Annotated in this window: 97 protein-coding genes and 2 pseudogenes (2 of these 99 running past the window's edge); 41 read left to right on the top strand and 58 right to left on the bottom strand. The window is 72.2% G+C overall.

Going from position 1 to position 115,343, the window contains the following annotated elements; genetic code table 11:
- Both O7615_RS23400 and O7615_RS23395 read left to right on the top strand, forming a co-directional pair.
- A protein-coding gene (locus O7615_RS23400) for a 2Fe-2S iron-sulfur cluster-binding protein (RefSeq protein ID WP_278179937.1) crosses the window boundary here: on the top strand, positions 1-44 show its 3' portion. It extends 487 nt beyond the left edge of the window; 44 of the gene's 531 nt are visible here — the last part of the coding sequence; its start codon lies beyond the left edge, outside the window; its stop codon occupies positions 42-44.
- On the top strand, positions 41-1,027 hold the full coding sequence (locus O7615_RS23395; protein ID WP_278179936.1) for a xanthine dehydrogenase family protein subunit M: 987 nt from the start codon (positions 41-43) through the stop codon (positions 1,025-1,027). Before O7615_RS23400 ends, O7615_RS23395 begins: the two co-directional genes overlap by 4 nt.
- On the opposite strand, the gene O7615_RS23390 is transcribed toward O7615_RS23395, so the two are convergent.
- The 8 genes from O7615_RS23390 to O7615_RS23355 form a co-directional block, all read right to left on the bottom strand.
- Positions 1,024-2,136: a hypothetical protein gene (locus tag O7615_RS23390; protein WP_278179935.1), complete on the bottom strand. Its 1,113-nt coding sequence runs from the start codon at positions 2,134-2,136 to the stop codon at positions 1,024-1,026. The genes O7615_RS23395 and O7615_RS23390 overlap by 4 nt on opposite strands.
- A gap of 97 nt (positions 2,137-2,233) precedes the next feature.
- Complete coding sequence (locus tag O7615_RS23385; RefSeq protein WP_278179934.1) at positions 2,234-4,315, bottom strand: xanthine dehydrogenase family protein molybdopterin-binding subunit; 2,082 nt, start codon at positions 4,313-4,315, stop codon at positions 2,234-2,236.
- Positions 4,316-4,419: 104 nt separating this feature from the next.
- Complete coding sequence (locus tag O7615_RS23380) at positions 4,420-6,099, bottom strand: bifunctional 3'-5' exonuclease/DNA polymerase (protein ID WP_278179933.1); 1,680 nt, start codon at positions 6,097-6,099, stop codon at positions 4,420-4,422.
- Positions 6,100-6,174: 75 nt separating this feature from the next.
- A complete protein-coding gene (locus O7615_RS23375; protein WP_278179932.1) occupies positions 6,175-7,137 on the bottom strand; it encodes a carbohydrate ABC transporter permease in 963 nt (320 codons plus the stop codon).
- A 13-nt stretch (positions 7,138-7,150) separates the two neighbouring features.
- Complete coding sequence (locus O7615_RS23370; protein WP_278179931.1) at positions 7,151-8,092, bottom strand: sugar ABC transporter permease; 942 nt, start codon at positions 8,090-8,092, stop codon at positions 7,151-7,153.
- Positions 8,093-8,127: 35 nt separating this feature from the next.
- Positions 8,128-9,531, bottom strand: coding sequence for an N-acetylglucosamine/diacetylchitobiose ABC transporter substrate-binding protein (gene ngcE, locus O7615_RS23365; RefSeq protein WP_278179930.1), 1,404 nt, complete (start codon positions 9,529-9,531; stop codon positions 8,128-8,130).
- 26 nt (positions 9,532-9,557) lie between these two features.
- Positions 9,558-10,307 carry an SIS domain-containing protein gene (locus O7615_RS23360; protein WP_278179929.1) on the bottom strand — a complete coding sequence of 250 codons (750 nt, stop codon included), beginning with the start codon at positions 10,305-10,307 and terminating at the stop codon, positions 9,558-9,560.
- Entirely contained in the window at positions 10,304-11,266 is a 963-nt protein-coding gene (locus O7615_RS23355) for a MurR/RpiR family transcriptional regulator (RefSeq protein ID WP_278179928.1), read from the bottom strand. Before O7615_RS23355 ends, O7615_RS23360 begins: the two co-directional genes overlap by 4 nt.
- 190 nt (positions 11,267-11,456) lie before the next feature.
- Between O7615_RS23355 and O7615_RS23350 the strand changes: the two genes are divergently transcribed.
- Positions 11,457-12,446 carry a BadF/BadG/BcrA/BcrD ATPase family protein gene (locus O7615_RS23350; RefSeq protein ID WP_278179927.1) on the top strand — a complete coding sequence of 330 codons (990 nt, stop codon included), beginning with the start codon at positions 11,457-11,459 and terminating at the stop codon, positions 12,444-12,446.
- A gap of 86 nt (positions 12,447-12,532) precedes the next feature.
- Positions 12,533-13,978, top strand: coding sequence for an acyltransferase (locus tag O7615_RS23345; protein ID WP_278179926.1), 1,446 nt, complete (start codon positions 12,533-12,535; stop codon positions 13,976-13,978).
- 82 nt (positions 13,979-14,060) lie between these two features.
- Here O7615_RS23345 and murD read toward each other — a convergent pair whose 3' ends face one another.
- On the bottom strand, positions 14,061-15,410 hold the full coding sequence (murD, locus tag O7615_RS23340) for a UDP-N-acetylmuramoyl-L-alanine--D-glutamate ligase (protein WP_278179925.1): 1,350 nt from the start codon (positions 15,408-15,410) through the stop codon (positions 14,061-14,063).
- An 89-nt stretch (positions 15,411-15,499) separates the two neighbouring features.
- Here murD and O7615_RS23335 point away from each other — a divergent pair, with 89 nt between their 5' ends.
- A complete protein-coding gene (locus tag O7615_RS23335; protein WP_278182206.1) occupies positions 15,500-16,855 on the top strand; it encodes a hypothetical protein in 1,356 nt (451 codons plus the stop codon).
- A 138-nt stretch (positions 16,856-16,993) separates the two neighbouring features.
- Here the strand turns inward: O7615_RS23335 and O7615_RS23330 are convergent, their stop codons facing one another.
- On the bottom strand, positions 16,994-18,736 hold the full coding sequence (locus O7615_RS23330) for a PucR family transcriptional regulator (protein WP_278179924.1): 1,743 nt from the start codon (positions 18,734-18,736) through the stop codon (positions 16,994-16,996).
- Positions 18,737-18,771: 35 nt separating this feature from the next.
- A complete protein-coding gene (locus tag O7615_RS23325; RefSeq protein ID WP_278182205.1) occupies positions 18,772-19,647 on the bottom strand; it encodes an RNA methyltransferase in 876 nt (291 codons plus the stop codon).
- Positions 19,648-19,810: 163 nt separating this feature from the next.
- On the opposite strand from O7615_RS23325, the pseudogene O7615_RS23320 reads away from it, so the two are divergent.
- Positions 19,811-20,104: pseudogene (locus O7615_RS23320) on the top strand (helix-turn-helix transcriptional regulator); the annotation flags it as partial.
- An 82-nt stretch (positions 20,105-20,186) separates the two neighbouring features.
- On the opposite strand, the gene tnpA reads toward O7615_RS23320, so the two are convergent.
- Positions 20,187-20,603, bottom strand: coding sequence for an IS200/IS605 family transposase (tnpA, locus tag O7615_RS23315; RefSeq protein WP_278179923.1), 417 nt, complete (start codon positions 20,601-20,603; stop codon positions 20,187-20,189).
- A 22-nt stretch (positions 20,604-20,625) separates the two neighbouring features.
- On the opposite strand from tnpA, the gene O7615_RS23310 reads away from it, so the two are divergent.
- The 3 genes and pseudogenes from O7615_RS23310 to O7615_RS23300 all read left to right on the top strand — a co-directional run bounded on the left by O7615_RS23310 (position 20,626) and on the right by O7615_RS23300 (position 22,147).
- Positions 20,626-21,855, top strand: coding sequence for a transposase (locus O7615_RS23310; RefSeq protein WP_278179922.1), 1,230 nt, complete (start codon positions 20,626-20,628; stop codon positions 21,853-21,855).
- Between the two features lie 18 nt (positions 21,856-21,873).
- A pseudogene (locus O7615_RS23305) lies at positions 21,874-21,972 on the top strand (DNA-binding protein); the annotation flags it as partial.
- The gene (locus O7615_RS23300) at positions 21,959-22,147 is read left to right on the top strand and encodes a DUF397 domain-containing protein (protein WP_278179921.1); all 189 of its coding nucleotides are present in this window, start codon (positions 21,959-21,961) and stop codon (positions 22,145-22,147) included. The pseudogene O7615_RS23305 and the gene O7615_RS23300, both read left to right, overlap by 14 nt.
- A 91-nt stretch (positions 22,148-22,238) precedes the next feature.
- On the opposite strand, the gene O7615_RS23295 is transcribed toward O7615_RS23300, so the two are convergent.
- The gene (locus O7615_RS23295; RefSeq protein ID WP_278179920.1) at positions 22,239-23,483 is read right to left on the bottom strand and encodes a crosslink repair DNA glycosylase YcaQ family protein; all 1,245 of its coding nucleotides are present in this window, start codon (positions 23,481-23,483) and stop codon (positions 22,239-22,241) included.
- A 114-nt stretch (positions 23,484-23,597) separates the two neighbouring features.
- Between O7615_RS23295 and O7615_RS23290 the strand changes: the two genes are divergently transcribed.
- Positions 23,598-25,451, top strand: a complete 1,854-nt coding sequence (locus tag O7615_RS23290) for a thiamine pyrophosphate-requiring protein (RefSeq protein ID WP_278179919.1) — start codon at positions 23,598-23,600, stop codon at positions 25,449-25,451.
- A gap of 43 nt (positions 25,452-25,494) precedes the next feature.
- Here O7615_RS23290 and O7615_RS23285 read toward each other — a convergent pair whose 3' ends face one another.
- From O7615_RS23285 to O7615_RS23270, 4 genes are all read right to left on the bottom strand, one after another.
- On the bottom strand, positions 25,495-27,678 hold the full coding sequence (locus O7615_RS23285; protein ID WP_278182204.1) for a transglycosylase domain-containing protein: 2,184 nt from the start codon (positions 27,676-27,678) through the stop codon (positions 25,495-25,497).
- Between the two features lie 111 nt (positions 27,679-27,789).
- Positions 27,790-28,599, bottom strand: a complete 810-nt coding sequence (locus O7615_RS23280; protein ID WP_278179918.1) for a hypothetical protein — start codon at positions 28,597-28,599, stop codon at positions 27,790-27,792.
- A 223-nt stretch (positions 28,600-28,822) separates the two neighbouring features.
- Positions 28,823-29,932, bottom strand: a complete 1,110-nt coding sequence (locus O7615_RS23275) for an SPFH domain-containing protein (protein WP_278179917.1) — start codon at positions 29,930-29,932, stop codon at positions 28,823-28,825.
- 4 nt (positions 29,933-29,936) lie between these two features.
- Positions 29,937-30,407, bottom strand: a complete 471-nt coding sequence (locus O7615_RS23270) for an NfeD family protein (protein WP_278179916.1) — start codon at positions 30,405-30,407, stop codon at positions 29,937-29,939.
- Positions 30,408-30,491: 84 nt separating this feature from the next.
- Here O7615_RS23270 and O7615_RS23265 point away from each other — a divergent pair, with 84 nt between their 5' ends.
- Positions 30,492-31,811, top strand: a complete 1,320-nt coding sequence (locus tag O7615_RS23265) for a serine hydrolase domain-containing protein (protein WP_278179915.1) — start codon at positions 30,492-30,494, stop codon at positions 31,809-31,811.
- Positions 31,812-31,830: 19 nt separating this feature from the next.
- Here O7615_RS23265 and O7615_RS23260 read toward each other — a convergent pair whose 3' ends face one another.
- Entirely contained in the window at positions 31,831-33,105 is a 1,275-nt protein-coding gene (locus O7615_RS23260) for an AI-2E family transporter (RefSeq protein WP_278179914.1), read from the bottom strand.
- Between the two features lie 63 nt (positions 33,106-33,168).
- The gene (locus tag O7615_RS23255) at positions 33,169-33,981 is read right to left on the bottom strand and encodes a DUF3097 domain-containing protein (protein ID WP_278179913.1); all 813 of its coding nucleotides are present in this window, start codon (positions 33,979-33,981) and stop codon (positions 33,169-33,171) included.
- A gap of 205 nt (positions 33,982-34,186) precedes the next feature.
- Between O7615_RS23255 and O7615_RS23250 the strand changes: the two genes are divergently transcribed.
- On the top strand, positions 34,187-34,981 hold the full coding sequence (locus O7615_RS23250) for a hypothetical protein (protein WP_278179912.1): 795 nt from the start codon (positions 34,187-34,189) through the stop codon (positions 34,979-34,981).
- A 24-nt stretch (positions 34,982-35,005) separates the two neighbouring features.
- Here O7615_RS23250 and O7615_RS23245 read toward each other — a convergent pair whose 3' ends face one another.
- From O7615_RS23245 to fabG, 4 genes are all read right to left on the bottom strand, one after another.
- Entirely contained in the window at positions 35,006-35,785 is a 780-nt protein-coding gene (locus O7615_RS23245) for an HAD-IIA family hydrolase (RefSeq protein WP_278179911.1), read from the bottom strand.
- Positions 35,786-35,849: 64 nt separating this feature from the next.
- Positions 35,850-36,881, bottom strand: a complete 1,032-nt coding sequence (locus tag O7615_RS23240) for a ferrochelatase (protein ID WP_278179910.1) — start codon at positions 36,879-36,881, stop codon at positions 35,850-35,852.
- Positions 36,882-36,977: 96 nt separating this feature from the next.
- Positions 36,978-37,745 carry an enoyl-ACP reductase FabI gene (gene fabI, locus O7615_RS23235; protein ID WP_278182203.1) on the bottom strand — a complete coding sequence of 256 codons (768 nt, stop codon included), beginning with the start codon at positions 37,743-37,745 and terminating at the stop codon, positions 36,978-36,980.
- Between the two features lie 23 nt (positions 37,746-37,768).
- Positions 37,769-38,473 (bottom strand): 3-oxoacyl-ACP reductase FabG, encoded by a 705-nt coding sequence (fabG, locus tag O7615_RS23230; RefSeq protein ID WP_278179909.1) that lies wholly within the window; start codon positions 38,471-38,473, stop codon positions 37,769-37,771.
- A gap of 152 nt (positions 38,474-38,625) precedes the next feature.
- Between fabG and O7615_RS23225 the strand changes: the two genes are divergently transcribed.
- The 5 genes from O7615_RS23225 (at position 38,626) to O7615_RS23205 (ending at position 43,318) form a co-directional block, all read left to right on the top strand.
- Entirely contained in the window at positions 38,626-39,969 is a 1,344-nt protein-coding gene (locus tag O7615_RS23225; protein ID WP_278179908.1) for a histidine kinase, read from the top strand.
- A complete protein-coding gene (locus tag O7615_RS23220) occupies positions 39,966-40,628 on the top strand; it encodes a response regulator transcription factor (RefSeq protein WP_278179907.1) in 663 nt (220 codons plus the stop codon). Before O7615_RS23225 ends, O7615_RS23220 begins: the two co-directional genes overlap by 4 nt.
- 98 nt (positions 40,629-40,726) lie before the next feature.
- Entirely contained in the window at positions 40,727-41,725 is a 999-nt protein-coding gene (locus O7615_RS23215) for an alpha/beta hydrolase (RefSeq protein WP_278179906.1), read from the top strand.
- Positions 41,722-42,864 carry an acyltransferase gene (locus O7615_RS23210; protein WP_278179905.1) on the top strand — a complete coding sequence of 381 codons (1,143 nt, stop codon included), beginning with the start codon at positions 41,722-41,724 and terminating at the stop codon, positions 42,862-42,864. Before O7615_RS23215 ends, O7615_RS23210 begins: the two co-directional genes overlap by 4 nt.
- 298 nt (positions 42,865-43,162) lie before the next feature.
- Positions 43,163-43,318, top strand: coding sequence for a hypothetical protein (locus tag O7615_RS23205; protein ID WP_278179904.1), 156 nt, complete (start codon positions 43,163-43,165; stop codon positions 43,316-43,318).
- Between the two features lie 106 nt (positions 43,319-43,424).
- Here the strand turns inward: O7615_RS23205 and O7615_RS23200 are convergent, their stop codons facing one another.
- The 3 genes from O7615_RS23200 to O7615_RS23190 are packed head-to-tail and all read right to left on the bottom strand — an operon-like array spanning position 43,425 to position 46,479.
- The gene (locus O7615_RS23200; protein ID WP_278179903.1) at positions 43,425-44,375 is read right to left on the bottom strand and encodes a VWA domain-containing protein; all 951 of its coding nucleotides are present in this window, start codon (positions 44,373-44,375) and stop codon (positions 43,425-43,427) included.
- Positions 44,372-45,376 (bottom strand): DUF58 domain-containing protein, encoded by a 1,005-nt coding sequence (locus O7615_RS23195; protein WP_278179902.1) that lies wholly within the window; start codon positions 45,374-45,376, stop codon positions 44,372-44,374. Before O7615_RS23195 ends, O7615_RS23200 begins: the two co-directional genes overlap by 4 nt.
- Entirely contained in the window at positions 45,373-46,479 is a 1,107-nt protein-coding gene (locus O7615_RS23190; RefSeq protein WP_278179901.1) for a MoxR family ATPase, read from the bottom strand. Before O7615_RS23190 ends, O7615_RS23195 begins: the two co-directional genes overlap by 4 nt.
- A gap of 237 nt (positions 46,480-46,716) precedes the next feature.
- Between O7615_RS23190 and O7615_RS23185 the strand changes: the two genes are divergently transcribed.
- From O7615_RS23185 to O7615_RS23175, 3 genes are all read left to right on the top strand, one after another.
- Complete coding sequence (locus tag O7615_RS23185; protein ID WP_278179900.1) at positions 46,717-46,935, top strand: hypothetical protein; 219 nt, start codon at positions 46,717-46,719, stop codon at positions 46,933-46,935.
- Positions 46,932-47,468, top strand: a complete 537-nt coding sequence (locus O7615_RS23180; RefSeq protein ID WP_278179899.1) for a PH domain-containing protein — start codon at positions 46,932-46,934, stop codon at positions 47,466-47,468. Before O7615_RS23185 ends, O7615_RS23180 begins: the two co-directional genes overlap by 4 nt.
- A 233-nt stretch (positions 47,469-47,701) precedes the next feature.
- The gene (locus O7615_RS23175; RefSeq protein WP_278182202.1) at positions 47,702-49,027 is read left to right on the top strand and encodes a PH domain-containing protein; all 1,326 of its coding nucleotides are present in this window, start codon (positions 47,702-47,704) and stop codon (positions 49,025-49,027) included.
- Positions 49,028-49,078: 51 nt separating this feature from the next.
- Here O7615_RS23175 and O7615_RS23170 read toward each other — a convergent pair whose 3' ends face one another.
- Entirely contained in the window at positions 49,079-50,107 is a 1,029-nt protein-coding gene (locus O7615_RS23170; RefSeq protein WP_278179898.1) for a phosphatase PAP2 family protein, read from the bottom strand.
- Positions 50,108-50,220: 113 nt separating this feature from the next.
- Here O7615_RS23170 and O7615_RS23165 point away from each other — a divergent pair, with 113 nt between their 5' ends.
- Both O7615_RS23165 and O7615_RS23160 read left to right on the top strand, forming a co-directional pair.
- Positions 50,221-50,625 (top strand): hotdog domain-containing protein, encoded by a 405-nt coding sequence (locus O7615_RS23165; RefSeq protein WP_278179897.1) that lies wholly within the window; start codon positions 50,221-50,223, stop codon positions 50,623-50,625.
- Positions 50,622-51,458 carry an MBL fold metallo-hydrolase gene (locus tag O7615_RS23160; protein ID WP_278179896.1) on the top strand — a complete coding sequence of 279 codons (837 nt, stop codon included), beginning with the start codon at positions 50,622-50,624 and terminating at the stop codon, positions 51,456-51,458. The genes O7615_RS23165 and O7615_RS23160 overlap by 4 nt, the downstream gene beginning before the upstream one ends.
- Before the next feature lie 39 nt (positions 51,459-51,497).
- On the opposite strand, the gene O7615_RS23155 is transcribed toward O7615_RS23160, so the two are convergent.
- On the bottom strand, positions 51,498-52,433 hold the full coding sequence (locus O7615_RS23155; protein WP_278179895.1) for a PfkB family carbohydrate kinase: 936 nt from the start codon (positions 52,431-52,433) through the stop codon (positions 51,498-51,500).
- 397 nt (positions 52,434-52,830) lie between these two features.
- On the opposite strand from O7615_RS23155, the gene O7615_RS23150 reads away from it, so the two are divergent.
- The gene (locus tag O7615_RS23150) at positions 52,831-53,955 is read left to right on the top strand and encodes a lytic polysaccharide monooxygenase (RefSeq protein ID WP_278179894.1); all 1,125 of its coding nucleotides are present in this window, start codon (positions 52,831-52,833) and stop codon (positions 53,953-53,955) included.
- 58 nt (positions 53,956-54,013) lie between these two features.
- On the opposite strand, the gene asnB is transcribed toward O7615_RS23150, so the two are convergent.
- Complete coding sequence (asnB, locus tag O7615_RS23145; protein ID WP_278179893.1) at positions 54,014-55,975, bottom strand: asparagine synthase (glutamine-hydrolyzing); 1,962 nt, start codon at positions 55,973-55,975, stop codon at positions 54,014-54,016.
- 135 nt (positions 55,976-56,110) lie between these two features.
- Here asnB and O7615_RS23140 point away from each other — a divergent pair, with 135 nt between their 5' ends.
- The 3 genes from O7615_RS23140 to O7615_RS23130 all read left to right on the top strand — a co-directional run bounded on the left by O7615_RS23140 (position 56,111) and on the right by O7615_RS23130 (position 61,540).
- Positions 56,111-57,592 (top strand): aminopeptidase P family protein, encoded by a 1,482-nt coding sequence (locus tag O7615_RS23140; RefSeq protein WP_278179892.1) that lies wholly within the window; start codon positions 56,111-56,113, stop codon positions 57,590-57,592.
- Positions 57,593-57,899: 307 nt separating this feature from the next.
- Positions 57,900-59,597, top strand: a complete 1,698-nt coding sequence (locus O7615_RS23135) for a right-handed parallel beta-helix repeat-containing protein (protein WP_278179891.1) — start codon at positions 57,900-57,902, stop codon at positions 59,595-59,597.
- Between the two features lie 323 nt (positions 59,598-59,920).
- Positions 59,921-61,540, top strand: coding sequence for a hypothetical protein (locus O7615_RS23130; protein WP_278179890.1), 1,620 nt, complete (start codon positions 59,921-59,923; stop codon positions 61,538-61,540).
- Positions 61,541-61,622: 82 nt separating this feature from the next.
- Here the strand turns inward: O7615_RS23130 and pulA are convergent, their stop codons facing one another.
- From pulA to O7615_RS23105, 5 genes are all read right to left on the bottom strand, one after another.
- Positions 61,623-67,130, bottom strand: coding sequence for a pullulanase-type alpha-1,6-glucosidase (gene pulA, locus O7615_RS23125; RefSeq protein WP_278179889.1), 5,508 nt, complete (start codon positions 67,128-67,130; stop codon positions 61,623-61,625).
- 130 nt (positions 67,131-67,260) lie between these two features.
- Entirely contained in the window at positions 67,261-67,953 is a 693-nt protein-coding gene (locus O7615_RS23120; RefSeq protein WP_278179888.1) for a cellulose binding domain-containing protein, read from the bottom strand.
- 90 nt (positions 67,954-68,043) lie between these two features.
- Positions 68,044-68,928: a hypothetical protein gene (locus tag O7615_RS23115; RefSeq protein WP_278179887.1), complete on the bottom strand. Its 885-nt coding sequence runs from the start codon at positions 68,926-68,928 to the stop codon at positions 68,044-68,046.
- 157 nt (positions 68,929-69,085) lie between these two features.
- Positions 69,086-69,475, bottom strand: coding sequence for a hypothetical protein (locus O7615_RS23110; protein WP_278179886.1), 390 nt, complete (start codon positions 69,473-69,475; stop codon positions 69,086-69,088).
- Between the two features lie 37 nt (positions 69,476-69,512).
- Positions 69,513-70,172 (bottom strand): hypothetical protein, encoded by a 660-nt coding sequence (locus tag O7615_RS23105; protein WP_278179885.1) that lies wholly within the window; start codon positions 70,170-70,172, stop codon positions 69,513-69,515.
- Positions 70,173-70,191: 19 nt separating this feature from the next.
- Here O7615_RS23105 and O7615_RS23100 point away from each other — a divergent pair, with 19 nt between their 5' ends.
- Entirely contained in the window at positions 70,192-70,380 is a 189-nt protein-coding gene (locus tag O7615_RS23100) for a hypothetical protein (protein WP_278179884.1), read from the top strand.
- An 18-nt stretch (positions 70,381-70,398) separates the two neighbouring features.
- On the opposite strand, the gene O7615_RS23095 is transcribed toward O7615_RS23100, so the two are convergent.
- Positions 70,399-72,072, bottom strand: coding sequence for a right-handed parallel beta-helix repeat-containing protein (locus O7615_RS23095; protein WP_278179883.1), 1,674 nt, complete (start codon positions 72,070-72,072; stop codon positions 70,399-70,401).
- Positions 72,073-72,548: 476 nt separating this feature from the next.
- Here O7615_RS23095 and O7615_RS23090 point away from each other — a divergent pair, with 476 nt between their 5' ends.
- Positions 72,549-73,211 carry a C39 family peptidase gene (locus tag O7615_RS23090; RefSeq protein WP_278179381.1) on the top strand — a complete coding sequence of 221 codons (663 nt, stop codon included), beginning with the start codon at positions 72,549-72,551 and terminating at the stop codon, positions 73,209-73,211.
- Between the two features lie 190 nt (positions 73,212-73,401).
- Here the strand turns inward: O7615_RS23090 and O7615_RS23085 are convergent, their stop codons facing one another.
- Positions 73,402-73,770: a VOC family protein gene (locus O7615_RS23085; protein WP_278179882.1), complete on the bottom strand. Its 369-nt coding sequence runs from the start codon at positions 73,768-73,770 to the stop codon at positions 73,402-73,404.
- A gap of 157 nt (positions 73,771-73,927) precedes the next feature.
- On the opposite strand from O7615_RS23085, the gene O7615_RS23080 reads away from it, so the two are divergent.
- A complete protein-coding gene (locus O7615_RS23080) occupies positions 73,928-76,783 on the top strand; it encodes an aconitate hydratase (RefSeq protein WP_278179881.1) in 2,856 nt (951 codons plus the stop codon).
- 103 nt (positions 76,784-76,886) lie between these two features.
- Here O7615_RS23080 and O7615_RS23075 read toward each other — a convergent pair whose 3' ends face one another.
- The 3 genes from O7615_RS23075 to O7615_RS23065 all read right to left on the bottom strand — a co-directional run bounded on the left by O7615_RS23075 (position 76,887) and on the right by O7615_RS23065 (position 80,254).
- On the bottom strand, positions 76,887-77,486 hold the full coding sequence (locus O7615_RS23075; protein ID WP_278179880.1) for an ATP/GTP-binding protein: 600 nt from the start codon (positions 77,484-77,486) through the stop codon (positions 76,887-76,889).
- Positions 77,487-77,549: 63 nt separating this feature from the next.
- Positions 77,550-77,972 carry a roadblock/LC7 domain-containing protein gene (locus O7615_RS23070; RefSeq protein ID WP_278179879.1) on the bottom strand — a complete coding sequence of 141 codons (423 nt, stop codon included), beginning with the start codon at positions 77,970-77,972 and terminating at the stop codon, positions 77,550-77,552.
- A gap of 128 nt (positions 77,973-78,100) precedes the next feature.
- Entirely contained in the window at positions 78,101-80,254 is a 2,154-nt protein-coding gene (locus O7615_RS23065; RefSeq protein ID WP_278179878.1) for a nitrate- and nitrite sensing domain-containing protein, read from the bottom strand.
- A gap of 219 nt (positions 80,255-80,473) precedes the next feature.
- On the opposite strand from O7615_RS23065, the gene O7615_RS23060 reads away from it, so the two are divergent.
- Positions 80,474-80,722, top strand: a complete 249-nt coding sequence (locus tag O7615_RS23060; RefSeq protein ID WP_278179877.1) for a DUF2630 family protein — start codon at positions 80,474-80,476, stop codon at positions 80,720-80,722.
- Between the two features lie 48 nt (positions 80,723-80,770).
- On the opposite strand, the gene O7615_RS23055 is transcribed toward O7615_RS23060, so the two are convergent.
- Entirely contained in the window at positions 80,771-81,706 is a 936-nt protein-coding gene (locus O7615_RS23055) for an RIO1 family regulatory kinase/ATPase (protein ID WP_278179876.1), read from the bottom strand.
- A 162-nt stretch (positions 81,707-81,868) separates the two neighbouring features.
- On the bottom strand, positions 81,869-82,510 hold the full coding sequence (locus O7615_RS23050) for an HAD family hydrolase (RefSeq protein ID WP_278179875.1): 642 nt from the start codon (positions 82,508-82,510) through the stop codon (positions 81,869-81,871).
- A gap of 204 nt (positions 82,511-82,714) precedes the next feature.
- Between O7615_RS23050 and O7615_RS23045 the strand changes: the two genes are divergently transcribed.
- The 6 genes from O7615_RS23045 (at position 82,715) to mug (ending at position 87,109) form a co-directional block, all read left to right on the top strand.
- Positions 82,715-83,287, top strand: coding sequence for a TetR/AcrR family transcriptional regulator (locus O7615_RS23045; protein ID WP_278179874.1), 573 nt, complete (start codon positions 82,715-82,717; stop codon positions 83,285-83,287).
- Positions 83,288-83,390: 103 nt separating this feature from the next.
- Positions 83,391-84,308 (top strand): TIGR04222 domain-containing membrane protein, encoded by a 918-nt coding sequence (locus O7615_RS23040; protein ID WP_278179873.1) that lies wholly within the window; start codon positions 83,391-83,393, stop codon positions 84,306-84,308.
- Entirely contained in the window at positions 84,305-85,123 is an 819-nt protein-coding gene (locus O7615_RS23035; RefSeq protein WP_278179872.1) for a DUF692 domain-containing protein, read from the top strand. The genes O7615_RS23040 and O7615_RS23035 overlap by 4 nt, the downstream gene beginning before the upstream one ends.
- A 76-nt stretch (positions 85,124-85,199) precedes the next feature.
- Positions 85,200-85,688 carry a hypothetical protein gene (locus O7615_RS23030; RefSeq protein WP_278179871.1) on the top strand — a complete coding sequence of 163 codons (489 nt, stop codon included), beginning with the start codon at positions 85,200-85,202 and terminating at the stop codon, positions 85,686-85,688.
- Positions 85,689-85,763: 75 nt separating this feature from the next.
- A complete protein-coding gene (locus O7615_RS23025; RefSeq protein WP_278179870.1) occupies positions 85,764-86,525 on the top strand; it encodes an SDR family oxidoreductase in 762 nt (253 codons plus the stop codon).
- Positions 86,522-87,109, top strand: coding sequence for a G/U mismatch-specific DNA glycosylase (gene mug, locus O7615_RS23020; protein ID WP_278179869.1), 588 nt, complete (start codon positions 86,522-86,524; stop codon positions 87,107-87,109). The genes O7615_RS23025 and mug overlap by 4 nt, the downstream gene beginning before the upstream one ends.
- A gap of 148 nt (positions 87,110-87,257) precedes the next feature.
- Here mug and O7615_RS23015 read toward each other — a convergent pair whose 3' ends face one another.
- From O7615_RS23015 to O7615_RS23000, 4 genes are all read right to left on the bottom strand, one after another.
- The gene (locus tag O7615_RS23015) at positions 87,258-89,234 is read right to left on the bottom strand and encodes an ABC transporter ATP-binding protein (RefSeq protein WP_278182201.1); all 1,977 of its coding nucleotides are present in this window, start codon (positions 89,232-89,234) and stop codon (positions 87,258-87,260) included.
- Between the two features lie 113 nt (positions 89,235-89,347).
- A complete protein-coding gene (locus O7615_RS23010; protein ID WP_278179868.1) occupies positions 89,348-90,115 on the bottom strand; it encodes an enoyl-CoA hydratase/isomerase family protein in 768 nt (255 codons plus the stop codon).
- Positions 90,116-90,169: 54 nt separating this feature from the next.
- Positions 90,170-90,397, bottom strand: a complete 228-nt coding sequence (locus O7615_RS23005) for a helix-turn-helix domain-containing protein (RefSeq protein WP_007072022.1) — start codon at positions 90,395-90,397, stop codon at positions 90,170-90,172.
- A 187-nt stretch (positions 90,398-90,584) separates the two neighbouring features.
- A complete protein-coding gene (locus O7615_RS23000; RefSeq protein WP_278179867.1) occupies positions 90,585-92,189 on the bottom strand; it encodes an ABC-F family ATP-binding cassette domain-containing protein in 1,605 nt (534 codons plus the stop codon).
- Positions 92,190-92,451: 262 nt separating this feature from the next.
- Here O7615_RS23000 and O7615_RS22995 point away from each other — a divergent pair, with 262 nt between their 5' ends.
- The 4 genes from O7615_RS22995 to O7615_RS22980 all read left to right on the top strand — a co-directional run bounded on the left by O7615_RS22995 (position 92,452) and on the right by O7615_RS22980 (position 95,309).
- Positions 92,452-93,360 (top strand): neutral zinc metallopeptidase, encoded by a 909-nt coding sequence (locus O7615_RS22995; protein ID WP_278179866.1) that lies wholly within the window; start codon positions 92,452-92,454, stop codon positions 93,358-93,360.
- A gap of 216 nt (positions 93,361-93,576) precedes the next feature.
- On the top strand, positions 93,577-94,713 hold the full coding sequence (locus tag O7615_RS22990) for a helix-turn-helix transcriptional regulator (protein WP_278179865.1): 1,137 nt from the start codon (positions 93,577-93,579) through the stop codon (positions 94,711-94,713).
- A 117-nt stretch (positions 94,714-94,830) separates the two neighbouring features.
- Positions 94,831-94,980: a hypothetical protein gene (locus O7615_RS22985; RefSeq protein ID WP_278179864.1), complete on the top strand. Its 150-nt coding sequence runs from the start codon at positions 94,831-94,833 to the stop codon at positions 94,978-94,980.
- On the top strand, positions 94,977-95,309 hold the full coding sequence (locus O7615_RS22980; RefSeq protein WP_278179863.1) for a hypothetical protein: 333 nt from the start codon (positions 94,977-94,979) through the stop codon (positions 95,307-95,309). Before O7615_RS22985 ends, O7615_RS22980 begins: the two co-directional genes overlap by 4 nt.
- 171 nt (positions 95,310-95,480) lie before the next feature.
- On the opposite strand, the gene O7615_RS22975 is transcribed toward O7615_RS22980, so the two are convergent.
- Positions 95,481-95,882, bottom strand: coding sequence for a transposase (locus O7615_RS22975; RefSeq protein WP_347405097.1), 402 nt, complete (start codon positions 95,880-95,882; stop codon positions 95,481-95,483).
- Between the two features lie 654 nt (positions 95,883-96,536).
- On the opposite strand from O7615_RS22975, the gene O7615_RS22965 reads away from it, so the two are divergent.
- Positions 96,537-96,941, top strand: coding sequence for a hypothetical protein (locus O7615_RS22965; RefSeq protein ID WP_278179862.1), 405 nt, complete (start codon positions 96,537-96,539; stop codon positions 96,939-96,941).
- A gap of 83 nt (positions 96,942-97,024) precedes the next feature.
- Here the strand turns inward: O7615_RS22965 and O7615_RS22960 are convergent, their stop codons facing one another.
- The 12 genes from O7615_RS22960 to sufC all read right to left on the bottom strand — a co-directional run.
- Positions 97,025-97,306: a hypothetical protein gene (locus tag O7615_RS22960; RefSeq protein WP_278179861.1), complete on the bottom strand. Its 282-nt coding sequence runs from the start codon at positions 97,304-97,306 to the stop codon at positions 97,025-97,027.
- 637 nt (positions 97,307-97,943) lie between these two features.
- Positions 97,944-103,538, bottom strand: coding sequence for an RHS repeat-associated core domain-containing protein (locus tag O7615_RS22955; RefSeq protein ID WP_278179860.1), 5,595 nt, complete (start codon positions 103,536-103,538; stop codon positions 97,944-97,946).
- 193 nt (positions 103,539-103,731) lie between these two features.
- Positions 103,732-106,533 (bottom strand): LamG-like jellyroll fold domain-containing protein, encoded by a 2,802-nt coding sequence (locus O7615_RS22950; RefSeq protein WP_278179859.1) that lies wholly within the window; start codon positions 106,531-106,533, stop codon positions 103,732-103,734.
- Positions 106,534-106,775: 242 nt separating this feature from the next.
- The gene (locus tag O7615_RS22945; protein ID WP_278179858.1) at positions 106,776-108,128 is read right to left on the bottom strand and encodes a carbohydrate-binding protein; all 1,353 of its coding nucleotides are present in this window, start codon (positions 108,126-108,128) and stop codon (positions 106,776-106,778) included.
- 130 nt (positions 108,129-108,258) lie between these two features.
- Positions 108,259-109,572 (bottom strand): helix-turn-helix transcriptional regulator, encoded by a 1,314-nt coding sequence (locus tag O7615_RS22940; RefSeq protein ID WP_278179857.1) that lies wholly within the window; start codon positions 109,570-109,572, stop codon positions 108,259-108,261.
- Positions 109,569-110,897, bottom strand: a complete 1,329-nt coding sequence (locus O7615_RS22935) for a helix-turn-helix transcriptional regulator (RefSeq protein WP_278179856.1) — start codon at positions 110,895-110,897, stop codon at positions 109,569-109,571. The genes O7615_RS22940 and O7615_RS22935 overlap by 4 nt, the downstream gene beginning before the upstream one ends.
- Positions 110,898-110,942: 45 nt before the next feature.
- The gene (locus O7615_RS22930; protein WP_278179855.1) at positions 110,943-111,596 is read right to left on the bottom strand and encodes an acVLRF1 family peptidyl-tRNA hydrolase; all 654 of its coding nucleotides are present in this window, start codon (positions 111,594-111,596) and stop codon (positions 110,943-110,945) included.
- Between the two features lie 30 nt (positions 111,597-111,626).
- Positions 111,627-112,301, bottom strand: a complete 675-nt coding sequence (locus O7615_RS22925) for a LysE family transporter (protein WP_278179854.1) — start codon at positions 112,299-112,301, stop codon at positions 111,627-111,629.
- Between the two features lie 499 nt (positions 112,302-112,800).
- The gene (locus O7615_RS22920; RefSeq protein WP_278179853.1) at positions 112,801-113,169 is read right to left on the bottom strand and encodes a metal-sulfur cluster assembly factor; all 369 of its coding nucleotides are present in this window, start codon (positions 113,167-113,169) and stop codon (positions 112,801-112,803) included.
- Entirely contained in the window at positions 113,166-113,642 is a 477-nt protein-coding gene (gene sufU, locus O7615_RS22915; protein WP_278179852.1) for a Fe-S cluster assembly sulfur transfer protein SufU, read from the bottom strand. The genes O7615_RS22920 and sufU overlap by 4 nt, the downstream gene beginning before the upstream one ends.
- Positions 113,642-114,946: a cysteine desulfurase gene (locus tag O7615_RS22910; RefSeq protein ID WP_278179851.1), complete on the bottom strand. Its 1,305-nt coding sequence runs from the start codon at positions 114,944-114,946 to the stop codon at positions 113,642-113,644. The genes sufU and O7615_RS22910 overlap by 1 nt, the downstream gene beginning before the upstream one ends.
- A 24-nt stretch (positions 114,947-114,970) precedes the next feature.
- Positions 114,971-115,343: the 3' portion of a Fe-S cluster assembly ATPase SufC gene (gene sufC, locus O7615_RS22905; protein WP_278179850.1), read on the bottom strand. The gene runs 401 nt beyond the window's last position; the window shows 373 of its 774 coding nt (coding positions 402-774); the start codon falls outside the window, past its right edge; the stop codon is at positions 114,971-114,973.

Below are 115,343 nucleotides of genomic sequence, written 5' to 3'. Positions count from 1 at the left end.
ACGCCAACATGGTGCCCGCGATCCAGGAGGTGGCCCGCTCATGAGGCCATTCCGCTACGAACGCGCCACCGATCCGTCCAGCGCGGTCGCCCTGCTGGCCCGCTCGCCGCAGGCCGCGTACCTCGGCGGCGGCACCAACCTGGTCGACCTGATGAAACTCGACGTGGCCCGTCCCGACCTGCTGGTCGACATCCGAGGGGTGACCTCCCGGGCGATCGAGGAACTGCCCGACGGCGGGGTACGCATCGGTGCCGGGGTGTCCAACAGCGACCTGGCCGCCGATCCGCTGATCCGGCTCCGCTATCCGGTGATCGCCCAGGCCGTGCTCGGCGGCGCCTCCACCCAGCTGCGCAACCTCGCCACCGTCGGCGGCAACCTGCTGCAACGCACCCGATGCCCCTACTTCCAGGACATCACCACGCCCTGCAACAAGCGCGAGCCCGGCACCGGCTGCTCGGCGATCGAGGGACACAACCGGGACCTGGCCATCCTCGGCGCCTCCACCGACTGCATCGCCACCCACCCGTCCGATCTGGCGGTCGCGCTGGCCGCGACGGACGCCACGGTGCGGACGATCGGCCCGGACGGTGGCCGGAGCATCCCCCTCACCGAACTGCACCGGCTACCCGGATCGGAGCCCCAGGCCGACAACGTGCTGGTCCACGGTGAGCTGATCACCGCCGTGGACCTGCCGCCGCTGGCCTTCGCCACCCGCTCCTACTACCGCAAGATCCGCGACCGGGCCTCGTACGCGTTCGCGCTGGTCTCGGTGGCCGCGGCGGTCGACCTGGCCGACGGGCGGGTCCGCGACGTGCGGATCGCCTTGGGCGGTGTGGCGCACAAGCCGTGGCGGGCGACCCGGGCCGAGGATCTGCTGCGCGGCGGGCCGGCCACCGAGGAGCGCCTGCGGCACGCCGCGGAGGCCGAGCTGGCCGACGCCCGACCGCAGTCGGACAACGCGTTCAAGATCCCGCTCGCCCGCAACGCCATCGTCCGCACCCTGCTCGACCTGGTCGACGCGACCTAGCTCTCCGGGTCCGGCCGGGTGGTCAGCCGCAGGTGACGCCGGACGCCCCCGGCCGCCCGGGTCTTGAGTCGGGACAGGACGGTGCCGTGGTCGCGGTCCGCCGTCCGCTGGGTGAGCGACTCGGCGTGACCCAGCATGCCGACGATCGTTTCGATGGCGGCCTGGAGCAGCTGCCCGTCGTCCAATTCGTCGGGGCCGATGCTCGGCCTCATGGTGGTCGGCCGCAGCTCGTCGAGATCGCCCACGATCCGGCACGGATAGTCCCGAAGCTCCTTGATCTGCTGCTCCGCGAGGTCGCGCACCCACTCGGCCCGGTCCAGGCCGACACCGAACCGCAACCCGTCAACGCGCCGCTTGAGCACCGCGTTGACCAGGTGACGGTGGACGACCCGCTGGTACGGCGTCCGGAGCGGGTAGCTGTCGCCCAGCGCCAGGTTGACGCGGCGCAGCAGTTCGATCTCGGCGGCACCGAGCGAGGGATTCGAGGTGGGCTCGGCCAGCTCGCACAGCCCGTCCGGGATGCCCATGATCCCGGCGAAGCGGTGCCACAGGAGATCGTGTGGGGCACCGGCCGGCGGCACCGTCACCAGGTATCGCCGCTCCGCCGGGACGAGACCACCCCAGCGGCGCAGCATGTGGGGTGCCGTGTGGTTGGTCCAGAAGGCATCGGCCCGGCCCTCTTCCACCGCGCGCAGGAAGCCCTCGAAGCGCCAACCGCTGCGGGCCCGGACGCTCTGCTGCCAGAACGACGGGAAGGTACGCCACAGATCACGCCCGGCCGCGATGACATGGATCTCGGCGGGCTCCAGGCTCAGCACCGCCCGGGCGGCCTGCGCGTCGGTCGCGGCGCCGAGCCCCTCGTTGCTGATGATCACGTCGCCGGGCCACCCGCGGGCCTCCGCGGCCAACCGGTCCCACGTCCAGTAGACCTCGGCGTCCCGCCAGGACGCCGCACGCAGGTCGGCCATCGCCTGGTCGTGCGCCACGGCGCTGCCCGGCAACAGGAAGCCGGCGTCGCGCAACGCGCTCCGATTCGTCCAGAGCACGTTCTGCACGTAGGTGCTACCCGTCTTCGGCGCACCGATGTGCAGATAGACGCGTCTGGCCATGCCGCCTCCCGCAAACCCTCACCTTGTCGACCCAGGTAGTCAACTTCGAGGTCCCAGGAGGACGCCAGGGAAACCCGGGGGAACGTGTGCGGGAACGTCAGGCGGCCAGGAGTTTGTCCAGGGTGATCGGAAGCTCGCGGACCCGTACGCCGGTGGCGTGGTGCACCGCGTTGGCTATCGCGGCGGCGGCACCGACGATGCCGATCTCACCGGCGCCCTTGATCCCGAGCGGGTTGAGCTGGCTGTCGGAGTCGGCGACCCAGTACGCCTCCACCGCCGGCACGTCGGCGTTGCTGCTGACGTGGTACGTGGCCAGGTCGTGGTTGGCCCACATGCCGTACCGCGCGTCGAACAGGCCCGCCTCGTGCAGCGCCATCGACAGGCCCATGGTCATCCCACCGATGAACTGGCTGCGCAGGGTGGTCGGGTTCACCACCCGGCCGACGGCGAAGACACCGAGCTGACGCCGCACCCGGACCTCGCCGGTCTCCCCGTCCACCCGCACCTCGGCGAACTGCGCCCCGTACGCGTACCTCGGCAGCGTGGCCTGCGCCGCCACCTCGTCGTCGATGCTCACCTCGACGGACAGCCCTCCGGCCGGCACGCTGCCGCGCAGCTTCGCGAGGCGGTCGCAGAGCCGCTCGCAGGCCCGGACCACCGCCCAGCTCCACGAGGCCAGGCCCGTCGACCCACCGGCCGGGTCGGCGGGCGGCAGGGCGGTGTCGCCCACCTCGATGCGCACCCGTTCGGGCGGCGCGCCGAGCGCGTCGGCGGCCACCTGCCACAGCGCCGTCCGCGCACCGGTGCCGATGTCGGCCGCGTTGATCCGTACCTCGTAGCTGCCGTCGGGTGACGCGGTGGCCGACGCGGTGGCCGGACGCACCCGGGCGGGGTAGCAGCAACCGGCCACTCCGGTGCCGAACAGCCACCGGCCCTCGCGTCGGGCCCGAGGGGTCGGATCCCGATCGGCCCAGCCGAACCGCCGGGCCCCGTCGTCGAGGCAGGCGGCCAGGTTGCGGCTGGTGAACGGATGTCCACTCTCCGGGTCGATCGCGGTGTCGTTGCGCAGCCGCAGTTCGACCGGGTCGACCTGGCAGGCCAACGCCAGCTCGTCCAGGGCGGACTCCAGCGCGAACGATCCCGGGGTGTGCCCCGGAGCCCGCATCCAGAACGGCGTGGGCACGTCCAGCCGGGCCAGCCGGTGGGTGGTGCGCCGGTTCGGGGCGGCGTACATGTTGCGGGTGTAGACCGCGGTCTGCTCGGCGAACTCGGTCACCGTCGAGGTCTGGCTGATCGCGTCGTGGGCGACGGCGGTGATCCGCCCGTCCCGGTCGGCGCCGAGCCGGACCCGCTGGATGGTCGGGGTGCGGTAGCCGACCGGTCCGAACGTCTGCTGGCGGGTCAGCGCCAGCCGGACCGGCCGGTCGACCACCCGGGCCGCCATCGCCGCGAGCACCGTCTGCACCTTCAGGTACAGCTTGCCGCCGAAGCCGCCGCCGACGTGCGGGTTGACCAGCCGGACGGCCTCCCGGGGCAGCTCGAACAGCCGGGCCAGGATCTCCTGTCCCGGTGAGGTGCCCTGGCTGGAGTCGTGCACCAGCAGCCGACCGTCCTGCCACTGTGCGGTCGCCGCGTGCGGCTCCAACGGACTGTTGAAGTAGGCCGGCGTCCGGTAGGTGAGGTCCAGCCGGACCTCGGCGGCGGTGAACCCCGCGTCGAAGTCGCCGGCGAGCACGTCCGTCGGGTAGCTCGGGTTGACGTGGCCGGGCTGGTACAGCCCGGGATCCTGCGCGGAGAACTCGGTGTGGTGCGGCTGCGGGGCGTAGTCGAACCGGACCAGCCCGGCCGCCTCCCGGGCCGCCTCCAGGGTCTCCGCCACCACGACCGCGATGGCCTGGCCCCGGAAGTGGACGGTCGGCTCCTGGAGGCGGAACAGCTCCGCGTCGACGCCGGCGGCGAGCCGGGGGGCGTTGCCGTGGTGCAGTACCGCCAGCACCCCGTCGACCGCCAGGGCGGCCTCCGCGTCAACCGCGGTGATCACGCCCCGGACGATCGTCGCCGGCACCAGCTGGGCGTACGCCACGCCCGCCGCCGGGTACTCCACCGCGTACCGCGCCGTGCCGGTCACCTTGTCGTGGCCCTCCAGCCGCGCGTACCGCTGCCCCACGGCCGCACTCATCGCCACGTCCCGTCGACCGGCGCCCACGCCTCACCACGCATAACGCTCACGATAGGTGTTATCGGATCATCACGGCGCCAATCACCGCAACTGCGCCCGATGGCTCATGCCGCGTCGGCGTAGCACTCCACGACGGACAGATCCAACGGGAAGCGGACCGGGGTGTCGCCGAAGAGCAGCGCAGTGGCCCGCCGCCCGGCCCGGTCGACCGCCTCGGCGACCCGCTCGGCCCACTCGGCCGGGCAGTGCACCAGCACCTCGTCGTGCTGGAAGAAGACCAGCTCCGCGCCGGTGCCGGCCAGCTCGCCCCGGAGCACCGCGAGCAGCGTCGAGGCCCATTCGGCGGCGGTGGCCTGGATGACGAAGTTGCGGGTGAACCGGCCCCGGGACCGGGCCGCCCGGGCTCGGGGCGACTGCGGATCACCGGCCGCGTCCGGGTCGGCCGCCCCGTCGTCACCGGCGCCGAACCCGGCCGTCCCGGGCGGGCAGGTCCGCCCCAGCCACGAGCGCACCAGCCCACCGGCCTCCCCGGTACGCGCCGCCGCCTCCACGTAGCCGAACGCCGTCGGATAGTTGCGCCGCAGCACCGCCAGGGCCGGCACCGCCTCCCCACCGGTCTGCCCGTACATGGCGCCGAGCAGGGCCAGCTTGGCCCGGCCCCGGTCGCCGCCGAACGCGTCCCGGGCCAGCGTCGCGTAGAGGTCACCGGTCGCGCCCGCGGCGGCGAGCCGGGCGTCGCCGGAGACCGCCGCCAGCACCCGGGGCTCCAACTGCCCGGCGTCGGCCACCACGAACCGCCAGCCCGGATCGGCCACCGCCGCCCGCCGGATCACCTTCGGGATCTGCAACGCACCACCACCCCGGGTGGCCCACCGCCCCGACACCACCCCGCCGGGGACGTACTCCGGCTGGAACCGGCCGTCCCGGACCCAGGCGTCCCGCCAGGCCCGCCCGTGGGCCGTCCAGATCCGGTAGAGCTCCTTGTACTCCAGGACCAGCGGCACCGCTGGATGATCGACCCCGCGCAGCACCCAGGCCCGCGTGTTCGGCAGCTCCACCCCGGCCCGGGCGAAGGCCCGCAGCAGCCCGGCCGGGCTGTCGGCGTGCACCTGCCGGACGCCGAACGCGTCGGCGATCCGCGCGGCCAGCTCGGCCAGCCGCCGCGGCGGCCCGCCCACCGGGGACGGCTCCCCCAGCAGCTCGGCCAGGACCGCGTCGTGCACATCGGCCCGCCACGGCAGACCCGCCGCCCCCATCTCCGCCGCGATCAACGCGCCGGCCGACTCGGCGGCCACCAGCAGCCGGAACCGCCCCGGCGCGTCGGTCGCCGCGACCCGGTCGAGCTGGTCGGCGTACACCCTGGTCAACGCCGTGATGCCCGGGCCCGGCGGGCCGGGCACGGCATCGAAGAGCGCGGCCTGCCCGGCGCCCGGCGGCGCGGCGGCGCGGGGCGGCGGATCGGCCGGCACCGGTGCCCCGCTCAGCCGCGCCCACGCCGCGGCCAGCCCGCGTGGCTCACCCCACCGACCGGCGTACCCGAGCAGCAACGTCTCGGTCAGCTCCACGTCGTGACACCGCTCGACCCGGACCCCGGCGCGCAGCAGCGCGGGGTAGAGCGTGGCGCCGGACGCCCAGACCCAGCGCGGCTGGTCGGCGCGCTCCCGGGCGGCCACCGCGGCGGCCAGGTCGGCCACCGGCTCCGGCGCGCCCAGCGGCGCGCCGGCCGGGTCGAGGGGTTGCAGCACTCCCCCGCCCCGGTCGTCGGAGACCACCGCCACCAGCACGGTCGTGATTCTGCCCGGCCCGTCCGACAACCCGGGCCACGGCTCGGGTCACAGCGTCGGTGGCCGAGCGTTCACCTACTTGCCGACGCCGGCGGTGAGGCCGGACTGCACCTGGCGCTGGAAGACGATGTAGACGACGAGCACGGGCAGCATCGCCATGGTCACCCCGGCGAAGAGGCCGGACCAGTCCGACCGGTAGCCCTGGTTGACCGACAACTCGATCAGGCCCTGCGAGATGACCTGGTTCTTCGGCTCCCCGGCCACCGACTGCATGAGCAGGGTCGGCAGGTACCACTGGTTCCACTGGCCGAGGACGTTGAAGATGCCGATGCTGATCAGGCCCGGCTTGGCCATCGGCAGCATCACGCTGAAGAAGAGCCGGCTGTGCGAGGCCCCGTCGACCATGCCCGCCTCGGCGATGGCGTTGGGCAGGGTACGGAAGAACGAGTGCATGAAGAAGACGGTGAACGACAGCGACCAGGCCACGTACACCAGGATCAGCATGAGGTGCTTGTTCGGGCCGAGGAACGGCAGCACCACGCCCATGTTGTAGACGCCCTTGAACAGCGGCACCGCGGCGAGGTAGATCGGCAGGGTCAGCCCGGACAGGAACGTGTAGTAGATCAGCCGGTTGCCCGGGAAGTCGTAGCGGGCGAGCACGTAGGCGGCCATCGACCCGAGCAGCATGGTGAGGAAGACGCTGCCGGTCAGCACCAGCACGGTGTTGAGGAAGAACGCGCCGATCTGCCCCTCGGTCCAGGCCCGGGCGAAGTTGTCCCACTGCAACCGCTCGGGGATCAACGACAGCGGCTTGCGGATGACCTCCGCGTCGGTCTTGAGCGCCGACATCACCACCCACAGCAGTGGGTAGACCACCATCACCGTCCAGACGGCGAGGAACAGGTGCGAGAAGCCGTTGAAGAACCGCGCCCCGGCGCCGCCACCGCCGACGCCCGCGCGCTCTGCCCTCGTACGGTCGGGAGGTGGGGCCTGGTCGGGGCCGGCCAGTCCACCCGGGGTGTGGGTTACCGTGCTCATCGTCCAGGTCTCCTCAGTACTCGATCCGCTCACGACGGGTGATCCTCAGTTGGAGCGCGGCCAGCAGGATCGTGAAGATCGCCAGGGCCACCGCGATCGCGCAGGCGTAGCCGAACTGGCCCTTCTGGAACGCGTTGAAGTGGATCACCGAGGCGAAGATCTCGCTGGCGTGGTTCGGCCCGCCCTGGCTCGGGGTCATGATGTAGACCAGCGCGAACATGTCCAGCGCGATGAAGCCCAGGTAGACCCAGGCCACCGAGACGGTGTCCCGCAGCAGCGGCAGCGTGATCCGGAAGAAGGTGTGGAAGCGGCCCGCGCCGTCGAGGATGGCCGCCTCGTAGATGTCCTTCGGGATGGACTGCATCGCCGCGGAGAACAGCACCATGTAGAAGCCGGCGCCGCTCCAGACCGCGATCAGCAGCAGCCACCACAGCACCGCCGGTACGCCGAGGAAGGGCTCCGGGTCGTACATGAAGGTGATCGGGTCGTTCTCGTCGACCAACCCGATCCTCATCAGCACGCCGTTGATCAGGCCCTGGCCGTCGGCGCGGTAGATCTGTTGCCACATCACCGCGATGACGACCAGGGAGAGCACCTGCGGGAAGAAGAAGATCACCTTGTAGAGGCCGGAGCCGAAGACGCCCCGGATGCCAGCCCTGTCCTCGCGTCCGCCCACGTTGAGCAGGAACGCGAGGAACAGGGCCAGCGCGATGGTGAACAGCGGCACGGTGACCAGGAAGAAGACGTTGTGCCAGAACGCCTTCCTGATCAGCTCGTCGGCGAACAGCCGGACGTAGTTGTCCAGCCCGACGAACTGTTGCCGATCCGAGTAGCCTCCCCAGTCGGTCAGGGAGTACCCGGCCGCCTGGAGGAAGGGCCACACCACGTAGAAGAGGTAGAGCCCGACCGGCAGCGCCAGGAAGCCGGTGGCGAAACGCCCAACACCGTGCCGCATTTCTCACTTCCTCGTTCGGTTGGGTCCGGGCGGTGTCACGCGTCGCGGGTCTGCTTGGTGATCGACGAGTCCTTGGCGACCTTGTCGGCGGCGGCCTGCATCTTGTCGACGAACTGCGCGGCGGTGAGCCGGCCGGCCATCAGCTCCTGCGAGAGGTTCTGGCTCTCCTTGTCCAGGTCGGCGTAGAAGTCCCAGAGCTTGACCGAGATCAGGTCCGAGCCGGCGTTCTTCATCAGCTCGTTGGCGGTGGCCAGCGCCGGGTCGTCCACGTTGTCGCCGGAGCCCTTGGTCGACGCCAGAGACTTGGTCAGCTCGGCGAACTTCGCCGAGCCGGCCTTGGAGAGCACCGCACGCAGGAACTCCTTCGCCGCCGCTTTGTTCGGGGCCTTGCTCGGCACCACGAAGCCCTCACCGGCACCGGCGTAGACGTCCTTCGGCGCCTTGTCGCTGGCGCCCAGGCCCCAGTAGTCGGAGAGCTTCAACTCGAAGCCCGGCGGGATGGTCGCCGCCATCTCGTTCTTCAGCCAGGTGCCGACCTGGATGAATGCCGCCTTGCCGTCGAGCCACGCCTGCTGCGACTGGGTGTGGTCGAGCTTGCCCGGCAGCACCAGCTTGTCCTTGACCAGCTTCTCCCACGCCTCCAGGGCGGGCAGGATGCCCTCGGCCCGCCAGGCGTTCTCCTTCAGGTTGTCGATGTCGACGATCGCCTGCTTGCCGGCCGACTTCCAGATGGTCGACTGGAGCGCCCAGCGCGGGTAGTAGCCGTGCACGGCGTCGTACACGTACGGGGCGATGCCCTTGGCCTTGATCTGCGGCGCGAGGGCGAAGAACTCGTCGAAGGTGGTCGGCGGGGTCCAGCCCTCGCGGTCGAACAGCGCGCCGTTGTACCAGTTGCCCCACACGGTGAAGGCGACGAAGACCACGTAGAACTTGCCCTGGAAGGTGCCGTCGGAGACGGTGCCCGGCAGCAGGGAGTCGGCGACGGTGCCCTCGCTGTCCCAGGCGGGCGCGGCGAGCAGGTCGTCCAGCGGCTCGATGGCGCCCTCGTTGATCAGCGTGCTCAGGTCCATCAGGTCGGCGCCCGAGTTCATGATGAGGTCGCTGGGCGTCGTCGCCATCTTGGGCTGTTCTTCGGTCTTGATCTTCTGGGTGGAGCTCATGTTGACGGTGACGTTCGGGTGCTTGGCGCTGAAGACCGCCTGGTCCTCCTTGGCCCAGGCGTCACCCAGACCACCGTTGAAGATGACCACCTTCACGGCGCTGCCGTCCTGCACGCCGAAGGGGTTGTCGTTGCTCTTCTCGCCGGCGTCGTCGTTGTTCTGGCTCGGGGTGCTGCCGGCGCAGGCGCTGAGCAGACCGGCGGCCGGGGTCACCAGGAGGCCCGCGGCCGCCGCGCGGCGCAGCAGGGTCCGGCGGTTGAGATCGGGGGAAACGGACATCGTCTGACTCTCCTTGTGGTGTCGGGTCAGGCGGTGCGCCGGAGACGCCCGGCGTACCGCGACTCGAGGGCGAGGTTGTGCTCGTCCCCACCGGGGACGTTGGCGGAGAGGTAGATAGGGGGCACCTCTCCGGCCTGGTGGAACCGTCGTACGACCTCAGCGGTCAGCAGCTGCGCCAGCAGCGCCGAGGTGACCGAGGAGACCGCACAGACCGCGCCGCCGCCCTCGAGCGGCAGCAGTGCGTCACCGTACGGCGCGCCGTTGTCCAGCACGACGTCGGCGAGATCGACGAGTCGCCGGCCGGACGGGTGGCGCGGGGCGACCCGTCCGGTGTGTTCGACCGAGGTGACCGCGATCAGCGGGTGACCGTGCCGGGTGGCCAGCAGGGCCAGTTCGACCACCGAGCCGTTGATGCCGGACTGGGACGCCACCACGAACACGTCCCTCGGCTGCGGTGCGGCGATCGCGTAGAGCTGGTGGGCGACGGCCGGGTCGCGCTCCAGCTTCGGGTCGGCGAGCACGTCGCGCGGGGCGTCGCCGTGCAGCACCAGGTCGTGCAGGGAGATCCGGTTGGTGGGGGCCAGCCCGCCGGCCCGGGCGACCAGGTCGGCGGCGAAGCCCTCCGAGTGCCCGGCACCGAACGCCTGTAGCACCCCGCCGTCGCGCAGGCTGGCCGCGATCAGGTCGGCGGCCCGGCCGAGCGCCTCGGCCTGCCGGTCGACGAGCCGGTCGAGGACCGGCCGGACGGCGTCCGCGTACGCCTGTGCACTGATCATGCGCTGGCTCCCCTCGCGGCCTTGTGCCCGTCGACGGCCTGGGCGGTACGCCGGAAGGCCGCGTGGGCGCGGTCGTGGGTGCGCTGGGCGACCGCGATGTACAGCAGATCGAGGACGACCAGTTGCGGGTGCCGGGCCGACAGCGCGTCCGGCCGGAACGTGGTGGCCTGGCTGGCGGTGAGCAGGACGATGTCGGCCAGTTCGGCCAGCGGCGAGCGGCGGAAACCGGTCAGCGCGATGGTGGTCGCGCCCCGGCTGCCCCCCTCGGCGAGCATCTCGATGGCCTCCCGGGTCTGCCCGCTGTGCGAGATGCCGAGCGCGACATCGCCCGGCCGCAGCAGCGCGGCGGCGGCCAGCCCGGAGTGCACGTCGTTCCAGGCCCACGCGGCCACCCCGATGCGGTGCAGGCTGAACTGCATCTCCTCGCCGACCAGGGCGCTGCCGCTGGCGCCGAAGATGTTCACCCGTTGCGCACCGGCGATGGCGACGGCGGCCCGCTCCACCTCGGCCAGGTCGAGCAGCGCGGCGGTGTCGTGCATGGCCCGGGTGTCGGCGGCGATGATCTGGTCCAGCACCCGTTCGAGCGGGTCGCCGGGCTGGATCTCGCGCCCGATGTCGACCGTCCAGCCGGCCGAGCGGGCCCGACCGGTCTCGGCGGCGATGCCCAGCCGCAGGTCGGCGTAGCCGTCGAAGCCCATCGCCCGGCAGAAGCGGGTGACCGTGGCCGGCGAGGTGCCGCTACGCTCGGCCAGTTCCACGATGGTGGCCCGCGCCGCCGCCTCCGGGTCGCTGAGCACGTGCTCGGCGACCCGGCGCAGCGCGCCGGTCAGTTCGGCGGCGCCGGTGCGCACCCGGGCCAGCGTCCCGTCGGAGGCGACGCCGAGAGCGCCCCGCCGGTCGACCCCATCGGCGTCGGCCACCGCGGTGCCCGCAGAGGTGTCCGCCTCGTGATCAACCATGGGACGCCTTTCCGAAAAGACTGTTAACTGTTAGTGGTAAAAGTTCTTACTGAAGGCACCTCTGTGTCAAGACCGTGGGCGAAGTTTTCAAACTGTTACCTGGCGCACAGAGGTGAACCGGGCCCCTCCCTTGCCCCGGGAGGCCGGCGCGACCAGCATGAACGCGTCCGGTCGAGGAGGGTGGGCGGCGATGTCCAGCACCGTCGTGGTCGGCCTCGACGTCGGGGGTACGTCCACCCGGGCCATCGCGGTGACGCTCGACGGCGAACGGCTCGGCGTGGGCCGGGCCGGCGGCGGCAACCCCACCAGCCACGGTGCCGCACGGGCCGCCGGGGAACTCCTCGCCGCCCTGCGACAGGCGCTCGCCGACGTCGACCCGGACCGGGTCCGGGCCGGGGCGATCGGGTTGGCCGGGGCGGGCCGGCTGCTCGCCGACCCGGCCGGTCGTACCGCCTTCGACGACGCGTGGCGGGCCGCCGGACTGCGCTGCCCGTACGCGGTGCACGGCGACGCCCTGGTCGCGTACGCCTCGGGCGCCGCCAGCCCGGCGGGCACCATCCTCGTCGCCGGCACCGGGGCGATCGCCGCGCGGGTGCACGAGCTGAGGCTGGACCGGATCGCCGACGGACACGGTTGGCTGCTCGGCGACATCGGCTCCGGCTTCTGGCTCGGCCACCAGGCGGTACGCCGGCTGCTCGCCGCCCTCGACACCGGCGGCGACCCGGACGACCTCGGTCGACGGGTCCTCACCCGGTTGACCGGCTCGACCGAGGTGGCGGCCCGTACCCGGGACACCGTCGACGCGCTCGTGCAGGCCGTCACCCGCCGCCCGCCGGTGGAGCTGGCCCGCCTCGCCCCGCTCGTGGTCGACGCCGCCGCAGCCGGTGACCCGGCGGGTGCCGCGCTGATCGGGCAGGCCGGCGCGCACCTGGCCGCCACGGTCAGCCGGATCCGCCCGGCCGGGGACACCACCCCGCTGGTGCTCGGCGGTGGGCTGCTGACCGGCGACACCCCGCTGGCCGACGCGGTCCGCGCCGAGGCCCGACGGCGCTGGCCGGACGCGCCGCTGCGCCTCGCCGGTGACGGGGCCGCCGCCGCGGCCTGGCTCGCCGCCCGCGACCTGCCCGAGGTGACCGACCCGACCGCCCTGCACGCACCCATCGTCCGCCCGCCCGCCTGACGCGTGCGGACCACTCCGGAGCCGCACGTCCAGGCTGATCGCGCCTTCGCCGACGGCACCGCCCCGGCTGGCATACCCTCGGACCCATGCGCCGCCTGGCCCGCCTCGCCGCCCGGACGCCGGCCGACCGGGAGCGCTACCTCGACCTGCTCCGGGCGCTGGCCATCGTGCTGGTCGTCCTCGGTCACTGGGCGATCGCCGCCGTCTCCTACGACGAGCACGGCCGACCCGACGGCCACTCGGCCCTGACCGCGATCCCCTGGGCCTACCCGTTGACCTGGGCGGTCCAGGTCATGCCCGTGTTCTTCCTGGTCGGCGGGTACGCCAACGCCGCCTCACTGGCCGCGCACCGCCGCCGGGGCGGCGACGCGGGCGGTTGGCTGCTGGGCCGCAGCGCCCGGCTGCTGCGCCCGACCAGCGCGCTGATCCTGGTGCTCGCCGGCGGGGCGCTGATCGCCCGGCTGGCCGGCGCCGAGCCGGCCCAGGTGCGCCCGGTCGTCTGGTTCGCCACCATCCCGCTGTGGTTCCTCGCCGCCTACCTCGCGGTGGTGCCGCTGACCCCGCTCATGTACGCGCTGCACCGCCGCTACGGGCTGCTGGTGCCGCTGGTGCTGGCGCTGCTGGTGGCCGCCGGTGACCTGGGCCGCGCGCTCGGACCGGCCGCGCTGGCCCTGCCCAGCTACCTGCTCGGCTGGCTGGCCGTCCACCAGATCGGCTTCGCCTGGTTCGACGCTCGCCGGGGACACTGCCGTCCCCTCGACGCCATCCCGCCGGCCGTCACCACGGAAGATCGCACCACGGAGGGGCGCGGCACGGAGGATCGCGCGGGCCGGCGGCTCGGGGTCCGGAGCCGGTGCCTGCCGATGTCACCCCGGGCAGCGGCTGCCATGCTGGTCGGCGGGCTCGTGGTGGCGGTGCTGCTCACCGGCCCGGGCCCCTACCCGGTCAGCATGATCAACCTTCCCGGTCAACGGCTGGCCAACGCCGCCCCGCCCAGCGTGGCGCTGCTCGCGGTCGCCACCGCCCAGCTCGGGCTGATCCTGCTGCTGCGGGAGCGGGCGGAACGCTGGTTGCACCGCAGCCGCCCATGGCAGGCGGTGATCGCCGTCAACTCGGTCGTGCTGACCGTGTTCCTGTGGCACCTGAGCGCGACGGTGCTGCTGGTCGGCGCGCTGCACGGGCTCGGCGTGCTGCCCACCCCGGCGGCCGGCTCGGCGGCCTGGCTGGCCTGGCGCCTGCCCTGGGTGCTGATGCTGGCCGTGGTGCTGGCCGTCCTGGTCGCGATCTTCGGCCCGATCGAGGCCCGCACCGGCCGCTCCACCACGAGCCAACCGCCCGGCCGGTGGGCGGTTGCCCGCACCCTGCTCACCGTGGCCGGCTTCGCCGCCGTCGTGTACGCGCTCGCGGCCAACGGCGCGGCCGCGAAGACCGCACCGGAGCCGCTCGGAGTGCCCGTGGTCGCGCTGGTGGCCTACCTGGCCGGCGCGGGCACGCTGCGCCTGCTCAGGTCCGGCTGGGAAGGCCGAGGGTGACCTCGATCGTTTGCGCGTCAGTGACCCGACACGCCGGCGGGCCAGACACTGTCCGTCAAACGATCACGAGCCCGGAGCAGGGTCAGGCGGGGGCGGTGGCGCGGACGGCCTCGGCGAAGACCTCGGAGCGGTGTTCGAAGTTGCGGAACCGGCCGTAGCTCGGCGCGGCCGGCGAGAGCAGCACCACCCCGCCCGCCGGGGTGACCTGCCGGGCCAGTTGCACCGCGCCGGCGAGGTCCTCGACCAGTTCGGTGCGCACCTTTGGCAGACCGTCGAGCGCCTCGACGATCCGGGGGCCGCTGTCCGGGATGCCGATCACGGTCAGCTCCCGCTCGGCCAGGTGCTCGCGCAACGGGGTGTAGTCGACGCCCCGGTCGTTACCGCCGACGATCACGGTCAACGGCCGCCCGTCGTACGCGTCGATGGCGTGGATGGCCGCGTACGGGCTGGTCGCCAGGGTGTCGTCGACGAAGGTCAGGCCGGACGGGTCGGCGATCTCGGTCAGCCGGTGGGCCAGCCCCTGGAACTCGGCGACCGCCACGGCCAGGGCGTCCTTGCGGTCGAGCAGGTCCACGCCGATCGCGCCGAGCACGGCCAGGGCCACGCAGAGGTTGCCCTCGTTGTGCCGACCCACCAGCGGCAGCACCGCCCGCGGGAAGAGCGGCTGGTCGACCAGGTGGAACCAGGCCGTACCGTCCGGGCCGGCGGCGACGTTCACCGAGTCGGCGGTGCCGGCGCGGACCGCCGCGCGATCACCCAGCTCGAACGCCAGCCGCGGGTCCGCGCCGTTGACCACCACGGTACGCGGGCCGTATGCGAGCAGGTTGAGCTTGTCGCGGTAGTACTCCCGTTCGCCGCCGTGCGCGTCGAGATGCTCGGGGAAGAGCGCGGTGACCACGGCCACCCGGGGCGAGTCGGCCAGGTCGCTGCACTGGTAGCTGGACAGCTCCAGCACGTACAGCTCCGCCTCCGGCAGGTCCAGCGTCGGCACGCCGATGTTGCCGCCGAAGACGTTCGGCCGGCCCACCGCGGTCAGCAGGTGGCTGATCAGGCTCGACGTGGTGCTCTTGCCCTTGCTGCCGGTCACCCCGATGGTGCGCTCGCCGTGGTCGGCCATCCACAGCGACGTGCCCTGGGTGACCGTCACGCCCCGCCGGCGCAACTCCACCAACCACGGGTGGGTCTGCGGCACGCCCGGCGAGCGGATCACCACGTCGGCACCGGTCAACCGGGCGAACCCCGCCTCGCCGGTGACCAGCGGGGCGGCCTCCGCCAGCGGCCCGTCCCAGGGCAGCGAGAGGAAGTTGGCGCTGTCGTCGACGGCGACCAGGTCGGCCGGGCCGTGGGCGGCGATCGCGGTCACCGCGGCCCGGCCCTCCCGGCCGGCCCCCCAGACGGCGATTCGACGTCCGCGCAGGTCAGACAGACGCACAGGTTCTCCTCGGGTGCGGCGGTGGCATGGGCACGGCACGGTCCGGCGGAGCCGGGCACGGCCGGACGAACCAGGGCCTAGTATGGCGTGTGCTCAACTCGCAGCTGGCGCGGATGGAAGCCTTCACCTTCCCGTCCTACTCGATCGACCTCTCCACCGGGGAGGTGTTGTTCGACTACGCCCTGACCGGGCCCGACGGCGAGCAGCGGTTCACCGAGGTGATCACGTTGCCGGTGCCGGAGGAGTCGCCGTCGGACGCCGCCGTGGCGGCCCTGGGCCGCGTGCTGGAGCTGCTGCACGTGGTCGCCGGGGTCAGCTACTACAAGACCGCCGCGCCGGGCCGGCTGCTGCTGCCGGCGCCGCTGGGCCCGGCCTCCGTCGAGTACGTCACGGCCGTCTACACCAAGGGCCTCGCCGAGTACGCGTACCGCAACCAGCTGCCGTACGTGCTGGAGTTGACGCCGGTGATCCCGGACGGCCGGGTGAAACCCGCCGCCGAGTACGACAACTCCGACCGGCGCCCGCTGTCGGCGGTGGGCGGCGGCAAGGATTCGATCGTCAGCCTGGAGGCGCTGCGCCGGGCCGGCCTCGACCCGGTGCCCTTCTCGGTCAACCCGAACCACGTGATCAACTCGGTGAACGAGGCGTCCGGGCTCGCCCCGCTCGCGGCCCGGCGGCGCATCGACCCGGTGCTGTTCGACCTGAACGCGGCCGGTGCCCGCAACGGTCACATCCCGGTCACCGCGATCAACTCGCTGATCGCGGTCGCCACGGCGGTGCTGCACGGGCTGGGCCCGGTGGTGATGTCCAACGAGCGTTCGGCATCGGATCCGAATCTGATCTGGAACGGTCACGAGATCAACCACCAGTGGTCCAAGGGTGTGGAGGCGGAGGGGCTGCTGCGGGCGGCCCTCGCCGAGCACGCCGGGCTCGCCGAACCGTACTTCTCCCTGCTGCGCCCGCTGTCGGAGCTGCACATCGCCCGGCTCTTCGCCGGCATCGACCGCTACGACGACGTGGTGACCAGCTGCAACGCGGCGTTCAAGCTCCGTGACGCCAGCAAGCGCTGGTGCCGCGACTGCCCCAAGTGCCGGTTCGTCTTCCTGGCGCTGGCCCCCTTCATGCCCCGCGAACGGATCACCCACATCTTCGGCGGGGACCTGCTCGCCGACGAGGCGCAGCTCCCGGGCTACCGGGAGCTGCTCGGCATCGACGGGCACAAGCCGTTCGAGTGCGTCGGCGAGGTGGAGGAGTCGGTGGTGGCGCTGAGCCTGCTCGCCCAGCAGCCCGACTGGCGCGACACCCCGGTGGTCCGCGCCCTGGTCGCCGCGCTCCCCGACACCGCCTGGGCGACGGCCGCCACCTCCGACACCTTCACCCCCGCCGCCGCCCCCCACTACATCCCCCCCACCTACACCAAAACCCTCCACACCCTCACCCCCTGACCCCCCGCCCTCCCCCACCCCCGCCCTCCGCTGCCGCGATCTTGCACTTTCTGCCTCGACACTTGGTGCAAACGTCACGTATCGGCGACCGAAAGTGCAAGATCGCCGGGGTCTGGGTGGGGAGGGTGCGGGCGGGGGTTAGGGGGTGCGGATGGCGTCTAGGGCCAGGAGGGCTACGTGGAGGGAGAGGCAGGCGTCGACGGAGTCGAGGTCGACGTCCAGGATCCGGCCGATGCGGGCCAGCCGCTCGTAGAACGCCGGCCGGGACAGGTGTGCCGCGGCAGCCGCCGCCGACTTGTTCCGGCCCTGTTCTAGGTACGCCCGCAGGGTGTCGAGCAGGCGCTCCCGGGGGTGCTGCGCCTCGTGGGCCAGTAACGCGCCGAGCTGCCGCTCGACGAAGGTCTGCACCCGGGGCTCGTCGCGCAGCAGGTGCAGCAGCCCGGCCAGCCCCACATGCGGCAGCCGGAAGATCGGCAGATCGCGGCGGTCCCGACGGGCCGCGTCGGCGACCTGGCGGGCCTCGATCAGCGAGCGGCGCGCCTCCCGCAGGCTGCCCACGCCGGATCCTGCCGCGACGAGCAGCCCGGCGCCGCCGGACGGTCGGGCGGCAGCCCGGCGCAGAGCGGCGGCGAAGGCGGACAGCGCCCGATCCTCCGCCGCCGCCTCGGGCAGGGCGAGCAGGGCGCCGACCGCCTGGTCGTCCAGGGCGCTGGTGAGCCCGGTCAGGTTCGCCTCGCGGAGCGCCTGGCCGACGGCCTCGGCGAGGTCCCGCAGCCGGGCGGGTCCGGTGTCCGCGCCGCCGTCGGGCACCTCACCAGCGTGCGCCTCCTCCCCGAGGGGGCCGGTTTCCGCCGCCGGGTCGTCGGCGCGGTAGCGGACCACCACGCCGACGAGGTGCCGGCGCTCCAGCGGCACCCCGAGCGCCCGGGCCCGCAGCGCGACCTCGTCGACCGGACGGGAGTGGTCGAGCAGGGCGGTGAGCAGGGTCCGGTGGATCTGCCGCTCCAACCCTTCGGCGTCGCGCCGGATCAGCCGACCGAGGGCCAGCGTGGACGCCGCCCGCTCGACGAGGATTCTCAGCCGGGTGGGCGGCTCGCCGGGAGCGGCGTCGGCCCGCGTGGGCACGCGACGTCCACCGGCCAGGTCACCCCCGGCGGGCCAGCGCAGCAGCAACCGCCCCCAGTCCTGCCCTCGGGCGCCCACCGTGGTGACCAGCCAGCCGTTGGCCCCGTCGTACGCCGTGCGCCCGGCCGGTCGGACCCGCCGCGAGTGCTGCTCCCAGCCGTCCAGCAGCAGTTCGGCGTTCTCCCCCGCCGGGTCGTACGCGAGCACCTGGCGAGACAGGTTCTCCAGCACCACCGGGCAGCCGGACAGCTCGGCCGCCTGCCGGACCACCTCTCCCGGGGCGGCGCCCTCCACCGACAGCTCGGTGAACCGCTGGTGGATCTCCTCGGTGGAGCGCAGCTCGGTGAGCTGGGCGTCCACGATCAGGGCGTGCACCGCCTCGGTGATCCGGACGAACGGGGTGGCGCGGCGCAGCTCCACCAGCGGCAGGCCGTGACGCTCGGCAGCGGCGACCATCACCCGGGGTACGCCGTCGACGTAGCGGCGGCCCAGCTCGACCACCAGGCCGGAGACGCCGACGCCCGCGAGGTCGCCGATGAAGGCCCGCAGCCCGGCGTCCTCGGCCGGCAGCCCGATGCCCGTGGTGAGCACCAGCTCACCACCGCCGAGCTGGGTGGCGATGTCCGGTACCTCGGCGAGGTGGACCCAACGCACCCGACGGTCCAGCCCGGCCGCCCCGGCGAGCAGGCGCGGGGCGCCGTGGCGGACCGGGTCCAACGCGAGGACCTCACGGACGGTAGGGAACACGGCCGACACGCTACCCTCCGTGACCTGCGAGGCTCGACGGTCCCTCAGTGCGGGTCGTCGCGGCCCAGTTCCCAGCAGGCGACCGCGGTCGCGGCGGCGACGTTGAGCGAGTCGACGCCGCGCCGCATCGGGATCACCACGCGTACGTCGCTGGCCGCCATCGCGGCGCTCGTCAGCCCGGCGCCCTCGGCACCGAGCAGCAGCGCGGCCCGGGCCCGCTGGGCCGGATCCAGCCGCTGGATGGGCACCGCGTCCGGTGCCGGGGTCATCGCCAGGACGGTGAAGCCGGCGGCCCGCACGTCGGCCAGCGCCGCCGGCCACGGCTCCAGTTTCGCGTACGGCACGGCGAAGACCTCGCCCATGCTGACCCGTACGCTACGCCGGTAGAGGGGATCCGCGCAGGTGGGCGAGAGCAGCACGGCGTCCACACCCAGCCCCGCCACCGCCCTGAAAATAGCGCCCAGATTCGTGTGGTTATTAACGTCCTCCAGGATCACCACCCGACCCGCGCCGGCCAGCACCTCCGCGGCGGCCGGCAGCGGCGTGCGCCGAAACGAGGCGAGCACGCCCCGGTGCACGTGGAAGCCGGTGGCTGCCCGCAGCACGTCCTGCGTCGCGGCGTACACCGGGGCGTCGCCGGTGTCGAGGTCGGCCAGCTGGTCGACCCGCTTGGCGTCGACCAGGTACGACCGGGCCGGGTAGCCGGCCCGCAACGCCCGGCGCAGCACCAGCTCCCCCTCGGCGATGAACAGGCCGTGCGGCGGCTCCCAGCGGGTCCGCAGCTCGACATCGGTCAACGCACGGTAGTCGGCGATCCGCTCGTCGCCGGGATCGGTGATCAGGTGGACGGGCACCCACCGATTCTGCCGGACCCGCGAGGCCGAGCTGCACCGGCAGCGACCCAGTGGGTTGTGCAGCACCTGGCGACCGGCGCCGACGGTCCGCCATCGGGCGGCCTCGGGAGCAGGATCCACCCCAGCCCTCCCGGCGTGGAGGGCGTGAAACGAATCCACTTCCGTGACAGTCTGTTGAGGACATGGTTACGTCATGTTTGGCGATTTTCTCTACTCCCCTGGAGGGCGCATGGAACGTGAGCAGAGCGTGGATCTGATCCGCGTCCAGTTTCGCAAGCAGCGGGCGTTGGCCGGCATGACCCAGGAGGAGTTCGGCAAGCGTATGAACTACTCGGGCTCGATGGTGTCCGCTGTGGAGACCGGCACCCGCGCGGTGGACCTGCCGTACGCCCGCCGGGCGGACAAGATCCTGGAAACCAGCGGCCTCTTCGAACACCTGCTGTGCTCCGCCCGACTGGACGGCCAACCCGTCTGGTTCATGCCCTGGCTGAAGGCCGAGCGCGCCGCCCGGCAACTGCGCTACCGGAATGCGGGCCAGTGCTCTGGCCTTCAGGCCGGGGGGTGAAGGCCCGCGCTGGGAGGGCGGCCAAGGCCCGAGCAGTGCCTTAGACCGGGCGGTTCTGCTGCTCGATGTACTGCTTCACAATCGAGAGCGGGGCGCCGCCGACGGAGCCTGCGAAGTACGAGCCCGACCAAAGCTTGTTGGCCCGGTAGTAGTGCCGCCGTAGGTCGGGGAACTCTTGGCGGAGCCGACGGGACGACACACCCTTAAGCGAGTTGACCAGCTTGGCGAGGGCGACCTTGGGCGGGAAGTTGACGAGCAGGTGGACGTGGCTGTTCTCCCCGTTGAACTCGACCAGTTCGGTCTCGAAGTCCCGGCACACGTCCCGCACGATCTCCTCCATTCGGGCGAGGTGCCGGTCGCTGAACACCCTGTGCCGAAACTTCGTGACGAAGACCAAGTGAGCATGCAGAGCAAAAACGCAGTGCCTACCAGTGCGGATGCCTTCGAGGTCAGCCATAAACCAATGATACAGTGGCGTCGTGCAGCTCCGTTACAACTACCGGCTCTACCCGGACACCGCTCAGCGCGAAACGCTGGCCCGGTCGTTCGGGTGCGCTCGCGTGGTGTTCAACGACGGGCTGCGTCTGCGTCAACAAGCACGCGAGGCGGGCGAGAAGTACGTCTCGGACGCCGAACTGTCGAAGCGGATCATCACGCAGGCCAAGACGACCCCGGAACGGGCTTGGCTGGGCGAGGTGTCGTCGGTAGTGCTCCAGCAGGCCTTGGCCGATCTGAACGTGGCGTACCGCAACTTCTTCGCCTCGGTCACGGGCAAGCGCAAGGGCCGCAAGCTGGCGCCGCCCCGGTTCCGGTCGCGCAAGGACAACCGGCAGGCCATCCGGTTCACGAAGAACTCCCGGTTCAAGGTGCTCGACAACGGACGACTGCGGCTGCCGAAGATCGGCGAGGTGCCGGTCCGGTGGTCGCGGAGCCTGCCGTCCGAGGCCAGCTCGGTCACGGTGATCCGGGACGCGGCCGGGCGGTACTTCGCCTCGTTCGTCGTGCAGGTGACCGACGCGGCGTTACCGCCGGTCGAATCCGAGATCGGGATCGACCTCGGGCTGACCCACTTCGCGGTCATGTCCGACGGCACGAAGGTGGCCGCGCCGAAGTTCCTGCGCCGCGCGGCCCGCAAGCTCAAGCGGTTGCAGCAGGATCTGTCCCGCAAACAGCGGGGCAGCAACCGCCGCAAGAAAGCCGTCGTGAAGGTCGCCAGGGCACACACCCACGTGGCCGACACCCGGCGGGACTGGCAGCACAAACTGTCCACGAGCATCGTTCGCGACAACCAAGCGATCTATGTCGAGGACCTGTGCGTCGTCGGTCTCAGCCGGACCCGGCTGGCGAAGTCCGTGCACGATGCGGGGTGGGCGAGTTTCACCGGCATGTTGGAGTACAAGGCCGCCCGCTGGGGGCGGACCTTCGGCCGGGTGGATCGGTTCTTCCCGTCCACCCGGATGTGCTCCGACTGTGGACGGGTCAACGAGAAGATGGCGCTGAACGTCCGAGCGTGGGACTGCCCCTGTGGAGCAGCCCACGACCGGGACGTCAACGCCGCGAAGAACGTCAAGGCCGCCGGACAGGCGGACTTCAACGCCCGTAGAGCGCACGTAAGACCGGCATCCGTGCCAGCGGCGCGCAACGAAGCGGGAACCCACCCGGACACCGCGCGGTCCACGCGCAGCGTGGAGGGAATCTCCGTCCTTTAGGGCGGAGAGGATGTCAAACTTCTGGCCAGATGGGAATGCGTGAGGGGCGTCGCCCTCCCCGAAGACCTCTCGGTCGCCCTGATCAAGGAAGTGGAGAGCCAGCATGGACCTCAGTAGCGCCCGTTGGCGCAAGTCCACCCGCAGCAATTCATCCGGCGGCGAGTGTGTCGAGGTGGCCGACAACCTGGCCGGGGTGGTCGCCGTCCGCGACAGCAAGGACCCGTCCGGGCCGGTGCTCGCCTTCGACCCGACCGCCTGGCAGTCGTTCCTCGGGCTCGCGAAGCGCCACTGACCGCGTACACCCTGAAGGCCCCGCCCCGGTGGGGCCTTCAGGCCGTGCGGCGACTCCCAGCGGGTCCGCAGCTCGACATCGTGGGCGGCCGTCAGCGGGTGGTCGTCAGGCCGAGCCAGGTGGCGAGGTTCTCGATCTCGGCGTCGACGTCGGCGGTCATCTCCCGGGTGAAGGGGACGTCCTCGTGCAGGGCGTTGACCACGAGGGTGCCCGCCTTGCGGTCGGCGGTCGCGTCCAGCTTGCCGACGAGCCGATCATGATGGAGTACGGGTAGGGCGAAGTAGCCCCACCGGCGCTTGTCCCGAGGCTTGTACATCTCCAGGAAGTACTCGAAGCCGAACAACTGCTCGGTGCGTACCCGATCATGGATCAACCGGTCGAACGGCGACAGCAGCGCGGTGCGCCCCTCGAACGGCAGCCCGAGGTACGCCGGATCGACCCGCCAGGTCCCGGGCACGCCCTCGACCACGGCCTCCTCTCCCGCGTCGCCGACGTACGGCGACTCACCCGGGGTCACGGTGCCGCCGGAGCGGGCGATGCCCAACGCGGCGAGCCGGCGCTCGTTGCGCCGCCGCACCGCCTCGTCCGGGTCGAGGTCGGGCAGCTCGACGGCGTACACCCGCTCGGGAAGGTCCCAGTAGCGCTGCCGTCCCATAGAGGCTGTCGGGAAACCTCGCGACGGCTGCGGCGGGCCCAGCCGACGACCGGCGGCGTTGGAGATCGGCCCGGATACAACACCGGTATCCGAACCAATCTCCGCCTTGCCGGATCGCCGCCTGGACTCCGCCTCGCTCGCCCCGGGGTTTCCCGACAGCCTCTTACGGCCGGAGATCGCCACCTGGCCCTGCCGGGCCAGCAGTTCGAGCATCTTGGTGACGTTGCGGTTGTTGGTCCAGCCGCTCGACGGCCACGGCACCACGCTGGTGTCGGGGATGTCCCGGGACAGCAGCGGCCCCCGCTCCGCCAGCAGCGCCAGGATGTCCCGGCGGAACGACTCGTTGCGCTCGATCCACTCCCGGGCGCCCGGATGGGTCGCGGCGCGCGCCTCGGCGAGCACGGCGGGCAGGTCGCGTGGCGGCCGGACGTAGGCGACCGTCTCGACCAGGGTCCGCTCGACCTCGATCGCCGTGGTCAGGTGCGCGGGGTGGTAGGCCGGGCCGAGCCGGCTCCACAGCACGAGATCGGCGCTCGGTGCGATGGCCGCCGTCGGGTCGAGCTGCACCATCGTCAGGCGCTCGACGACACCCACGAGATCGGTCGGACGCGGTACGGCGAGCAACTGCGCGTGGATCGCGATCCGGCGGGCCTCGTCCCGCGTCAGTCGATGGGCGACCATGCCGCCGACCCTAGTCCACCGGCGCTGTCCCGTGCCGCCCGGCGGTGTTTCGTCGCCGAGGGACGGGGAATGCCGGGCCACTTCGTCCAAGCAGCCGACCGGAAGGCGGTCCAGGTGAGCGCAGAGCACGTCGGCAGCCAGGTGCCGGCCGACCCGTGGCCCCTGCCCCGCGGGGCCACCGTCGCGGACCACATCGTGCAACGGCTCGCCTGCTGGGGCGTCCGCCGCTACTTCGGCTTCCCCGGCGACGGCATCAACGGCATGACCTCCGCCCTGCAACGCAGGACCGAGCAGACGCAGTTCGTCCAGGTGCGGCACGAGGAGACGGCCGGGTTCGCCGCGTCGGCGCACGTCAAGTACGGCGGCGGGCCGATCGGTGCCGTCCTGGTGACCAGCGGTCCGGGCGCCATTCATGCGCTCAACGGCCTCTACGACGCCAAGCTGGACCACCAACCCGTGGTGGCGCTGGTCGGGCACACCGCGCTCACCGCCGAGGGCGGCGGCTACTACCAGGAGGTGGACCTGCTCGCCCTCTACAAGGACGTCGCGGCGGCGTTCCTGGCCCAGCTCGACCACCCCTCCCAGGTGCGGCACCTGGTCGACCGGGCCTGCCGGACCGCGCTGGCCCGGCGTACCGTCACCGCCCTGGTCCTGCCGCTCGACGTGCAGGACCTGGCGGCGGTGCCCAACCCGCCGCACGCGCACGGCTACTACCACACCAGCAGCGTGCCCAGCAGCGGCCCGACGGTGCCGCCGGAGGCGGACATCCGGCACGCCGCCCAGGTGCTGGGCAGCGGCGAGCGGGTGGCCATGCTGGTCGGCCAGGGCGCGCTCGGCGCCGAGAACGAGGTACGCGAGGTGGCCCACCGCCTCGGTGCGGGCGTGGCCACGGCGCTGCTCGGGTTCACCACCGTGGACCATCGGGAGCCGTGGGTCACCGGTGCCGTCGGCCTGCTCGGCACCCGGCCCAGTTGGCAGTTGATGAACCAGTGCGACCGGCTGCTCATCGTCGGCAGCAACATGCCGTACTCGGAGTTCTACCCGCCACCCGGCCAGGCGCGGGCGGTGCAGATCGACCACGATGGCACCCAGCTGGGCCTGCGGTACCCGACCGAGGTGAACCTGACCGGCGACGCCGCCCCCACCCTGCGGGCCCTGCTGCGTGAGCTGGGGCCCGGGCCGGGGCCGACCCGCTGGCGGCAGACCGTCGCCGGGGCCACTGCCGCCTGGCGGCAGTCGCAGCGGGAGCTGGCCGAGCAGAACGCCAACCCGGTCAACCCGCAGCTCCTCTTCGCCGCCCTCAGCGAGCGGCTGCCCGACGACGTGCTGCTCGCCGTGGACTGCGGCACCACCACCGCCTGGTACGCCCGGCACGTCAAGGTCCGCCCGGGGATGCTGGCCAGCCTGTCGGGCACGCTGCTGTCGATGGGTGGCGCCATGCCGTACGCCCTCGCGGCCAAGTTCGCCCACCCGGACCGCCCGCTGGTGGCCCTCATCGGCGACGGCGCGATGCAGATGAACGGCGTCAACGAGCTGATCACGGTGGCGAAGTACTGGCAGGGCTGGGCGGACCCGCGCTTCGTGGTGCTGGTGCTCAACAACCGGGACCTGGCGTTCGTCAGCTGGGAGCAGCGCTCCACCGAGGGCACCCCGATGTTCCCGGACAGCCAGCAGCTGCCCGACATCGCGTACCACCGCTGGGGCGAGGTGCTGGGGCTGCGCGGCGAGTTGGTCGACCACCCGGACCAGGTGCCGGACGCCTGGGACCGGGCGCTGCGCGCCGACCGTCCCACGGTGATCAACGCGCTGGTCGACCCCGCCGAGCTGATGATGCCGCCGCACTTCACCGCCGAACAGGCCCGCAAGACCGCCGCGGCGGTGCTGCGCGGCGACACCGACTGGGCCGGCATCATCCGCCGTGGCCTACCCAGCGTCGTCACCACCTACCGCCCCCGCCGCACCCCCTAGCCCCCGCCCACCCCCGGGCGGGCGGGGCAGGAGCGGGGTTGGGTTAGCCGCGGTCTCGCAGCCAGCGGCGGAGGTCGGACAGCGGGTCGGTGCCGCGGTCGGTGGCGGGAGTGCGTTCGACGGGGCGGCGGGGGTCGCCGACCAGGGCCCGGCTGGGCGGGGTGAACGCCTGCTCGGGCTGGCCGTCGACGGCGGTGTCGATGATCCGGGCGACCGCGTCGATCACCCTGGCCTGCACGGCGCTGCCGACCAGGTCGGTGGGGTCGTCCGGGTTGGCGGCGATGCCGGCGACCGCGACCTGCGGGGTGTACCCGACGAAGCTCTCCGTCGCCGCCCCGTCCGAGCTGCCGGTCTTGCCGGCCACCGGCCGGCCGTCGAGGATCCGGTTCACGGCGGTGGCGGTGCCGCCGTTGCACTGCCCGAACGCGGACTGCTGGCCGACCGGGCAGCGCGCCGCGTCGGTGGCGGCGCGGGCCACGTCGGCGTCGAGCACCCGCTGGCAGGACGGGTCGCCGACCGGCAACCGTCCGCCGTCGGGCGCGGTCACCGAGATCACCGGCAGCGGCGTGCAGTACGTCCCCTCGGCCGCCACGGTGGCGTACGCGTTGGCCAGGTCGAGCGGGGTGGTGGCGGCCACGCCGAGGGTGAACGCGCCCCAGTCGGCCGCGTCGTGCTCGGCGAAGTCGGCGTCGGACTCGGCGCGGAAGGTGATGCCCAGCCGCTGCGCCATCTCGACCACCTTGTCCTGGCCGACCTGCTCGGCCAGCCAGACGAAGTACGTGTTGACCGAGCGGCCGAAGCCGTCCCACATCATCCGGTAGCCGTCCATCCACTGCGGGTTGGCGTTGGCCGGGCACCAGCGGCCCGCGCAGCTGCTGTCGTCGTCGCCGGCCGGGTACCGGGTGGGCAGTCGGCTGGGCGCGTCGAACCCGGTCGACAGGGGCCGGCCGGATTCCAGCGCGGCGAGCATGGTGAACAGCTTGAACGTCGAGCCGGCCTGGTAGCCGGCCACCCCACCGCCGCCGGAGATCAGCGGGTTGACGGTGTTCGGGTAGTTGGCCTGCCCGTCCGGGTTGGCGTCGAGGCCGTAGTGCCGGTTGACCGCCATGGCGAGGACGCGGCCGGTGCCGGGCTGCACCGCGGCGATCGGCAGGGCGCGCGGGTTGTCGTACCCGTACACGCTGGTGGCCTGCTGCTGCGCGGCGGCCTGGATCTTCGGGTCCAGCGTGGTGACGACGGTGTAGCCGCCCCGGCGCAGCGCCTGCTCGCGCTCGGCGACGGTGTCGCCGAACTGGGGCTGGGCGATCCACCATCGGCGCAGGTAGTCGCAGAAGAAGCCCCAGCCGTCGCGGGCGCTGGCGGTGGCGGCGCAGCCGTTGGCCTGCTCGCTCGGGTCCAGGGTCAGCTCCTCGGCCCGGGCCCGGGCGGCCTGCTCGGCGGTGATCGCCCCGGTTTCGGCCATCGCGTCCAGCACGTACCCGCGCCGGGTCAGCGCCGCATCGGCGTCACCGTCGATCGGGCTGTACGCCTCCGGCGCCTGCACCAGTCCGGCGAGCAGGGCCGCCTCGGCGAGGGTCAGCTCGGCCGGTGCCTTGGAGAAGTAGCGCTGGCTCGCGGCGGCGATGCCGTACGCCCCGGAGCCGAAGTACGCGATGTTGAGGTAGCGGTTGAGGATCTCGTCCTTGCCCAGGCGCTGCTCCAGCGCGTTGGCGTACCGGATCTCCTGGAGCTTGCGCACCACGGTCTGCTCGGTGGCCGCGGCCCGCTCCTCGGCGGTGCGGCCGGGGTCGGTCTTGAGCACGTTGCGCACGTACTGCATGGTCAGCGTCGAACCGCCCTGCTCGGTGCCCTCGGTGACGTTGCTGACCAGGGCGCGCAGCATGCCGCGCAGGTCGACCCCGCCGTGGTCGTAGAAGCGTCGGTCCTCGGCGGCCACGATCGCCTGCCGCATCACCGGGGCGATCTCCGTCAGCGGCACGTCGGTGCGGTTGACGTCGTAGAACGTGGTGATCAACGTCGTGCCGTCGCTGGCGTAGAGGTAGGAGCGCTGCGGGGTGGCCGGGGTCCGCAGCGCCTCCGGTAGCGCGGCGTAGTTGCCGAGGGCCGCCCGCGCGGCGAAACCGAGCAGCAGGTTGCCCGGCAGCGCGGCGACCGCGAGGACCAGGCCGGCGAGCACGCCGGTCAGCAGCACGGTGAACAGCCGCGACAGCGGCGTGGGGGTGGCCATGGTCACCAGGATTGCCGCGAAAGCCACCTTCCGACCACCACCAGCGCCCGGTTGTCAGGTAACTCACCGTGAGTTGCCAACAACCTTTACGCTGGTCAGCCCGCCAGCAGGTCAGGCGGCGCCGAGCGGACCCGCACCGCCGGGGCCCACCGGTCCGGCCGGACCGGCCGTGGCGACGCTGGCACTGGTGGCGTCGCGGAGGATCTCCCTCGGCATCAGGCGGCCCGACCGGTAGCAGATGCCGATGCCCGCGATCAGCACGAAGATCGCCCCGAAGGTCTGCAGGGAGCCGATCAGCGCCCCACCGAGGCCGAGCAGCGGGCTGGCGATGATCAGCATCGTCCCGTCCCCGATGCTGAACATGCCCGACCGGGCCACCGCCCAGCCGGTGAGCAGCCAGCCCACGCTGTAGCAGGTCGCACCGACCAGCACCAGCGACCGGGCGGTGGTGCCGAAGACCGGGGTCTGCTCGGACAGCCCCGCGAAGGGCAGCATCAGCACCGTACCGGCGATGCTGACCAGCAGCCCGGCCACCGCGGCATGGCGGCTACGGGTGGCGGCGAGCAGGCCGGCCAGCCCGAGCAGGGCCAGCAGGCCGAGCCAGACCGCGGCCACCCAGCCGATCAGATACAACGGCCGCCCGTCGGCCGGGTACGGGTCGTTGCCCACCCCACCGTCGCTGGCCATCGCCACCGCGCCGTAGAGGATCGCGTACGCCGGCAGCAGCCAGACCGCCGCGCGGGCCAGCCGCCGCAGCGACCAGGCCCAGCTGGCGTTGGTGGCCGGTCCGAGCGGCGCCGGCTCGTCGACGAAGGGAAGTACGCCGAACCCCCCACCCGTACGCCGGGTGCCGAGCGGCCCGTCGGGGTCGTGTGCTCCGGACACCTCCGGGGTGGACCACAGCCGCCGCACCGGCTCCATGCGTCACCTCGCTCACCACGGGCGGTGCCGGGACACGCCGAGGCGCCCCGATGCCTGGTCACCACCCGCCTCAACAGCGATCGTGACAGGCACCGGAGCGCCTCATGAGTCTTTCTCGCATTTGCCCGTGGTGCCGCCGAGCGCCGAGCGCGTAACGGCCGCGAGCCGGCCCGAACGGCCGGAACCGGCCCGAACCGCCGCAGCGGTCCGGGCCGGCGTTGGATCAGCCCCGCTCGCGCTGGTCGGCCGGATCGTTGACCAGGCTCGCCGGCGAGACCGGCTCCGGGGCGGGTAGCCCCTGCGGCCCCGTGCCGCCGGTGGCCTGCGCCTCGGCGACGCGTACCTCGTCGTGGATCTCCTGGGCCGCCAGGGCGGCGGCCTGCGCCGCCTCGGCGGCCTCCCGCTCGACCGCGCTGGCGTCGTCGGAGGCCTCCTTGCTCGGGGCGTCGCCGACCATCTGGCTCAGCCCACCGAGTGCGCCGCCCATGCCCTCCAGGGCCTTGGTCAACTCGGCCGGCACGATCCACACCTTGTTCGCCGTGCCGTTGGCGATCTGCGGCAGGGCCTGGAGGTACTGGTACGCGAGCACCTTCTGGCTCGGGTTGGCCTGGTGGATGGCGTCGAACACGGTCCGGATCGCCTTGGCCTGGCCCTCGGCCTGGAGGATGCGGGCCTGCCGGTCACCGTCGGCGCGCAGCACCGCCGCCTGCTTCTCACCCTCGGCGGAGAGGATCTGCGACTGCTTGTGGCCCTCGGCGTTCAGGATCGCGGCCCGGCGGTCCCGCTCGGCGCGCATCTGCTTCTCCATCGAGTCGCGGATGCTCGGCGGCGGCTCGATCGCCTTGATCTCGACCCGGGTCACCTTGATGCCCCACCGTCCGGTCGTCTCGTCCAGCACGCCGGAGAGGTGCCGGTTGATCTCCTCGCGGCTGGTCAGCGCGCGCTCCAGGTCCAGCGAACCGATCACGTTACGCAGGGTGGTGACGGTGAGCTGCTCGATCGCCTGGAGGAAGTTGGAGATCTCGTAGGTGGCCCGGACGGAGTCCACGACCTTGAAGTAGAGGACGGTGTCGATCGACACGACGAGGTTGTCCGAGGTGATCACCGGCTGCGGCGGGAAGCTCACCACCTGCTCGCGCATGTCGACCTTGGTACGCACCGCGTCCACGAACGGCACGAGGATGTTCAGCCCCGGGTTCAGGGTGCGCTTGTACCGACCGAGCCGCTCGACCACGTCCTGACGCTGCTGCGGCACGATCCGCACCGACTTGGCCAGAGTGATCACCGAGATCAGCGCCACGGCTATCAATAGGACGGGGAATACGAATTCCATCCGTTCACCTTTCCGCTTCGGGTAGCTCACCGGGCGTCGAAACGTCCCGCCAGACCAGGGCTACCGCTCCCTTGACCTGGATAACCTGCACCCGTTCGCCGGGTGCGAAAACCTGGGTGGCGTCGTACGCGCGGGCGCTCCACAACTCGCCGTCGATCTTCACCCTGCCCTGGTCGGCATCGACCTGCTCCAGCACCAGGGCGGTGGAACCCTCGATCGCCTCCACGCCGAACGCGGTGTCGCCGCTCTCCATCGCCGTCTGCTTGTGCCGCTGGATGACCGGACGCGCGGCGAGCACGGTCAACGCCGACACCGCGGCGAAGACCACCGCCTGCACCGCCACCGGCGCACCGAGCGCGGCGGCGCCGGCAGCGGCGAACGCACCGACCGCGAACATGATCAAGAATAGCGTCGCCGTGAAGATCTCAGCGACCGCCAATACCACACCCAGCACGATCCACAGCACGGCATCCACACCACGATCGTGACATGGCAACGCACGTGTCATCGAACTGTCATGATCGTAGGCCCGATACCGCTCCTATCGAGGGAGGCCCCGTTGCCCCTGCTGCCCGAGACCGCCCGGCAGGTCGACGCCCTGGTGGCCGACGCGCAGGCCGCCAACCACGTCCCGTCGCTGGTCGTCGGCGTGGTGCGCGACGGCACGCTGGCACACCTGGCCACGGCCGGCACGCACCCCCGACCCGACGCCGACCTGCAGTACCGCGTCGGCTCGATCACCAAGACGATGACCGCCGTGCTGCTCATGCAGGAACGCGACGCCGGCCGCCTGGCGCTGGCCGACCCGCTGCGGCGGCACCTGCCCGAGGTGAGCGCCGCCGGCGAGGTCACGCTGCGGCAGCTGCTCGGGCACGCCGGCGGCCTGCAACGCGAGCCCGACGGTCCGTGGTGGGAACGCAGCGAGGGCGTCGACCTGGCCACCCTGCTGGCCGGGTTCTCCGCCGCGAAGATCGCGTACCCGCCGCACCGCGCGTGGCACTATTCCAACCTGGCGTACGGGCTGCTCGGCGGGGTGCTGGAGCGGCTCACCGGTACGCCGTGGGCGCGGCTGGTGCACGAGCGGATCCTCGCGCCGCTGGACATGCAGCGCACCACGTACGCGGCCGCCGAGCCGTTCGCCCGGGGCTACGTGGTGCACCCGTGGCACGGCACCCTGCGGGAGGAGCCGCGTACCGACAGCGGGGCGATGGCCCCGGCCGGGCAGCTCTGGTCCACCGCGACGGACCTCGCCCGCTGGGCGGCCTTCCTCGCCGACCCCGACCCGGCCGTGCTCGCCCCGGGCACCCTCGACGAGATGTGTGCCCCGGTGGTCCTCAGCGACCTCGAATCCTGGCGCGGCGGATACGGCCTCGGGATCCAGCTGACCCGCCTGGGGGACCGGATCCACGTCGGGCACGGCGGCTCGATGCCCGGCTACGTCGCCGCCCTGGCCGTGCACCGCCGCAGCCGCACCGGCATCGTCGGCTTCGCCAACTCGTACGGCTTCCGCACCGGCTCCCTCGGCGCGCTCGGCCACCGGGTCCTGACCCGGGTGCTCGACGCCGAGCCGGCACCGGCCCACCCGTGGCGCCCGGTCGACACCCCGCCCCCGGCCGACCTCGCCCCGCTCACCGGCCGGTGGTGGTGGATGGGCACCCCGCTCGACCTCAGCTGGGACCGCGACACCGGGGAGTTGGTCGGCACGGTGCGCGGCGACCGGATCAGCCGCTACGCCCCGGCGGGCACCGACCGGTGGCGTGGCGTCAGCGGCATCGAGAACGGCGAGGTGCTGACGGTGTCGCGGGACGCGGCCGGCCATCCCGTCGCGCTCGACATCGCCACCTTCGTCTTCACCCGTACCCCCGATGACGAACCCTGACCGGCGCCCGGCCGGCACCTCAGGGCGGGGTCGACCTGACCACCACCGCCTCCGGGACCGGTGACGGCGGATCCGGCCGGCGGCGGGCCAGGCGGCGTACGGCGGTGTTGAGCACGGCGATCAGTGGTACGGCGACGAGCGCGCCGACGATGCCCTCCAGCACCACCCCGGCGGTCACCGCCAGGACGACGGGCAGCGGGTGCAGGGCCACCGCCCGGCCCATGATCCACGGTTGGAGGACGTTCCCCTCCACCTGCTGCACCACGATCACCGCCCCGAAGATGATCAGCGCGGTGACCCAGCCGCCGTCGACGAGCGCGACCAGGACCGCCACCGCTCCGGACAGCGTCGCACCGACGATCGGGATGAACGCACCGAGGAACACCAGGGCGGCCAGCGGGAAGGCGAACGGCACGTCGAACAGCACGAGCGCGATCCCGATGCCCATCGCGTCGATGAAGGCCACCAGCACCGTGGCTCGCACGTAGGCCACCAGGGTCAGCCAGGAGGCGCGCCCGGCGTCGTCGACCCGCCAGCGGGCGGCCACCGGGAACAGCCCCACGAGGAACCGCCAGATCCGGCCACCGTCCCGGAGGAAGAAGAACGTGGCGAACAGCACCAGCAGGGCGCCGGTGAACAACTCGACCACGGTGCCCGCGGTGGAGATCGCACCGCTGGTCAACGCCTGGGAGTTCTCGTTGATCCAGCTCTGCCCGGCCTCGATGTACCGGTTGAGCTGCCCGTCGGAGAGGTTCAGCGGGCCGTCCCGCAGCCAGTTCTGGATCTGCCCGATGCCGGCCGCGGCGCTGGAACTCAGCTCGGGCAGACCCACGATGAACTGGTTGACCACCAGGGTCAGCGTGCCGACCACCGCGGCCAGCCCGCCGATCAGGACCACCGCGGTGGCCAGCGTGCGGGGGAACCGGGCGCGCAGCAGCCAACCGACGGCCGGCGCGAGCAACGCGGCGAGCAGCAACGCCACCAGCAACGGGACGATGACGATGCGGACGGCACCCAGGACCCGCAGCAACGCCCAGCCGACGATCCCGATGACGATGAGCCGCCACGACCAGGCGGCGGCGATCCGCAGCGCCCGGGGCACGTCCGCGTCGTCGCGGCTCGTCGTCGACAGGGCACCGTCGTCCGCGGGCCGGACGGGCTCGGGTTCGGGGATCAGCCCGTCCGCATCCTCCGCACGCCGGATGCGCTCCCGCTCACGGGCCGCACGCACCGACTCACGTCCCGTCTCGTACGCCTGGCGCAGCCGCTGCCGCAGCTGTTGGAACCGGCTCAAGGGCGCACCCCCGGGGGTGTTAGGGACCTGGCCGTCCACGGTAGCGGTCCGCGCCGTCGCGGCTCACGCGGGCTCGGTCACGAAGTCGATCAACCGCTCCATCGCGTTGATCAATGGCGTCTCCACGTCGGCGAACGTGTTCACCCTGGACAGGATGTGCCGCCACATGTCGGCCGGTTCGGCGACGCCGAGCGCGGCGCAGACGCCCTCCTTCCACGGCCGCCCCGGTGGCACCACCGGCCACGCCGCGATGCCCAGCGCCGACGGCTTCACCGCCTGCCACACGTCGACGTACGGGTGGCCGGTGACGAGGACGTACGGGGAGTCGACCCGGGCCACGATGCGGCTCTCCTTGGAGCCGGGCACCAGGTGGTCGACCAGCACGCCGAGCCGCCGACCCGGTCCGGGGCCGAAGTCGCGTACCTCGGCGTCGAGGGCGTCGATGCCCGACAGCGGCTCCACGACCACGCCCTCGACGCGCAGGTCGTCGCCCCAGATCCGCTCGACCAGGGCGGCGTCGTGCCCGCCCTCCACCCAGATCCGGCTGGCCCGGGCGACCCGGGCGGGTGCCCCGTCCACCGCCACCGAGCCCGACGCGGTGCGGCGCCGGGCCGCCGGCACCGGGGGCCGGGCGGGGCGACGCAGCGTGACCGCGTGACCGTCGAGCAGGAACGCGGCCGGCAGCAGTGGGAAGTTGCGCCGCCGCCGGTGCCGGTCCTCCAGCACGACCGCGCCGGAGTCGAAGCCGACCACCGCACCGCAGAACCCCGATTCGGCGTCCTCGACCACGAGGCCCGGTTCGGCGTCGACCTCAGGGGTCACCCTCCGGCGCCGCCAGTCCCCCGCCAACACGTCATCGCCATACCGCCGCCCCATACCCACCCAAGCTAATCCACCCACCCGCACCCCGCCCTCCGACACACCCCTCCCCCACCCACGGCCTCCGATCATGCGGTTGTGGCATCCGGCAAAAAGCCGTGAACACCGCGAACCGCCCAGTACAACTGCATGATCGGCGCGACGGGGAGGTGTGGGCGCGGCAGTCGAGACAGGGGCGGGCGTCACCACGTACTCTTTCGGCATGTCCACCCCCGCTGCGGGTGCGGCCATCCTCGCGCCGCGCCGGTCGAGCCGGTTCGTTGCCTGGGTGCGCGCCTGGCGCGCCGGGCTCGTGCCCTTCGACGAGGTCGCCGGTGCGGTCGCCGGCGACGAGGAGCACCTGGTCGCCGACGCGCCCGGCACCTGGATGGACGTGCCGCTGCGGGAGGCCCTGCCCACCCTGGCCAAGCTCTCGCCCGACGAGATCCGGCTGGTGCTACCGGCCCCGGGCGACCCCCGCGGCCTGCCCGGCCCGGGCGACTTCGCCGGTGCCGCACTGCTGGCCGGCGAGGCGGTGATCGCCGGCGCGCTGGGCCTGATCCCCGAGGTCCGCGTGCACACCTCCGGCTCCGGGGACACGTTCGAGACGGTTCTCTGGCGGGTCCACCCGCTGCCGGCGGACGCCCCCGCCGCCTCGCTCACCCTGCCCGGCGCCGCCGAGGCGGAGGCGGAGCTGGCCGCCGCGCTGGCCGACACGACCGCCGCGCTCACCCGGCTCGACGTCGCCCAGTGGCGCCCGGAGCTGGCCGGAGCCCTGGAGGCGCTGCGCCGTCCCGACGGCACCACCGACCTGCCGCCCGGGTTCGACCCACGGGCCCGCCGGCTGTTCGCCCGCGCCGCCGTGCTCGACCGGGTGCTCGCCCTCGCCGGGCACGCGGCACCGGGCGGCGCGGTCAACAACCACGAGGCCCAGCAGCGCGACGCCGCCCTGCGCCCGCTCACCGCCGCCTGCCGCCAGGCCCTGGTGGCCGCCTGCAACGCCCCCCTCCGCCCCTGACGGTCCCCCTGGGGGCCGCGGGGGTCAGACCTCGTCGATCAGGTCGGCGACGGAGTTGACGATCCGGGAGGGCCGGTACGGGTAGCGTTCCGCCTCCGCGCGGGTGCTGATCCCGGTGAGCACGAGGACCGTCTCCAGCCCGGCCTCCAGGCCGCAGAGGATGTCGGTGTCCATCCGATCGCCGATCATCGCGGTGCTCTCCGAGTGCGCGTTGATCGTGTTCAGGGCCGAACGCATCATCATCGGGTTCGGCTTGCCGACGAAGTACGGCTCCACGCCGGTCGCCTTGGAGATCATCGCGGCGACCGAGCCGGCGGCCGGCAGGGCACCCTCGACGGACGGGCCGGTGGCGTCGGGGTTGGTGCAGATGAACCGGGCCCCGTCGTTGATCAGCCGGACCGCCTTGGTGATCGCCTCGAAGCTGTAGGTACGGGTCTCCCCCAGCACCACGTAGTCGGGGGCGAAGTCGCTGAGCACGTAGCCCACCGCGTGCAGGGCCGTGGTCAGCCCGGCCTCCCCGATCACGTACGCGGTGCCGCCCGGCCGCTGGTCCGCCAGGAACTGCCCGGTGGCCAGGGCGGACGACCAGATCGCCTGCTCCGGCACGTCCAGACCCATCCGGGCCAGCCGGGCCTGCAGGTCTCGCGGGGTGTAGATGGAGTTGTTGGTCAGCACCAGGAACGGCTTGCCGGAGGAACGCAGCCGGGCGATGAACTCCGGCGCGCCGGGCACCGGCTGGCCCTCGTGCACCAGCACGCCATCCATGTCGGTGAGCCAACTCTCGACGGGTTTACGGTCATGCATGGTCGTCATTCCCAGGGGTGTCGGAGTCGCCGGAACAGTCAGGACGGGCGGTCAGCACCGGCGGTCAGGCCGGGCGGCGGGGCGGGACGCAGCAGACCGTGGGGCAGGTGTCCCACATCGGCAGCTCGCCGAGGCGGCGACGCCGGCCCGCCCCGTCCGGCTCGATCCGTTCCCGCACCAGCTCCCGGACCATGGTCACGAAACGCGGGTCGGTGCCGGGCGTGCCGGCGCGGACGAAGTCCAGGCCGAGCTGTTTCGCCGTGTCCAGTGCCTCGGTGTCGAGGTCCCACACCACCTCTAGGTGGTCGGAGACGAAGCCGATCGGGCTGACCACCACAGCGGTCACGCCCTGCCCGGCGAGCGTGGCCAGGTGGTCGTTGACGTCCGGCTCCAGCCACGGCACGTGCGGCGGGCCGGAGCGGCTCTGCCAGACCAGGTCGTACGGCAGGTCCGGGGCCGCCGCCGCGTGCACCAGCCGGGTCGCCTCGGCGAGCTGGGCGGTGTATCGACCGCCGTGCGGGCCGGCGCTGTCGGCCATCGAGACCGGGACGGAGTGCGCGGTGAAGACGAGCCGGGTGCTGTCCCGTAGCGCGGGGTCGAGCTGGGCCAGCGCCGCGCGTACCGCGTCGACGTGCGGCTCGACGAAGCCGGGATGGTCCCAGAACTGGCGCAGCTTCTCGATCACCGGGGCGTCCGGGCCGACCGCCGCCCGGGCGGCGGTGATGTCCTCCTGGTACTGCCGGCAGGAGGAGTATCCGCCGAAGGCGCTGGTGACGAACGCCAGCGCCCGCCGTACGCCGTCGTCGCGCATCTGCGCCACGGTGTCGGCGAGCATCGGGTTCCAGTTCCGGTTGCCCCAGTACACCGGCAGGTCGAGGTCGTGGGCGGCGAAGTCCGCGCGGACCGCCGCCAGCAGTTCCCGGCACTGCTGGTTGATCGGTGACACCCCGCCGAAGTGCTGGTAGTGCTCGGCGACCTCGGCCAGCCGCTGCGGCGGGATGCCCCGGCCCCGCGTCACGTTCTGCAGGAAGGGCAGCACGTCGTCCGGCCCCTCCGGGCCACCGAAGGAGACCAGCACCACCGCGTCGTACCCCATGGGCCCATTCTTGCCGGTGGCCGGCGGCGACCCGGCAACGCCCCCGGGTCGCGGCCGTTAACAGGGCTGCCTGCGGTGCCCAGGCGTGAGAGTCGGCTAGGCGCCGATGGCGTGGAAGCCGCCGTCGACGTGCACGATCTCACCGGTGGTGGCCGGGAACCAGTCCGACAGCAGCGCCAGGCAGGCGCGGGCGGCCGGCTCCTGGTCGGTCAGATCCCAGCCCAGCGGAGCCCGCTTGGTCCAGGCGTCCTCGAACTGTTCGAAGCCGGGGATCGACTTGGCGGCCATGGTGCGCAGCGGACCGGCGGCCACCAGGTTGCTGCGGATGCCCTGCTTGCCCAGGTGCAGGGCGACATAGCGGGAGACGGACTCCAGCCCGGCCTTGGCCACGCCCATCCAGTCGTAGACCTGCCACGCCTGGCTGGCGTCGAAGGTCAGCCCGACCACCGCGCCGCCCGGCGACATCAGCGGCAGCGCCGCGATGGCCAGGGACTTGTAGGAGTACGTCGAGACGTGCAGCGCCGTCGCCACGTCCTCCCAGGAGGCGTCGAGGAACCCGCCGCCGATGCAGCTCTGCGGCGCGAAGCCGATGGAGTGCACCACCCCGTCGAGGCCGTCGACGTGCTCCCGGACCTTGTCGGCCAGCCCGGCGAGGTGCTCGGTGCTGGTCACGTCCAGCTCGATCACCGGAGCCGGCTCGGGCAGCCGCTTGGCGATCCGCTCCACGAGCGAGAGCCGGCCGTAGCCGGTGAGCACGACCTGGGCGCCGTTCTCCTGGGCGAGCTTCGCCACCGAGAAGGCGATCGAGGCGTCGGTGATGACGCCGGTGACGAGCAGCCGCTTACCGGCCAGCAGTCCAGACATTACGCTCATTCCTCCGTGCTATCTCAGTGGCCCATGCCCAAGCCACCGTCGACCGGGATGACGGCACCGGAGACGTAACCGGCGCTGTCGGCGGCCAGCCAGGTGACCACCGCGGCGACCTCCTCCGGGCTGGCCATCCGGCCCGCCGGAATCGACTTGAGGATCTCCGCCTTGCGCTGCTCCGACAGTGCGCCGGTCATGTCGGTCTCGATGAAGCCGGGCGCGATCACGTTCGCGGTGATGTTGCGGCTGCCCAGCTCCCGGGTGATTGATCGGGCCACGCCGACCAGCCCGGCCTTGCTCGCCGCGTAGTTGACCTGGCCGGCGCCGCCGAAGAGGCCGACCACCGAGGAGACGAAGATCATACGCCCCCACCTGGCCCGCAGCATCTTCGTTGCGGCCCGCTTGGCGCAGCGGTACGCGCCGGTCAGGTTGGTGTCCAGTACCCGGGTGAACTGCTCCTCGGACATCCGCAGCAGCAACGTGTCGTCGGTGATCCCGGCGTTGGCGACCAGCACCTCCACCGGCCCGAGTTCCGCCTCGACGCCGGTGAAGGCGGCGTCCACCGACGCGGCGTCGGTGATGTCGCACTGCACGCCGAACAGCCCGTCCGGCGCGCCGCTGCCCCGGTGGGTGACCGCCACCCGGTCGCCCTGCTTGGCAAAGGCCCGTGCGATGGCCAGACCGATGCCACGGTTGCCGCCGGTGACCAGCACTGTTCGAGACACGGTGTGTCCTCCCCCAAAGATCGCTGCGGGTTGGAGACTAGGCGCTACCGGACGGTAATTACTAACCCGCCCCACGTCATACCGGGGTACGACCCGGGTGATCACCCCGTGGGTGCACGACGGCGACACCGGACGGAACTACCCTGCGGGGAATGGACCGCCGTCCCGCCCGTATCGCCCTCGCGGCCCTGCGCCGCGTCGTGGCCGGGCCGGACTATCCCGCGACCCGGCCGCCACTGGCCCGGCTGCGACCCCGGCCCCGCACGGCCGCCGCCCTGCGGACCCTCGGACTGCTGGCCCTGCTCGGCCTGGCCCTGGTCACCGCGCAGTTCCTGCTGGACTCGCGCCAGCTGCCCGTCGCCACCGCCTGGGTGATCGCGCTCCTCACCGTCGCACCGCTGCCGGTCCTGCTCACCCGGCCGCTGCTGGCCTGGCGGATCATGCTCGTCGGGCAGTTGTTCGGCACCTTCAACCGGCGGCCGACGGACGGCGCCGTGGTGGTGAGCCCGGTGGCGTACGAGTCCTGGCCGTGGAGCCCGACCCAGGTCCTGGTCATCCTCGTCGTGCTCGCGGTCGTGGCCGCCCGGGTCGACCGGGCCGTCCTGGCCTGGATCGGGCTGCTCAGCCTCATCCCGGTCTGGATCTTCGTGGCACCGAGCAGCCAGGTCGGCGTCAGCCTGCTGTTCGTGGTGCTGCTCATCGTGGGGGACCTGGTGCGCGGCAACCTGCTCACCCGCCGGGCCCTCGCCGAGCAGGCGGAACTCGGCGAGTTGGAGAAGGCGCGGCGCGCGGTGCTGGAGGAGCGCGCCCGCATCGCGCGGGAACTGCACGACGTCGTCGCGCACCACATGTCGATGATCGCCGTGCAGGCGGAGACCGCGCCGTACCGGCTCGCCGCCGTACCCGACCCGGCCCGGGCCGAGTTCGCCGCCATCGCCGATTCCGCCCGGGCGGCGCTGACCGACATGCGGCGGCTGCTGGGCGTGCTGCGCAGCGAGTCGGAGGATCCGCAGACCGCCCCGCAGCCGGGCCTGGCCGAGCTGCCCGCGCTGGTGGCCGCCGCCCACCGGGCCGGCATGACGGTGACCCTGGACACCGATGTCGCCGCCGAGCCGTCGGCACCGGTCGGGCTGGCCGCGTACCGCATCGTCCAGGAAGGGCTGGCCAACGCGGCCCGCCATGCGGCCGGCGCCGAGGTGCGCGTCACGGTGCGGGACCGGGCCGGCGTCCTGACGGTACGCGTGCACAACGCCGCCGGCGGCAGCCCGGCCGGACCGGACGCCCGCGGTGGCGGGCAGGGTCTGGCCGGCATGCGGGAACGGGCCGTTTCCCTCGGCGGCAGCTTCACCGCCTGTCCCACCCCGGAAGGTGGCTACGCGATCGAGGCGCTGCTGCCCACCGACGCGGCGCCCCGCGACGACCCGGACCGACCGAGCGCCCCGGACCGACCCGGCGAGCCAGGACGGGCCGACGAGCGGATGGGAGGGGCGCCGTGATCCGGGTGCTGATCGCCGACGACCAGGCGATGGTCCGGCAGGGCTTCGGCGCCCTCCTCGCCGCCCAGCCGGACCTGCTGGTGGTCGGCGACGCCGCCGACGGTGCCCAGGCGGTCGCCGAGGCCCGCCGACTCGACCCGGACGTGGTGCTGATGGATGTGCGGATGCCGGTGCTCGACGGCCTCGCCGCGACCCGCAAGCTGCTCGGCGACCGGCCGGCCGACCGGCCCCGGGTGCTCATCCTCACCACCTTCGACCTGGACGACTACGTCTACGAGGCACTGCGCGCCGGTGCCAGCGGGTTCCTGCTCAAGGACGCACCGGCCGCCGACCTGGTGCACGCGGTACGGGTGGTCGCCGCCGGCGACGCGCTGCTCGCCCCGACCGTCACCCGCCGGCTGATCGCCGAGTTCGCGGCCCGACCGCAGCGCCAGCGGCACCGACCCACCGCGCTCGCCGGGCTCACCCCCCGCGAGACCGAGGTGCTGCGGCTGATCGCCCGAGGCCGCTCCAACACCGAGATCGCGGGCGAGCTGGTCGTCGCCGAGCAGACCGTCAAGACCCACGTCGGCCGGATCCTGGCCAAGCTCCGGCTGCGCGACCGCGCCCAGGCCGTGGTGCTCGCGTACGAGACCGGGCTGGTCGCCGCCGGGGAGTAGTACCCGGGTAGCGGGCCGGGAACGGCTCCCCGGGTTGACGTCGAGCGCCCGGCCGAGGACGCACGCTGCACACCTCGACGGTGTGGAGGGAGCGGGTCATGGTGTGCAGGGATCTCCTCCGGGTGGGCCTCGCGGCGTTGCTCGGTGCCGGGCTGGTGGTGCCACCGGCGGGAACACCCGCCGCGCCCGCGGGCTTCGTCGAGGCGTACCCGTCGACCGCCGCCGCGATGGACGCCGCCGGGACGCCGTACGCCGGCTGGGCGGCCCAGGGGCGGCGGTTCCTGACCTTCGACCCGGACGGCGACGGCCGGGCCGTGGAGGTGCTCGGCGACCTCGCCACCGCGGACCGGATCGCCGTCCTGGTGCCCGGTGTGGGCAACCGGCTGGCCGACTTCGACCGTGGACTGGGCGGTGTGTCCCGGCGTGCCCCCGCCCGGCAGGCCCGGGATCTGCAGGCTGCGGTGCGCGCGGCCGATCCGTACGCCCGGGTCGCGGTCCTGGCCTGGCTCGGCTACGACCCGCCCGACGGCGTCGCCGCGGCGGCCACCCCGGCCAGCGCCCGCCGGGGCGCCGCTGACCTCGGCGGCCAGCTACGGACGCTGGCCGGGCAGCGGCCCACCGCCCGGATCACCCTGATCGGGCACAGCTACGGCGCGCTGGTCGTCGGGCTGGCCGCCGTCGACGCCCCGCCGCAGGTCACCGACGTGGTCGCCCTCGGGGGCGTGGGGGTCGGCGTGGACCGCGCCGACCGGTTCGGCCGGGTACGCGTCTGGGCGGCCGAGGCGCCGGACGACTGGATCCGCCGGGTGCCGCAGCTACGGCTGCCCGGGGTGGGACACGGCGTACGGCCGGGCGACCCGTCCTTCGGTGCGCGACCGCTGCCGGTCGCCGCCACCGGACACGACGGATACCTCCTGCCCGCCGGGCCGACCCTGGCCGCGGTCGCGGCGGTGGTGCTGCACGGCGCGACCGACCCGGCCGCGCCGGTCGCCGGCACGTCCGACCCGGAAGCGGCGATCACGAGAGCTGGCGGCACGGGCGCGGGCACGGCGGGCGCGGCGCAGCGCGGCGGAGCGACGGCGAGGGCCGGGCGGTGAACGGCGACCGGGCCGGGGCGCGTCCCCGCCGCGACCCCGCCGTCGACGGGTTGCGGGCGTACGCGGTCGTCGGGGTGGTGCTCGGCCACTGGCTGGTCACCGGCCTGGTACTCGACGTCGACGGCACCCTGCGCCAGGCCAGTCCGCTGACCGCGATGCCGGCCCTGGCGCCGGCCAGCTGGGTGTTGCAGACCCTCGGGCTGTTCTTCTTCGCCGCCGGGTACGCCTCGGCCCGCTCGGCCGCCCGGCACCCCGGCCCGGGCTGGTTCGGCCGACGGTTGCGCCGGCTGGTCCTGCCGGCGGTGGCGCTGCTCGGCACGGGCGCGGCCGTACTGCTGGCCGGTTCCGTCGCCGGTGTGCCGGACCGCACCCTCTCCCTGGCGCTGACCCTGGCGATCAGTCCGCTGTGGTTCCTGGCCCCGCTGCTCGTCCTGCTCTCGCTCACCCGCCCGCTGCGCGCCGCCGTACGCCGATGGGGCACGCTGCGCTGCGCCGTCGCGGCGGCGGCCGTGGTGGGCGCCGCCGACCTGGCCGCCCGGTTGCTGCCGGCCGGCACCGGGCCGCCGCCGGTGTCCGTGCTGGCGGCCTGGGCGGTGCCGTACGTGCTGGGACTGGCCCACGCCGACGGCCGGCTGGGCGGACGGCGGGACGCGTTGCGGCTGATCGCCACCGGAGCCGCCGGACTCGCGGCCGTGCTCGCGCTCGGTTACCCGGTCAGCGCGGTCGGGGTGCCCGGGGACGGGCGGTCCAATCTCGATCCACCGTCCCTGCTCGTGGTGGCGCTCGCGGTGACCCAGGTCGGTCTCGGCCTGCTGGCCCGGCCGGCGCTGACCCGGCTGCTGCGCCGGCCGCTGCCCCGCCGGCTGGTCGGCGAGGTCAACCGGCACGCGGTACGCGTCTATCTCTGGCACCAGCCGGTGCTGGTCGGGGTGGCCGCGCTCGCCACCCACGCCGGCGCCACCCTGCCGGGGCTGCACACCAGCCCCGACGGCCCGGCCTGGCTGCTGGCCCGGCTCGGCTGGCTGCCGGTGCTCACCGTGGTCCTGCTGGGCCTGGTGCGGCGACGCGATCCCAGACCACAAGATCATCGACCGACGACGGCCCGCACCATCGCCGGCCAGCCCGCCGCCGGCGGATGAACGGCGACGCTCCGTGGGCCGCTCGGCCGAGTGCGTCGATCCCGCGCGCCGGGTGTACGATGATCAGCGTTTGCGGGTCGCCCGGCGGCCCGTGCCGCCCGGAACCCGACCCCAGGAGGTGATCGCTGTGCCAGATAGCGATCCTCCCAGTCGTGGCCGGGCCGATCGCCAGCCACGCTGAGCTGCGCTCCGCCTGAGCTGGCCCCGCTCCCGCGCCCCACCCCCGCACCCCGGCACCCGAGTCGGGGTGGCCGAGCGGGCGGGTGCGACCGGAAGCCGTCCGGTCACGACTTCGTGTGTGCGTCCTGTTCCGCCCCCTGCGGTCCGCCCTGCCCCGGGCCGCCGAGTCGCCACCGTCGGAGCCGTCATGAGCCGCTACGTCGCCCCGCTGGGCTTCACCCTCGCCGCCGTCTGGGTAGCCGTCCTCTTCGTCCTAGCCAGCGCCAACCACTGACCCCCACCAGAGTTCGCGTTGATCATGAGGTTAGCGAGGGTTTTAGAGATCAAACTCCCCGCTAACCTCATGATCAACGCGGCTGGAGGCGGGGTGGGGTGGGGCGTTAGAGGAGGCGGGGGGACCAGAGGAGGCTGAGGGCGCCGGCGCAGAGGGCCAGCAGCAGGGCGATGCCGGCGTACCACTGGGTGATCTCCCGGGGTTCGGTGCGGAACCCGATCGAGCTGCCCATGTCCTGGTACACCTGCTTCAGCTCGCTCACCGTGGCCGCCTCGTAGAAGAAGCCTTCGGTGGTCTCGGCCAGATCCGCGAGGGCGAGCCGGTCCACCGGCACCCGCTGCAGCTGACCGCCGATGTCGACGTGGCCGGAATCGGTGCCGAAGGCGATGGTGGAGACCGGCACGTTCGCCGCCTGCGCCGCCGCGGCCGCCTCCTCCACCGAGCGCCCGGCCGTGCGGTAGCCGTCCGACAGCAGCACGATCCGGGCCGGCGGGATGCCCGACGCGCCGTCGGCCGGCACCGAGCGGATCGCCTCCAGGCAGGTGAAGACCGCCTCGCCGGTCGCCGTCGCCTCGGCCAGCACCAGCCCGTCGATGGCGCTGGTCACCGCCGGCCGGTCCTTGGTCGGCGGCACCAGCACGTTGGCCGACTTGGCGAACGAGACCAGCCCCACGTTGTACGTCTCGGGCAGCTCGGCCACGAACTGCTTGGCTGCCTCCTGAGCGGCCTCCAGCCGGTTCGGTGCCACGTCGTCGGCCTGCATGGACAGCGACACGTCGATGGCCAGCATGATGGTGGCCCGCTCCAACGGCTCCCGGGTGTCCATCGCGGGCCGGGCGAGCGCGCCGGCCAGCACCAGCAGGGCCAGCAGGAACGCGGCCGCCGGCACGTGCCGCCGCCAGCCCAGACCCTTCGGCGCCACGGTACGCAGCAGGTCCACGTTGGTGAACCGCATCGCGTACTCCCGGCGGCGCAGCTGCCGCCAGACGTACAGCGCGGCGAGGGCGAGCACCGGCAGCACGGCCAGCAGCCACCACGGTTGCAGCAGTCGGATCATCGTGTCGTCCCCCGGGTGCGGGCGTGCCGCTGCGCGGCCACGAAGCGCACCATGTCCAGCAGCCAGTCTCGGTCCGTACGCAGTCGCAGGTGGCCGGCGCCGGCGGCGCGCAACGCGGCGGAGATCTCCGCGCGCTGGGCGGTGGCGGCCGCCGCGTAGCGGTGCCGTAGGCCCGGGTCGGCGGTCTGCACCTCGTGCAACTCGCCGGTCTCCGGGTCGACCACCGGGAGCACCCCCACGTCGGGCAGTTCCAGCTCCCGCGGGTCGACCACCTCGACCGCGAGCAGATCGTGCCGCACCCGCAGCTTGCGCAGCGGACGCTCCCACTGCGCCACCGGGGCGAGGAAGTCGGAGATGACCACCGCGACACCGCGCCGCCGGGGCGGGCGGTTGAGCATGTCGACCAGCGCGCCGAGATCACCGCGACCCGGCCGGATCTCGGTGCCGGCGATGGCGCGCAGCATGCCCTGTGCCTCCTTGCGCCCGGACCGGGCGGGCAGCCGGACCAGGCGACCCGGGCCGGCCACCGGCGGTGTTCCCCGCCGGCCACGCCGGGGCACCGGGGCGTCGCCGCCGCTGCCGACGACCGCGCCGATCCGGTTGCCGCCCCGCACGGTCAGGTGGGTGATCGCTGCCGCCGCCGCGACCACCACGTCCCGCTTGAGCCACCGCCCGGTGCCGAAGTCCAGGCTCGCCGAGAGGTCCACCGCCAGCCACGTCTCCAGCTCACGGTCGGCCACCGTACGCCGCACGTGCGGCGTGGTGGTGCGGGCGGTTACCGGCCAGTCCATCCGGCGCACGTCGTCGCCGGGGCGGTACTCCCGTGACTCCCCCGCCTCGCTGCCCGGCCCGGGCAGCAGGCCGGCGTAGTCGCCCTGCAACAGGCCGTCGAGCTTGCGGGTGACCAGCAGTTGCAGCCGGGACAGCACCGCGTCGGAACGGTGGGTGGCCGCCACCGCGGGGCGGTCCGGACCGCCGGGTCGAGGGGTGGTCGAGGTCACGGCCGCTGCCCGGGCCACCCCGGGGTCGGTGCCACGGCGCCGGTCGGCGGCGTGGCCTGTTGCCGGGGTGCCACCGACGGCAGCGGGATGGTCGACATCACCCGGTGCACCACGTGGTCGGCCGGCACGTCGTCGGCGAGCGCGTCGTAGCTGAGCACCAGCCGGTGCCGCAGGATGTCCGGCGCGATGTCCTGCACGTCCTGTGGCAGGGCGTAGTCGCGCCCGCGTAGCAGCGCCAGCGCCCGGCTCGCCCGGACCAGCCCGAGCGAGGCCCGTGGGCTGGCGCCGTACTGGATCAGTTGCGCGACGTCGGGCATGCCGTGTTCGGCCGGCGTACGCGTGGCCAGCACCAGTCGGACCGCGTAGTCGACCAGGGCGTTGTGCACGAAGACCTGGTCGGCCTTCTGCTGCAGGGCGATCAGATCCTCGGTGTCGAACACCGCGGTGGGCTCGGGCGGCGTCACGCCCATCCGGTAGACGATCTCCCGCTCCTCGGCGTCGGTCGGGTACCCCACGATGATCTTCATCAGGAACCGGTCCCGCTGCGCCTCCGGCAGCGGATAGACCCCCTCCTGCTCGATCGGGTTCTGCGTCGCCATCACCAGGAACGGGTTCGGCACCCGGTGGCTCTCGCCCCCGATCGAGACCTGGCGCTCGCTCATCACCTCCAGCAGCGCCGACTGCACCTTCGCCGGCGCGCGGTTGATCTCGTCGGCGAGCAGGAAGTTGACGAAGACCGGGCCCAGCTCCACGTCGAACTTCTCGCTGGACTGCCGGTAGATCCGGGTGCCCATGATGTCGGCCGGCACCAGGTCCGGGGTGAACTGCACCCGGGCGAAGGACCCGCCGACCACCTTGGCGAGGGTCTCCACCGCGAGCGTCTTGGCCACCCCCGGTACGCCCTCCAGCAGGCAGTGCCCCCGGGCGAGCAGCGCGACGAACATCCGCTCGACCATCCGGTCCTGCCCGACGATCACCCGCTTGGTCTCGAACAGCGCCCGCTCCAGCAGGGTGGCGTCCTGGGCCGGGGTGCTCGGCGGCGCGGGCGCCTGCGGTTGCGCCCCGTTCGGCGTCGGGGCGTCGGGCGTGGTCGGCTGGGCCACTGGTCCTCCACAGCGTGATCGGTCGTCGCGGCGTGTGCGGTACTTAGCCTCGCATGCCCGACTGAGTGCCGACGGAGGGAGCGACCGATTTTCGCCACGCCGTTGCGCGACAGACGAATCGCCAATCACCAGTGGACAGGAGCGGCCCCGGCGTGTGTACCATTCATCCGTCGCCGGGCGGCTTCCCCCGTGGCCGCCCGGCGCTCACTCTCTCCCCGCCGCCCTAGACTGGCCGGGATGAACGACACCGAGGCCCTGATCTGTTCGGCCCGCGGATGCCGCGCCCCGGCCGGGTGGGCACTGCGCTGGAACAATCCCCGCCTGCACCCGCCCGAGCGGCGCAAGACCTGGCTTGCCTGCGACCCGCACCGCGCGTCTCTGGGCGATTTCCTCACCGCACGCGGCTTCCTGCGTGAGGTCGCCCCGCTGGCCGAATCGCCTACGCTCGAAGGGTGAACGATGACGCACCGGGCGGCCTGCCGGCAGCCCCCGCCCCGCCGCCCAGCCCGCTCGAGCCGTGGCCGGACACCGTCCGGTGGCAGTCCATCTCGACCGACCTGATCTGGGTGGAGTTGCTGCGGCTCTCCGTCGGCGTGGCCGTCGTCGCGGGTGTGCTCGGCGTCGGCTGGGCGCTGACGGGCTCCTGGCCGTTCGGGGTGGGGTTCGGCGGCGTCCTGCTGTTCGCCGTCTGGCGGGCGGTGACCATCGTCCGGGCGGTACGCGCCTGGGGTTACGCCGAACGCGAGGACGACCTGCTGGTCCGGCACGGGCTGCTGGTCCGCCGGCTGTCCATCGTTCCGTACTCCCGGATGCAGTTCGTCGACGTCAGTGCCGGTCCGCTGGAACGGGCGTTCGACCTGGCCACCGTGCAGTTGCACACGGCCGCCGCGGCGAGTGACGCCCGGGTGCCGGGCCTGCGTCCCGCCGAGGCGTCCCGGCTGCGCGACCGCCTCACCGCGCTCGGCGAGGACCGGGCGGAAGGGCTGTGAGCGGCCCGGCCGGCTCGGGCCCGGACCGCACCTCACCCGCTCCCGGCGGGCCACCGCCCGCACCGCCGACGGAAGCGCCGGGCGAGGCGCCACCACCGGGTCCACATCCCGGACCGCAGCCCTGGCCGCCGGGGGCGAGTTGGCCGCCGGGGCAGCCGCCCGGTTCGCCGTATCCGCCCGATGCCTGGCCGGGGTGGCCGGGCCCGCCGCCGGCCGAACAGCCCCGGCAACGACTGCATCCGTTGAGTCCCGCCCTGCACGGCGCGAAGTCCCTGGTGGTGGTCATCGCCGGGCTGTCCTGGTCGACGTTGTCCCGGGTCGGGTTCGGCTGGTTCGTGGCGATGGTGATCGTGCTCGCGCTCGGCGCGAGCGTGCTGGCCGTGGTCAGCTGGTACAACACCGGATACCAGGTGGTGGGCCGGGAACTGCGCATCCACGAGGGGCTGCTGTGGCGGCGCACCCGGGCGATCCCGCTGGAACGGCTCCAGGCCGTCGAGGTGGTCCGGCCGCTGCTCGCCCAGCTCACCGGCCTGGCGGAACTGCGGCTGGAGGTGGTCGGCGGCGGCAAGACCGAGGCACCGCTGGCGTACCTCAGCGTCGCCGAGGCGTCGGCGCTGCGGCAGCGGCTGCTGACGCTCGCGGGCCGGCCGGCCACCGCCGCACCGGGCCGACCGACGGACGCGGCACCGGGGACGCAGCCGCCGGGGACACACGTGCCGGGCGCCGGTGGGGAGACCGGCGCGCCGGTCGGCCGGCCGTTGCACGCGGTCAGCAACCGGGACCTGCTGATCAGCCAATTACTCACCCCGCAGGCCTTCCTGCTGCCGTTCGGCGTGGCCTTCGTGGCGACGCAGTTCCTGTCGGAAGGCACGTGGTCGTTCATCGCGGTGGCCAGCACGCTCACCGCGATGGCGGGCATCCTGTTGCAACCCATCCGCCGGGTGCTCGACGACTGGCGGTTCCAGCTCGCCCGCGACGACGACCGGCTGCGGATCCGCAACGGCCTGCTGGAGACCAGGGTGCAGACGGTACCGCTGCACCGGGTGCAGACCGTGGGCGTGACCTGGCCGCTGCTCTGGCGGATGAAGGGCTGGCTGCGGATGCGCCTGGAGGTGGCGGGTTACGCCGCCGGCGAGGCCGACCAGCGCAACCGGCCGGACCGGCTGCTGCCCGTCGGCGACCGGCCGACCGGCGACGCGATCCTCGCGGTGGTGCTGCCCGGGGTCACCCTAGAGTCGTTGCCGCTGCAGCCGCCGCCGGCCCGGGCCCGCTGGGTCAACCCGCTGAGCCGCCAGGTGCTCGGGGCCGGCCTGACCGACGAGGTGTTCGCCGTACGCTCCGGTCTGCTCACCCGCCAGCTGACGATCGTGCCGTACGCCCGCCTGCAGAGCGTGCGGGTGGTGCAGGGGCCGGTGCAGCGCCTGCTCGGCTTGGCCACCGTGCACGCCGACACGGCTGGCGGTGCCGGCGCGGCCGCGGTCGACCGGGATCTCGCCGACGCCTGGGCGCTGGCGGCGGAGCTGACCGCCCGGGGCCGGGCCGCCCGCCGGCACCACTGACCGCCCGCCCGCCGGCGGGCTGGGTCCGCCCGATCCGCTGGATCGTGCGGGTCAGCGGGTTGCCGGGACGGCGGGTGGCTCGGCCGGCGTCGCCGCCGCGCCGGCCGGTGGGTCGGCCGGGGCGCGGCGGGCCCTGCGCCGGGCCCACCATCGTTCGGCCAGGCCGACGGCCAGGAAGGTCATCCCGACGTACGCCCAGCCGACCAGCACGTCGATCACGTAGTGCTCGCCGCTGTAGACCAGCGTGAAGGTCATCGCCAGCGGGTAGGCCAGCAGCAGCGGCCACCAGCGACGCCGGATCCCGCGCAGGAAGAACAGCACCACGAAGAGCGCGAACGCGGTGTGCAGCGACGGCATCGCGGCCACCGGGTTCGAGGCCAGCTGACCGGCGTTGAGCAGGTTCCCGGCGCCGTGCATGCCGAACGCCCGCCACCCCCGGGTGGAGATCCGGGCGACCTCCTCCAGCAGGCCGTTCTGCGCCGCCCACCAGGGCGGCGCGGCCGGGTAGAGGTAGTAGGTGACCAGGCCGGTGGCGCAGAGGAAGAACCACCGGCGCATGAACGCCGCCCACCGGCTGCGCTCGCGCATCCAGAGCACCGCGGCGGCGGCCAGCGCCGCCACGAAGTGCGAGAAGTACACCCAGCTGACGAGGACGTCCCACCACCGCACCTCGGGCTGGTACAGGTGCTGCTGCAACCAGACGGTCGGCACCTGCCCGTCCATGGCCCAGCCGAACATCAGCCGGTCCGCCAGGATCAACTCGTACGCGTGCGGAACCGTCCCGTCGTGGTAGGCGAAGCCGCGGGAGAGGTTGTACGCGACCAGCAGCAACACCACCGGCACCCAGTCCCGGGCGAAGCGCAGGTGGCTGCGCCACGGGCGGGCGGAGTTCCAGGCTATGGTCCCGGCCCAGATCCAGAAGAACGCGTACACCGGGTCGGTGGGCAGGCCGATGACGAGCCAGCCCGCCACGAAGGCGACGCTCCAGACCGACATCGCGATCACACGGCGACGCCCGCCGTCGAGCGGGGCGGGTGGCTCGGTCGGGGCCGGGGGCTGGGGGTCGGTCACGGCAGGCATCGCGGACAAGGTTAGGACAAGGTTAACGGCGGGCCACGCGCCGCCCCACGCAGGAGGATGCGCATCTGACCGGCCGCGTCGCCCCGGTCCCGGCGAACACCTACGCTGTGGCCATGCAGGAGCAGCCGGATCACGCCCTGACGCCGGGCCTGGCCGCCCGGGTCGAGTTGACCGTCACCGACGCCGACACCGCCCAGGCGATCGGCTCCGGCGACGTGCCGGTGCTCGGCACCCCGCGGGTGCTCGCGCTGGCCGAGGCGGCGACCGTGGCGGCCACCGCCCGCCACCTGCCCGCCGGGTCGACCACCGTGGGCACCCGGGTGGAGCTGGAGCACCGGGCCGCGACCCCGGTGGGTCGTACGGTGTCGGCGCAGGCCCGGCTGGCCACGATCGACCGGCGTCGGCTGGTGTTCGAGGTCGCCGTCACCGACGGCGGGCAGACCGTCGCCGAGGGTCGGGTGGAGCGGGTCCTGGTCGACCGGCACCGGTTCGTCGAGCGCGCCGGGGCGCCGTCATGACGACGACCGGGCGGTTCGTCGAGGTCGCCGACCGGGTGCTCGTGCTGCGCGAGCCGCTGCTCGCGGTCAACGTCACCCTGGTCCTCGGCGACGGTGCGGCGCTGCTGGTCGACACGCTCTCCACCGCCGGGCAGGCGGTCGAGCTGGCCGCCGCCGTACGTGCCGTCACCACCGATCCACTGACGCTGGTGAACACGCACCACCACTTCGATCACTGCTTCGGCAACGCCACCCTCGCCGGTGACCCGCCCCGCCCGGTCTGGGCGCACGAGCTGGCCGCCGCCGCGCTCCGCGACGAGGCGGACCGGCTACGCCGGGAGGCGTACGCGGAACTGCACGACGGGCATCCGGAACTCGCCGCCGAGCTGGCCGGCACCGCGCTGCTGGCGCCCAACCACACGGTGCGTACCGAGGCCACCCTCGACGTCGGCGGCCGGCGGGTGGTGCTGCGCCACCCCGGCCGGGGCCACACCGACGCCGACCTGGTCGTGCAGGTGCCCGACGCCGACCTGCTGGTCGCCGGCGACCTGGTCGAGCAGGCCGGGCCGCCGGCCTTCGAGGACTCCTACCCGTTGCAGTGGCCCGACGCGCTGGCCGAGCTGCTGCGCTCCATGTCACCGGCCACGGTGGTGGTCCCCGGGCACGGCGACCCGGTCGACGCGGAGTTCGTCCGGGCGCAGCACACCCACCTGGTCGAGCTGGCCTGGCTGATCCGGGCCGGGCACACCGCCGGTGCCCCGCCCGAGCGGGTCGCCGCCGGCGGCCCGTTCCCGGCGCGCCACGTGCTGGCCGCCGCCCGGCGCGGCTACGCCGAACTGGACGGCAGCGCCTGACCCGGCGGCGCGCGGCACCCGGGGGCGGGCGCCCGGCGGTCAGCCGCTGAAGCGCTGGCGCACCTCGGCGCGGGTGGGCATGGCGACCGCTCCCCCGGGACGCTCGCAGACGAGCCCGGCGACCCGCAGCGCGAAGGCGACCCGCTCGTGCCAGCCGGCCGGCTCGACCGGCTCGCCGTCGGTCAGCAGGTCGGCGACGAGGGCGGCCATCACCGAGTCACCCGCACCGGTGGCGTCGACGGCGTCGACCTTCGGGGCGGGTACGCGTACCGGATCGGCACCGGCGGCGGCGACCACCGCGCCGGCGGCACCCAGGGTGACCACGACGGTCGCCGCGCCCAGCTCCCGCAGGTACGCCGCCACCGACTCGACCGGCTCGCCCGGGTAGAGCAGTTCCGCGTCGGCGGTGCTGAGTTTGACCAGGTGCGCGCCCGCGGCGAACTCGGCGACCACCCCGCGCAGCCCGGCCAGCGCCTCGGGGCCGGCGAGCAGCCGGGGCCGGACGTTGGGGTCGAACACCCGCAACCCCCGGGCCAGCGACCAGGCCCGCCGGGCGGCGGCCAGCGTCGCCGGCGCCAGCAGCACGATCGAGCCGCAGTAGAGCACGTCGGCGCCCTCGACCAGGGCGACGTCGACGTCGTCGGGGGTGAGCAGCGAGTAGGAGGGCGGGTCGCCGTAGAAGCGGAAGTCCGGCTCCGCTCCCGCGAAGGTGGCCACGGCCAGCGTGGTCGGCACCGCGGCGGTGACCGTCCCGGCCAGCCCCACCCGCTCCGCGGCGAGGAAGTCGCGGATCCGACCGGCGAGCGCGTCGTCGCCGAGCGACCCGACGAACTGCGCGGCGGCACCGAGCCGGGCGATGCCGACGGCGACGTTCAGCGGGCCGCCGCCGATGGCCTGGCGATAGACGGGTGCGCCGCCGCATTCGGTATCGAGCAGGTCCACCAGCGCCTCGCCGAGCACCACCGCGTATCCCATCGTCAGGTCCCTCCGTCGGCCGTCCGTGATGCCCAGGCTGGCACAGCGGGTGTACGCCGGGCGCGCAAGCCACGGTATTGGCGCGGCGATGGCGATGGCGAGCCGGGTTCGTCTCGCACATCGAGAGATGGCTATTGCGTCGGCGCGGCGCGGCATGTTGGGATGGTGCTGCCGGGTGGCGCGGGGCTGCGCGCCACCGGCGCCGGGTTCACATCACGCGAGGGCATTCACGCGTCGACAGACCGCTGGCGGCACCGCGCCGGTTGGGTCATCCGTCCCCTTCCGCAGGTAGCCGCGGCGTCGCATCCGCCCGCAGCAGCGGGGCGGCTCTTCCCGCCATCCCGCATGTTCCGGCGGGGCGCCATCACACGATGGGCCCCGCAAGTCAGGAGAACCCGTGCACCGTCCTCGTTTGGCCGTCTTACTAACCGCGGCCCTCACCCTCCTCGCGAGCGCGGTCTTCGTGACCGCCAAGTCCGACCCGGCCGCCGCGCACGGCGCGGCGATGACGCCGGGCGCGCGTACCTTCCTCTGTTGGCGCGACGGCCTCTCTCCCACCGGTGAGATCAGGCCGAACAACCCGGCCTGCGCGGCCGCCGTCGCCCAGAGCGGGACGAACTCGCTCTACAACTGGTTCAGCGTGCTGCGCTCGGACGCCGCCGGCCGGACCACCGGCTTCATCCCCGACGGCCAGCTGTGCAGCGGTGGCAGCAGCAGCTTCCGCGGCTACGACCTGGCCCGTACCGACTGGCCGCTGACCCACCTGACCGCCGGCCGGTCGATCGAGTTCCGGTACAGCAACTGGGCCCACCACCCCGGCACGTTCTACTTCTACGTGACGCGGGACAGCTGGAGCCCGACCCGCGCGCTGGCCTGGAGTGACCTGGAGGCGCAGCCGTTCCTCACGGTGACCAACCCGCCGCAGCGCGGGGCGGTCGGCACCAACGACGGTCACTACTACTTCACCGGGAACCTGCCGTCGGGCAAGAGCGGCCGGCACATCATCTACTCCCGGTGGGTCCGCTCGGACAGCCAGGAGAACTTCTTCGGCTGCTCCGACGTGGTCTTCGACGGCGGCAACGGCGAGGTGACCGGCATCGGCTCGGGTGGCAGCAACCCGCCGCCCACCACCCCGCCGCCCACCAACCCGCCGCCCACGACCCCGCCGCCGACCAACCCGCCGCCCACCACTCCGGCGCCGACGACCCCGCCGCCGGGGAACAGCGGTGGCTGCACGGCCACCTTCACGGTGACCAACAGCTGGTCCGGTGGGTTCCAGGCCGAGGTCGCGATCAGGAACACCGGCACTACGGCGTTGACCGGCTGGACCGCGAGCTGGACCTGGCCCAGTGGTCAACAGATCAGCCAGGTCTGGAACGCGAGCCAGACCACCTCCGGATCGTCGGTGACGGCCCGCAACGCGTCGCACAACGGCAACCTGGCAGCCAACGGCAGTACCACGTTCGGCTTCCTCGCCAGCGGCAGCAGCTCAACCCCCACGGTCACCTGCGCCCGCAGCTGACCACCAGCACCACGAAGGGGGCCCCGCCCGGGGCCCCCTTCCGCTTGTCCGTTCGCCGTCAGCGCACCATGGAGCCGACGACGGGCTTGGTGAGCAGGGCGGACTGGTTGCGCTGGATGCCCGGGTCGAGCGTCTTGGCGACGAAGATCGCGTGCCAGATGCAGAAGATCAACACCGTCCACACCTTGCGGGAGTGATCGAACTCCTCCCGCTTGTGCTCCTCCAGCAGGCGCAGCGCGTACGACAGGTCGAGCAGGTCGCCGGCCCCGGAGGTGGTCAGCACGTGCCGGGCCCACTCGTACATCTCGCCGCGCAGCCAGACCCGGGTCGGGGTCGGGAAGCCCAGCTTCTTACGGTTGACGATGGCCGGCGGCACCACGCCCTGCAACGCCTGGCGCATGGCGTACTTGGTGGCGTCGGAACGCGGCGGCAGCTTCAGCTCGACCGGGATCTTCGCCGCCACCTCGAACACCTCGCGGTCCAGGAAGGGCACCCGCACCTCCAGCGAGTGCGCCATGGAGATCCGGTCCGCCTTGACCAGGATGTCGCCGCGCAGCCAGGTGTAGAGGTCGACGTACTGCATCTTGGTGACGTCGTCCAGCTCGCCGCACTCGGCGTAGATCGGCGCGGTGACGTCGGTGTAGCGCACCGACGGGTCGTAGCGGCGCAGCAGGTGCTGCTTCTCCTCCTCGGTGAACATCCGGGCGTTGCCGTAGTAGCGCTCCTCGATCGGCGTGGTGCCGCGCTCCAGGAAGCTCTTGCCCTTGACCCCCTGCGGGATCGCCTTGGACACCGCCCGCAGCCCCTTCTGCACGCCGCCGGGCAGCCCGTTGACGCCGCTGAGCGACAGCGGCTCGCGGTAGATCGTGTACCCGCCGAAGAACTCGTCGGCACCCTCACCGGAGAGCACCACGGTGACGTGCTCGGCGGCCTTCTTGGCGACGAAGTAGAGCGGCACCAGCGCCGGGTCGGCGACCGGGTCGTCCAGGTGCCAGACGATCTTCGGCAGCGCGTCGATCATGTCCTGCGGCCCGATCTTCGTCGGGATGGTGGTCACGTCGAGGTGGCGGGCCGAATCCTGGGCGACGTCGATCTCCGAGTAGCCCGGCACGTCGTAGCCGACGGTGAAGGTGAGGATGTTCGGGTTGAACTCCCGGGCGAGCGCGACCACCGCGGTGGAGTCGATCCCGCTGGACAGGAACGAGCCGACCGGCACGTCGGAGCGCATGTGCATGCGGACGCTCTCGCGCAGCGTCTCCCGGATCTCGTGGTAGAGCTTCTGCTCGTCGGAGACCGGGGCCGGCCGGAACACCGGGCGGTACCAGCGCCGCACCTCGATCCGCCCGCCCGGCGTCCAGGTGAGGTACTCACCCGAACCGATCCGGCTGATCCCCCTGTGCAGGGTGCCCGGCTCGGGGACGTACTGCAGGGTCAGGTAGTGGCTGAGGTTCGCGGTGTCGACCCCGGCGTCCCCGGCGTAGGCGGACTGGGCGAAGGGCAGCAGGGCCTTCTTCTCCGAGGCGAGGTAGAGCCCGTCGGCGGTCTCCAGGTAGTGCAGCGGCTTGATGCCGTAGTAGTCGCGGGCGCCGAACGCGCGGCGCTCCTGCCGGTCCCAGATGACGAAGGCGAACATCCCGCGCAACCGGGTGAGCACCTGCTCGCCCCAGTAGTGGTAGCCGGCGACGATCACCTCGCCGTCCCCATTGGTGGCGAACCGGGCCCCGTAGTCGCGGATCAGCTCCTCGCGCAGCTCGATGTAGTTGTAGATCTCGCCGTTGAAGGTCAGCAGGTAGCGCCCGTCGGCGTAGGGCAGCGGCTCGTGGCTGAGCGCCACGTCGATGATCGCCAAGCGCTTGTGGGCGAACACCCCGTCCGCGTACCGGCCGGAGGCGTCCCCGACCACCTCGACACCGGTCTCGTCCGGGCCGCGGTGGTGCAGGCATTCCAACGCCCCGGCGATGTTGTCGCGGTGGGCGGCGGCGTCGCCGCGCGCACTGAAGAAAGCCAGGAGTCCGCACATGGTCGTCATCTTTCCACGCGTCCGGTACGGGCGTTGCGGCACTGCCGGCCTCGTCGCCGACGGCGACCGCCGGCTCGATCCGAGCCGGGTTCGCGGTACCGTCGGGACCAGCAACAGCGGCGAAGGGAGCGGGGCATGACCGAGGAACGCACCGATGGCAAGCCGGCCGAGGGCACCGAGTCGCACGACCCGGACTTCCCACCGGCGTTCCTGTCGTTCATGCGGCAGGGCTGGCGGGACACCACCCTGCCGGTGGGCCCGCGACCGGAGGTGCCGAACTACGCCAAGCGCCGGGCCGCCCTCTCGGCGGCCTTCCCGGGCGAGACGCTGGTGATCCCCACCGGCGGGGAGAAGGTCCGCGCCAACGACACCGAGTACCGGTTCCGACCGGGCAGCGACTTCGCGTACCTCACCGGCGATCACGACCCGGACGGGGTCCTGGTGCTGCGGCCCAACGGCTCGGGTCACGACGCCACCCTGTACATGCGCCCCCGCTCGTCCCGGGAGACGGACGAGTTCTTCCGCAGCCGTCACGGCGAGCTGTGGGTGGGCCGGCGGCACACCCTCACGGAGAAGTCGACGGAGCTGGGCCTGCCCACCGCCGACCTGACCGAACTGGACGCGGCGCTGGCCGGCCTGGCACCCGCGCGTACCCGGGTGCTGCGCGGCCTCGACGCCCGGGTGGACGCCGCCGTGCGCCCCTGGGACGGGCCCCGCGAGGAGGGCCAACCGGCCCGCGACCGCGAGTTGGCGATCGCCGTCTCGGAGCTGAAGCTGGTCAAGGACGAATGGGAGATCGCCCAGCTCCAGGAGGCGATCGACGCCACGGTGCGCGGCTTCGAGGACGTGGCCCGGGTGCTGCCGGCCGACCGGGGTGTCTCGGAGCGGCTGCTGGAGGGGATCTTCGCGCTGCGTGCCCGCCACGACGGCAACGACGTCGGCTACGGCTCGATCGTCGGGGCCAACGAGCACGCCACGATCCTGCACTGGGTGCACAACCACGGCGTCACCCGGCCGGGTGAGCTGCTGCTGATGGACATGGGCGTGGAGGGGCGCCACCTCTACACCGCCGACGTGACCCGGGTGCTGCCCGTCGCCGGCCGGTTCACCCCGTTGCAACGCCAGGTCTACGACATCGTGTACGCCTCACAGCAGGCCGGCATCGACGCCGTCAGGCCGGGCGTGACGTTCAAGGACGTCCACCTGACCTGCATGCGGGTGCTCGCCGAAGGGCTGGCCGACCTGGGGCTGCTGCCGGTGAGCGTGGACGAGGCGATGGACGAGTCCTCGACGGTGTACCGACGGTGGACGCTGCACGGCTTCGGGCACATGCTCGGCATCGACGTGCACGACTGCTCGAACGCCCGCAAGGAGAACTACCGCGACGGCACCCTGGGCGAGGGATACGTGCTCACCGTCGAGCCGGGGCTGTATTTCCAGCCGGAGGACGAGCTGGTCCCCGAGGAGCTGCGCGGCATCGGCATCCGGATCGAGGACGACGTCCTGGTCACCACCTCCGGCGCGGTGAACCTGTCGGCGGGCCTGCCGCGCCAGGCCGACGAGGTGGAGAGCTGGCTGGCCGAGCAGCGCGAGGCGGGACCGCGCCTGCCCGGCTGAGCCCGGCGGCACGACGGAGCGGGCGGGCTCCCGCCGGAGGCGACGAGGTTGTCGCTTTCGGCGGGAGCCCGCCCTTCGTGCGCCCTCAGACCGGCGTCTGCCCTGGTAACCCGCTTTCGGCCGGGTCCGGCGAGATGACGCACTGATGCCCGATCGGGGCGTAATGCGGGGTTTTCTCGGATACATCCCTCTCGCGAGGAACCTTCTCATACGGTGGTCGTCAGAGGCTGCAACCTATTTGTAGCTGCTCGCACCGGTTCATGGTGGTGCGGGCCATTCTGGTAGCAGGAAAGGGCGGAAGGCTCTGATGTCTGATGACGTAATCACCTCCTACGGTGGGCCGCCTCCGGCCCCACCGGGACGACGACGACACAAACTCTGGGTGGCCGCGGGCGTGGCCGGGCTGACCGGGGTCGTCGGCCTGGCCGCGCTCGGCGGCGTCGCCGCCCGGGACCAGAAGTCCGGCGGCCAGGACCGCACCTCGGACGCGAAGCCGGCGGCCGCGCCGAAGCAGGATGCCGCGCCGAAGCAGGACGCCGCCAAGGGCGGGGACGAGGGCGACCGGGGCGCCGAGTGGAGCGGCCGCGACGGCTCGGCGGACGAACGCCGTGGCAAGGAAGCGCCGCGGCAGGTGCCCTGCGACAGCGACAAGCTCATCCAGGCCATCGAGTACGCCAACAACAATCACGGCGGCGCGTTGGACCTGGCCAAGGGGTGCACCTACGAGCTGACCCGCTCGGACGCGGGCAACGGCCTGCCGGTGATCACGCAGGCGATCACGCTGAAGGGCCAGCACACGAAGATCGTCCGGGCGGCGAACGCCGACCTCTTCCGGATCCTCAACGTCGGCCGTAGCGGGCACCTGACCCTGAAGAACGTGACCATCAAGGGCGGCCAGACGGCACCCGCCCTGCCCCCGCCCCCGGGCAACGCGACCGCGTCGGAGGCCACCGCGAAGGCGGCCGCACCGAAGGCGGCAGCACCGAAGGCGGCAGCACCGAAGGCAGCGGCACCGAAAGCAGCGGCACCGAAAGCGGCGGTCCCGAAAACGGCAGCGCCGAAGGCCGCCGCACCGAAGGCGGTCGTGCCCGCCAGCCCGGCCGCGCCGGGTGCCGGCGGGGTGACGACGCTGGCCGATGCCGGGCCGAGCGACGGCGGGGGGATCCTCGTCCAGCGCGGCGGGCGGGCCGACATCGAGCACAGCCAGCTGGTGCTGAACCACGCCGGAGACCGCGGTGGCGCCATCGCCAACTACGGGACCACCCGGATCGCGTACACCCTGGTCGAGGCGAACAGCGCCGACGGGGTCGGCGGTGGGGTGTTCAACGCCGGGGTGCTGCGGGTCGAGGAATCCAAGGTCGTCGCCAACAACTCCGCCATCGCCGGCGGCGGCATCGGCAACGGCCAGGACACCCTGTACGACACGGTCCAGGGCGGCACGGTCTGGGTGTGGAAGAGCACGATCAGCCGCAACCGGGCCAGCCACCTCGGCGGCGGGGTCCTCGACTTCCGGGGAACCACCACGCTCAGCCAGAGCGAGGTGGTCGACAACAGCGCCCAGTTCCAGGGCGGCGGCCTGCTCGCGCTGGGACCGAGCAAGGTCACTCTGGAGCACGTCCTCGTGGCCCGCAACACCGCCGACGACGGCGGCGGCCTGGCGACCGTAGTCGACAGCACCGTCCTGATCGAGCACAGCAAGATCACGGAGAACGTCGGCACCCACTCCGCCGGCGGCCTGGGCCTCTTCGGCGGCACGACCATCCTGCGGGACAGCGAGGTCGTGGCGAACCGGGCGGTCGGGCAGACCTCGGTGGGTGGCGGCATCGTCAACGAGGGACAGCTCCGGCTGGAGCGGTCGAAGGTCGCGGACAACTTCTCCGTACGGCCGCCCGGCGGCATCCGCAACGAGGGCAGCGTGGAGATCGACCAGAAGTCCGCCGTCATCGGCAACCGGCCGACCAACTGCGCGGGCAGCCCGGTCGTACCGGACCGCTGCTTCGGCTGACCACGCAGCTGCGTACGACATCCGAGAGCACGACCACATAGAGGGGCTCCCCCGCGGCGCGGGGGAGCCCTGGTCGCTCGGCCGGGACGCACTTTCGTCCGCGTGGGGCGCACTCGGCCCCGTTGCGCACCTTCCCGCCCCTCCGGGCCCTCCAGGGGCTACCCCGCCCGGTGCGCACCGAATGTGGGCTTGTTTCGGATATGCCCCCGAGGCGAGGAACCTTCTCATACGGTGCTTGTGGGAGCTACAACCGATTTGTAGCAGGGGACGCTCGCCTGTGCGTGACGACCCTGTCTGGTACGACGAGAGGGCAGAGAGCTCCGATGTCCAACTACCTAGCTAAGAACAACGCCAGCGAGCCGGAGGCGACGCCCAAGCGGCGCCGCAAGCTCTGGCTCGCCAGTGGCGTCGCCGGTCTCACCGGCGTGGTCAGCATCGCCGCCGTCGGTATCGCCACCGGTGCCGGCGCGGTCGGCAGCGACAGTCTCCGCTGGTCCACGGCGCAGGTCAGCAAGGACGGTGACCAGGGCGCGGAGGGCCGCGAGGGGCACAAGGGCAAGAAGGACGACGACCGCGGTCGGTACGACGACAAGAAGAATCGCGGGAAGGAGGTGCCCTGCGACTCCGACAAGCTGATCCAGGCGATCATCTTCGCCAACGAGAACCACGGCGGCGTACTGGAGTTGGCCAAGGACTGCACCTACACGCTGACCCGGTCCGACGGGTTCGGCAACGGCCTGCCGACGATCGAGGAGCACGTCGTCCTCAAGGGACACGATACCAAGATCGTCCGGGACGCCACGGCCACCAACTTCCGGATCCTGAACGTGGGCCGGGGCGGGCACCTGACCGTGAAGGGCCTGACCATCAAGGGCGGCCAGACCGTCCAGGCGCCGGTGAACGGCGACACCCCGGAGGCGGTCTGGTCGCGGTTCTCCAACTCGGTCGAGGCGACCCGGGCCGGCGAGGCCGGCAAGGAGTACCTGCCGCTGTTGCGGGCCGAGCCCAAGGGCGTCGCGCTCAAGGCCAAGCAGGCCACGGGCGGGGTGTCGGTGCTGGCCCAGCCGGAGCCGACCGACGGGGCCGGCGTGCTGGTCCAGCCGGGCGGGACGGCGCAGTTCGAGGAGACCCACATCCTGGCGAACCAGGCCGGTGGCGTCGGGGGCGGCCTGGCCAACTTCGGCAAGGCCAGCCTCTACCACACCACGGTCGCCGACAACACCGCCTTCTTCTACGGCGGCGGCATCTTCAACGCCGGCGTGCTGCAGGTGCGGGAGTCGAAGGTCTTCAACAACGACGCCATCATCGGCGGTGGCGGCATCGCCAACGGCGCGGCCTTCATCTTCCGTCCGGACATCACCGGCGGCACCACGTTGATCGAGAAGACCGAGATCGCCGGCAACGAGGTGCTCGGCTTCGGCGGTGGCCTCCTCGACATCGAGGGCACCACCACCGTCAAGCACTCGAAGATCATCGAGAACACCGCGGTCCTGGCCGGCGGCGGCGTGACCGGTGCGGGCGAGAGCAACATCGAGCTGACGCACGTCAGGGTCGCGGCGAACAGCACGGTCGGGGTCGGTGGCGGCATCGCCCTGGCGTTCGGCGCGATCGCCAACGTCGAACACAGCGAGGTCGCGTCGAACAAGGCCGGCTTCTTCGGCGCCGGCGTGTTCAACGCCCTCAGTGCGGTCACCTTCCGCAACAGCGAGATCACCAACAACCGGGCCGTCGGCCCGCTGGGCGTCGGCGGCGGTATCTTCACCCTCTTCGGCGAGGTGGACCTCGACAAGACGAAGGTCGCGCACAACTTCGCGACCCTCCGCCCGGGCGGCGTGTTCGCCTTCGGCGGTGAGGTCAACGTGGACGACAAGTCGGCCATCACGGCCAACAAGCCGACCAACTGCGAAGGCACGCTGACTCCGGTCCCGCGCTGCTTCGGCTGATCGCGGGGCGGGCGGCCACCGGCCACCCGACCGGGTAACGCAGACCGGCCCCCTTCCGCAACCGCGGAAGGGGGCCGGTTCGTCAACGCTGGACGAAGACCGCCACGCTGCGCGCCGGCACGGTGAACGTGCCGCTGGACTTCTCGAACGAGGCCGTTCGCAACACCGGATCGGCCGACCCACGCAGCACCGGATGCAGCGTGACGTCCGCCCCGCGCAGCCCGGTGACCCGCTGCGTCGCGGCCGTCGGGGTGGCGTTGAAGACCACCGTCACCGACCGCCACGCGCCGCCGAGGCCACGGGCGTCGAGGGTCATGGTCAGCACCCCCGGTGTCTCGTCCCGGCCCGACAGCGGGAAGGCGACCCGTCGCTGCACCTCCTGCGCGGTGGGCAGCCCGAAGACCGGCGAGGAGGCCCGGATGCGCAGCAGCTCCGCGTACCGGGTGTCGGTCAGCGCGACCGCCGCGCAGTCCGGCACCAGCGACGGATCGGCCAGCAGCGGCTTCGCGTACGGCCACTTGTCCCGGTTGTCCTCGGCCGCCGGCAGGCCGATGCCGAACCCGTTGCCCTGGGTGCAGTCCCAGCGGATCTGGTTGAACCAGTCCCCCGAGTTGTACGAGTTGCGGTCCAGCGACTTCGACCGCAGCCGCTCCGTGCCGGTGGTCACGAAGCCCGCACCCTGACTCATCACCACCGTGCCCAGGGCGAGCACCTGCATCCGGGCCCGGTCGGTGGCCGAGGTGGCCTGCGGCAGCTTGTACGCCAGCGCGTCGTACAGGATCTCGTTGTCGTGCGCGTCGACGTAGGTGACCGACTCCCCCGGCGCGTCCGTGTAGCCGGCCGGTGAGCCGTTGTAGTCGACCTGGGCGCCGGTCACCGCCCGGCCCGCCGAGTCGGTGAACCGGTAGCCGCGCAGGTTGCCGGCCAGCCCGACCTTGACCAGGTCGTGCTGGTGCAGCAACCGGGCCCGCTGCTCGGCCGCCGGGCCGTTGACCGGGTCGCCGTTGGGGTCGGTGAACAATCCGGAGGCGAAGCCCTGCCGGCGCGGGTTGTCGTCGAACGGGCCGCCGCCGCGTACCGCGTCGCGCAACCGGTCGTTGAACGTGCCGATCCCGGTGCCGGCCATGTTGGCCTGCGTCGCCTGCACGAACCGGGCGTCGTCGGCGACCTCGCCGAAGTTCCAGCCCTCGCCGTAGAGCAGGATCGCCCTGCCGTCCACCCCGTCGCGGGCCACGGTCAGCCGGTCCAGCGCGGCGCGCACCGCCAGGATGTTCGCCTTCGGATGGTGGCCCATCAGGTCGAAGCGGAAACCGTCCACCTTGTACGCCTTCGCCCAGGTGACCAGCGAGTCGACCACCAGCTTGCCCATCATGGCGTGTTCCGGCGCGGTGTTGGCGCAGCAGGTGGAGGTGGCCACCGTGCCGTCGTCGAGCAGCCGGTGGTAGTAGCCGGGGACGATCTGGTCGAGCACCGACTTCGGGTCGGTGCCGGCGGCCGAGGTGTGGTTGTAGACCACGTCCATGACCACCCGCAGGCCGGCGGCGTTGACCCCGGCGACCATCTGCCGGAACTCGGTGGTGCGCCGGGCGCCCTCCGGGTCGACGGCGTACCCGCCCTCCGGGACGGTGTAGTGCAGCGGGTCGTACCCCCAGTTGTAGCCGTCGGTGTCCCGCACCGCCGCGACGCACTCCTGCTGCCGCTCCGAGTCCGGCGGCAGGGCCGCCAGGTCGCAGTCCGGCTGCCGCTGGTCGGCCCGCCGCTCCGGGATGGTGGCGAAGTCGAACGCGGGCAGCAGGTGCAGGTGGGTCACCCCGGCGTCAGCGATCGCCGTCAGGTGCCGCATCCCGGCGGTGCCCGGGTGGGTGAAGGCGAGGAACGTGCCCCGCCGGTCGGCCGGCACGGTGCGGTCGGCGATGGAGAAGTCGCGCACCGACAGCTCGGAGATCTGCACCTTGGCCGGGGGCACCGCCGCCGGCTTGCGCAGCCTCGCCCAGCCGGCCGGGGCCAGCCTCTCGTCGGTCAGGTCGACGATCTGGCTGTGCGTGGAGTCCGCCGCCAGCGCCACCGAGTACGGGTCGGTCACCGAGGCGGTCACCAGCCGCTGCGCCGCCGGCTGCCACGCCTGCACCCGGTAGCGGTAGTACGCGCCGGTCCAGTCGCGGGCACCGCGTACCGACCAGACGCCGGTGCGGTCGTCGCGGCGCATCGCCACCGTGCGCGGCGTCGCGGTGGGCGAGTCGAACAGCTCCAGCGACACCGTCCGGGCGGTCGGCGCCCAGACCGCCAGGGTCGGCACACCGCCGGTGAAGGTCGCGCCGAGCCGGGCGGAGGTGGCCGGGGCGTACACGTCGTCGAGCACCCCCGGAATCTGCACACCGGTGGCGCCGAGCAGGGTGCCGTCGGCCGCCCGCTCGGTCACCAGCAGCTGCCCGCGCAGCGCCGCCGGCACCTCGGCCAGGTCCCGCCGGTCCAGCGTGAACGCCCGGTGGTCCCACAGGTGCGGGAACGCCGCGCGCTGGGCCTCGGTGAGCCCGTTGCGCTGCGCCGCCAACGGCAGTTCGCGGTACGCCCCGACCAGCTCCCCGTCGACCACGCTCACCCCGCCGGCAGCGGCGGTCACCAGCGCGTACGCCCGGCCGTCGGTGGGGCCGGTGCGCCAGGCGACGGTGGACCGGTCGATCCAGTGCGCCCGCTGCCGGCTGATGTCGGTGTCCGTACCGGTGCCGGTGGCCGTCGCGGGCAGCAGCCGGCCCGGTGTCGCGGCGACCAACCACACCTCCCGGCCGGCGTCGGCGAAGTCGAGCCGTTGGTCCTGCGGCAGATCCTTGTCGTCACCGGAGTGGATGATGTAGCTGAGCCCCGTCGCCCCCTCGGCCAGCGGCACCCGGAACTCGGCGCCGAAGGAGTCGATCCGGGTCGGCGGCATCGGGTTCGCCCAGTCGGTGGGGCTGGCCGCGCCGTCCCACAGGTGCAGGCCCCAGCCGTCGTAGTTCCCGTCCGGCCGGTGGTAGTGGATCACCGCCGTACCCTCCTCTACCGGGGGCGCGGGGGCGCCGGTGGCCTCCTCCCGGGTCTGGTAGGTCGCCGGGTCGCCCTGTTTGACCCAGACCTCACCGGTCTGCGTCACGTCGACGATCCGGTCGTTGTCGACGTCCTTGTTGCCGTCGGCGTCGACCACCAGGAACCCGACCGACGTCGCGCCCGGCTTGAGCTTCACCCAGGCGAACCGCCCGTAGTCGTCGGCACCGGCGAACGGCTGGCCCGCCGGCCACTCGGTGGCGTACGCCGGGTCGATGTCGCCCCAGGCGTACAGCACCCAGTCGGTGTCGTCGCCGTCGGGACGCTGGTGGTGCACCACCAGCCAGTCCCGGGACGAGCCGGACTGGTCGGGGGTGCCCACCGTGGCGGTGGCGCGGGTGGTCGCGGTGCGCCCCCGGCCGTCGCGCACCGCCGCCTTGTACTCGACCCTCGTGCCGGCGGGCAGGCCGGCCAGGTCGTGATGCACGGTGTACGGCGCGCGGTGGGCCGAGCCGAGCAGGGTCCACGTCCCGCCGCCGACCCGGGCGGCGACCGTGACGGTGGCCAGCGGATCACCGGTGACCCGGGCGGTCACCTCGGCCCGGGTGGCCACCGGCTCGTCCAGGCCGGTGAGGGTGAGACCCGGCGTGGCGGTGGGCAGCGCGACCGGCGTGCCGGCCCGGTGCACCACTGCCGACAGCGGCGGCACGGTCAGGGTCAGGGTGCCGTCACCGGCGGCAGCCGTCCGGCCGGTGGCGCCGTGGATGCCGGTGAAGGTGGCGCCGCCCGACCAGGTGTCCACCGTGACAGTCTGCGCGCTCGTGGCGTTGTTGACCGCCACCACGTACTCGGTGCGGTTGTCCGGGTCGAACCGGGAGAAGGCGAAGACGCCAGGGCCGTCGGCCGCGTACCGGGTGACCTGCACGCCGTCGCGCAGGGCCGGGTGCGCCTGGCGCAGCCGGCCCAGCTCGGCGATGCTCCGGTAGAGCGGGTGCGCGCGGTCGAACTGGTCGACCGCGTGGGTACGGTCGGTGCCGAGCAGGTCGTCGTCGAGGTAGTCCGGCGTCCGCGAGGCGAACATCGGTTGCCGGGCGTCCTTGTCCCCGCCGGCACCGGTGAAGCCCTGCTCGTCGCCGGAGTAGATCACCGGCTGCCCCCGGGTGAGGAACATCAGCTCGTGGGCGAGCTGGTCGCGGCGCAGGTGGGTGGCCGGGTCGGTGGGGCCGTTCGCGATGAACGCCCCGATCCGGCCCATGTCGTGGTTGCCGAGGAAGGTGGTCAGCCGGCCCGCGTGGGTGTCCCGGGCGGCGTACAGGTCGTCGCGGGCGTACACCTCGGCCAGCGCCGTCGCGGCCCCGTCGTTGGCGGTGAAGCTCCGCGCCGCCTCCTGGAAGCCGAAGTCCAGGGTGGCCGGCAGCCCGCCCTGGCGGACGTAGCTGGAGGCGATCTCCGGGTCGGCGCTGTACACCTCGCCGAACATGAAGAAGTCCTTCTTGCCGGCGCGGGCCGCCGCCTGGTTGACGCCCTGGCTGAACTGCGGCCAGAAGTCCATGTTGACGTGCTTGACCGTGTCCAGCCGGAAACCGTCGACACCGGTGGCCCGCACCCAGTCCGCGTAGATCTTCGTCATGCCGCGGACCACCTCGGGACGCTCGGTCCACAGGTCGTCGAGGCCGAAGAAGTCGCCGTACTCGCTGTTCTCCCCCACGAAGGTCGAGTCACCGCGGTTGTGGTACATGGTCGGGTCGTTCAGCCACGCCGGGACCTTGACCTTCGCGTCGGCCGGGGTCTCGAAGGTCGGGGTGTACGGGAAGGAGTCCGTGCCCACCGCGGGGAAGGCCCGGCTGCCGTCGGCGTAGTTGCGGTCCTCGAACGGCCGGCCCCGCGCGTCGCGGTAGGGCGCGGTGCCCTTGTCGACATAGTCGTAGCGGTCCTCGACGTAGCGGATCACGTCGGCGGTGTGGTTGACGATGACGTCGAGGTAGACCTTGATGCCGCGCCGGTGCGCGAGCTGGACCAGCTTCTTCAGCTCGGCCGCGCTGCCGAAGTGCGGGTCGACCTGGGTGAAGTCGGTGATCCAGTAGCCGTGGTAGCCGGCCGAGACGTCGTCGCCCGTGCCCTGCACGGGGCGGTTGGTGAACACCGGGGCGAGCCAGATGGCGGTGGTGCCCAGCCCTTCGATGTAGTCGAGCCGGTCGATCAGCCCGTTGAGATCACCGCCCTGGTAGAACCCCTTGTCCGTGGGGTCGTACCCGGTGCGCAGCCGGTCTCCGGTCAGGCCGCCCCGGTCGTTGCGCGGGTCGCCGTTGGCGAACCGGTCCGGCAGGACGAAGTAGAACTGCTCGGCCCTCGTCCGGCTGCCGCCCGCGGCGAGCAGGGCCGCGGCGGAGGGTTCGGTGTTCCAGGTGACCGCGCCGGTGGCGCCGGCCGCACCGGCGCCGGGCGAGGCAGTGCCGGGCGCCGCGCCGGCCGCGGCGGCGGGGTTCGTCGCGACCGGCGTGCCGGCCAGGGTGAGGGTGAGTAGGAAGACGAGGGCGAGCACGGCCTTGCGCACTGTCGGCGGGGGTTTCATCGACGGCCTTCCTCTGGTCGCTGAATGGCCCGCACGCTAGCTCTTGCGGAAACATTCTGCAATACCTTGCAAACACGCCCGCAACAAAGGGGACGCTTGCGCAAGGAGAGAGAGTTGACCGGCCCTCGCCCTACAGTCCGTCGCAGGCGCGCCCGGAAACCCGGCAGCTCGCCGGGCGGGACGGGGCGGACTCGATGTGGAAGCGCAGTCGCACCGACGCGCCACCCGCCAGATCCCGACCGCTGCGGTAGGTCAGGGTGCCGCCGACACCGCTGAACGTCCCCTGTGGAACGCCCACCAGCCAGGCCGCGACCACCCGACCACCCGGATAGTCCACCCGCGCCACCCAGTCGAGTTCGTCGCGCGAGGTGTTGCGGATCCGCAGTTCGGCGACGAAGCCGCCCTGGAAGCTGTTCGTCACCCGGTACCGCACCTCCAGCGGGGCCGGCGGCGCGGGCGCCGACGCCGTCGGGGAGGACGCGGCGGGTGACGGCGGCGCCGACGGCGACGGCGTGGGCGACGCGGTCGGGGTGGGGCTCGGTGGCCCCGTCCGGCGCGGCGACAGCCCCGGCACCGCCGGGGACGGCGGCGCCGATGCCTCCCGCCCCGCCGACGACGCCCGCTCCGGCACCGGTACGGCGGCCACCGGCGGCGGCTCCGGCGGCGCCGGCTGGAAGTCCGGCCCGGGGCCACGGTACGCGCCGACCGCGACGACGATCAGCACCACCATGATGCCGACGCCGATCGAGACCAGGATCCACGGCGAGGACGAGGCGACGGCGGCGGAGCCGCGGGGCGGGATCTGGCGCGGAGCGCGACGCATACCGGGCATATCTCTCCTCAGCGGACGGCTCGGCAAGCGTAACGATCTCCAGCTACGCCGAGCAGCGCCCACACCTGTGCTGACACCGGGTCAGCCGATCCCGCAGGTAGCGCCGTTGACCGTACATTGTGCCGGATATTCCCCACCCCCGGTACGGGTGAACCGGAGGTGCACCGACTGCTGCGCGCCGGCGCCGAGCTGACCGGTGCCGCTGAGCAGGTACCACCCGCTGCCCCTGATGGTCACCGAGACGCCCGGGCCGCTGGACGCGCGGACGCCCGTGACGCCACCGCCGAAGCGCAGCTCCACCTGCCAGTCGCTCGACCGGTCGGTGCCGTTGCGGACCACCAACTGCGCCTGGAAGGACTCCGCGTCGCCGCTGTCCTGGACCCGGTAGCTGGCGGAGACCGCACCGGTCTGGCCGGCCGGCGGCGCCTGGGCGGGAGCGCTCGGCGACCCGCTGGCGTGCGACGGCGCCAGCCCGGCCGAGGTATCCGCCGGACGTGCCGACGACGCGGTGGGCGGGGCCGACCCGGTCGGTGGAACCGATTCGGTGGGTGTGGCCGGCCGGGTCGGCGTGGCCGAGGCGGACGAGGTGGCGGGCGCCGTCGCCGGACCTCCCGGCTGCGCGGACCCGTCCGTCGTCGCGTGCGTCGGCAGGAGCATCGGCGGACCGGGCTCCCGGGCCGTCGGCCGCTCGGGGCCCCGGAACGACAGCAGCGCCACCACCAGCAGCACCGCCAGCACCGCGATACCGACCAGCGCCACCACCCAGGGCGCGGAGGCGATCATCCTGGGCAGCGTGCGCCCACCGGCAGCCCCGCCCGCGTCACCGCCGTCGCCGGCCGTACCCGCCCCGCCGGCCTCATCGCCGGTCGCGTCACCGGTCTTCGCACCCGTCGCGTCACCGGCGTCATCACCGGTCTTCGCGCCGGTCGCGTCACCGATCTCGTCGCCGGACGGCCGCACTGACATTGAGGTCCCCACTCGTCGTCGCCGACGCGACAGCCTAGTCACGCCGCCCCGGGCCACGAAACGGGCGGGGGGCGAACCGGCCCGACGGGTCGATCCGCCCGCCGGTACGGCGCCCGGCACCTGGCCGGTGGACGGTCCGGGCGGCACCGGCGGTGGCTCAGCCCGTCCGCACGACCGTGCAGATGGCCGGCCCGTCCTCGGTGCTGCGCAGCAGGTAGCGGTAGCGCTCGCCGGGCACCTGCCGGCCCTGGCTGTCCAGGAACTCCCAGCGCACCGCCACCTCGACGAGCAGTGCGGAAACCTGCTGCACCTGCTCGATGTCGGCGTGCGCGGCGACCAGCTCATGCTCGGTGTAGTCCGGCGCGGCGCCCACGAAGGACAGCGCCACCGCCGCCGGCGAGTGGAACGAGAAGCTGTAGGTGTCGGCCACCACCAGCCCGGGCAGGGCGTAACAGCGGGCGATCGCGGGCAGGTCCCCGGCGGTCAGGGCCACGCCGTACCGGTCGAAGAAATCCGCCAGCGTGTCGAGATCGGTGGAAGCAGTCACGCCGCAGACAGTTGCCGGTGCGCCGGTCGGTGAAACCTCAGCGCGGTGGGATCAGCACCTCGATCTCGCTGCCCAGCCGGGCACCACCGTGCAGGCCGAGGTCGTCGCCGCTCCAGAACCGACCCGGGTCGTACCAGTTCGGCCGCCGGCCCGCCGGCAGCAGCCCCATCGCCTCGTAGCTGACCGCCACGACCTCCGCGCAGTACGCGGTCTCCAGGGCCAGCTCCCGCACCGCCGGGGCGCGCCGCCGGGCCGGTGGCACCGGCAACCGCGGCGACGGCACCCGTCCCCGCAACCATCGCCAGGCCAGCTGGGCCGTGGACGGGAACGGCGTGCCGTCCAGCCTGGCGATCGTCCGTAGCACCGACCGCTCCATCTCCGCGTCGGCCGGCGGATCGAGCTGGCGCAGCCAGGCCCGCTGGCCGTACCGGTTCGCCCAGACGCAGACCGCGTCCCGCAGGTCGTGCAGCTGCACGCCACGCTGGTGGGTGCCGGTCCACATGTCCGGCAGTGAGCGACCCAACTCGGCATGCCACATCAGCGGCGGCATGTCGTCCAACACCACCGCCATGCCCACATGGTTGACCGGGCTGTTGGTGGTCAGCTGGATGGCGCGGTCGGGCACGCTGCGACCACGGAAGACCCACAGATCGCCGGTACGGGTCAGCTCCACCGCCTCGTCCAGCATGATGCTCATAGCGGACTACCCTAAGCGGATGCGGCGACGGGTGCGGTGGTGGAAGGTCCTCGGATTGGCCGGTCTGGCCGGTGTCGCGGCCTCCGGCGTGGTGATCGCCAGAGCGGAGCGGCGGCGGCGCGCGTACACCCCGGAGGAGATCCGGGCGCGACTGCGCGACCGGCACGCGGAGGCCACCTCGGTCTCCCGGGCCGACGAGGCCGGCTGAGGGTGACCCGCCCGCCGGTCAGTCCACCTCGACGTGGTTGCGGTCCCAGCGACCGCCCACCGGCTGGGTGTCCAGCCGCAGCGCCCCCTCGGCGTTGCCGGCGAGGTCGTTGTCCTCGACCCGACAGGAGACGCAGGCACCCCGCTCGGTGATCCACATTCCGTAGCTCTGGGTCGGGTGGGCGCCGTTGTCCCAGATCCGGTTGCCGCGCACCGTCGCGGAGTCGACGGGTGCGTTGACGGTGATGCCGGCCCGCAGCGGCGCCGCGGCGGGCAACTCGTACCCCATCCCCGGTGGTGGTATGTCCTCGTTCCACGCGGTGGCCGCGTCCGGCCGCAGCTCGGCCAGGTCCAGATCGGTGCCGGTGTTGCCGACCACCACCGCCACCCGACCCCCCACCCGCAGCACCTTGCCCCGGTGCCCGTCGGACGGCCAGTCCGCGGTCCGGTCCGTCATGGAACGACGGGCGTAACGGACCGAGTCACCCGCACCGGTGGCGGCCGGGGCGCACTGCCGCCCGTTGTTGCGGATCCGGTTGTTGACCAGCACCGCGTCGCGCATCGGCCGGTCCACCCGGATCGCGTCCAGCCCGTTGTCCCAGAACTCGTTGCTGTCGATCACCACGTCCGACGCGGGGCCCTGGTATCCGTTGCCCAGATCGTGCTGGTGGTAGCCGTGGCCGCCGTTGCCGCTGATCCGGTTGCCCCGGATGGCGTACGGCCCGGGGGTGTTGCCCATGCTGATCCCGTCGCGGACGTTACGGTCGATGACACAGTCGCCGAGAATGCCGCCCTGGCCGGCGATCCCCGCCGTGCCGTTGGCGGAGACGTCGAAGCCGGCCTCCAGGTTGCCGGTGAGGGTGCAGGCGGAGACGATCAGCCCGTCGGCGCCCCAGTCGGAGATGCCGAACCGGTTGGCCTGGCTGTGGCAGCCGATGATGCGGTACCCGCGCGGCGGCGTCCAGTACGGCTTCTGCAGCTCCAGGAAGATCCCGTTGGTGCCATTGCCGAGGGTGGTGCAGTTGCTGATGGTGCAGCGCTCCACCGCGCCCCAACCGCCGATGCCGATGCCGATGCCCGCTCCGCCCATCTCCTCGCCGTTGTCCAGTCGCCCGCAGCCGACCACCACCACGCCGTCGATCAGGCTGTCCTGGAGGAAGTCGCAGCCCAGCCCGGTGGCGCCGGTGTGGTGGATGTAAAGGTTGCGGAAGACTCCCCGCACGACGTACTGGAGGCCGAGCCCCTTGGCCAGGTAGTTGTACTCCGCCATGGCCACACCCGAACCGTCGATCTCGAAGTCGGCGAAGGTGCAGTCGGCGATGTGGCGATCCCGGTCGGCGCCGTGCTGCACCGTGGTCCAGAAGGCCAGCGGCGTCGGGTCGGCGCGGTTACCCTCGTTGCTCAGCAGGAACCGGGTCGCGCCCGACCCCGCGCCGAGCAGTGAGACCCCGCTGCGCCACACGGTGCCGGCGTCCCGGATCGAGTAGATCCCCGGCGGGCAGTAGATGACCCGCGCCCGGCCGTCGGCGGCGTAGCCCTCCCCGAGGCGGTCGACCAGGTCCGCCAGCGCCGGCTGGTCGTTGGTGACCCCGTCGCCCCGAAGTCCGAAATCGTGCGCGTCGCACCACAACGGCGCCCCGGCGACCGGAGCCGGGCGTTCGCGGGTGGCGATGGACCGGCCCTGCTGCCACACGGCCCCTCTCCCCTCGGTCGTCGGTTCCTGCCGACCGGGCTTTCCCGCTCCCCGCCCGACAACGCCTGCCCCGGACACCCGGTCCCGTGGGCACACGTCCCCAGGCCCGGGTATATCCGGATCGGTGCGGGCACATCGTGCCCGATGCGGCCACATCTGGTCGGTTGTCCGGTTTCCGCCAGGTCAGGCGGGTCGGGCGGGTCGGGCGGTGGCCTGGGTCACCCGCTAGGCGGAATCACGCCCCCGGCCCGGTCGTTATACATGGCGTAACCACGACGCCCCCCGGGCGCCGCAGCCCCGGGCCGGGCCGGGCCGGAATGACCCCGCCCCACCCCGCGTTACATCCCCCGGACGTCGCGAGCAGATCCCCCGCGGATCCCCGACGTATCCCCGAGCACCACCCCCCGTTCCCCGCGGCACACCCACACCCCCCGGGCTGTGCCGCGCACACCCCCGAACGAGAGGCGTGACTCATCATGCGTACCACCATCCTGCGCAAGACCGCCCTGACCATCGCCGCTACCGCCGCCACCGCCGGCGGCATCGCCGGACCCGCCATCACCGCCCACGCCGCACCCAGCACACCGACCAGCACCACCGTGGCCAAGGCCGACCGCAAACCCAGCAGCGAACGCGAACTCAACGTCCGCTACGAAGCCCAGCCCAACTTCTACTACTGCGGCCCCGCCGCCGCCCGCAACGCCCTCAGCGTCCAAGGCAAGAACATCGACGTCGACGCCATGGCCAAAACCATGGGCACCACCGAAGCCGGCACCAACTCCATCAACGACATCACCCCCGTACTGAACAAGGAGACCGGCAAGAACGTCTACACCTCCACCGCAATCTCCGCCCCCACCGCCGACGACAAGCAGACCGACAAGCTCCGCAACGACATCGTCCGCACCGTCGACGACGGCCGCGCCGTGGTCGCCAACATCGCCGGCACCGCCACCGACACCGACGGCACCCCCCACAGCTTCGAAGGCGGCCACTACATCAGCATCGTCGGCTACCGCGACGGCGGCCACACCGTCACCATCGCCGACTCCGCCGACCCCACCCAAGCCTCCTACCGCATGAACATCGACACCCTCGCCGACTGGATCGCCACCCGCGGCTACAGCGCCACCAGCTAACAACCAAACACCACCAAGAGCCGAAGGGCACGGCACCCCACCACACCACACCGCACCGCACCGCACGCGCCAGGCAGCAACATCAGGGATACTGCTGCGTCAGGCCGCCCACGAGGCAGCAACAACCCTGATATTGCTGCCTCGACCGAAGGCGGGCGCGTCCGAGGCCGAGGGCCGGGGTGGGCGCGGGTCAGGTGTCGTTCGGGGCGAGGAACTCCAGGCGGTTGCCGTGGGCGTCCCGGGTGTGAAAGCGGTGCAGCCCCGGCAGCTCGTCGTCACCCCAGGTGACCGGGTACCCGGCGGCGGTGAGCCGGGCGGCAAGGGTGTCGAGGGCGCCGAGGTCGGGCCAGAGCAGGGCGGGATGCGCCTTGCGGGCCGGGCGGAAGTCGTCCTCCACGCCCAGGTGCAGTTCGGCGCCGTACCCACGGAACCAGCAACCACCGCGGGCCGCAAGGGCCGGCGGCTTGGCGAGTTCGCTGAGGCCGAGGAGACCGACGTAGAAGGCCCGCGAGAGGTCTTCGGAGCCTCGCGGACAGGCGAGCTGAACATGGTGGATCATGGCGCACCTCCCGTCCACACGATGACACCGAGTTGCGCCAATAGCAAGACGGACGTACGGTTTTATTGACGGCGAGAATCGGCGGTAAGTGTTACCTAACCACGGCGGCACTCCGGCCGGTGCGACAGACTGCTCAGGACTACTCACGGTCGCTGGTGTGAAGGAGTACGACGTGGCGAGCCTCGACACCTTCGGTGCGAAGACCCAGCTACGCGTCGGAGACGCGAGCTACGAGATTTTCAAGATCAGCAAGGTGGAGGGGCACGAACGGCTCCCCTACAGCCTGAAGATCCTGCTGGAGAACCTGCTGCGGACCGAGGACGGCGCGAACATCACCGCCGAACACATCCGCCAGCTCGGCGCCTGGGATCCGACCGCGGACCCGAACGTCGAGATCCAGTTCACCCCGGCCCGGGTGCTGATGCAGGACTTCACCGGCGTACCGTGCGTGGTCGACCTGGCCACCATGCGTGAGGCCGTCCGCGACCTCGGCGGCGACCCGACGAAGGTGAACCCCCTCGCCCCCGCCGAGCTGGTCATCGACCACTCCGTCATCGCCGACCTGTTCGGCCGCGAGGACGCCTTCGCCCGCAACGTCGAGCTGGAGTACGCCCGCAACAAGGAGCGCTACCAGTTCCTGCGCTGGGGACAGAGCGCGTTCAACGAGTTCAAGGTCGTCCCCCCGGGCACCGGCATCGTGCACCAGGTCAACATCGAGTACCTGGCCCGCACGGTGATGGAACGCGGCGGCCAGGCGTACCCCGACACGGTGGTCGGCACCGACTCGCACACCACGATGGTCAACGGCCTCGGCGTGCTCGGCTGGGGCGTCGGCGGCATCGAGGCCGAGGCCGCCATGCTGGGCCAGCCGGTCAGCATGCTGATCCCCCGGGTGGTGGGCTTCAAGCTCGCCGGTGAGATGCCCGCCGGCACCACCGCCACCGACCTGGTGCTCACCATCACCGAGATGCTGCGCAAGCACGGCGTGGTCGGCAAGTTCGTCGAGTTCTACGGCCCCGGCGTGAGCGCCGTGCCGCTGGCCAACCGGGCCACCATCGGCAACATGTCCCCGGAGTACGGCTCCACGGTGGCGATCTTCCCGATCGACGCCGAGACCGTCCGCTACCTGGAGCTGACCGGCCGCGACCCACAGCAGGTCGCCCTGGTCGAGGCGTACGCCAAGGAGCAGGGCATCTGGCACGACCCGGACGCCGAGCCGGCGTACTCCGAGCATCTGGAACTCGACCTGGGCACCATCGAGCCCTCCCTCGCCGGCCCGAAGCGCCCGCAGGACCGGGTGCCGCTCGGCAACGCGAAGACCCTGTTCCGCTCCGCGCTCACCGACTACGTGGCCGCCGACGAGACCGGCGGGGACCGGGGGCGCGAGCCCGGCGTACCGCAGCAGGAGAAGCCGTTCGGTGCCAACGGCCCCGCCGACGAGGCCAGCGCCGAGTCGTTCCCGGCCAGCGACCCGCCGGCCAACGACGTGAGCGACCCGGCCGACGCCCCGCGTGACCTGGAGACCGCCGCCGTCGGCTCGGGCGGCCGGGCCAGCAACCCGGTCCGGGTCACCGGCGCCGACGGCGTCGAGTACGAGCTGGACCACGGCGCGGTGGTGATCGCCGCGATCACCTCCTGCACCAACACCTCCAACCCGCAGGTCATGATCGGCGCGGCGTTGCTCGCCCGCAACGCGGTGGACAAGGGCCTGAGCCGCAAGCCGTGGGTGAAGACCACCCTGGCGCCCGGCTCCAAGGTCGTCATGGACTACTACGAGCGGGCCGGTCTCACGCCGTACCTGGAGAAGCTCGGCTTCCACCTGGTCGGCTACGGCTGCACCACCTGCATCGGCAACTCCGGCCCGCTGCCGGAGGAGGTCTCCGCGGCGGTGAACGAGGCCGACCTCGCCGTCGTCTCGGTGCTCTCCGGCAACCGCAACTTCGAGGGCCGGATCAACCCGGACGTGAAGATGAACTACCTGGCCTCCCCGCCGCTGGTGGTCGCGTACGCCCTCGCCGGCACGATGGACCTCGACCTGGCCAACGAACCGCTCGGCGAGGACAGCGCGGGCAACCCGGTCTTCCTGCGCGACATCTGGCCGAGCACCGCCGAGATCCAGGACGTCATCGCCTCGGCCATCGGCGCGACCGGCTTCAGCGCCGCGTACGCCGACGTCTTCGCCGGCGACGAGCGCTGGCAGTCCCTGCCCACGCCGACCGGGGACACCTTCGCCTGGGACGGCGAGTCGACCTACGTCCGCAAGCCCCCGTACTTCGAGGGCATGGCGCACCAGCCGACGCCGGTAACCGACATCGGTCCGGCGCGGGTGCTGGCCAAGCTGGGCGACTCGGTGACCACCGACCACATCTCACCGGCCGGCTCCATCAAGGCCGACTCCCCCGCCGGGGTGTACCTCGCCGAGCACGGCGTGCCGCGGCACGAGTTCAACTCCTACGGCTCGCGCCGGGGCAACCACGAGGTGATGATCCGGGGCACCTTCGCCAACATCCGGCTGCGCAACCAGTTGGTCCCGGGTGTGGAGGGTGGCTTCACGGTCAACCACCTGACCGGCGAGCAGACCTCGATCTACGACGCCTCGATGGCGTACCAGGCCGAGGGCGTCCCGCTGGTCATCCTGGCCGGCAAGGAGTACGGTTCCGGCTCGTCGCGGGACTGGGCGGCCAAGGGCACCATGCTGCTCGGCGTCAAGGCGGTCATCGCCGAGTCGTACGAGCGGATCCACCGCTCCAACCTGATCGGCATGGGTGTGCTGCCGTTGCAGTTCCCGGCCGGGGAGAACGCCGACTCGCTGGGGCTCACCGGCACCGAGACGTTCACCATCACCGGGGTGACCGCGCTCAACGACGGCGCGACCCCGCGCACGGTGCAGGTCACCACCGACGGTGGCGTCGAGTTCGACGCGGTGGTGCGCATCGACACCCCGGGTGAGGCGGACTACTACCGGCACGGCGGCATCCTGCAGTACGTGCTGCGGCGCATGATCGGCGCCTGACGGACGACCCGAAGGGCTCCCACCCCGCGAGCGGGGTGGGAGCCCTTCGTCGTGCACCGGTCGGCGCCACCACCCGGCCGGCCGCCGCCTGGCTGGCCCCGCGTTACTCGGCGTGACGGGCGGCCCGGAGCTTCATGGCGTGCTCCACCAGCGTGATGAGCACCTCCTTGGCCGACTCCCGCTGCCGGGCGTCGCAGAGCAGCACCGGCACCTCCGGGTCGAGGTTCAGCGCGGCCTGCACCTCGTCGAGCCGGTACTGCCGCGCCCCCTCGAAGCAGTTCACCGCGACCACGAACGGCGTCCCCCGTCCCTCGAAGTAGTCGAGGGACGGGAAGCAGTCCGCCAGCCGGCGGGTGTCCGCCAGCACCACGCCACCGATCGCACCGAGCGCCAGCTCGTCCCAGACGAACCAGAACCGGTCCTGGCCCGGGGTGCCGAACAGGTACAGCACCAGGTCGTCGCCGATGGTGATCCGGCCGAAGTCCATCGCGACGGTGGTGGTCCGCTTCGCCTCCACGCCCGAGATGTCGTCGACGCCCACCCCCGATTCGGTCAGCACCTCCTCGGTGCGCAACGGGCGCGTCTCACTGACCGCGCCGACCAGCGTGGTCTTGCCCGCCCCGAAGCCGCCGGCGATCAGGATCTTGATCGCCGTGGGCAGCGCGGTCGCCCCCGGCTGCCGCTCAGAGTGCCCGTAGTCCATTGATAACCGCCTCGACAATGCTCTGGTCGGGTAGCCCGCCGGTGGTGTCCACCGTCATCCGGGTCACTGCTGCCCGTTGGTCTGCTCGGCTGACCGTGCCGGCGAGGAGACGTACGTGCCGACCCGGGTGACCAGCATCGCCATCTCGTACGCGATCAATCCGACGTCGGCGTCCTCGCTGGCCAGCACCGCGAGGCAGGCGTTGCGGCCGGCGGCGGTGACGAACAGGAACGAGGACCGCATCTCGATGATCGTCTGCCGCACCTCGCCGCCGCCGAACCGCTTGCCCGCACCGCGGGCCAGGCTCTGGATGCCGGCCGCCATGGCCGCCAGGTGCTCGCCGTCGTCGCGGCCGAGCCCCTGCGAGGAGGCCATCAGCAGACCGTCGGCGGACAGCGCGACCGCGTGCTCGGCCTGCCTGACCCGACCGACCAGATCATCCAGCAACCACGTCAGATCGGCACTCGGAGCCGTCTTCTGCGCCACGTCGTCGTCCTCTTCTCCTCGGCTCGTCGCCGTTGCTCATCCGGTCCTGAGACCATCCGCCGCCCGGCCAGCCGGGCCACCGGCCGGCTCGCGGGGCCACCGTCCGGCTCGCCGGGGCGCCTGCGCGGTCAGGTCGCCTGGTGGTCGGCGCCGTCGGAATCCTCCTGCCCGGACCGGTCCCCACCACCGAGCAGCCGGGCGGCTTCGGAGCGACCGCGCCGGGTGCCGGTCTGGTACGCGCTCATCATGCGCCGCACCCGTTCGGGTTCACGGATCACGCGGTCGCCCTCCTTTCCGGCCTCGGGCTCGGCCCGCAGACCCGGCGCCAGATTCGCCTGTCTCACCCGAACCGGCAGGCCGGCAACGGCAGGCCCGTCCTGCTCGGCGGTGACCGGCAGTCCGATCGGGATGGTCGGGGCGTCCAGGGCGGAGGAACGCGCTGGCCCACGCCGCGACCGGGTCGGCAGCCCGGCATTGTCGGCACCGACGCCGAGGTGGGCCTCTGCCGGGGCGTCCCGGCCGGGCCCGTCGACCGGCGCGGGGGCGTCGGCCCGGGTACCGCCCGGCTCGGCCCCGGTCACGGTGATCAGGGCGCTCGGGATCAGCACGACGGCGCTCGTCCCGCCGTACACGGACTCCGTGAGCCGCACCCGCACGCCGTGCCGGTCGCCCAGCCGGCTCACCACGTGCAGGCCCAGCCGGGACGCCTCGGCGCGGTTCGGCTCGCCACGCTCGGCCATGCGGTGGTTGGCGGCGGCGCGGTCCTCCTCGGTCATGCCGAGACCCCGGTCCTCGATCTCGATGGCGAAGCCGTTGGCGACCAGTTGCCCGCGCACCTCGACGGTGGTGTGGTGCGGGGAGAAGGAGAGCCCGTTCTCGATCAGCTCGGCGAGCAGGTGGATGGTGTCGCCGACCGCCCGGCCGGCCAGCGACACGCCGCCGATCGGGACCACGGTGACCCGGGTGTACTCCTCGACCTCGCCGACCGCGCCGCGGACCACGTCCATCATCGGCACGCTGTCGCGCCAGGTCCGGGCGGGCGTACCGCCGGAGAGCACGATGAGGTTCTCCGCGTTGCGTCGCGTCCGGGTGGCCAGGTTGTCGACGCGGAACAGCTCCACCAACTGCGCCGGGTCCTGCTCACGCCGCTGCATCGAGTCGAGCAGGGTGAGCTGGCGGTGCACCAGCGCCTGGGTACGCCGGGCCAGGTTCAGGAACACCTCGCGTACGGCCCGGCGCAGTTCGGCCTCCTCGCCGGCCGTGCGGACGGCGGCCTCCCGCCCGACGTCGGCGTCGCGCAGCCGCTGCGACTGCCGCGCCACCGCGCGCGTCGTGGTGACCGAGACGACCATCGCGGCGATGACCGCGAGCAGGCCGAGACCCGCGACGAGCACCAGCCGGACGACGATGCCGATCGCGACCGGCGTGGCCCGCTCGACGAGATCGTCGCCGCCGGCCAGGATCACGTCGCCGATCTCGATCAGTGCCGGGCCGGTGGTGTCGGACCATTCCGCGGCCGTGAACGGCAGGCGTGCGCCGTTGCCGCCGAGCATGAGCCGGTTCTCCAGGTCGGCCAACCGCCGGAAACTCGCACCGGCGGACATCTGCTCGTAGCGACGCTGGTCGGCCTCGGGCAGTCGGGCGACCGCCTGCTCCGCGACGAACCGGCGGGCACCCACGACGCGGGTGAACTGTGCCCGCTCGGCCGAGGTGATACGGCCGGCAGCCAGCGCCCCGGCGAGCAGGGCGTCCTCCTGGGACAGTAGTTCCCGGGCCCGGCTGAGCCGGATCAGCCGGGCGGCGTCCCCGGCGACCCGGGCGTCGTCGACGAGGCGCAGCTCGTCGTAGACCTCGTAGATCGATTGGATCAGCTCGGTGTACGCCGCACCGGCCGCGCCGCGCCCGATGCTGCGCCCGTCGACGCCGGCACGCGTCTCCGGCAGCGCCGCCAGTCGCTGTTCCAGCTCCGCGACGCGGTCGTGCAGCGCATCGTTGCCGAGCAGGTCGACCTGCCAGTGGTCGGTCGACTCGGCGAACTCGGCCGCCAGTTCGTCGGCGCGCTGGCGCAGCTGCGTCAGCTCCTCGCGCCGCGCCGCGTCCGGCCGGCCCAGGTACACCAGCGAGGCGCGCCGTTCGAGCTGCACCTGCAGTAGCAGCGGCTCGGTGGGATCGAACACCCGCACGTCGAGCGCCTGCACACCGAGAAGGTTGACTCCATCCCGGACGGTCACCCAGGCGGTGAACCCCCAGAGCGCGACCAGCAGGGCCAACAGGGACACCACCTTGGTACGCAGATTCGTACCGCGGGAACCCATCACACCGCCCCTGGCCCTGAGCTGATTGGTCGGTCGATCAGGAATGCGTTACGCACACCGACCCCGGCGCACGCTAACAGCGTCACAGCACCAACTCAAGCACTCGTGATCATGCCACCGGTCGGCCCGGGTCGCCGCGCCGGGAATGCGGGCCGTGACCGGTCTCCTTGTGCCAGGCTCAGGGGCATGGACGACAAGACCATCATGAGCCGGATCTCCGATCTGGTCGACGAGGAGCACCGGCTGCGCGCGCAGGCGCAGGTGAACGAGACGGGCACCGACGACGAGGCCCGCGCCCGACTGCGCGAGTTGGAGGAATCCCTCGACCAGTGCTGGGACCTGCTCCGCCGCCGCCGCGCCGCCCGGCAGGCGCACGGCGATCCGGAGGCACAGGGCGCCCGCCCGGTGCCGGAGGTCGAGCGGTACCTGCAGTAGCCGCGGACGGGCTCCGGGCGGCGGCCAGCCGTCGCCCGGAGCCCACGGTCAGCGCAGGCCGGCCTCGCGGCACAGCAGGTCGGTCAGCACCGCCGGGTCCGCGAGGCCCGGCGGCAGACCCCGGGCGACGAACCAGGTGGCGACGATCCGGACGTCCCGCGCCAGGAAGTCCCGGCCCTGCGGGTTCGCCACCACGTCGACCACCTGCGGCAGGTCGATCAGCGCCAGCCGCCCCGCGTGCACCAGCAGGTTGTACGGCGACAGGTCGCCGTGCGCGTACCCCGCCCGGGCCAGGACGACCAGCGCGTCGACCAGTTGCGCCCACAGCTCGCGCAACTCGGCCGGGGCGGGACGCAGTTCGGCGAGCCGTGGGGCGGCCAGCCCCGCGTCGGGATCGCCGAGGAACTCCAGCATCAGCTCGGTGCCCCGCAGCTGCACCGGGTACGGCACGGTGACCGTGCCGTACCGCTCGCCGATCTCCCAGAGCCGGCCCAGCGCGGCGAACTCCGCCGCCGCCCACTGCCCGGCGATCATCTGCCGGCCGAACGCGGTCCGCCCGGTCATCGCCCGCATCTCCCGGGAGCGGCGCACCCGGCGCCCCTCGAGATATCCGGCGTCGCGGTGGAAGAGCCGGTGCCGGGGATCCCGATAGCGTTTCGCCGCCAGGAGGCAGGACCGGTCGGTGCCGGGGACCGCCCGGCGCACCAGGTGGACGTCCGCCTCCTTACCGGTCTTGAGCACACCGAGATCGGTGTCCTTCGCGGCCAGCTCGGTGACCAGCCATGCCGGATGGGGTTGCGGGCCGTGCACCGCGTCGTCCCAGGAGGACCAGACCTCGTCGGTCGTCGGGTCGGGCTCGTCGTCGGGGTCGGTGGGAGCGGGGCCCGCCGGCCGGCCGCGCCTCAGGAAGGATGGTTCGTCGTCGTCGAAGCGGCGCCGGCCGCGGTTGCGGTGCTCGGGCTCCGGAAAGTCGTCATCGCGCATGGTGCTGGTGATCCCTTGGTCGAGGTACGGGGAGGCAGGAAGCGACCTGCGAAGACGGCCATGACCAACCCCCTCTCCTCGACCGGGCGCACGCCCGGGTGCACGATGCGCGGACCATGCTCGCGGCGCGCCGGGCGCCAGGTCAAGCGAATTACCGGTCGCTCACGCCATGATCTCGGCGATCGCGGCGATCACCGTGTCGACCGTCGCGGTGGGCGCGAACCGGGCGTCGGTCCAGGGACGACCCCGGTGCAGCCAGACGCTGGGCAGGCCGACGGCGGTGGCGCCGCCGATGTCCGCCTCCGGGCCGTCGCCGATCACCCAGGCACCGCGCAGCGGCATCCTGGCGCGCTGCGCGGCGAGCGCGAAGATCCGGGGGTTGGGCTTGCTGACCCCGGCCTCCTCGGAGATCACCCAGTCGGCGATGTACCGGTCCAGCCCGGTGCGCCGGATCTTGGCATCCTGCTGGCGTACGGCGCCGTTGGTCACCACCACCGGCATCCAGCCGGCGTCGTCGGCGATCCGCAACGCGCAGGCGACCAGCGGGTCCAGCCGGGTGAACTCGACGACCCCGTCGTGCAGCTCCTCGACCAGATCGATGGAGGGAATCCGCAGCCGGTAGCGGTCCCGGATGGCGTCCGCGACGTCCCAGCGATCGGTCAACCCATCGGCGTCGATGGACAGCAGCCACTCGATGTCGCGCGGCGGCGCTCCGATGCCGGTCAGGAAGCGCTCTGCCCAGGTGCGGAACGGCCCGGCTCGATCGAGCAGGGTGTTGTCCAGGTCCAGCAGGAGCAGCGGCACTCGGGCACCCTACGGGAATCCGGTGCCCCGCCGACAGGGCAGAAGGTTACGCGGTCGTGTCGGACAGGTACCGACGCCCGGTGCGGGCCCTGGTGTCCCACGTTCACGCAGCACCGGGCGCGTCGAGGGCTCGCCGTGGAGACCCCGCAAACGAAGCCGTACGTACGGTTTGCGTTACCCGGGGTGAGCTGACACGATCAGCACGTGCCCAGAGTAAGTCAGGACCAGCTCGACGCCCGCCGGCAGGAGATCCTCACCGCCGCGCGGGCCTGCTTCGCCCGGCACGGTTACGAGGGCGCGACCGTCCGCCGCCTCGAAGAGGCGACCGGGCTGTCCCGAGGGGCCATCTTCCACCACTTCCGGGACAAGGACTCCCTCTTCCTCGCCGTTGCCGAGGACGACGCGGCGGCGATGGTGGAGACGGTCGCCCGCAACGGTCTGGTCCAGGTGATGCGTGACCTGCTCGCCCGGGCGGTCTCCCCGGACACCACCGGCTGGCTGGGCAGTCAGCTGGAGGTGTCCCGGCGACTGCGTACCGACCCGGCCTTCGCCAAGCGCTGGGCCGAGCGGTCGGCGGCCATCGCCGAGGCGACCCGGGACCGGTTGGCCCGCCAGCGGGAGGCCGGCGTGCTCCGCGAGGACGTCCCGATCGACGTGCTGGCCCGCTTCCTCGAACTCGCCTACGACGGCCTGGTGCTGCACCTGGCCATGGGCCGTCCGGCCGGCGACCTGGGTGCCGTGCTCGATCTGGTCGAGGAGGCCGTACGCCGGCACTGACCTCCGCGGATAACGAGGAGATAACGGGGCGACCGGGGCGGGCGGATGGTGGCGTCGCCGCCGCACAATGAAGCCGCGTTCCTTCGCGCGACAGGAGCAGGCCATGGCGGGTTTCGCGGCAGACTTCGACACCTGGGGGATCCCCAGCAGCACCTTCCTCACGGTCTACCTGCTGGCGACGGTGGTCGCCGTCACCGCTGTGCTGATCCACCGCCGGGCACTGCTGGGCGGCCGGTCCGCACCCCCGGCCGACCAGCTCGGCCCGCAGCAGGTCGCCTACCTCAACGGTGGCGCGGACATCGCGGTCATGACCTCGCTCGGCGCGCTGCGCAGCCAGGGCGCGATCGGGGTGGACCCGGATCGCCGGCTGACCGCCGACGGCCCGCTCCCGCCCGCAGCCACCCCGCTCGACCGCGCCATCCACTACGCCGCCACCCAGGGCACCCACGCCCGGGACGTACGGCGTGCCGAGTGGGTCGACCGCGCCCTCACCGAGCTGCGCGACGGGCTGGACCAGCGGGGCCTGGCGCTCGGTCCGGACCGGCGGGCGGCCCTTCGCCAGGGTCCGCTGCTGCTGGTCGCGCTGCTGGCACTCGGTGTCGCCCGAATCATCGCCGGGCTGGCCAACGAGCGCCCGGTCGGGTACCTCGCGCTCATCGTGTGCATGCTCGCGGCGGTGACCACGGTGCTGTTCGTCCGGGTGCCCCGGCGCACCCGGGCGGCCGAGGCCGCCTTGCGGACCCTGCGCCAGCGCAACCGGCACCTCGCGCCCGCCTCGAACCCGGCGTACGCCACCTACGGTGCGGCGGGAGCGGCGATGGCGGTGGCGCTCTACGGCACCGCCACGATCTGGGCCCTCGACCCCACCTTCGCCCAGCAGGCCGAGATCCAGCGCCAGGCCGTGGCCGGCGGCTCCGGTTCCACCGGCGGCTGTGGTGGTGGCAGCACCGCGGGTGCGGACGGTGGCGGGGGCGGAGGCGGCGGGTGCGGGGGCGGATGCGGCGGCGGGTGCGGCGGATGAACGCGCCGCACGGCGTGGGCATCGGCTGGCGACCGGAGATCGCCGGGTTCGTCGCCGAGCTGCCCGGACTGCGTTTCGTCGAGGTGATCGCCGAGTCGGTGCCCACCGCCGGGCCGCCGCCCGACGGGCTGGCCGAGCTACGCGAACGCGGCGTCACCGTCGTACCGCACGGGGTGCGGCTCTCCCTCGGCGGCGCGGAGCCGGTCGAGCCGGCCCGGGTGAGCCACCTGGCGGCGGTCGCGGAGCTGCTGGCGGCCCCGCTGGTCAGCGAGCACATCGCCTTCGTCCGGGCCGGCGGCCTCGAGGCCGGGCATTTGCTGCCGCTGCCGCGCAGCCGGGAGGCGGTGGACGCGGTCTGCGCCAACGTCGCGCGGACGCAGGCGGAGCTGCCGGTGCCGATCGCGCTGGAGCCGATCGCGGCGCTGTTCGACTGGCCGGACGACGAACTCGACGAGGCGGCGTTCCTGGGCGAGATCCTGGAGCGTACCGACGCGCTGCTGCTGCTCGACATCGCCAACGTGCACGCCAACGCGCGCAACCGGGGCACCGACCCCCTCGCCCTGCTGGACCGGCTGCCGCTGGACCGGGTGGCGTACGTGCACGTCGCCGGCGGCGCCGAGCACGGCGGCTTCTACCACGACACGCACACCGACCCGGTCGGCCGGGAGGTGCTGGACCTGCTCGCCGAGCTGTGCGCCCGGCACCGCCCACCGGCGGCCCTGCTGGAGCGCGACGGGCACTACCCCCCGGCGGCCGAGCTGCGCGCCGAGTTGGACGCCGTCGCCGCCGCCTGCGGTTACCCGGCGGTGACATGAGCGAGCGACAGCGAGCGAATCATCGGCACAGCGCGATGGTGCCTCAGGGCGGCACGCAGCGCAGCGGAGTGCCGTCATGAGCAAACGGCAGCGAGCGGATCATCGGCACAGCGCACTGGCGTCGCGCCAGGCGGAGCTGGTCGTGGCCCTGGTGGCGGGTGGCCCTCCGCCACCCGGCTTCGCGCCCGAACCGCTGGCCGCCGCCCGCGCCGCGCTGCTGCGTAAACGGGCCGGTGAGGTCGCCCGGCACTGGCCGTTGCTCGCCGCCGGGCTCGGCACCGGATGGCCGGCGGTCTTCTTCGAGTGGGCGGCGCGGCGACCGACCGGAGGTGGGCTGCGCGACGGCTGGGATCTGGCCCGCGCGCTGCGCGACCGCGCGGAGCTGCCGGCGCTGGGCGCCGAGGAACTCGCCGTCCGGGAGGCGGGCTTCCGCTACGACGGACGACGGGCACCGCGCCGACGCCGCGCCCCCGCCGTCGCCCGGGCCGGCAACGCCGTCGCCATCCAGCTCGCCGGCCGGGTACGCCTGCTGAGAAGCGGAGTCCCTGCCGAACGCCTTCGGTAGGCACGTCAACACCGAGGCTGAAGCCGGGCAGGTCCCGGATGGCCGGACCGGTCTCGCTCGGGCAGGATCGTCGGCATGGATCTCGGACTGACCGATCGGGTGTACGTGCTCACCGGTGCCTCCCGTGGGCTCGGCTACGCCACCGCGCAGTGCCTGGTGGCCGACGGTGCCCGGGTGGTGCTCTCCGCCCGGCACGACGACGCGGTGGCCGCCGCCACGGCCGGCCTCGGCGGGGCCGACCGGGCCGTCGGCATCACCGCCGACCTGGCGGACCCGGCAACACCCGAACGGCTGCTGGACGCCGCGCAGAGCCACTTCGGTCGCGTCGACGGCGCCCTGGTCTCCGTCGGCGGGCCGCCCGCCGGCAGCGCCGCCTCGATCGACGACGAGCAGTGGCGGCAGTCGTTCGAGACGGTCTTCCTCGGCAGCGTCCGCACGGTGCGTACGATCGCCGCCGCGCTGCCCGACGGCGGCGCGATCGCGCTGGTGCTCTCCACCTCGGCCCGCAGCCCGGTGCCCGGACTGGGCATCTCCAACGGGCTGCGGCCCGGCCTGGCCGGCGTCGCCAAGGACATCGCCGACGAGTACGGCCCGCGCGGCGTACGCGTGGTCGGGCTGTTGCCGGGCCGGATCCTGACCGACCGCAACCGGGAGCTGTTCGCCGCCACCGGCGACCCCGACCGGGCCCGGGCCGAGGCGGAGGCCGGCATCCCGCTGCGACGCATCGGCGACCCGGCCGAGTTCGGCCGGGTGGCGGCGTTCGTGCTCTCCCCTGCGGCCAGCTACCTCACCGGGATCACCGTCCCGGTCGACGGTGGCGCGCTGCGCGGCCTGTGACGAGCGGGCCGGGCGACGGCCGGCCGGCGCGGTCGAACCCGCGCCCGAGCCGTGCGGAACTGGCGGCGGCCGTCGACAAGACCCTGCCGGACGTCATCGCCGACGAGCTGGAGGTGCTCTTCGTCGGGATCAACCCGGGACTGTGGTCGGCGGCGACCGGGTGGCACTTCGCCCGCCCCGGCAACCGGTTCTGGCCGGCGCTGCACCGGGGCGGGTTCACCCCGCGCCTGCTGCACCCCAACGAGCAGGACGCCCTGCCGGGGCTCGGGCTGGGCATCACCAACGTGGCCGCCCGGGCCACCGCCCGCGCCGACGAGCTGACCGCCGCCGAGTTGGTCGACGGGGCGCGGGAGCTGACCGGCAAGGTGGCCCGCTACCGGCCCCGCTGGGTGGCGGTGGTCGGGGTGACCGCGTACCGCATCGGCTTTGCCCGGCCGAAGGCCGGGTTCGGGCCGCAACCGGAGCCGCTGGCCGGAGCCCGGCTCTGGGTGCTGCCCAACCCCAGCGGCCTGAACGCGCACTACACCCCGCAGACGCTCGCCGCCGCCTTCGCCGAGCTGCGCGAGGCCACCCGGCCGAAGTGAGCGACGCGGCAGGCGACAACATCGGGGATGTTGCTGTGTCAGCCCGTAGCCGAGGCAGCAACATCCCCGATGTTGCTGCCTCGGCCGAGGGCACGGAGAGCGCCGCCGCACGGACGGTGGTGTGGGGCTCCGGCCCGGCGGGCGGTGTCTAGTTGGCGGCGGCGGGGGGTAGGGCCTCGTCGGCCAGGTATTCGCGGGTCGGGATGATCACCGGCTCGGGACCGGTCGCGTCGGCGTACGGGATGGGCGAGTCGGTCACCGCGAACTGGGTGCGGTACAGCTCGGCGTAGAGGCCGCCGACGGCGACCAGTTCGTCGTGGCGGCCCCGTTCGACGATGCGCCCCTCGTCGAGCACCAGGATCTGGTCGGCGTCGCGGACGGTGGAGAGCCGGTGCGCGATGACCAGGGCCGTACGCCCGGTCAGCGCCACCGACAGCGCCCGCTGCACGGCCGCCTCGCTCTCCGAATCCAGGTGCGCGGTCGCCTCGTCGAGGATGACGATGGACGGCGCCTTCAACAACAACCGGGCGATGGCGATGCGCTGCTTCTCGCCGCCGGAGAAGCGGTAGCCGCGTTCGCCGACGGTGGTGTCCAGCCCGTCGGGCAGCGCGCGAACCAGGTCGGCGACCTGCGCACCGGCGAGCGCGGCCCACAGCTCGTCGTCGGTCGCGTCCGGCTTGGCGTAGCGCAGATTCTCCGCGATGGTCTCGTGGAACAGGTGGGAATCCTGCGTGACCACGCCGATCGCGTCGCGCAGCGAGTCGGCGGTGGCGTCGCGCACGTCGACCCCGCCGACCAGCACCTGCCCGTCGGTCACGTCGTAGATGCGGGAGATCAGCATGGACAGCGTCGACTTGCCGGCCCCGGAGGGGCCGACCAGGGCCACCATCTGACCGGGCTCGACCCGGAAGGACACGCCCCTGAGCACCGGTTCGTTGACCGTACGGTCCAGCGTGGTGACCTCCTCCAGCGACGCGAGGGAGATCTCCGCGGCGCTCGGGTAGCGGAAACGCACGTCGCGGAACTCGACGGTGCCGGCGCCGCGGGGCACCCGCACCGCGTCGGGCCGTTCCTTGATCCCCGGCTCCAGGTCGAGCACCTCGAAGACCCGGTCGAACGAGACCAGGGCGCTCATCACGTCGACGCGGACGTTGCTCAACGCGGTCAGCGGACCGTAGAGGCGGGTGAGCAGCAACGCCAGGGTGACGACCGTGCCGGCGCTGACGTCGCCGCGGACCGCCAACCAGCCGCCGAGGCCGTAGGTCAGGGCCTGGGCCAGCGACGCCACCAGCAGCATCGCCACGAAGAACGTCCGCGAGTACATCGCGGAGGTGATGCCGATGTCGCGGACCCGCTCGGCGCGGGCGGCGAAGCGGCCGGCCTCCACGTCCGGCCGGCCGAAGAGCTTCACCAGCAGCGCGCCGGCGACCCCGAACCGCTCGGTCATGGTCGCGTTCATCTTGGCGTCGAGGTTGTACGACTCGCGGGTGATCTCGGCCAGCCGTCGGCCGACCCGGCGGGCGGGGATGATGAACACCGGCAGCAGCACCAGCGAGAGCGCGGTGATCTGCCAGGAGAGGGTGAGCATCACCACGGCGGTCAGCACCAGTTGGATCACGTTGCTGACCACGCCCGACAGCGTCGAGGTGAACGCCCGCTGGGCGCCCTGCACGTCGTTGTTGAGCCGGCTGACCAGCGCACCGGTCTGGGTGCGGGTGAAGAACTGCAGCGGCATCCGCTGCACGTGGTCGTAGACCCGGGTGCGCAGGTCGAGGATGATGCCCTCGCCGATGCGCGCCGAATACCACCGCTGGGCGAGCGAGAGCAGCGCGTCGGCGACGGCGAGCGCGGCGATGAACAGGGCCAGCCGGATCACCAGCGCGCCCGCCTCGGAGCCGCCCCGGGTGATCGCGTCGATGACGTTGCCGGCGAGCAGCGGGGTGGCCACCCCGATCACCGCGGCGATCACGACCGTCAGCAGGAAGACGACGATGTCGCGCCGGTAGGGCCGGGCGAAGGCGACGATCCGCCGGGCGACGCCGCGTTGCAGACGGTGCGTGGAGACGTCATCCTGGCTGCGCATCGACCGGAGCATGCTCCAACCGCCCATGCCGCCAGCGGCCATCGGGTTGGACACACTCACCTCCGGGTCGCCGGGCGCCGTACGCCGTCGGGAACAATTCTCCCGATGACTACGACAACCTCGTGAGTAACCCGGATCTTCCCGAACGGTCCTTACTATTCTCCCTGTCCGGCGAGATCACGTAGCCGTCGGGTCTGTGCCTCCCGCTCGGCCCGCTGCTGCTCGGCGTGGGTACGCCCGGTGGCTCCGGCGAGCAGCGCCTTGATCTCCACCACGGCGTCCCGCTGGTGGGCGAGCAGCCCGGCGGTGAGATCACGCACCGCGCCCGCCAACTCGGAGTTGGGCACGACGAGGGTGGCCAGGCCGATCCGGTCCGCCTCGGCGGCGTCCATCCGCCGGCCGGTGGCGCAGATCTCCAGCGCGCGGGCGTAGCCGACCAGCTCGACCAGGCGCTTGGTGCCCGCCAGATCCGGCACCAGGCCCAACGTGACCTCGGCCATCGAGAACCGGGCATCCTCGGCCAGCACCCGCAGGTCACAGGCGAGGGCGAGCTGGAAACCGGCGCCGATGGCGTGCCCCTGCACGGCGGCTATAGAGATCACGTCCGGCCGGCGCAGCCAGGTGAAGCCACCCTGGTAGTCGGCGATCCGATCCGCGCACTCCTGCTCGGGCAGGGTCGTCAGCTCGGCGAAGGAGCCGGGCCCGGAGGCACCGGCCACCGACAGATCGAGCCCGGCGGAGAACGCGCGCCCCTCGCCGCGTACGACGACCACCCGCACGTCGCCGGGAAGATCCCGGGAGAAGTCGCTCATCGCGCGCCACATCGCCGGGGTCTGCGCGTTGAGCACGTCGGGCCGGCACAGGGTGACCGTCGCGACCGGCCCGTCGCATTCCAGCCGGACCCCGGTCGCCTCGGCGGTCACCGGGCGGCCCGGGTCACGGTGTGGCGCTGGTGCTGGACGACGCTGACGGGCGGGTCACGCCTTCTTGCGGCGCCGAGCACCGCCGCGCTGCCGCAGCTGCACTCCGGACTCGGTGAGCACCCGGTGGATGAACCCGTAGGATCGGCCGGTCGAGGCCGCGAGAGCGCGGATGCTCTCCCCCCCGGTGTACCGCTTGACCAGGTCCTTGGCGAGCGTCTGACGCTCGGCTCCGACGATCCGGCGACCCTTCTCAGTGCTGGTGGCTGTGCCAGTGGCTGCCATGCTGTGTCCTCACGTCCCAGACTGTGCGGTTCGGATACGGTCCCACCTATTAGACCGCCTCGAACGATCATGCGCCAGATATCAACTATTCGCCAACCGACACGCTGTGCAATGTCAGCTTCCCGATAGGTGACGCCGCCCGCCGTCTCGGCGTGTCCCGCGCCCGGCGGGCCCTTCCCCACCCCCGTCAGGCCAGCTCGACCAGTTCGAGCAGGTCGTCGCTCCAGGCGTCCTCGTCGCCGTCGGGCAACAGGATCGCCCGGTCCGGCTTGAGCGCGAGGACCGCACCCGGGTCGTGGGTGACCAGCACGATCGCGCCCGGGTAGCGGGCGATGGCGTCGAGTACCTGCTCCCGGCTGACCGGGTCGAGGTTGTTCGTCGGCTCGTCGAGCAGCAGCACGTTGGCCCCCGAACAGACCAGGGTGGCCAGGGCCAGCCGGGTCTTCTCCCCACCGGAGAGAACCCCGGCCGGCTTGTCCACGTCCTCGCCGGAGAAGAGGAACGCGCCGAGGATCTTCCGCAGCTCGGTGTCGGTCTGCTCGATCGACGCGGCCCGCATGTTCTCCAGCACGGTCCGTTCGATATCCAGCGTCTCGTGCTCCTGAGCGTAGTAGCCCAGTCGCAGTCCGTGACCGGGTCGCACCTCGCCGGTGTCCGCCTCCAGCAGGCCGCCGAGCATCCGCAGCAGGGTGGTCTTGCCCGCGCCGTTGAGCCCGAGGATGGCGACCCGGGAGCCCCGGTCCACCGCCACGTTCACGTCGGTGAAGATCTCCAACGAACCGTACGACTTGGAGAGGCCGGCCGCGGTCAGCGGGGTCTTGCCGCACGGCGCCGGTGCCGGGAAGCGCACCTTGGCCACCTTGTCGGCGACGCGTACCTCCTCCAGGCCCGACATCAGCCGCTCGGCCCGGCGGGCCATGTTCTGCGCGGCGACCGTCTTGGTGGCCTTGGCCCGCATCTTGTCGGCCTGCGCCATCAGCGCGCCGGCCTTCTTCTCGGCGTTGGCCCGCTCCCGACGGCGGCGCCGCTCGTCGGTCTCCCGCGCCTCCAGGTACGCCTTCCACCCCAGGTTGTACATGTCGACGACCGAACGGGTGGCATCGAGGAACCAGACCTTGTTGACCACCGACTCCAGCAGGTCACCGTCGTGGGAGATCACCACCAGCCCGCCCTTGTGGTTGGCGAGGAAGCCGCGCAGCCAGGTGATCGAGTCGGCATCGAGGTGGTTGGTGGGCTCGTCGAGCAGCAGGATCCCACCGCCGTTCTCCCCCGCGTCGCGGAACAGGATCCGGGCCAGCTCGATGCGGCGGCGCTGGCCGCCGGAGAGGGTGCCGATGGTCTGCGCCAGCGCCCGATCGGGCAGCCCCAGGTTGGCGCAGATACGGGCCGCCTCGGCCTCGGCCGCGTACCCGCCGAGCGCGGCGAACTGGTCCTCCAGCGCGCCGTAGCGGCGGACCAGGCGCTCGTCGCCGCCGTCGGCGAGCTGGGCCTCCAGCTCCTGCATGCCGGCCATCAGGGTGTCCAGGCCACGGGCGGAGAGCACCCGGTCCCGGCCGGTGACGTCCAGATCGCCGGTACGCGGATCCTGCGGCAGGTAGCCGACGGCGCTACGCCGGTCGATCTTCCCGGCGTACGGCTGACCCTCCCCGGCGAGAACCTTCAGCGTGGTGGTCTTGCCGGCGCCGTTGCGGCCGACCAGGCCGATCCGGTCACCCGGCTGCACCCGCAGCGTGGTGTCGGACAGCAGGATCCGGGCGCCGGCGCGCAGTTCCAGGCCGCTGGCAGTGATCATGTCGGGGTACTCGCTCTCGGGATCCGGAGGGCTGACTCAGGGCACACGAAAGCGCCGGCGGATCCTGGTGACCCGTCGGCGCGGGGCGTTCAGCCTTCGCAGAGCAGCACGAGGGCAAGTGTACCGGGCGTCGGCTGGCGCTCACCGCGGATTACCGACCAAGATCGTCGGGTACCGGGTGGCGGTCCGGACCGGCGTCCTCATCGATGGCCGGCCCGGCCGCGCCACCATCACAACTGATCACCGACCGATCGGGGTCATCATGGAGCTGAACGAGAACGCACGGATCGACACCAGCCAGGTGGAGGACCGGCGAGGATCCGGCGGAGGCGGCGGGCTGGGCATCCCCATCCCGATCGGCGGCGGTCGCGGCGGCATCGTCGGCATCGTCATCGCCGTGCTGGTGGCCCTGGTCGGCGGCGGGTTCGGCCTGAACGCCATGACCGGCGGTGACGAGCAGGGCGACAACACCGCGCTGGAGCAGCGGTGCACCAGCCAGGACGCGCTGGACCAGCTCGACTGCCGCAACACCCTCTTCGTCAACTCGATCCAGGCGTACTGGCGGACCGCCCTGCCCGAGGCGCTCGGCGAGCAGTACCGCCCGACCCGGACTGTCTTCTTCCGGCAGGCCGTGAACACCGCCTGCGGCCAGGCGGACTCCGGCGTCGGTCCGTTCTACTGCCCGGCCGACTCGCTGGTCTACATCGACCTCTCCTTCTACGAGGTGCTCGCCGAGCAGCTTGGCGCCAGCGGTGAGTTCGCCCAGCCGTACGTGCTGGCCCACGAGTACGGTCACCACGTGCAGAACCTGCTCGGCACCAACGAACAGGTCCGCCGCCAGCAGCAGCGCGACCCGGGCAACGCCAACGACCTGTCGGTACGCATGGAGTTGCAGGCCGACTGCTACGCCGGAGCCTGGGCGAAGAACGCGACCGGCACGGCCGACGACAGCGGCCAGAAGATCTTCACCAGCATCACCGAGCGGGACATCGCCGAGGCCATCGACGCCGCCGAGAAGATCGGCGACGACGCCATCTCCGAGCGCGCGAACCGCCCGGTGAACCCGGACGAGTTCACCCACGGCTCCTCCGAGCAGCGCAAGCGGTGGTTCAACCGGGGTTACGAGACCGGCGACCCCGCCTCCTGCGACACCTTCAGCGGCGCGGTCTGAGGCGTCAGCGAGGGCGGGCATGCGATGTGAGGTTGTCGGACGTCGCCCGGCAACCTCACGTCGTCAGGTGACGTTGGACGGTGGCAGCGAGCCGGGCCAGCTCGGCCGCGCGGTACCACACGACGGGGGCGCTCGGCGGGTACCGTCCAAGGTGGTGGTCCGCCGGTTGTAGCGGTCGGCGGGGCCGCCGCCCAGACCGCTACCTGGGGAGCACCGATGCCGCCGCGCGCACAGACGATCGTCGACCCTCGGTTCGGTGCCGAGCTGCGCCGCCACCGCGAGACCCGGGGCATGTCGCTGCGACAGCTCGCCGCCGCGGTCAACCACGGCAAGAGTCTCATCCACCAGTTGGAGACCGGGCAGACGCGGCCGGCCGTCGAGGTGGCATCACGGCTGGACGAGGCGCTTGGTGCCGGTGGTGCGCTCGCCGCCCTGGTCGCCGACATTCCCGACGGCGGTGACCGGGCCGCCTACGTCGCCGAGCATCCGAGGCATGTCGACCTGGCCGCCGTGGGTGCCCTCGACCAGGTGCTTGCTGGGTACCGCCGGCTGGAGGACTCCATCGGCGCGGCGAGCGTTACGGGGCCGGTGCGCGCCCAGCTCGACACCGTGGTGTCGTTGCTGCGGGAGGCTCGTCACCAGGTGCGGCCGGCCGTGGTCGACGTCGCCGCGCAGTGGGCGCAGTTCGCCGGCTGGTTGGGCATCGCCAACGGCGACGACCGCGCCGCCCGTGTCTGGCTGGGCCGTAGCTTGCAGTGGGCCACGGAGGCCGGCAACGCCGACCTGACCGCCACCGTGCTGTCGTTTCAGGGCCACCGGGCCGAAGGACGCGGCGACCTGCCGGAGATGATCGGCCTGTCCCGGGCGGCCCGCCGCGATCCGCACGCCAACGCTGCCCTACGCGCCTACTGCGCCGGGCAGGAGGCGCGGGGCCTGGCCATGGCCGGTGCCAGCCCGGCCGAGGTGGCGGAGCGGCTGGCGGAGGCCGCCGACGTGGCCGCCGAGGCGGTGGCGGGGACGCTGCCGGCGTGGGGCTACTGGTACAACCGGGCGTTCTTCGCCGTGCAGCAGGGCATCGTGTGGCGGTACCTGGGCGCCCAAGACAGCGACGCGAACGATCGGGCGATCGAGTTGCTGAGCGCCGGTACGGCCGGGGCGGAGACCGACGGCGCCGACTGGCACGGCCGGCACCTGGTTCACCTCGCGGTCGCGCACGGGCAGGCCGGTGACGGCATGACCGCCCGGCAGGTACTGGAGCGTGCCCGGTCGATCGCGGTGTCGACGTCGTCGCGGCGCCTGACCGAGCAGGTCGACGCGGCTGTCCGCGACCTGGGGCTGTCCGTGACGCCGTAGCGGACGTCGCGCCTCTGACCTGGGCACACACCGTCATCGCACGATGCTTGTGGGTGGTGGCGGTACGCCCCCGTGTACCGCCGCCACTCGCCCGGACCCCTGGCGGAGGTGGTGGAGATGAGCAGGTGGCGCAGGTTCTGGCAGCAACTGTGGCGGCGTCCCGTCCCGCCGGCCGGTGGCGGGCAGCGGTGGGGGCGCGACGAACAGGCCGCCGCCCGCCAGCGTCTGCTCGACCAGGCACGGCGCGACAGCCGGTGGCCGGCATGACCGAACGCCCCATCAGCTACCGGGAGGCTATGGCCACAGAGGCGATCCGGATCGGCCGAGCTGTTGACGCCCTGCCCGCCCGGCTGGACGACCAGCACATGCCGCTGCGGCCCGGCTGGACGTGCGACACGTGCAATGGAGACGCGCCGTGGCCCTGCCCACCGGCGCGGGTCCGGTTGGCCGAGTGCTACGGCCGCGACCGGATCGGGCTGTCGATGTACCTGGGCGCGCTGCTCACGGCCGCGCTGGCTGACCTGCCGCACGATGATCCGGGCGAGTTGACGACCCGGTTCGTGGCGTGGACGCGGTGCGTCTGCGGGACGCAGTAGTCGCAGCGTGCGCAACATACGCTTCCGTGTGCGCGGATCCGATGTGCTCATATGTCCCGCGAGCCCCGCCGCTGGGAGTGTGCGATTTGCACCGTACGTGCGGACGCCGTCTTCACGTCCGCACGTACGCCACGGCCTAACACGATAGACCCGACCCGTTTGGAGCGTGTCTCAGGTGGTGAGTTTGAGATAGCGCTTGTGGCAGGTCAGGGCCGGGGACCTGTACGTGTCGGTCAAGGCTAACCAGCCGACCTTGTACGCCCAGCTCAAACGGCTGCCGTGGGCGCAGGTGCCGGTCGGGGACCAACATTGCGGGCTCTTCGAATTTGGGCGGGGTGGCGGTGCGGGTGCGGAGGCGCTGGTTTCGGGGTTGCGGGAGCCGTAAGCGTCTCGGGCGATGGTCTTGATCACGCGGTTGGTTCCTTCTGAGCCGGCGTTGGTGGTTCCGGTGGTCAGGAACGCGAGGATCTGCGGCCACCAGGTCTCGATCGGTGGCGAGGCGGTGCAGTTCGGGCAGGTCGCTGGCGGCGCATCGGGTGTAGAAGCGGTGCACTGACAGACCCCCGGCGGCATCGGCTTTCCTCATGCTCAGCAGGCCGTCCGGATCACCCGCACCCGCACTGTGGCCGGCAAGCGAACGCGGGAAACGGTCTGTCTGGTGGCGTCCCTGCCCGCCACCCACGCCCAGCCCGCTGACCTGCAGCAATGGGCCCGGCTGGAATGGCATATCGAGAACCGGCTGCACTGGGTCCGCGATATGACCTTCGGCGAGAACACCCACCGGACCCGTACCGGCACCGGACCCGCCGTCGCAGCCGTCCTACGCAACACCGCCATCGGATTCCACCGCGGCAACGGCGAAACCAACATCGCCCGAGCCACCCGACGCGCCAACCGCCGCCCCCACGACCTCATCACCACCGTGACCAGCAGCTACCCCACTACGCAATGGCCCTGGGGTGTGGTCCTTCTCGGTGTCATGTTGTCTCAGCAACTCCATGATCACCGATGGACCGCACCCGTCCTACGTCACCCTCCAATCAGGCCTGTGACACCGCAAACGCCCAGGTCAGAAACACCCTCAGACGGCTACGCAAAGCCCCTGGCCGGGGGACACCCTCACCGAACTCGCCGCCGGCCGTCCCTGGCTACCCACCGACGCAGCGACTACCTGACCAGTCACTCAACCCTTTGCTCGGAAAATGCTCGATGGCTACACTCGACAACATGAACCACGGCGAATTGCGTCAACATATCTTGATTGTACGTTTCTTGGCGGCGGCTCTCCTCGTAATATTCCTCGCACTCGGCGTAGTGCTCGCCCTGGCGATCGGCCCTGGCATAGGATGGAACTCAGGAGTTCTTGTCGGGTTCGTCGTCAGCGCAGCATTGACGATTCCGGCCTACATCGCGGCCGGCCCCATCGCAAGGCGAGTAAGCAAGTCGATCGTCACGAGGTTCTACACGATCGCACTCATCCGACTTGCGAGTGCAATCCTGGTCGCGCAGTTCGGCACGTTCTTCGCCTTCGCACTCAATGCCGGAATCACTCCCTTCCTACTTGGCGCCGGAACCGCAACCATCCTGTTATTTCTAGCCCTGGCGCCTCGCCAGACCGCTACAACCGGGTAACAGCCGACAAGGCCGGCAGGCGTGACGCGGTCCGTCGCCACCGGGTGCCCACGCCGTTTCCATTCGGCGTGGGCACCTGGTGCTCACCAGAATCGTAGGTCGACTGCGTCACCCAATACCAGCGCGTCGAACTCTGATTGCTTGAGCCCCCAGTCGGTGTGGGCGATGTAGCGCATTGGCAGGGTGACCAGCAGTCCGACCACGATGTAGCAGAGCGCCAGGACCCAGCCGCCCGCCACGAGAAAGACCATGGCCAGCACGATCGCAACCGGGAAAAGGCGAAGCCACCAAATGGTCAGACGGTAGAGGGGCATCCGCCTAGCGCCAGGCGGAAGTGAATCCTTGAGCTGGTCGTCGGCCGACACACTAACATCCCATCTCTGTCAATCGAGGGCTATCGCCGTAGGACCGATACTGCCGCACGTGCGAAGGCATTGGGCACAGACCCACCCGCGCCACGCATCAGCGCGTTCCGAGCCGCATTGGTCCCCCGAGCACTCGTGAAGTCGCCGTCGAGTATCTTCCAGGAGCCCATCCCGCCCAAGAAAAGGCTCTTGCCTGGACCCGCTGTCATCGCCACGCCATGCCAATTTCCGCCATCAACCTTCGCGCCGGTCAAGTAACAACCTCCCACGTTCACCGCGGCGCAGACCTGAGCATATCCATTATCCTTCATCTCGGAGGGAGGGACTGACGTTAGACCACTCGTGTAACCCACACCTCCCCAACCTAGTCCGCCAACCTCCAGGTACAGCCCTTCCTCATTACCGGTCACTCCCCAGCAGAGAATCCCACACACGGACCACGTGTTGAACGAACTCATAGAAGACTTCTGCGGCGCCACTGCGGCGGGCTTGGGTCGTTCCGCCCGCTCCCCCATCAGCTTGGCCACCTTCCCCGGCGAGCGGCCGCCGACAGCGCAGGGCGAGCAACCGACAGGCGCCGTTCTTTTCGTTGGCTTCGTTTCTGACTTGCTTGGGCTTAGCGACTTTCCGGAGACCCTTACCTGATTCTTTCCGGAGGGAGTTTTGTGACGAAGCCGCGCTGGCCGTCGCCGTGGCTGCCCTCTTCGAAGTAGAGGCCGGTCGGGTCGCTGTAGGTGGCTGGGGAGTTGTTGCTGTAGGCGTACCCATGTATTTGCTGCGGGTCCGCGAGGTCCATGATGGGGTCGACGCTGATAAACCGGCCGATGAATGGATCGTATTCTCGGGCGCCTATATGGGTGAGGCCGGTGGGGTCGGTGGTGCCGCCGACGAAGCCTTTGTCCATAGTGGTGGGCCAGGTTCCGGTGCCGGTGCCGCGGGTGTCGCCGTAGGGCAGGGTGCGGCGTTTGGCGACGGCCAGAGTGGTGGCGTTGATGGTCGCCTCGGCGGTGCCGTGGTGGTCGCCGATGATCCAGTGCAGGCTGTTGCTGGTGCGTACGGCGACTGCGGTGCCGGCGTGGCTGTAGTAGCGGGTGGCGGTCGTGGCGGTGGTGGAGGTGTAGCGGACCTCCAGACCACCGGGCAGGTAGAGAGTCTTGCCGGTGGCGTCGGTTCGGGTCAGTCGGTTGCCGTCGGCATCGTAGCGGAAGCTGGTGGTGGCACCGCCTTCGGTGACGCTGTCGACGCGTCCCTCCGGGTTCCACGCCAGGGTTTGGGTGGTACCGCTTGTGGTCGGCCGGGTGATGGTGTTGCCGGCGTTGTCGTAGCCGTAGGTGCGGCTCCACGAGACGCCGCCGGTGGCGGTGACGTTGGTGACCGCGTGCGGCCGGGCCGACCCTGCCGGCGGATGGGTGTAGGTGTAGACGGTGTTGGTCGCCGCGTACCGGGTCTCGGTCAGCCGGTTACCGGTGACGTCGAAGGTCCAGGAGTGCCAGTACGGCGCCGGGCCACCGAGCCCGCCAACGGTCGGACTCGCGGCGCAATCACCCGAGTTGGGTGTCCAGGCCCGGGTCAGTCGCCGCAGATAGTCGTAGCTGTAGCACTGGTTATCTGCGGTCTGTCCCTGCGGCTGTTCCTTGAGCCTGGTGACGTTGCCGGCAGGGTCGTAGTCGTAGGTCCAGTTCGCCGCCTCCGGCTTCAGCTCCGGCACCACGTTGGTGCCTTTCAGGCGGCGAGTGGGCTCGTCGAAGTCGGAAGTGACCGCCACCCGGTAGCCGTACTCGCCGAACTCCCGCCCGGTCAGCTGGCCCAGTTTGTTGTAGGTGACCGCTCCGACGTAGATCTGTGCTGCGGAGAGCAGGCTGCCGGAGTCGTCGACGTCGTTGTAGCCGACGATCAGCCGCTCCGATGGCAGGTCGGCCGCAGCCGGGAGGTTGATCTGGTGGACCTTGCCGTTGACCCGGTAGCTGGTGGTCGTGGTGTAGGTGCAGGGGTTCGGCGCTGCTGCTGCGCACAGCTGCGACTCCGACGACGGCACCACCACCGACGCGGACGTGGGACGGCCGTACGGGTCGAAGGCGTCCGTCCGGTTGATCCATGCCTGTCCGCCGACGTAGCGGGTCGCGGAGGTGAGCTTGCCCTTGCCGTTGGGCAGGGTGTCGTAGGCCCACTCGGCCCGCTTCGCCCCGGTGGGGCTGCCGTCGCGCAGGCTGGTCTTACGACCCAACTCGTCGTAGGTGTAGGCGAGAGTCGCGGTCCCCGTGCCCAGCGGTGCCGTGGTCGTGAGCACGTTACCCGCCGCATCGTACGTGGAGGTCGTCGTTCCCTTGTCCGGATCGACCGATCCGATCTCCCTGCTGCGCAGGTCGTAGCTGTACGACCAGGTGTTGCCGGCCGGGTCCCGCACGGTCTTCTGCTGCCCGAGCAGCGTGTAGGTGTACTGCGTCTCGTCGTACTTGGACGGGTCGGTCGAGCCCACGTCAGCGCGGTTCTTGTACTGCCACAGCCTCGTGACCTGGCCCTTAGCGTCGAAGACGGAGGTGGTGGCAGTGCCGCCAACGGGGGGCGTGGTGTGAGTGCGGTCCCCGCCGTAGCTGGTCGTGGTCCGCCACTTCTCCGCCCCGAGCGCCTTGAGAACCTCCACGGTCTGCCGGCCGGCCCCGTCGTACACGTTCTGGGTGATCGACGGGATCTGTCCCTGCGGCGTGCCCAGCGTCGTCGATGGTGCGGCATTGGTGGTGTCGTAGTAGGGGGCGGATGTCCACTCCACCTCACCGCGGGCGTTGTGAAACGTCTCGGTCAACAGCCTTCCGCCGCCAGTGGCCTGGGTCTGGGTCTGCCGGGACCGAAGGAAGCCGTCGAAGAGTTCGACCGACTTGCGGTACGCGCTGCCGGTAACCAGGAGCGTTTCGGTGGTGACCGCGGTCGGCCCACCGCTGTTGCGCACCAGATAGTTGATCTTCATGTGCGGCGTCTGGTTGGCCTTGTTCCGTCCTGGCTGCCACACGTTGGTGAGTCGGCCCAGCCCGTCGTACGTCTGGTCGGTCACCGCCCCGTTCGGGTCGGTGACCTTCGACGGCAGGTCCCACGCCGGTTCCCGATCGGTGGTCGTCGCCTGGCCGAGAGCATTCGTCAGCACGGTCTGGGTCACCAGCCCGCCGTTGCTCGTGGTGTAACTGGTGGCCGTGGTATAACCCCGGGCGTCGGTCGTCGAGGTGACCCGACCGTTGGCGTCGTAGGCATTCGACGCGGTGCGGACGTAGACCGGGGTGGAGCCGCTGAAGCGGTCCAGGTCCTCGGTGCGGACGACGTTGCCCCGGGTGGGGGCGTCGCCGAACGAGGAGTCGTTGGTGTAGCTGTCGTAGAAGGCCCGTGTCCGTTTCAGGACCGTGGTCGGGTTCGCCGGTGCCGCCGCGGCTGCACACGTGCCGGAGAGCACTTCGGTCTGGCTGACCCGGTCGAGCATCCACGTAGTCGCGTTACGGGCATAGCTGATCCGCGTGCAGGTTTCGTCCCCTGTGACGTTTTCGTCGCCGACATCGTCCACTTCCTGGGGGAAGCCGTCCGAGTTGTAGGCCGTCGCGGTCTTGGTGGTGCGGAAGCCGCCGGCTGCGAGCGCGGTGCGGGTGAGGGTCGAGGCGGTGTCGACCTTCCACGCGTTGGTGGTCACTCCGTTACGCGTGCGGGTGGCGGTCGGACCCAACCTCCAAGGTTCGTTCACCGTGGAGGACACCTCGGCACCAATGACGCCGCTGCTACTGGTGCCGTTGTAGGTGATTTCCTGCCGGAGGAAGCCTTGGAGTGCTTCGTGGTCGGTGATCGATCCGCCCCAGGTATCCGGCACCTGCACGGTGCGGGTGCCGGTGGGTTGTTTGTCGCCGTGCATGCCGCGTAGGTAGCGGTACTCGACGGCGGTCTGCACGCCGCTGGTCGGGTCGCCCTGGCGGACCCGTACGCGGCCGTAGCCGCGCCAGTCGCCCCAGGTGCGGTGCTTGTCCTTGGTCAACTCGTCGGTGTTGTATGCCCAGGCCGGGTTGTCGAGGTAGTCGTAGAAGGTGGTCTGGTTGGGTTGGTCGGTGACGAGGTCGTCCTGGTCGATGCGGGTCACCACGTACTTGTGGAACCAGTCGAGTGTCGGGTCGCCGCTGCCGGGCCAGGAGAAGTACGCCGGCATGCACCGTTTGGTGTTCGAGTGCGGCGTCGGCAGGCTGCCGCGCGTGCAGTCGTGGCCCGAGTAGGTGATCAGGATGTCCCCGCCGGACTCGGTACGGATCTGCTTGATCCGCCACCGGTTCAACTCGGTGCGCTGGTCTGACGGCCCGTCGACCCGGTTGGCCAGCGGTTCGGCTCCGGGGTTGAAGGCGATCTCCGGGTCGGAGACAGCGACACCACCGGCGGTGGTGACGTGCCCGGTGCGGGTGACCCCGCGCAGCCACATCGGGGTGCCTTCACCGGTGCCGGCGTTGATGAACTCCTGCCGCAACGCCCACGACTCCACATCCCGGTACGACGAGGTGCCGTTGCGCAGCTGCGCGGTGACCTTCGTCAGCCGCCGGGCCGACCAGAACGTCGGCGCGTTCAGCTCGGTGCAGGGAGACGCCTTGCAGTACTGGTCCCACGGCGTGTCCGGCCAGGAGGCCGGTCTCGGGTCCGACGTCCAGGCGGTGCCCGTCCAGCAGTTCGACAGGCAACGTTCCTTGGTCTCGAACATGACCCGCAGCGGTGCGGCCGCGCTGTACTCGGAGCCCCTGCGCATGCCGTACTCGATGCGGTCCAGGTAGCCGCCCCGGTCGTAGGTGGTGCGCTGGGTCGGTGTCATGTTCCGCCCGTACGCCCCGGTCTCCTTCTTGTAGAAGTACGCCAGGGAGTTGTTGTTCGGGTCGACTACGTAGTCCAGGTTCCACCTCCAGCCCTGATCACAGTGGGCGTTGGCGAACGTCGAGTCGTAGCACGGCTCGCCGGAGTTGTTGCCATACACCGGGGCCGTCCACGTCGAGTCGGTCACCGGATCACCGGAGGACCAGCCTGGCAGCCGGTGGTAACCGAAGTAGTACTGCACCCCGTCGGTGGTGGTCATCTTCCAGTACTCGTTGTCGTTGTCCCCGTTGCCGCGAGCCGAGTCGGTGAGTCGCTCGATCTTGGTGCCGTCGTCGTTCTTCAGCCGCCACACCGCACCGTCGCGGATCAGCTCACCCGCCCGGCCGTTCATCGACAGCGTGGCGTTGTCGTTGAACCAGCACAGGTCACCGGTCTTGTGGCCGGGGTTGTCGTCCGCGCAGGACGCGTAACGCCGTTCGATGAAGCCTGGCCAGGATGCCCAGCCGTCGCCGACCCAGCCGCCCTGGTTGTTCGACATCGCGGTCAACCCGTCCACACTGCCCGACGAATAGGCGAGGCTCACTGTCGGCTCGGGACCACCCAACCCCGGGGGCATCCGCATCTCGTACGACCAGGAGAAGTCACCGCTCTGGGTCGACACGTCCCAGGTCCCGGCCGGCGACAGGTCGGTGGCCTTGTAGTCACCGTTGTCGCCACCCGAGTCCGCCTGCACGGCCAGCAGCGTCACTGCCTCATCCGACAGACCTACCTGCGCCGACACCGTCGACGCTTGCAGGTCGTTCACCGTCGGCACGGGTGTAGACGTCTGGCACTCCGCCAGTTGTGGCGTGCTCAGCGCGCACGCCGGCCGCTGCACCAGTCGCAGTCGCGACGCCCAGTCACCACCGAACGCGTGCGCGAACCCTGAGTAGTCCACCCCGACCGCAACCCGACCGACGCCCGGCTTGCCGTCCGAGCGGCCCAGGCTCAACAGCACGCCCTGCACACCCGCCCGCGCCGTGGCCGCCCGGTCGAACACCCGCACCGATACCGCTTCCGGCCCGGTTACGCCCCGCGCACCCAAGCCCTCCGGCTCCACCGCGGACACCGTCACCGGCAGATCACCGGCCCTGTGCGCACCGGCCACGGTGGGGCGGGCCGCCGCCGCGCCCGCCTGCGGCCAGGTCACCGGACGAGGGCCCCGCACTGCCCATGACTCGGGAAAGGACGCCGCGCGAGCGGCTTCCGGCTTCGCGTCGGTCACCCGCAGCCCGGCAACATCCTTCGGCTTCGGCGGCTCCCACGTCGGCGCCGCCTCGGCAGCCGACGGCTGGTCGAACAACGTCACCGCCAACACCACCGCCAACGGCGCGGACAACCACCGCCACCGACGCCCGACGCCGGGCTCTGCTGTCATCCGCCGCAGCGGACCATCGACCTCAACCCTCATAGCGCTGCTCCCCTATGCATGCTCTTAGCGACGAACCGGACGTGGAACGTGACGAGCCGACAACACGTGCGTTCAGGACTCCGGGCAGCCTCGCCGACGTGGGCCGTCGAGCATGGCCCTTTGATGGCGGCTCGGCCGCCCGGAATCCGGGTCGGATGGGTTATTGGGCGGCTTGCTGGCAGATTTCCCAGTCCGCAAGGGTCCGTTGGAAGGCGTGAACGTCATCGATTTCGCCGCGCCAACGGTCGACTTCGGCGCCAGATGTCTTCGCCCGGCCGATCACGAACGGGCCGGTCGCCGACCATGTTCCGGCGAAGGATGTCTCGGCGGTCTCACCACCACAGCTGACGGGGTCGCCCATCACGTACACCCGAATCTTGCTCGCGGTTGCGTCGTATACGCCGGCCAAGTGAACCCAGACACCCTCGACGGGAAGTCCCCACGCGGACCCGTTCGCGCACGCCATGGTGGGTCCGCCGCCATCGGTGCTGCGCATGGTGAAGCACCAGCCACCCGCACCGCCGTTGGCGTCCTTGCGGTACTGCACCTGGAACCGGCTGGACGTTGTACCGTCCTGGCTCACCACGGTTTGGAAGTCGTTCGCCCCCAGATCCGACGCGCGGACCCAGGCCATCACCGTAAAGCTCTTGGTGGTGTCCAGCACCGGTCCGCTCGTGGTGATCTGACCGCCGGCCCCGGTGAACGATGCCGCGTTGCCGAGATAGCCCGACACGAACGAGGCAGAGCCCGTCAGCGTTCCCGGCGTCAGGGCGCTGCCGCCCGATCCTGAGTCCGCCGCCGTCGTCCCCGACGCCTCGTCGAACTTCCAGCGGGAGTACCTGTTCGGCACTGGCGACACCCAGAACTGATGCAGGTGCGTCGGACTGGTGTTACCGGCGACGTCCTTGGCCGTCACGTTCAGCGTGTGAACCATGTCCGTCACCGGCGTGTGCGTCACCGACGTCGTCTTCGGGCTCGTACCGGACGCGGCGACCGTGGTCGCCGAGCCGCTGTCCACCCACCAGGTGAAGTCCGCGACATCCGACCCGGCACTGACCGCGAACGTGCCCGAGGTGCCCAGCACCGCACCCCATTCCCGCAGCGGGTACTGCGTCGAGGACACCGAGGAGACGGCCGGCGGCGACGTGTCCACACTCACCGTCTGCCACCCCGACCAGTCACCGACCAGATTGTTCTCGTCCCTGGACTGCGCCCGCCAGTAATAGGTCGACCCGTTGGCCAACCCGGACGGCACCCGCCACGTCGCAGTACCCGGTGCCGCTGTCGTCACCGGCGCCGACGCGTTACCCGCCACCAGCGTCGCCGACGCCGACGCCGACGTACGCACCTCGAACGTGGTCCGCAGGTTCCCGTTGTACGGGTCCGACACGTTCACCCGCAACGTCGGCGTCGTCGTCCGCACTACCGCCGGCGACGTACACGCCTTGTAACAGTCCGTCGTCGTCAAGAACGCCTGCGCCACCGGCGCGTTCGGCTTCTTGTCATACGTCGCAACCAGGTACGTCTGGTTCGTGAAGAACTTCTTCCACCGGCTCTGCGTCGCCTCAAGCTCACCGGCACTGTTACAGGCACACAACCCGACCGTGTACGTCGTCGCGTTCGCCGTCGCCCGCGCCTGCACATCGTTCTTCAGCGTCGAACCCTCGAACACCGCATCCGCGTCCGGCTGGATCGAACCGCAGCCACCGGCCTCGTTCGCGTTGCCCTCCCACGAATCCAACCAATGCGACGACGGCAACGGCCGCGTCGACCACGCCATCCGCCCACCGCTGGACACCGTGATCCCATCCGTATTCGTCCGATACAGGTGCACCCACGTCGGATCACACGACCACGAATGATCCAACTTCATGGTCACCTTCGCCGACAGGATCTGCGTGCCCCGCAAGGTCGAGACGTTGAAATCGAAAAACGACCGATACAACACCCCGTCGTACGAATTACGACCCACCCACGCCCGGTTACCCACATCCCAGTTCTTGTTCGCGTTGTTCGCATACGCCCACTTCGACCGCAACCCATTGAACGGCGGATCCACAAACACCGGCCACGCCACCTCCGGATCGGCCAACATCGCCTCATCCGCAAACACCGTCAGGTCACCGTCATCGACCTCCACCGCGACGCCCACCCGCCGCGACGTGACGCTCGGCTCCGCACCCGTCGCCGGCTCGACCTCCGTCTGACCACCGCCACGCGCCGAGATCACCTCACCCGCGATCGCCGGATCCACCGACGAGTCCCACATCGACGCCGCATGGGTGACCGCCACCGTCTCCCCCACCGGATCAACCAGCCGCAGCCCACCACCGGCATCCGACTCGACCTGGAGATCCCCACCAAGTGCGTACCGGATCTGACGCACCGCCGGGTTAGCCGCCGCAGCCGGAGTCACAATCTCCACCGCATGCGAAAACCCCTCCCGCAACGCCGTCACATGCAGATTCACCCCAGGCAGCACACCCTCATACACAGCGGTCGCACCAATCAGCCGCGGCGCGGGCAACGCCCCCAACGGCCACGACACCGTGAACGAAGAACCACCCTCCCACCACGTCGCCAACGGCCCCGACCCACCAGCCGAGAAACGAACATCCGCCAGCGTCGCCGCCGGCACCACCACACCACCCGCCACCGACAAGGTCGGGTCAATCGCCGCCCACGAACCATCGCCCCGACGCACCCGCTGCGGCACCGCCGCCACCGTCACCGTCTGCGTACCGGAGGGATCTACCACCACCTGCTCAAACTCGGTCCGCTCACTCAACGCCTCCACCGACACACCACACTCGGCAGCCAGCGCCGCAGCAGCCGCCTCATCCACAGCCTCCGCCACCGAACAATTCGGCGCCGACGATGATGTCGCCAGTGCGGTCCCGGGCTCGCCGACGACCACCCCAAGCCCCGACCCGATCAACGAGGCGGCGAGCGTGACCGCCAACCAAGACGGCCGCCGTGACTGCGGCTTGCCTGGCGAAAAGGACAATAGATGCGCCAAAGTAGGCCCTCCCCGCGAAAATGATCACCACCTTCGCTCACATATTTCGACCTGTCAACGCCTTGGAACGGCAGCCTGCGGCTTTTGGTCGGTACTGTCAGGAAGATCATGTGTGCAGTCCGTGATCACGCAGCGTCGGGCCCGGCCACCTCGCGGCCGGGCCCGGTTGAGCCGGGGTACGCGGATCAGATGCGCTGCCAGAGCGCCGGGACGATCGGCGGCTCCCAGCCGACCTGTGCGGTGTGCCCCTGGAGGCAGCGGTACGAGACACCGGCGTAGGTGACCGTCGCGCCGGTCGCGTACGTGGTGCCGGCCTGCCAGGTGGTCGAGCCGGGCGGCGGGGTGGTCGGTCCGGCGGTCGGCGTCGGCGACGGTCCCGGGCCGCCGGAGGTGACCAGGGTCAGCCCGTACGCGGCCAGGATCGGGTTCACCGGCTGGAAGTACATCGTGCCGCCGGTGCGGCAGTTGCCCGAGCCGCCCGAGGTGACTCCCTGGGCCTGGCTGCCCGACAGCCAGGAGCCGCCGGAGTCGCCCGGTTCGGCGCAGGCGTTGCTGCGGGTCAGGCCGGAGACGGTGCCCTCGGGGTAGGTGACCGAGGCGTTCTTCTGCTGGATGGTGCCGCACCGCCAGCCGGTGGTTGAGCCGGACCGGCAGACCGCCGCCCCGATCGCGGCCTCCACGCTGCCGGCCACCGCCACCGTGCCGCCGCTGTAGTTGTTGACCAGCCCGCGCGGGGTGTTGCCGGCGTCCACCTGCACCCAGGCGTAGTCGCGGCCGGGGAAGGTCGAGCCGCGTACCGTGCCGGCCGGCTGTGACGTGCGGGCACCCACCCGCCCGCAGTGGCCGGCGGTGACGAAGCCGCCGTTGACCGAGAAGCCGATCGAGCAGCGGCTGCTGCCCGTGTAGTAGGCGTTGCCGCCGATCACGTCGATGTACGGCCTCGGCGACTCGTTGGTGGTCTCGACGCGTACGGCATCGGCCGGCAGGCCGGCCTTTGCGGCGAACGCGCGCGCCGTCGCCGCGCCGCCGGCCTGGGCCAGCACCACGACGGCGTTGGCGGGCAGGTCAGCGTACCAGCCGACCACGGCGTCGGGTGCGGCGACGGCGCGCCGGTTGAGCCGGTCGACCGCTTCGTCCAGGTCCCGTTCAGTGTGGACGACGCGGACCGGCTCCGCGCCGAGGGCGCGCACGGTGGCGGCGTCGGCGGCGCTGGTGACGCCCACGGCCACGGTGTCGCCTCGGCTGGGGATCCAGGTGCCGCCGTAGCGGCTGTCGAGAGTGGTCCGCAGGACCTCCTGGATCCGGCTCGCCCGGACGTCGGTGTCCAGGCGGGCGCGGGCCTGGTGCGGGGTCAGCCGCAGGTCGCGTTGCAGCGCGGCGAACATCTCCGGGGCGATGCCGTCGGGTGCGGCCACGGCGGGGGCGGCGGGGGCGGCCGGGCCGGCGACGTCGGCGTCGGCCCGGGCGGTCAGGGTCAGGGTCAGCACCAGGACGCTGGCGCTGAGGGTTGCCAGCGTTACGGCTGGTCGTCGACGCATGGGGGTCTCCTCACTCGGGAGAGGGATGCGGGTGGGCTACCTAGTTGTTAACTCTTGTTGCTACCCGTGTTGCCCACGGTAGGGCAGGCATCCGAGCCCGTCAATACGCAGAAAAGGCCAGGCCGGCCGGTCAGGTTCCCGGGCGGTGCGCCGGAACCGGCCGCTCGCCGAGCAGCTCCACCTCGTACAGTCCCTCGCGCATCAGGTCGAGGGCGGCGTCGGGCCGATCCCACCGGCGTAGCCAGTCGGCCAGCAGCAGCACCGTGGTGGCCAACTCCCGGCGCCGGCCCGCGGTCCGGTAGCCCCCGATCGCCGACCGGAGATCCCGCTCCGCACCGGCCCGGTCGCCGGCGTCCGCGCTCAGCAGACCCCGCACCCGCGCCGCACCGGCCGCCACCCCGGCATCATCGGCCGCGAGCGCCGGCCGCAGCGACTCGCTGGCCTGGCGCGGCTGGCCGAGCGTGCGGTACACGTCGGCCAACTCCACCCCGATCTCGGCGGCCACCAGCGGCTGCCCGGCCGAGACCGAGCCGGCGTGTGCCGTGGTGAGGTCCGCCAACGCGCCGGCCACGTCCCCGGCGACCCACCGGCCCCGACCGCGGGCCCGGTGGCAGGCGGACAGCTGACCGCTCGCCGCCGCCTGCCGGGCCGCCTGCCGGGCCTGTTCGGCCGCCGTCTCGGCGGCCGCGACACGCCCCTCGCCGAGCAGGGAGTCGGCGACCGTCAGGTGCAGCCGCGCCACCCGGGCCGGGTCCGGCAGCACGGCCAGGGCCAGCGCCTCGTCCGCCGCCGCCGCAGCCGCCGGCTCGTCATCGAGTACGCCATGCCAGAGCGCCAGCTCCGCGTGCAGGGCGAGCAGCGCCGGCGGATCCGGGTACCCGTCGCGCAACAGGGCGTCCCGCGCCTCGGTGAGCAGATACGTCGCGTAGCGGGGTTCACCGGCCCGCGCCACCACGCCAGCGCGGGCCACCACCACCTCGGCACGCAGCTGCGGCGGCGCGTCGGCCAGCAGGGCGTCGGCCCGGTCCACCTGCCTCGCCGCCGCGTCCAGCTCGCCCGCCCGCTGGGCGGCACCGGCGAGCCCCAGGTGGGCCCAGGCGGCAAAGACCGGCTCGTCGAGCGCCAGCGCGTCCGACGCGATCTCCCGGTAGCGCGGCGCGACCGGTGCCGGGTCGGTCGCGGCGGCGCAGTCGACCCGGACCAGCCGCAGCAGCAGACGTACCCGGTCGGCCGGGGAACGGCCGGTGGTCAGGTCCGCCGCGGTCACCCCCAGCCGGTCGGCGAAGTGGGCCACCGCGTCGCCCGAGGGGATCCGCCGGCCACTCTCCACCGCCGAGACGTACGCCGCCGTGTAGCGGGGTTCGGCGAGTGCCCGCTGGGTGAGTTCGCGCGCCGTACGCAGCCGGCGCAGCCGGGCGCCGAGGTCGCCGTCGACACCGTTCACGACAGCCGCTCCCCCGCCCTCAGGCCGCGGCGCAGCACCGCCTCCGCCGCACCATGCTCCCCTGTGGACAGCAGGATGTCGGCGAGCTGTCGGCAGGTCACCACCACCTCACCGGTCAGGCCGGCCCGCTCGTAGCGGTCGATCGAGCGGCCCAGCAGCCGGCGGGCCTCGGCGGTGTCGCCCTGCGCGGCGCGCACCAACCCGCGTACCCGGTCCGCCTCGGGCATCAGCTCGCGGTGCTCGCAGTCGGTGACCGTCCGCGCGGCCTCCTGCGCCAGCTGCCCGGCCTCCGCCAGCGCACCCTCCCGGCGGCGTGCCTCCGCCAGTTCCAGGGTCGCGCCCGCGTGGTCGAGCACCGCGCCGACCTCGGCGAGCAGCTCCCGGGCCTGCCGCAGCTGCGTTCCGGCCTGCGCCGGCCGGCCGGCGCGCAGCAGCACGTATCCCCGCGCCCAGTGACACAGCGCGATCTCCCGGGTCAGGCCCAGCTCGGCGTACCGGCGCACCGCTTCCCGCAGCAGCCGGTCGGCCTCGTCCAGCTCGCCGTCGCGGCGCAGCTGGCCGGCGACGGCGTGGAACTGGGCCACCCACTCCTGGTGCGTCGCCCGGCCGAGCACCGCGTCCACCTCGCGCTCCAGCTTGCGCGCCCGATGCCGCCAGCCCAGCTCCAGGAACGTGTACATGAGCGCGTTGGTCAGCCGCAGCTCCGCGTCGGGATCCACCGGTGGCGTCGCCCGCAGCCGGCGCAACCGCTCCTCCAGCAGGGCCACCGCCCGGGGCGCGTTCCCGCCGACCAGCAGGCAGTACGCCTGACGGGCCGACACCGCGGCCCGCAACGCCTCCGGCCCGGTGAGGTCGGTGGCCAGCTCGTCGTACGCCGCGGACGCCTGCGCCGCCCGTCCCCGGTGCAGCTGCGCCTCGGCCCGGTGGTACCGCGCCCAGCCGGCAACGTCGTCGAGGCGGTAGTGCTCCGCCCGGCGCTGGATGTCGGCCAGCGCCCGGTCGGCCGCGTCCAGGTCACCGGCGGAGAGCGACCGCCGGGCCTCCGACAGCTGCGCGGCCAGCTCCGCCGCCACGTTCGCCGGCCGGCCGAACAGGAGATCGTCGACCGGTAGCCCCAGCCGCCCGGCGAGGTAGGCCAGCGCCTCCTGGCTCGGGCTGCGGGTGCCCGACTCGATGGCGCCGAGGAACGCCCGGGTGTAGCGCGAACCGGCCAGCTCCCGCTGGGTCAGGTTGCGGGCCATCCGCAGCCGGCGGATCCGGTCGCCCAGCGGCTCCGGCACCAGCTCGCCGCCCGCCCGCCCGGTGCCGGTCGCGGTCTGCGTCATCGGTGCTCCTTCCGTGCGGCACCACCCTAGTGCGCCCGACGCCGGTCAGGGCAGCACCGGATCACGCACCAACACCCGGACGGCCCGGGCCGCGCTCACCGCCGCGACCAGCACCGCGTGCCGTGGCTCGGGCACGTCGAGCAGCCGCTCGGCGCGCAGCTCGGCCAACCGCGCCAGCCGCCGGTCGGCGAGGACGGCGTCCACCGCCCGCCGGTCGCCGCCGCAGACCACGGCGGTCAGCGTCGCCGCCTGCGGCAGCAGCAGGCGTACGGCGAGGTCGGCCGCGTCGGCCAGCGCCGCCTTCGCCTGGTTGTCCCGCCGCCGGGCGAAACGCTGCTGCGACCAACCGCCCGCGGCGGTGCGACCCTGCACGTACCGGGTGTCCACCTTGGAGACGATCAGGTCGGTCCCGTCGGCCACGCCCACCGCCACGGCGCCCTTGCGGGCGAGCAGCAGGCCGATCCGGCGCGGTGCGTTCGCCGAGGCGACGAAGGTGTCGAGGCCCGGGGTGGTCGGGGCGCCGGGTGGCGGGTGCAGCTCGGCGGTGGCACCGTCCGGGGCGGACAGCAGCAGGCCGTACGGCTGCGCAGTCGTGGTGGGCGGGCCGTGCCGGTCGGCGAAGCCGGCGACCCAGCGGTCGATCCGGGCCGGGTCGACCTCGACCCACCTGCCGCCCCCGGCGGCGGGTCGGCTGCTCATCACCCGACCGTACGGCACGGGCGGGCCCGGTCAGCCACCGAGGAGCATGCCGACGGCGAGTGCCGTGATGATGGCGCTGGAGAGCAGGGCGGTGACCAGGCGACCACGGTCGCTGGTGAGCACCCGCCCGATCAACGAGCCGCCTCCGGCGATCAACAGCTGCCAGCTGGCCGAGGCGACGAACACCCCGAGCGTGAAGATCACCGCGACGGCCGTGCCGGAGCCACCCAGGTCGTCGTTGCGGCCGAGCACCAGGGCCGTGAAGTACACGACGGTGGCCGGGTTGAGCAGGGTCAGCGCGAGAGTCCCGGCGAACGCCCGGCCCGGCGTGTCCAACCCACGCCGCACCGACATGCGCCCCTCGGCGGGCGCGGGCGCGCAGCCCTGGCCCGGCGCGGACAAGCGGCCCTGACCCGGCGGGCGCAGCGCCCGCCACGCGCCGTGGGCGGCGAGAGCGAGCAGCACCATCGCGGCGATCAGCCGCAGCGGCCCGGCGAGGGGCGCGAGCCAGCTGGCGACCGCCGCGCCGCCGAGCGCCGCGACACCGGCGTAGATCCCGTCGGCGGTGGCCACGCCGAGTGCGGCCGCCGCGCCGACCCGGAACGAGGTACGCGCGCTGAGCCCGAGGATCAGCACGGCGATCGCGCCGACCGGAATGGCAACGCCGTAGCCGGCAACCAGACCGGCGAGGAACGCGCCCGTCACGATCGGCGCCGGGGCGAGACGCTGCCCGGCACGGCCCGCTGTCGGCGCGTGGCGGCGATGGCCACAGCGACAGGGCACGGCTTGATCCGGTACGCCTCACTCACCGCGTCATCCTGCGGTGACCTACCGCAGAGGCGCCACGGATTATCGGGGCACGCCCGCCACCCCACAGGTCAGCCGTTGCCGATCGCGCCCCGGCACCTCTGTCCCGTCGACCCTGTCGAGCTGAACCGCTTACGCTCTCATGCGCCGCCGCCGGCACCCCCGTGACGTCAAGGTCACGCTCGATTTAGGGATCGAGCACGATCATGTAGACGCAGGCAACGCCCAGCATGAGCGGGCCAGCGTGGGCGGGGACATCGCGGGCGGGGCCAGCGCGGGCGGCGGAGCCGCTGTGATGCATTCACGCGCTCAGCTCGACAGGGCCGGCAACACTATCCATCGTCCCGCCGCGCGCGGGGCTGCCAACCCCCGGGAGGTGGCAGCCCCGCGCGGGTGGTCAGACGTTGAAGCCGAGGGAACGCAGCTGGTCCCGGCCCTCGTCAGTGATCTTGTCGGGGCCCCACGGGGGCAGCCAGACCCAGTTGATCCGGATGTCGTTGACCAGTCCGCCACCGGGGCCGGTGGTGAGCGCCTGGCGGGCCTGGTCCTCGATCACGTCGGTGAGCGGGCAGGCCGCCGAGGTCAGCGTCATGTCCAGGGTGGCGACGTTCTCGTCGTCGACGTGGACGCCGTACACCAGGCCGAGGTCGACCACGTTGATGCCCAGCTCCGGGTCGACGACGTCCTTCATCGCCTCCTCGATGTCGCCGACCGCGGCCTTGCCGCCGCCGGCCGAGGTCGCCTCGGTGGCAGTGTTCTCGGTCATGCCGTCACCTCCGTCGGGCTCACGCCCACACCGGCGCGTGCCGCGGCGTCCTTGAACGCCATCCACGGCAACAGCGCGCACTTGACCCGGGCGGGATAGCGGGCGACACCCTCGAACGCCACCCCGTCGCCGAGCACCTCCTCGTCCGGCGTGACCTGGCCACGGCCGGACATCAGCGCCACGAACGCCTCGTGCACCTCGAACGCGTCCGCCGTGCCCCGGCCGACCAGCAGCTCGTGCAGGATGCTCGCCGACGCCTGGCTGATCGAGCAGCCCATGCCGTCGTACGACACGTCGTGCAGCACCTCGCCGTCGGTGGCCACCCGGATGGTCACCTCGTCACCGCAGGTCGGGTTGACGTGGTGCGCCTCGCCGACCCGGTCGGCCGGGTCGGCGGCGTCGCGCAGCCCTCGGCCGTGCGGATGCTTGTAGTGATCCAGGATGATCTCCTGGTAGAGAGACTCAAGCTGCATCAGCCGAACACCTTCCGCACCTGCTCCAGGCCCCCCACCAGGGCGTCGATCTCCTCGGTGGTGGTGTAGAGGTAGAACGAGGCCCGGGTCATGGCCGGCACGCCGAACCGGGTGCAGACCGGCCGGGCACAGTGGTGGCCCACCCGCACCTGCACGCCGAGGGAGTCCAGCACCTGACCCACGTCGTGCGGGTGCACGTCGCCGAGGGCGAAGGAGATCGTGCCGCCCCGGCCGACCGGCAACTCCGGGCCGAAGATCCGCAGGCCGGGCACGGTGGCCAGGGCCTCCAGCGCGTACGCGGTCAGGTGCTTCTCGTGCCACTGGATGGCCTGCATGCCGATGCCGGTGAGGTAGTCCACGGCCGCGCCGAGCGCGACCGCCTCGGCGATCGGCGGGGTGCCCGCCTCGAAGCGGGCCGGCGGCGGGGCGTACGTCGAGCCGTCCATCGCCACCGTCTCGATCATCGAGCCACCGCCGAACACCGGCGGCATCGCCGCCAGCAACTCGGCGCGGCCCCAGAGCACCCCGATGCCGGTCGGCCCGCACATCTTGTGCCCGGTGAAGACGACGAAGTCGGCGTCCAGGTCGACCACGTCGACCGGCATGTGCGGCACCGACTGCGAGCAGTCGAGCAGCAGCAGGGCGCCCACCTCGCGGACCCGCGCGGTGATCCGCGCGGTGGCGTTGACGGTGCCGAGGATGTTGGACATGTGCACCAGCGAGACGATCTTCGTCCGCTCGTTGACCAGATCCGTCAGCCCGGACTCGTCCAGCCGGCCGTTGTCGGTGACCGGGAACCAGCGCAGCGTCGCGCCGGTGCGCTCGCAGAGCAGCTGCCACGGGACGATGTTCGAGTGGTGCTCCATCTCGGAGATCACCACCTCGTCACCGGGGCCGAGGCGGAACCGGGGGTCGCTGTCGGGGCGCAGCGAGGCGTTGGAGAAGGCGTACGCCACGATGTTGATCGCCTCGGTGGAGTTCTTGGTGAACACCACCTCGTCCACGCTGGGCGCGTTGACGAACGCGGCGACCTTCGCCCGGGCCCCCTCGTACGCCTCGGTCGCCTCGGTGCCCAGCGTGTGCACCGAGCGCGACACGTTGGCGTTGTGCCGCGCGTAGTGCTCGTTCAGCACGTCGAGCACCTGGCGCGGCTTGTGCGAGGTGTTGGCGCTGTCGAGATAGACCAGCGGATGCCCGTTGATCTCCCGGTCCAGGATCGGGAAGTCGGCGCGCACCGCCGCCACGTCGTAGCGGGGCGCGTCGTCGTACTGCGGCATCCCCGACGGGATCGCGATGGTGGTCATCGTGTGACCGGCCTTTCCTTGGATTCAGGCCCGCGCCGAACCGGCCCCGGCCGCGTACCGCTCGTAGCCCTCTTCCTCGAGCTTGTCGGCCAGCTCCGGGCCGCCCTGCTCGACGATCCGGCCGGCGACGAAGACGTGCACGAAGTCGGGCTTGATGTAGCGCAGGATCCGGGTGTAGTGGGTGATCAGCAGCAGGCCGGTGTCGCCGGTGTCGCGCACCCGGTTCACGCCCTCGCTCACCACGCGCAGCGCGTCCACGTCCAGACCCGAGTCGGTCTCGTCGAGGATGGCCATCTTCGGCTTGAGCAGCTCCAGCTGCACGATCTCGTGCCGCTTCTTCTCACCGCCGGAGAAGCCCTCGTTGACGTTGCGCTGGGCGAAGGCCGGGTCCATGTGC

This window comes from Micromonospora sp. WMMD1082 (genome assembly GCF_029626175.1).
Classification (GTDB): Bacteria; Actinomycetota; Actinomycetes; order Mycobacteriales; family Micromonosporaceae; genus Micromonospora.
This window is presented reverse-complemented; position numbering and strand designations above follow the sequence as displayed.

Bases quoted from the DNA above. Each gene is read 5' to 3' on its own strand.
- O7615_RS23395 (WP_278179936.1), top strand. From the start codon at position 41: ATGAGGCCATTCCGCTACGAACGCGCCACCGATCCGTCCAGCGCGGTC.
- O7615_RS23390 (WP_278179935.1), bottom strand. From the start codon at position 2,136: ATGGCCAGACGCGTCTATCTGCACATCGGTGCGCCGAAGACGGGTAGC.
- O7615_RS23385 (WP_278179934.1), bottom strand. From the start codon at position 4,315: ATGAGTGCGGCCGTGGGGCAGCGGTACGCGCGGCTGGAGGGCCACGAC.
- O7615_RS23375 (WP_278179932.1), bottom strand. From the start codon at position 7,137: ATGAGCACGGTAACCCACACCCCGGGTGGACTGGCCGGCCCCGACCAG.
- O7615_RS23370 (WP_278179931.1), bottom strand. From the start codon at position 8,092: ATGCGGCACGGTGTTGGGCGTTTCGCCACCGGCTTCCTGGCGCTGCCG.
- ngcE (WP_278179930.1), bottom strand. From the start codon at position 9,531: ATGTCCGTTTCCCCCGATCTCAACCGCCGGACCCTGCTGCGCCGCGCG.
- O7615_RS23360 (WP_278179929.1), bottom strand. From the start codon at position 10,307: ATGATCAGTGCACAGGCGTACGCGGACGCCGTCCGGCCGGTCCTCGAC.
- O7615_RS23355 (WP_278179928.1), bottom strand. From the start codon at position 11,266: ATGGTTGATCACGAGGCGGACACCTCTGCGGGCACCGCGGTGGCCGAC.
- O7615_RS23350 (WP_278179927.1), top strand. From the start codon at position 11,457: ATGTCCAGCACCGTCGTGGTCGGCCTCGACGTCGGGGGTACGTCCACC.
- O7615_RS23345 (WP_278179926.1), top strand. From the start codon at position 12,533: ATGCGCCGCCTGGCCCGCCTCGCCGCCCGGACGCCGGCCGACCGGGAG.
- tnpA (WP_278179923.1), bottom strand. From the start codon at position 20,603: ATGGCTGACCTCGAAGGCATCCGCACTGGTAGGCACTGCGTTTTTGCT.
- O7615_RS23300 (WP_278179921.1), top strand. From the start codon at position 21,959: ATGGACCTCAGTAGCGCCCGTTGGCGCAAGTCCACCCGCAGCAATTCA.
- O7615_RS23295 (WP_278179920.1), bottom strand. From the start codon at position 23,483: ATGGTCGCCCATCGACTGACGCGGGACGAGGCCCGCCGGATCGCGATC.
- O7615_RS23285 (WP_278182204.1), bottom strand. From the start codon at position 27,678: ATGGCCACCCCCACGCCGCTGTCGCGGCTGTTCACCGTGCTGCTGACC.
- O7615_RS23280 (WP_278179918.1), bottom strand. From the start codon at position 28,599: ATGGAGCCGGTGCGGCGGCTGTGGTCCACCCCGGAGGTGTCCGGAGCA.
- O7615_RS23275 (WP_278179917.1), bottom strand. From the start codon at position 29,932: ATGGAATTCGTATTCCCCGTCCTATTGATAGCCGTGGCGCTGATCTCG.
- O7615_RS23255 (WP_278179913.1), bottom strand. From the start codon at position 33,981: ATGGGGCGGCGGTATGGCGATGACGTGTTGGCGGGGGACTGGCGGCGC.
- O7615_RS23250 (WP_278179912.1), top strand. From the start codon at position 34,187: ATGTCCACCCCCGCTGCGGGTGCGGCCATCCTCGCGCCGCGCCGGTCG.
- O7615_RS23245 (WP_278179911.1), bottom strand. From the start codon at position 35,785: ATGCATGACCGTAAACCCGTCGAGAGTTGGCTCACCGACATGGATGGC.
- O7615_RS23240 (WP_278179910.1), bottom strand. From the start codon at position 36,881: ATGGGGTACGACGCGGTGGTGCTGGTCTCCTTCGGTGGCCCGGAGGGG.
- fabI (WP_278182203.1), bottom strand. From the start codon at position 37,745: ATGTCTGGACTGCTGGCCGGTAAGCGGCTGCTCGTCACCGGCGTCATC.
- O7615_RS23225 (WP_278179908.1), top strand. From the start codon at position 38,626: ATGGACCGCCGTCCCGCCCGTATCGCCCTCGCGGCCCTGCGCCGCGTC.
- O7615_RS23215 (WP_278179906.1), top strand. From the start codon at position 40,727: ATGGTGTGCAGGGATCTCCTCCGGGTGGGCCTCGCGGCGTTGCTCGGT.
- O7615_RS23200 (WP_278179903.1), bottom strand. From the start codon at position 44,375: ATGATCCGACTGCTGCAACCGTGGTGGCTGCTGGCCGTGCTGCCGGTG.
- O7615_RS23185 (WP_278179900.1), top strand. From the start codon at position 46,717: ATGAACGACACCGAGGCCCTGATCTGTTCGGCCCGCGGATGCCGCGCC.
- O7615_RS23170 (WP_278179898.1), bottom strand. From the start codon at position 50,107: ATGCCTGCCGTGACCGACCCCCAGCCCCCGGCCCCGACCGAGCCACCC.
- O7615_RS23165 (WP_278179897.1), top strand. From the start codon at position 50,221: ATGCAGGAGCAGCCGGATCACGCCCTGACGCCGGGCCTGGCCGCCCGG.
- O7615_RS23160 (WP_278179896.1), top strand. From the start codon at position 50,622: ATGACGACGACCGGGCGGTTCGTCGAGGTCGCCGACCGGGTGCTCGTG.
- O7615_RS23155 (WP_278179895.1), bottom strand. From the start codon at position 52,433: ATGGGATACGCGGTGGTGCTCGGCGAGGCGCTGGTGGACCTGCTCGAT.
- asnB (WP_278179893.1), bottom strand. From the start codon at position 55,975: ATGTGCGGACTCCTGGCTTTCTTCAGTGCGCGCGGCGACGCCGCCGCC.
- O7615_RS23140 (WP_278179892.1), top strand. From the start codon at position 56,111: ATGACCGAGGAACGCACCGATGGCAAGCCGGCCGAGGGCACCGAGTCG.
- O7615_RS23135 (WP_278179891.1), top strand. From the start codon at position 57,900: ATGTCTGATGACGTAATCACCTCCTACGGTGGGCCGCCTCCGGCCCCA.
- O7615_RS23130 (WP_278179890.1), top strand. From the start codon at position 59,921: ATGTCCAACTACCTAGCTAAGAACAACGCCAGCGAGCCGGAGGCGACG.
- pulA (WP_278179889.1), bottom strand. From the start codon at position 67,130: ATGAAACCCCCGCCGACAGTGCGCAAGGCCGTGCTCGCCCTCGTCTTC.
- O7615_RS23120 (WP_278179888.1), bottom strand. From the start codon at position 67,953: ATGCGTCGCGCTCCGCGCCAGATCCCGCCCCGCGGCTCCGCCGCCGTC.
- O7615_RS23115 (WP_278179887.1), bottom strand. From the start codon at position 68,928: ATGTCAGTGCGGCCGTCCGGCGACGAGATCGGTGACGCGACCGGCGCG.
- O7615_RS23105 (WP_278179885.1), bottom strand. From the start codon at position 70,172: ATGAGCATCATGCTGGACGAGGCGGTGGAGCTGACCCGTACCGGCGAT.
- O7615_RS23100 (WP_278179884.1), top strand. From the start codon at position 70,192: ATGCGGCGACGGGTGCGGTGGTGGAAGGTCCTCGGATTGGCCGGTCTG.
- O7615_RS23090 (WP_278179381.1), top strand. From the start codon at position 72,549: ATGCGTACCACCATCCTGCGCAAGACCGCCCTGACCATCGCCGCTACC.
- O7615_RS23085 (WP_278179882.1), bottom strand. From the start codon at position 73,770: ATGATCCACCATGTTCAGCTCGCCTGTCCGCGAGGCTCCGAAGACCTC.
- O7615_RS23075 (WP_278179880.1), bottom strand. From the start codon at position 77,486: ATGGACTACGGGCACTCTGAGCGGCAGCCGGGGGCGACCGCGCTGCCC.
- O7615_RS23060 (WP_278179877.1), top strand. From the start codon at position 80,474: ATGGACGACAAGACCATCATGAGCCGGATCTCCGATCTGGTCGACGAG.
- O7615_RS23055 (WP_278179876.1), bottom strand. From the start codon at position 81,706: ATGCGCGATGACGACTTTCCGGAGCCCGAGCACCGCAACCGCGGCCGG.
- O7615_RS23040 (WP_278179873.1), top strand. From the start codon at position 83,391: ATGGCGGGTTTCGCGGCAGACTTCGACACCTGGGGGATCCCCAGCAGC.
- O7615_RS23035 (WP_278179872.1), top strand. From the start codon at position 84,305: ATGAACGCGCCGCACGGCGTGGGCATCGGCTGGCGACCGGAGATCGCC.
- O7615_RS23030 (WP_278179871.1), top strand. From the start codon at position 85,200: ATGAGCAAACGGCAGCGAGCGGATCATCGGCACAGCGCACTGGCGTCG.
- O7615_RS23025 (WP_278179870.1), top strand. From the start codon at position 85,764: ATGGATCTCGGACTGACCGATCGGGTGTACGTGCTCACCGGTGCCTCC.
- O7615_RS23015 (WP_278182201.1), bottom strand. From the start codon at position 89,234: ATGGCCGCTGGCGGCATGGGCGGTTGGAGCATGCTCCGGTCGATGCGC.
- O7615_RS23005 (WP_007072022.1), bottom strand. From the start codon at position 90,397: ATGGCAGCCACTGGCACAGCCACCAGCACTGAGAAGGGTCGCCGGATC.
- O7615_RS23000 (WP_278179867.1), bottom strand. From the start codon at position 92,189: ATGATCACTGCCAGCGGCCTGGAACTGCGCGCCGGCGCCCGGATCCTG.
- O7615_RS22995 (WP_278179866.1), top strand. From the start codon at position 92,452: ATGGAGCTGAACGAGAACGCACGGATCGACACCAGCCAGGTGGAGGAC.
- O7615_RS22990 (WP_278179865.1), top strand. From the start codon at position 93,577: ATGCCGCCGCGCGCACAGACGATCGTCGACCCTCGGTTCGGTGCCGAG.
- O7615_RS22985 (WP_278179864.1), top strand. From the start codon at position 94,831: ATGAGCAGGTGGCGCAGGTTCTGGCAGCAACTGTGGCGGCGTCCCGTC.
- O7615_RS22980 (WP_278179863.1), top strand. From the start codon at position 94,977: ATGACCGAACGCCCCATCAGCTACCGGGAGGCTATGGCCACAGAGGCG.
- O7615_RS22975 (WP_347405097.1), bottom strand. From the start codon at position 95,882: ATGCCGCCGGGGGTCTGTCAGTGCACCGCTTCTACACCCGATGCGCCG.
- O7615_RS22965 (WP_278179862.1), top strand. From the start codon at position 96,537: ATGAACCACGGCGAATTGCGTCAACATATCTTGATTGTACGTTTCTTG.
- O7615_RS22955 (WP_278179860.1), bottom strand. From the start codon at position 103,538: ATGACAGCAGAGCCCGGCGTCGGGCGTCGGTGGCGGTGGTTGTCCGCG.
- O7615_RS22945 (WP_278179858.1), bottom strand. From the start codon at position 108,128: ATGCGTCGACGACCAGCCGTAACGCTGGCAACCCTCAGCGCCAGCGTC.
- O7615_RS22935 (WP_278179856.1), bottom strand. From the start codon at position 110,897: ATGACGCAGACCGCGACCGGCACCGGGCGGGCGGGCGGCGAGCTGGTG.
- O7615_RS22930 (WP_278179855.1), bottom strand. From the start codon at position 111,596: ATGAGCAGCCGACCCGCCGCCGGGGGCGGCAGGTGGGTCGAGGTCGAC.
- O7615_RS22920 (WP_278179853.1), bottom strand. From the start codon at position 113,169: ATGACCGAGAACACTGCCACCGAGGCGACCTCGGCCGGCGGCGGCAAG.
- sufU (WP_278179852.1), bottom strand. From the start codon at position 113,642: ATGCAGCTTGAGTCTCTCTACCAGGAGATCATCCTGGATCACTACAAG.
- O7615_RS22910 (WP_278179851.1), bottom strand. From the start codon at position 114,946: ATGACCACCATCGCGATCCCGTCGGGGATGCCGCAGTACGACGACGCG.